103 protein-coding genes and 1 tRNA gene (2 of these 104 only partly in view) are annotated in these 113,690 nt (G+C 59.0%); 56 read left to right on the top strand and 48 right to left on the bottom strand.

Annotated elements, in window-relative coordinates; genetic code table 11:
* A protein-coding gene (gene mutS, locus ARCT_RS0122640; RefSeq protein ID WP_205855567.1) for a DNA mismatch repair protein MutS crosses the window boundary here: on the bottom strand, positions 1–1,134 show its beginning. The gene continues 1,485 nt to the left of window position 1, outside the view; 1,134 of the gene's 2,619 nt are visible here — the first part of the coding sequence; its start codon is at positions 1,132–1,134; its stop codon lies beyond the left edge, outside the window.
* Between the two features lie 177 nt (positions 1,135–1,311).
* Here mutS and ARCT_RS0122645 point away from each other — a divergent pair, with 177 nt between their 5' ends.
* Positions 1,312–3,567 (top strand): NADP-dependent malic enzyme, encoded by a 2,256-nt coding sequence (locus ARCT_RS0122645; RefSeq protein WP_027242125.1) that lies wholly within the window; start codon positions 1,312–1,314, stop codon positions 3,565–3,567.
* Positions 3,568–3,571: 4 nt separating this feature from the next.
* Positions 3,572–4,444 (top strand): ribokinase, encoded by an 873-nt coding sequence (locus ARCT_RS0122650; RefSeq protein WP_027242126.1) that lies wholly within the window; start codon positions 3,572–3,574, stop codon positions 4,442–4,444.
* Positions 4,445–4,546: 102 nt separating this feature from the next.
* Here the strand turns inward: ARCT_RS0122650 and msrA (ARCT_RS0122655) are convergent, their stop codons facing one another.
* Positions 4,547–5,212 (bottom strand): peptide-methionine (S)-S-oxide reductase MsrA, encoded by a 666-nt coding sequence (gene msrA, locus ARCT_RS0122655; protein WP_027242127.1) that lies wholly within the window; start codon positions 5,210–5,212, stop codon positions 4,547–4,549.
* A gap of 140 nt (positions 5,213–5,352) precedes the next feature.
* On the opposite strand from msrA (ARCT_RS0122655), the gene ARCT_RS0122660 reads away from it, so the two are divergent.
* Both ARCT_RS0122660 and ARCT_RS0122665 read left to right on the top strand, forming a co-directional pair.
* Positions 5,353–6,279 (top strand): D-amino acid aminotransferase, encoded by a 927-nt coding sequence (locus tag ARCT_RS0122660; RefSeq protein WP_027242128.1) that lies wholly within the window; start codon positions 5,353–5,355, stop codon positions 6,277–6,279.
* Positions 6,279–6,992: a sulfotransferase-like domain-containing protein gene (locus ARCT_RS0122665; protein ID WP_027242129.1), complete on the top strand. Its 714-nt coding sequence runs from the start codon at positions 6,279–6,281 to the stop codon at positions 6,990–6,992. The genes ARCT_RS0122660 and ARCT_RS0122665 overlap by 1 nt, the downstream gene beginning before the upstream one ends.
* Positions 6,993–7,064: 72 nt before the next feature.
* Here ARCT_RS0122665 and ARCT_RS0122670 read toward each other — a convergent pair whose 3' ends face one another.
* From ARCT_RS0122670 to ARCT_RS0122690, 5 genes are all read right to left on the bottom strand, one after another.
* Positions 7,065–7,349, bottom strand: a complete 285-nt coding sequence (locus ARCT_RS0122670) for an SCP2 sterol-binding domain-containing protein (protein ID WP_027242130.1) — start codon at positions 7,347–7,349, stop codon at positions 7,065–7,067.
* 116 nt (positions 7,350–7,465) lie between these two features.
* Positions 7,466–7,918, bottom strand: coding sequence for a DUF1810 domain-containing protein (locus ARCT_RS0122675; RefSeq protein ID WP_027242131.1), 453 nt, complete (start codon positions 7,916–7,918; stop codon positions 7,466–7,468).
* A gap of 49 nt (positions 7,919–7,967) precedes the next feature.
* Entirely contained in the window at positions 7,968–9,005 is a 1,038-nt protein-coding gene (locus ARCT_RS26750) for a M48 family metallopeptidase (RefSeq protein ID WP_051360962.1), read from the bottom strand.
* The gene (locus ARCT_RS0122685) at positions 9,002–10,048 is read right to left on the bottom strand and encodes a YjgN family protein (protein ID WP_027242132.1); all 1,047 of its coding nucleotides are present in this window, start codon (positions 10,046–10,048) and stop codon (positions 9,002–9,004) included. Before ARCT_RS0122685 ends, ARCT_RS26750 begins: the two co-directional genes overlap by 4 nt.
* Before the next feature lie 158 nt (positions 10,049–10,206).
* Positions 10,207–11,433, bottom strand: coding sequence for an argininosuccinate synthase (locus tag ARCT_RS0122690; RefSeq protein WP_027242133.1), 1,227 nt, complete (start codon positions 11,431–11,433; stop codon positions 10,207–10,209).
* Between the two features lie 274 nt (positions 11,434–11,707).
* On the opposite strand from ARCT_RS0122690, the gene ARCT_RS0122695 reads away from it, so the two are divergent.
* Positions 11,708–12,301 carry a hypothetical protein gene (locus tag ARCT_RS0122695; protein ID WP_240476366.1) on the top strand — a complete coding sequence of 198 codons (594 nt, stop codon included), beginning with the start codon at positions 11,708–11,710 and terminating at the stop codon, positions 12,299–12,301.
* A gap of 94 nt (positions 12,302–12,395) precedes the next feature.
* Positions 12,396–13,622, top strand: a complete 1,227-nt coding sequence (gene ilvA, locus ARCT_RS0122700) for a threonine ammonia-lyase IlvA (RefSeq protein WP_027242135.1) — start codon at positions 12,396–12,398, stop codon at positions 13,620–13,622.
* A 216-nt stretch (positions 13,623–13,838) separates the two neighbouring features.
* On the opposite strand, the gene ARCT_RS0122705 is transcribed toward ilvA, so the two are convergent.
* The gene (locus ARCT_RS0122705) at positions 13,839–14,162 is read right to left on the bottom strand and encodes an Hpt domain-containing protein (protein WP_027242136.1); all 324 of its coding nucleotides are present in this window, start codon (positions 14,160–14,162) and stop codon (positions 13,839–13,841) included.
* A 171-nt stretch (positions 14,163–14,333) separates the two neighbouring features.
* Between ARCT_RS0122705 and ARCT_RS0122710 the strand changes: the two genes are divergently transcribed.
* On the top strand, positions 14,334–15,605 hold the full coding sequence (locus ARCT_RS0122710) for a PP2C family protein-serine/threonine phosphatase (protein ID WP_027242137.1): 1,272 nt from the start codon (positions 14,334–14,336) through the stop codon (positions 15,603–15,605).
* Positions 15,606–15,864: 259 nt separating this feature from the next.
* Here the strand turns inward: ARCT_RS0122710 and ARCT_RS26755 are convergent, their stop codons facing one another.
* The gene (locus ARCT_RS26755; RefSeq protein WP_051360963.1) at positions 15,865–16,353 is read right to left on the bottom strand and encodes an NUDIX hydrolase; all 489 of its coding nucleotides are present in this window, start codon (positions 16,351–16,353) and stop codon (positions 15,865–15,867) included.
* A 95-nt stretch (positions 16,354–16,448) separates the two neighbouring features.
* Between ARCT_RS26755 and hslO the strand changes: the two genes are divergently transcribed.
* The 8 genes from hslO to ARCT_RS0122755 all read left to right on the top strand — a co-directional run bounded on the left by hslO (position 16,449) and on the right by ARCT_RS0122755 (position 25,904).
* Positions 16,449–17,453, top strand: coding sequence for an Hsp33 family molecular chaperone HslO (gene hslO, locus ARCT_RS0122720; protein ID WP_027242138.1), 1,005 nt, complete (start codon positions 16,449–16,451; stop codon positions 17,451–17,453).
* Positions 17,446–18,042 (top strand): CoA pyrophosphatase, encoded by a 597-nt coding sequence (locus ARCT_RS0122725; protein ID WP_027242139.1) that lies wholly within the window; start codon positions 17,446–17,448, stop codon positions 18,040–18,042. The genes hslO and ARCT_RS0122725 overlap by 8 nt, the downstream gene beginning before the upstream one ends.
* Entirely contained in the window at positions 18,039–19,196 is a 1,158-nt protein-coding gene (locus ARCT_RS0122730; RefSeq protein WP_027242140.1) for a CCA tRNA nucleotidyltransferase, read from the top strand. Before ARCT_RS0122725 ends, ARCT_RS0122730 begins: the two co-directional genes overlap by 4 nt.
* Positions 19,197–19,427: 231 nt before the next feature.
* The gene (locus ARCT_RS0122735) at positions 19,428–21,266 is read left to right on the top strand and encodes an ABC transporter ATP-binding protein (protein ID WP_027242141.1); all 1,839 of its coding nucleotides are present in this window, start codon (positions 19,428–19,430) and stop codon (positions 21,264–21,266) included.
* Positions 21,263–23,110: an ABC transporter ATP-binding protein gene (locus tag ARCT_RS0122740; RefSeq protein ID WP_027242142.1), complete on the top strand. Its 1,848-nt coding sequence runs from the start codon at positions 21,263–21,265 to the stop codon at positions 23,108–23,110. The genes ARCT_RS0122735 and ARCT_RS0122740 overlap by 4 nt, the downstream gene beginning before the upstream one ends.
* A gap of 100 nt (positions 23,111–23,210) precedes the next feature.
* Positions 23,211–24,458, top strand: coding sequence for a class I SAM-dependent RNA methyltransferase (locus ARCT_RS0122745; protein WP_027242143.1), 1,248 nt, complete (start codon positions 23,211–23,213; stop codon positions 24,456–24,458).
* A 39-nt stretch (positions 24,459–24,497) separates the two neighbouring features.
* Positions 24,498–25,313, top strand: coding sequence for an ion transporter (locus tag ARCT_RS26760; protein ID WP_036785348.1), 816 nt, complete (start codon positions 24,498–24,500; stop codon positions 25,311–25,313).
* A 66-nt stretch (positions 25,314–25,379) separates the two neighbouring features.
* Positions 25,380–25,904: a L,D-transpeptidase family protein gene (locus ARCT_RS0122755; RefSeq protein WP_027242144.1), complete on the top strand. Its 525-nt coding sequence runs from the start codon at positions 25,380–25,382 to the stop codon at positions 25,902–25,904.
* Between the two features lie 87 nt (positions 25,905–25,991).
* Here ARCT_RS0122755 and dalA read toward each other — a convergent pair whose 3' ends face one another.
* Complete coding sequence (dalA, locus tag ARCT_RS0122760; protein ID WP_027242145.1) at positions 25,992–26,483, bottom strand: divisome-associated lipoprotein DalA; 492 nt, start codon at positions 26,481–26,483, stop codon at positions 25,992–25,994.
* Positions 26,484–26,649: 166 nt separating this feature from the next.
* On the opposite strand from dalA, the gene ARCT_RS27705 reads away from it, so the two are divergent.
* Both ARCT_RS27705 and ARCT_RS0122765 read left to right on the top strand, forming a co-directional pair.
* On the top strand, positions 26,650–27,270 hold the full coding sequence (locus ARCT_RS27705) for a L,D-transpeptidase (RefSeq protein ID WP_084300930.1): 621 nt from the start codon (positions 26,650–26,652) through the stop codon (positions 27,268–27,270).
* 137 nt (positions 27,271–27,407) lie between these two features.
* A complete protein-coding gene (locus ARCT_RS0122765) occupies positions 27,408–27,590 on the top strand; it encodes a hypothetical protein (protein WP_009810308.1) in 183 nt (60 codons plus the stop codon).
* 126 nt (positions 27,591–27,716) lie between these two features.
* Here the strand turns inward: ARCT_RS0122765 and ARCT_RS0122770 are convergent, their stop codons facing one another.
* The 3 genes from ARCT_RS0122770 to ARCT_RS0122780 all read right to left on the bottom strand — a co-directional run bounded on the left by ARCT_RS0122770 (position 27,717) and on the right by ARCT_RS0122780 (position 32,842).
* Complete coding sequence (locus ARCT_RS0122770; RefSeq protein ID WP_027242146.1) at positions 27,717–30,725, bottom strand: aminotransferase class III-fold pyridoxal phosphate-dependent enzyme; 3,009 nt, start codon at positions 30,723–30,725, stop codon at positions 27,717–27,719.
* A 71-nt stretch (positions 30,726–30,796) separates the two neighbouring features.
* Complete coding sequence (gene hemH / locus ARCT_RS0122775; RefSeq protein WP_027242147.1) at positions 30,797–31,858, bottom strand: ferrochelatase; 1,062 nt, start codon at positions 31,856–31,858, stop codon at positions 30,797–30,799.
* Positions 31,859–32,011: 153 nt separating this feature from the next.
* Complete coding sequence (locus ARCT_RS0122780; protein ID WP_027242148.1) at positions 32,012–32,842, bottom strand: methyltransferase domain-containing protein; 831 nt, start codon at positions 32,840–32,842, stop codon at positions 32,012–32,014.
* 13 nt (positions 32,843–32,855) lie between these two features.
* On the opposite strand from ARCT_RS0122780, the gene ARCT_RS0122785 reads away from it, so the two are divergent.
* The 4 genes from ARCT_RS0122785 (at position 32,856) to ARCT_RS0122800 (ending at position 35,271) form a co-directional block, all read left to right on the top strand.
* Positions 32,856–33,584: a ComF family protein gene (locus ARCT_RS0122785; protein WP_027242149.1), complete on the top strand. Its 729-nt coding sequence runs from the start codon at positions 32,856–32,858 to the stop codon at positions 33,582–33,584.
* A gap of 83 nt (positions 33,585–33,667) precedes the next feature.
* Entirely contained in the window at positions 33,668–33,925 is a 258-nt protein-coding gene (gene grxC / locus ARCT_RS0122790; protein ID WP_027242150.1) for a glutaredoxin 3, read from the top strand.
* A 75-nt stretch (positions 33,926–34,000) separates the two neighbouring features.
* Complete coding sequence (locus ARCT_RS0122795; protein WP_027242151.1) at positions 34,001–34,831, top strand: carbon-nitrogen hydrolase family protein; 831 nt, start codon at positions 34,001–34,003, stop codon at positions 34,829–34,831.
* On the top strand, positions 34,831–35,271 hold the full coding sequence (locus ARCT_RS0122800; RefSeq protein ID WP_027242152.1) for a MarR family winged helix-turn-helix transcriptional regulator: 441 nt from the start codon (positions 34,831–34,833) through the stop codon (positions 35,269–35,271). The genes ARCT_RS0122795 and ARCT_RS0122800 overlap by 1 nt, the downstream gene beginning before the upstream one ends.
* A 336-nt stretch (positions 35,272–35,607) precedes the next feature.
* Here the strand turns inward: ARCT_RS0122800 and ubiG are convergent, their stop codons facing one another.
* The gene (ubiG, locus tag ARCT_RS0122805) at positions 35,608–36,354 is read right to left on the bottom strand and encodes a bifunctional 2-polyprenyl-6-hydroxyphenol methylase/3-demethylubiquinol 3-O-methyltransferase UbiG (RefSeq protein ID WP_027242153.1); all 747 of its coding nucleotides are present in this window, start codon (positions 36,352–36,354) and stop codon (positions 35,608–35,610) included.
* A gap of 50 nt (positions 36,355–36,404) precedes the next feature.
* On the opposite strand from ubiG, the gene pip reads away from it, so the two are divergent.
* From pip to infB, 6 genes are all read left to right on the top strand, one after another.
* Entirely contained in the window at positions 36,405–37,385 is a 981-nt protein-coding gene (pip, locus tag ARCT_RS0122810) for a prolyl aminopeptidase (RefSeq protein ID WP_027242154.1), read from the top strand.
* The gene (locus tag ARCT_RS0122815) at positions 37,382–38,227 is read left to right on the top strand and encodes an ABC transporter substrate-binding protein (RefSeq protein WP_027242155.1); all 846 of its coding nucleotides are present in this window, start codon (positions 37,382–37,384) and stop codon (positions 38,225–38,227) included. The genes pip and ARCT_RS0122815 overlap by 4 nt, the downstream gene beginning before the upstream one ends.
* 263 nt (positions 38,228–38,490) lie before the next feature.
* Positions 38,491–39,081 carry a ribosome maturation factor RimP gene (gene rimP / locus ARCT_RS0122820; RefSeq protein WP_027242156.1) on the top strand — a complete coding sequence of 197 codons (591 nt, stop codon included), beginning with the start codon at positions 38,491–38,493 and terminating at the stop codon, positions 39,079–39,081.
* Positions 39,081–40,706 carry a transcription termination factor NusA gene (gene nusA / locus ARCT_RS0122825; protein ID WP_027242157.1) on the top strand — a complete coding sequence of 542 codons (1,626 nt, stop codon included), beginning with the start codon at positions 39,081–39,083 and terminating at the stop codon, positions 40,704–40,706. The genes rimP and nusA overlap by 1 nt, the downstream gene beginning before the upstream one ends.
* A gap of 30 nt (positions 40,707–40,736) precedes the next feature.
* On the top strand, positions 40,737–41,357 hold the full coding sequence (locus ARCT_RS0122830; protein ID WP_027242158.1) for an RNA-binding protein: 621 nt from the start codon (positions 40,737–40,739) through the stop codon (positions 41,355–41,357).
* Between the two features lie 8 nt (positions 41,358–41,365).
* On the top strand, positions 41,366–43,873 hold the full coding sequence (gene infB / locus ARCT_RS0122835) for a translation initiation factor IF-2 (protein WP_027242159.1): 2,508 nt from the start codon (positions 41,366–41,368) through the stop codon (positions 43,871–43,873).
* Between the two features lie 749 nt (positions 43,874–44,622).
* Here infB and mutT read toward each other — a convergent pair.
* Genes mutT through ARCT_RS0122850 form a run of 3 tightly spaced genes read right to left on the bottom strand, consistent with a single transcriptional unit; the run spans position 44,623 to position 47,098 of the window.
* Entirely contained in the window at positions 44,623–45,021 is a 399-nt protein-coding gene (gene mutT, locus ARCT_RS0122840) for an 8-oxo-dGTP diphosphatase MutT (RefSeq protein WP_027242160.1), read from the bottom strand.
* Positions 45,018–46,244 (bottom strand): bifunctional glutamate N-acetyltransferase/amino-acid acetyltransferase ArgJ, encoded by a 1,227-nt coding sequence (gene argJ, locus ARCT_RS0122845; protein ID WP_027242161.1) that lies wholly within the window; start codon positions 46,242–46,244, stop codon positions 45,018–45,020. The genes mutT and argJ overlap by 4 nt, the downstream gene beginning before the upstream one ends.
* Positions 46,245–46,246: 2 nt before the next feature.
* Positions 46,247–47,098, bottom strand: a complete 852-nt coding sequence (locus tag ARCT_RS0122850; RefSeq protein ID WP_027242162.1) for a peptidylprolyl isomerase — start codon at positions 47,096–47,098, stop codon at positions 46,247–46,249.
* Between the two features lie 190 nt (positions 47,099–47,288).
* On the opposite strand from ARCT_RS0122850, the gene secA reads away from it, so the two are divergent.
* The 3 genes from secA to ARCT_RS0122865 all read left to right on the top strand — a co-directional run bounded on the left by secA (position 47,289) and on the right by ARCT_RS0122865 (position 52,837).
* Positions 47,289–49,994 carry a preprotein translocase subunit SecA gene (secA, locus tag ARCT_RS0122855; protein ID WP_027242163.1) on the top strand — a complete coding sequence of 902 codons (2,706 nt, stop codon included), beginning with the start codon at positions 47,289–47,291 and terminating at the stop codon, positions 49,992–49,994.
* A gap of 290 nt (positions 49,995–50,284) precedes the next feature.
* Positions 50,285–51,256 (top strand): hypothetical protein, encoded by a 972-nt coding sequence (locus tag ARCT_RS0122860; RefSeq protein ID WP_027242164.1) that lies wholly within the window; start codon positions 50,285–50,287, stop codon positions 51,254–51,256.
* 24 nt (positions 51,257–51,280) lie between these two features.
* Entirely contained in the window at positions 51,281–52,837 is a 1,557-nt protein-coding gene (locus ARCT_RS0122865) for a phosphate ABC transporter substrate-binding/OmpA family protein (protein WP_027242165.1), read from the top strand.
* A gap of 148 nt (positions 52,838–52,985) precedes the next feature.
* Here ARCT_RS0122865 and radC read toward each other — a convergent pair whose 3' ends face one another.
* From radC to dnaK, 3 genes are all read right to left on the bottom strand, one after another.
* On the bottom strand, positions 52,986–53,768 hold the full coding sequence (gene radC, locus ARCT_RS0122870; RefSeq protein ID WP_051360964.1) for a RadC family protein: 783 nt from the start codon (positions 53,766–53,768) through the stop codon (positions 52,986–52,988).
* Positions 53,769–53,901: 133 nt separating this feature from the next.
* On the bottom strand, positions 53,902–55,065 hold the full coding sequence (gene dnaJ, locus ARCT_RS0122875; protein WP_027242167.1) for a molecular chaperone DnaJ: 1,164 nt from the start codon (positions 55,063–55,065) through the stop codon (positions 53,902–53,904).
* A gap of 77 nt (positions 55,066–55,142) precedes the next feature.
* Positions 55,143–57,062 carry a molecular chaperone DnaK gene (dnaK, locus tag ARCT_RS0122880; protein ID WP_027242168.1) on the bottom strand — a complete coding sequence of 640 codons (1,920 nt, stop codon included), beginning with the start codon at positions 57,060–57,062 and terminating at the stop codon, positions 55,143–55,145.
* 210 nt (positions 57,063–57,272) lie between these two features.
* Between dnaK and ARCT_RS0122885 the strand changes: the two genes are divergently transcribed.
* Entirely contained in the window at positions 57,273–57,875 is a 603-nt protein-coding gene (locus ARCT_RS0122885) for an alpha-ketoglutarate-dependent dioxygenase AlkB family protein (protein WP_027242169.1), read from the top strand.
* 115 nt (positions 57,876–57,990) lie between these two features.
* Here ARCT_RS0122885 and ARCT_RS0122890 read toward each other — a convergent pair whose 3' ends face one another.
* Complete coding sequence (locus tag ARCT_RS0122890) at positions 57,991–58,812, bottom strand: ABC transporter permease (RefSeq protein WP_027242170.1); 822 nt, start codon at positions 58,810–58,812, stop codon at positions 57,991–57,993.
* 134 nt (positions 58,813–58,946) lie between these two features.
* On the opposite strand from ARCT_RS0122890, the gene cysQ reads away from it, so the two are divergent.
* The 8 genes from cysQ to ARCT_RS0122930 all read left to right on the top strand — a co-directional run bounded on the left by cysQ (position 58,947) and on the right by ARCT_RS0122930 (position 68,152).
* Complete coding sequence (gene cysQ, locus ARCT_RS0122895) at positions 58,947–59,744, top strand: 3'(2'),5'-bisphosphate nucleotidase CysQ (RefSeq protein WP_027242171.1); 798 nt, start codon at positions 58,947–58,949, stop codon at positions 59,742–59,744.
* Complete coding sequence (locus tag ARCT_RS0122900) at positions 59,744–60,544, top strand: 3-deoxy-manno-octulosonate cytidylyltransferase (protein ID WP_027242172.1); 801 nt, start codon at positions 59,744–59,746, stop codon at positions 60,542–60,544. The genes cysQ and ARCT_RS0122900 overlap by 1 nt, the downstream gene beginning before the upstream one ends.
* Positions 60,545–60,789: 245 nt before the next feature.
* Complete coding sequence (locus ARCT_RS0122905; RefSeq protein WP_027242173.1) at positions 60,790–61,692, top strand: UTP--glucose-1-phosphate uridylyltransferase; 903 nt, start codon at positions 60,790–60,792, stop codon at positions 61,690–61,692.
* A 68-nt stretch (positions 61,693–61,760) separates the two neighbouring features.
* On the top strand, positions 61,761–62,744 hold the full coding sequence (gene galE / locus ARCT_RS0122910; protein WP_036785352.1) for a UDP-glucose 4-epimerase GalE: 984 nt from the start codon (positions 61,761–61,763) through the stop codon (positions 62,742–62,744).
* Between the two features lies 1 nt (position 62,745).
* Positions 62,746–63,786, top strand: coding sequence for a glycosyltransferase family 2 protein (locus ARCT_RS0122915; protein ID WP_027242175.1), 1,041 nt, complete (start codon positions 62,746–62,748; stop codon positions 63,784–63,786).
* A gap of 230 nt (positions 63,787–64,016) precedes the next feature.
* The gene (locus tag ARCT_RS0122920) at positions 64,017–65,003 is read left to right on the top strand and encodes a glycosyltransferase family 2 protein (RefSeq protein WP_027242176.1); all 987 of its coding nucleotides are present in this window, start codon (positions 64,017–64,019) and stop codon (positions 65,001–65,003) included.
* Positions 65,000–66,703 (top strand): DUF5927 domain-containing protein, encoded by a 1,704-nt coding sequence (locus tag ARCT_RS0122925; protein WP_027242177.1) that lies wholly within the window; start codon positions 65,000–65,002, stop codon positions 66,701–66,703. The genes ARCT_RS0122920 and ARCT_RS0122925 overlap by 4 nt, the downstream gene beginning before the upstream one ends.
* A 3-nt stretch (positions 66,704–66,706) precedes the next feature.
* Entirely contained in the window at positions 66,707–68,152 is a 1,446-nt protein-coding gene (locus ARCT_RS0122930) for a sulfotransferase family 2 domain-containing protein (RefSeq protein WP_027242178.1), read from the top strand.
* Between the two features lie 435 nt (positions 68,153–68,587).
* Here ARCT_RS0122930 and ARCT_RS0122935 read toward each other — a convergent pair whose 3' ends face one another.
* From ARCT_RS0122935 to ARCT_RS0122975, 9 genes are all read right to left on the bottom strand, one after another.
* On the bottom strand, positions 68,588–69,052 hold the full coding sequence (locus tag ARCT_RS0122935; protein WP_027242179.1) for a PTS sugar transporter subunit IIA: 465 nt from the start codon (positions 69,050–69,052) through the stop codon (positions 68,588–68,590).
* 45 nt (positions 69,053–69,097) lie between these two features.
* The gene (hpf, locus tag ARCT_RS0122940; RefSeq protein WP_027242180.1) at positions 69,098–69,667 is read right to left on the bottom strand and encodes a ribosome hibernation-promoting factor, HPF/YfiA family; all 570 of its coding nucleotides are present in this window, start codon (positions 69,665–69,667) and stop codon (positions 69,098–69,100) included.
* A 319-nt stretch (positions 69,668–69,986) separates the two neighbouring features.
* The gene (lptB, locus tag ARCT_RS0122945) at positions 69,987–70,748 is read right to left on the bottom strand and encodes an LPS export ABC transporter ATP-binding protein (protein WP_027242181.1); all 762 of its coding nucleotides are present in this window, start codon (positions 70,746–70,748) and stop codon (positions 69,987–69,989) included.
* Positions 70,748–71,260, bottom strand: coding sequence for an LptA/OstA family protein (locus ARCT_RS0122950; protein ID WP_027242182.1), 513 nt, complete (start codon positions 71,258–71,260; stop codon positions 70,748–70,750). Before ARCT_RS0122950 ends, lptB begins: the two co-directional genes overlap by 1 nt.
* A gap of 3 nt (positions 71,261–71,263) precedes the next feature.
* Positions 71,264–71,860: an LptA/OstA family protein gene (locus ARCT_RS0122955; RefSeq protein WP_027242183.1), complete on the bottom strand. Its 597-nt coding sequence runs from the start codon at positions 71,858–71,860 to the stop codon at positions 71,264–71,266.
* A gap of 17 nt (positions 71,861–71,877) precedes the next feature.
* Positions 71,878–72,846, bottom strand: coding sequence for a KpsF/GutQ family sugar-phosphate isomerase (locus ARCT_RS0122960; RefSeq protein ID WP_027242184.1), 969 nt, complete (start codon positions 72,844–72,846; stop codon positions 71,878–71,880).
* The gene (locus ARCT_RS0122965; RefSeq protein WP_027242185.1) at positions 72,843–73,457 is read right to left on the bottom strand and encodes a ribonuclease D; all 615 of its coding nucleotides are present in this window, start codon (positions 73,455–73,457) and stop codon (positions 72,843–72,845) included. The genes ARCT_RS0122960 and ARCT_RS0122965 overlap by 4 nt, the downstream gene beginning before the upstream one ends.
* Before the next feature lie 502 nt (positions 73,458–73,959).
* Positions 73,960–74,046 (bottom strand) — tRNA-Leu (locus ARCT_RS0122970).
* Positions 74,047–74,167: 121 nt separating this feature from the next.
* A complete protein-coding gene (locus ARCT_RS0122975) occupies positions 74,168–74,545 on the bottom strand; it encodes a globin domain-containing protein (protein ID WP_027242186.1) in 378 nt (125 codons plus the stop codon).
* 301 nt (positions 74,546–74,846) lie between these two features.
* Between ARCT_RS0122975 and ARCT_RS0122980 the strand changes: the two genes are divergently transcribed.
* A complete protein-coding gene (locus ARCT_RS0122980) occupies positions 74,847–75,836 on the top strand; it encodes a complex I NDUFA9 subunit family protein (RefSeq protein WP_027242187.1) in 990 nt (329 codons plus the stop codon).
* Between the two features lie 98 nt (positions 75,837–75,934).
* Here the strand turns inward: ARCT_RS0122980 and ARCT_RS0122985 are convergent, their stop codons facing one another.
* Complete coding sequence (locus tag ARCT_RS0122985) at positions 75,935–76,741, bottom strand: undecaprenyl-diphosphate phosphatase (protein ID WP_027242188.1); 807 nt, start codon at positions 76,739–76,741, stop codon at positions 75,935–75,937.
* 251 nt (positions 76,742–76,992) lie between these two features.
* Between ARCT_RS0122985 and ARCT_RS0122990 the strand changes: the two genes are divergently transcribed.
* From ARCT_RS0122990 to ARCT_RS0123020, 7 genes are all read left to right on the top strand, one after another.
* The gene (locus ARCT_RS0122990) at positions 76,993–78,438 is read left to right on the top strand and encodes an NAD(P)-dependent oxidoreductase (protein WP_027242189.1); all 1,446 of its coding nucleotides are present in this window, start codon (positions 76,993–76,995) and stop codon (positions 78,436–78,438) included.
* 32 nt (positions 78,439–78,470) lie between these two features.
* Positions 78,471–78,908: a GFA family protein gene (locus tag ARCT_RS0122995; protein ID WP_036785358.1), complete on the top strand. Its 438-nt coding sequence runs from the start codon at positions 78,471–78,473 to the stop codon at positions 78,906–78,908.
* Positions 78,905–83,452, top strand: a complete 4,548-nt coding sequence (gene gltB / locus ARCT_RS0123000; RefSeq protein WP_027242191.1) for a glutamate synthase large subunit — start codon at positions 78,905–78,907, stop codon at positions 83,450–83,452. Before ARCT_RS0122995 ends, gltB begins: the two co-directional genes overlap by 4 nt.
* Before the next feature lie 151 nt (positions 83,453–83,603).
* Positions 83,604–84,344 (top strand): monofunctional biosynthetic peptidoglycan transglycosylase, encoded by a 741-nt coding sequence (gene mtgA, locus ARCT_RS0123005; protein ID WP_027242192.1) that lies wholly within the window; start codon positions 83,604–83,606, stop codon positions 84,342–84,344.
* Between the two features lie 69 nt (positions 84,345–84,413).
* Positions 84,414–85,079 carry an FtsZ-binding protein FzlA gene (gene fzlA / locus ARCT_RS0123010; RefSeq protein ID WP_027242193.1) on the top strand — a complete coding sequence of 222 codons (666 nt, stop codon included), beginning with the start codon at positions 84,414–84,416 and terminating at the stop codon, positions 85,077–85,079.
* A 102-nt stretch (positions 85,080–85,181) separates the two neighbouring features.
* Positions 85,182–86,222, top strand: coding sequence for a tRNA epoxyqueuosine(34) reductase QueG (queG, locus tag ARCT_RS0123015; RefSeq protein WP_027242194.1), 1,041 nt, complete (start codon positions 85,182–85,184; stop codon positions 86,220–86,222).
* Between the two features lie 69 nt (positions 86,223–86,291).
* On the top strand, positions 86,292–88,298 hold the full coding sequence (locus tag ARCT_RS0123020; protein ID WP_027242195.1) for a hydantoinase/oxoprolinase N-terminal domain-containing protein: 2,007 nt from the start codon (positions 86,292–86,294) through the stop codon (positions 88,296–88,298).
* A gap of 69 nt (positions 88,299–88,367) precedes the next feature.
* Here the strand turns inward: ARCT_RS0123020 and msrA (ARCT_RS0123025) are convergent, their stop codons facing one another.
* The 7 genes from msrA (ARCT_RS0123025) to ARCT_RS0123055 all read right to left on the bottom strand — a co-directional run bounded on the left by msrA (ARCT_RS0123025) (position 88,368) and on the right by ARCT_RS0123055 (position 95,323).
* On the bottom strand, positions 88,368–88,883 hold the full coding sequence (msrA, locus tag ARCT_RS0123025) for a peptide-methionine (S)-S-oxide reductase MsrA (protein ID WP_027242196.1): 516 nt from the start codon (positions 88,881–88,883) through the stop codon (positions 88,368–88,370).
* A complete protein-coding gene (gene msrB, locus ARCT_RS0123030; protein ID WP_027242197.1) occupies positions 88,880–89,329 on the bottom strand; it encodes a peptide-methionine (R)-S-oxide reductase MsrB in 450 nt (149 codons plus the stop codon). Before msrB ends, msrA (ARCT_RS0123025) begins: the two co-directional genes overlap by 4 nt.
* A 132-nt stretch (positions 89,330–89,461) precedes the next feature.
* The gene (locus tag ARCT_RS0123035; protein ID WP_027242198.1) at positions 89,462–90,334 is read right to left on the bottom strand and encodes a DMT family transporter; all 873 of its coding nucleotides are present in this window, start codon (positions 90,332–90,334) and stop codon (positions 89,462–89,464) included.
* A 201-nt stretch (positions 90,335–90,535) separates the two neighbouring features.
* Positions 90,536–90,829 carry an HU family DNA-binding protein gene (locus ARCT_RS0123040; RefSeq protein ID WP_027242199.1) on the bottom strand — a complete coding sequence of 98 codons (294 nt, stop codon included), beginning with the start codon at positions 90,827–90,829 and terminating at the stop codon, positions 90,536–90,538.
* Positions 90,830–90,971: 142 nt separating this feature from the next.
* Complete coding sequence (locus ARCT_RS0123045) at positions 90,972–92,456, bottom strand: AMP nucleosidase (protein WP_036785361.1); 1,485 nt, start codon at positions 92,454–92,456, stop codon at positions 90,972–90,974.
* Positions 92,453–94,267 (bottom strand): adenine deaminase, encoded by a 1,815-nt coding sequence (ade, locus tag ARCT_RS0123050; protein WP_027242201.1) that lies wholly within the window; start codon positions 94,265–94,267, stop codon positions 92,453–92,455. The genes ARCT_RS0123045 and ade overlap by 4 nt, the downstream gene beginning before the upstream one ends.
* 144 nt (positions 94,268–94,411) lie before the next feature.
* Positions 94,412–95,323 (bottom strand): LysR substrate-binding domain-containing protein, encoded by a 912-nt coding sequence (locus ARCT_RS0123055; RefSeq protein ID WP_027242202.1) that lies wholly within the window; start codon positions 95,321–95,323, stop codon positions 94,412–94,414.
* A 114-nt stretch (positions 95,324–95,437) separates the two neighbouring features.
* Here ARCT_RS0123055 and ARCT_RS0123060 point away from each other — a divergent pair, with 114 nt between their 5' ends.
* Positions 95,438–96,193, top strand: a complete 756-nt coding sequence (locus ARCT_RS0123060) for a class II aldolase and adducin N-terminal domain-containing protein (RefSeq protein ID WP_027242203.1) — start codon at positions 95,438–95,440, stop codon at positions 96,191–96,193.
* 39 nt (positions 96,194–96,232) lie between these two features.
* On the opposite strand, the gene ARCT_RS0123065 is transcribed toward ARCT_RS0123060, so the two are convergent.
* Positions 96,233–97,189, bottom strand: coding sequence for a GlxA family transcriptional regulator (locus ARCT_RS0123065; protein WP_027242204.1), 957 nt, complete (start codon positions 97,187–97,189; stop codon positions 96,233–96,235).
* Positions 97,190–97,267: 78 nt separating this feature from the next.
* Here ARCT_RS0123065 and ARCT_RS0123070 point away from each other — a divergent pair, with 78 nt between their 5' ends.
* From ARCT_RS0123070 to ARCT_RS0123090, 5 genes are all read left to right on the top strand, one after another.
* On the top strand, positions 97,268–98,431 hold the full coding sequence (locus ARCT_RS0123070; RefSeq protein WP_027242205.1) for an acyl-CoA dehydrogenase family protein: 1,164 nt from the start codon (positions 97,268–97,270) through the stop codon (positions 98,429–98,431).
* Positions 98,432–98,437: 6 nt separating this feature from the next.
* Positions 98,438–98,746 (top strand): SelT/SelW/SelH family protein, encoded by a 309-nt coding sequence (locus tag ARCT_RS0123075; RefSeq protein ID WP_027242206.1) that lies wholly within the window; start codon positions 98,438–98,440, stop codon positions 98,744–98,746.
* Positions 98,747–98,752: 6 nt separating this feature from the next.
* Positions 98,753–100,789, top strand: coding sequence for an acetate--CoA ligase family protein (locus ARCT_RS0123080; RefSeq protein ID WP_027242207.1), 2,037 nt, complete (start codon positions 98,753–98,755; stop codon positions 100,787–100,789).
* An 11-nt stretch (positions 100,790–100,800) separates the two neighbouring features.
* Positions 100,801–101,586 carry a carnitinyl-CoA dehydratase gene (locus ARCT_RS0123085; protein WP_027242208.1) on the top strand — a complete coding sequence of 262 codons (786 nt, stop codon included), beginning with the start codon at positions 100,801–100,803 and terminating at the stop codon, positions 101,584–101,586.
* A 233-nt stretch (positions 101,587–101,819) separates the two neighbouring features.
* Positions 101,820–102,692 (top strand): SDR family oxidoreductase, encoded by an 873-nt coding sequence (locus tag ARCT_RS0123090; protein WP_027242209.1) that lies wholly within the window; start codon positions 101,820–101,822, stop codon positions 102,690–102,692.
* Between the two features lie 99 nt (positions 102,693–102,791).
* On the opposite strand, the gene dxs is transcribed toward ARCT_RS0123090, so the two are convergent.
* The 6 genes from dxs to ARCT_RS0123120 form a co-directional block, all read right to left on the bottom strand.
* Positions 102,792–104,720, bottom strand: coding sequence for a 1-deoxy-D-xylulose-5-phosphate synthase (gene dxs / locus ARCT_RS0123095; protein ID WP_027242210.1), 1,929 nt, complete (start codon positions 104,718–104,720; stop codon positions 102,792–102,794).
* Between the two features lie 40 nt (positions 104,721–104,760).
* Complete coding sequence (locus tag ARCT_RS0123100; RefSeq protein ID WP_027242211.1) at positions 104,761–105,624, bottom strand: polyprenyl synthetase family protein; 864 nt, start codon at positions 105,622–105,624, stop codon at positions 104,761–104,763.
* A gap of 4 nt (positions 105,625–105,628) precedes the next feature.
* Positions 105,629–105,880 carry an exodeoxyribonuclease VII small subunit gene (locus ARCT_RS0123105; protein ID WP_027242212.1) on the bottom strand — a complete coding sequence of 84 codons (252 nt, stop codon included), beginning with the start codon at positions 105,878–105,880 and terminating at the stop codon, positions 105,629–105,631.
* A complete protein-coding gene (locus ARCT_RS0123110) occupies positions 105,877–106,803 on the bottom strand; it encodes a histone deacetylase family protein (protein WP_027242213.1) in 927 nt (308 codons plus the stop codon). Before ARCT_RS0123110 ends, ARCT_RS0123105 begins: the two co-directional genes overlap by 4 nt.
* Before the next feature lie 220 nt (positions 106,804–107,023).
* The gene (locus ARCT_RS0123115) at positions 107,024–107,725 is read right to left on the bottom strand and encodes a response regulator (RefSeq protein ID WP_027242214.1); all 702 of its coding nucleotides are present in this window, start codon (positions 107,723–107,725) and stop codon (positions 107,024–107,026) included.
* Positions 107,722–108,258, bottom strand: a complete 537-nt coding sequence (locus tag ARCT_RS0123120) for a MarR family winged helix-turn-helix transcriptional regulator (protein ID WP_051360970.1) — start codon at positions 108,256–108,258, stop codon at positions 107,722–107,724. The genes ARCT_RS0123115 and ARCT_RS0123120 overlap by 4 nt, the downstream gene beginning before the upstream one ends.
* Positions 108,259–108,430: 172 nt before the next feature.
* Here ARCT_RS0123120 and ARCT_RS0123125 point away from each other — a divergent pair, with 172 nt between their 5' ends.
* On the top strand, positions 108,431–109,297 hold the full coding sequence (locus tag ARCT_RS0123125) for a branched-chain amino acid aminotransferase (RefSeq protein WP_027242216.1): 867 nt from the start codon (positions 108,431–108,433) through the stop codon (positions 109,295–109,297).
* Positions 109,298–109,451: 154 nt separating this feature from the next.
* Here ARCT_RS0123125 and ARCT_RS0123135 read toward each other — a convergent pair whose 3' ends face one another.
* Positions 109,452–109,880, bottom strand: coding sequence for an organic hydroperoxide resistance protein (locus ARCT_RS0123135; RefSeq protein ID WP_027242217.1), 429 nt, complete (start codon positions 109,878–109,880; stop codon positions 109,452–109,454).
* A gap of 122 nt (positions 109,881–110,002) precedes the next feature.
* Here ARCT_RS0123135 and ARCT_RS0123140 point away from each other — a divergent pair, with 122 nt between their 5' ends.
* Positions 110,003–110,446, top strand: a complete 444-nt coding sequence (locus tag ARCT_RS0123140) for a MarR family winged helix-turn-helix transcriptional regulator (RefSeq protein WP_027242218.1) — start codon at positions 110,003–110,005, stop codon at positions 110,444–110,446.
* 53 nt (positions 110,447–110,499) lie between these two features.
* Here ARCT_RS0123140 and ARCT_RS0123145 read toward each other — a convergent pair whose 3' ends face one another.
* Positions 110,500–111,441 (bottom strand): DMT family transporter, encoded by a 942-nt coding sequence (locus ARCT_RS0123145; protein WP_027242219.1) that lies wholly within the window; start codon positions 111,439–111,441, stop codon positions 110,500–110,502.
* A 96-nt stretch (positions 111,442–111,537) separates the two neighbouring features.
* Between ARCT_RS0123145 and ARCT_RS0123155 the strand changes: the two genes are divergently transcribed.
* Complete coding sequence (locus tag ARCT_RS0123155; RefSeq protein ID WP_027242220.1) at positions 111,538–113,049, top strand: malonate--CoA ligase; 1,512 nt, start codon at positions 111,538–111,540, stop codon at positions 113,047–113,049.
* Positions 113,050–113,072: 23 nt separating this feature from the next.
* Here the strand turns inward: ARCT_RS0123155 and ARCT_RS0123160 are convergent, their stop codons facing one another.
* Positions 113,073–113,690, bottom strand: partial view of an AEC family transporter gene (locus ARCT_RS0123160; protein ID WP_027242221.1) — the 3' portion only. 327 nt of this gene lie beyond the right edge of the window; only the last 618 of its 945 coding nucleotides appear in the window; its start codon lies beyond the right edge, outside the window — the gene reads right to left on this strand; the stop codon is at positions 113,073–113,075.

Consider the following 113,690-nt stretch of genomic DNA (forward strand, 5'->3'; position numbering starts at 1 on the left):
GTCGGCGATGGCGCGGGCCTGGCCCAACCCGTTGCGGATGGCGGCGAGATCCCGCGGGCCGCCGCGCTCCAGAGCCAGGCGTGACAGGGCGCGGTCCAGGTCTGGGGTTTTGCGCAGGGCGTCGCGCAGGTCCTCACAGAGCTGCGCGCGTTCTACCGCAAAATCGAGCGCGGCAAGCCGGGCATTGATCACATCCAAATTTCGCGAGGGGCTGGAGAGGCGCTGTTCCAGCAGCCGTGCGCCGCCGGGGGTAACAGTGCGGTCCACCACGGAGAGCAGGGAGCCGGCCCGGGCGCCAGAGAGAGAACGGGTCAGCTCCAGGCTGGCGCGAGTGGAGGCGTCGATCTGCACCACACGGTCCTGGGCTTCTTGGATCGGCTGTTGCAGGAGTGGCAGTTTGCCCTTCTGGGTGATCTCGAGATAGTCAATCAGCGCCCCCATGGCCGAAATCTCGGCACGGGTGAAGCTGCCAAAACCATCAAGCGCGCTGACGCCAAACAGGCCACAGATCCGTTTTTCCGCTGCAGTGCTGTCAAAGCTGGCTTTGCCGAGCGGTGTCAGGGGGATTTTATATTCCTCGGCCAGCGGGGAGACCGCTTCAAAGTTGGGGCCATCGGCAACAATCAGCTCTGACGGGGCCAGGCGTGCCAGTTCCGGGGAAAGACGCAGGCGGCTGATGGGCATCACGTGAAAGGCACCGGTTGAGATATCGGCCCAGGCCAGGGCGGCCTCATCGCGCAGTTCGGAATAGGAGACGAGAAAATTGTGGCGGCGGGCCTCGAGCAGCGAGTCCTCTGTCAGGGTGCCGGGCGTGACCAGCCGCACCACGTCGCGTTTAACCACCGATTTGCCACCGCGTTTCTTGGCCTCGGCGGGGGTTTCCAGCTGTTCACCGACGGCGACGCGAAAGCCCTTGCGGATCAGCGTCAAGAGATAGCCTTCGGCGGCATGAAAAGGCACACCGCACATGGGGATGTCCTGATCCTCGTGTTTGCCACGTTTTGTCAGGGCGATGTCCAGCGCCTCGGCGGCGTTGACCGCATCGTCAAAGAACATCTCGTAGAAATCGCCCATCCGGTAGAACAGCAGCGCATCTGGATACTGTGCCTTGATGTCGAGGTATTGCGCCATCATGGGCGTGACTGTGGCCAAGGGAGATCTCCGCAACTTCGGTATTTTTGTCGTCGGACCATACAAACCGCGGACCTGCGGCGAAAGGTGAAAACGTATAGTCGTTGTGGCAACCTCCGGGCTGGGCTATGAAGTCCCAGCCCCCCTAGAGCAGCCCCATAGAAAAGAACGACAGAAACGATGCCCAAAGCGAAGATTACCGACGAAGAAGCCCTTGCCTTTCACCTGGATCCGACGCCAGGGAAATGGGAGATCAACGCCACTGTCCCGATGACGACGCAGCGCGATCTGTCGCTGGCCTATTCGCCCGGTGTTGCAGTGCCTTGCGAGGCCATCGCTGCCAACCCCGAGACCGCCTATGACTATACAAACAAGGGCAACCTTGTGGCGGTTATCTCAAACGGGACGGCTGTTTTGGGCCTTGGCAACCTGGGTGCCCTGGGCTCCAAGCCGGTGATGGAAGGGAAATCCGTTCTCTTCAAACGCTTTGCCGATGTGAACTCGATCGACATCGAGCTGGACACCGAAGATCCGGATAAATTCATCGAAGCGGTGCGTCTGATGGGGCCGACCTTTGGCGGTATCAACCTTGAAGACATCAAGGCGCCAGAGTGTTTCATCATCGAGCAAAAGCTGAAGGAAGAGATGGATATCCCGGTCTTCCACGATGACCAGCACGGCACTGCGGTGATCTGTGCCGCTGGCCTGATCAATGCGCTGCATATTTCGGGCAAAAAGATCGAAGATGTGCGGATCGTTCTGAACGGGGCAGGGGCAGCAGGTATCGCCTGTATCGAGCTGCTGAAACGCATGGGGGCGCGGCATGAAAACTGCACCGTTTGCGACACCAAAGGTGTGATCTACCAGGGCCGTACCGAGGGGATGAACCAGTGGAAATCGGCCCATGCCATCACCACTGAGCTGCGCACATTGGAAGAGGCCATGGAGGGCGCCGATGTTTTCCTCGGCGTTTCGGTCAAGGGCGCCGTGACCCAGGAGATGGTTGCCAAGATGGCAGACAATCCGGTGATCTTTGCGATGGCAAACCCGGATCCGGAAATCACTCCGGAAGAGGCCCATGAGGTCCGGGTTGACGCCATTGTCGCCACGGGTCGTTCGGACTACCCCAACCAGGTCAACAACGTGCTTGGGTTCCCCTATCTCTTCCGCGGGGCGCTGGATATTCACGCCCGCGCCATCAACGACGAGATGAAAATCGCCTGCGCCCATGCGCTGGCGGGCCTGGCACGCGAAGACGTGCCAGACGAGGTGGCGCTTGCCTATGGCAAATCGCTGACCTTTGGCCGGGATTATATCATTCCCACCCCCTTTGACCCGCGCCTGATCCACCGCATCCCCCCCGCGGTTGCCAAGGCCGGCATGGATACCGGTGCTGCGCGGCGTCCCATCATTGATATGGAGGCCTATGAGATTGGTCTCAAAGGCCGGATGGATCCGACGGCTTCTATCCTGCGCGGGCTGAATGCGCGGGCACGCTCAGCACAAAGCCGGATGATCTTTGCTGAGGGCGATGACCCGCGGGTTCTGCGCGCCGCCGTAAACTATCAGCGCTCTGGCTTTGGCAAGGCCCTGGTTGTGGGGCGTTCCGAGGATGTCAAACAAAAGCTGGAAGAGGCAGGGCTCAGCGACGCTGTGCGCGAGCTTGAAATCGTCAATGCCGCCAACACCCTGCATTTTGATGTCTATAAGGAGTTCCTCTACAAACGCCTGCAGCGCAAGGGATTTGACCGCAAGGATGTGCATCGCCTTGTGGGGCGCGACCGCCATGTATTCTCGGCTCTGATGCTGGCCCATGGCCATGGTGACGGGCTGGTAACCGGTGCGACACGAAAATCGGCGCATGTTCTGGACCAGATCAACCACGTATTTGATGCGGATAGTTCCCATGGCGCTGCTGGCGTTACCGCGCTGTTGCACAAGGGTCGCATCGTTCTGATTGGCGATACCTTGGTGCATGAATGGCCCGATGAGAACGACCTGGCCAATATTGCCGAACGTGCCGCCGGCGTTGCCCGCCACATGGGTCTTGATCCTCGGGTGGCCTTTGTCAGTTTCTCGACCTTTGGCTATCCGGTCTCGGAGCGGGCAGAGAAAATGCATCTCGCGCCAGCCGTACTGGATAAACGCGGAGTGAATTTTGAATATGAAGGCGAGATGACCGTCGATGTGGCGCTGAACGCTGCGGCACAACAGGCCTACCCTTTCCAGCGTCTGACCGGCCCGGCGAATATTCTCATCGTGCCAGCGCGGCACTCGGCGTCGATCTCGGTCAAGCTGATGCAGGAAATGGGGGGCGCCACGGTTGTGGGTCCAATCCTCTCCGGTGTCGATAAATCGATCCAGATCTGTTCCACCACCTCCACTGCCAATGACGTGCTGAACATGGCCGTCCTGGCAGCCTGTAACATCGGGTAAAACCATGGCAATCTGGAACCTGGGCTCAATCAATGCGGATATGGTCTACACCATGCCGCATCTTCCAGTCGCTGGTGAAACTCTGGCGGCAACTGGATTGGACCAGTTCCTGGGCGGCAAGGGGGCCAATATGTCGGTCGCCGCCGCCCGCGCCGGCGCACATGTGCACCACATCGGCGCGGTTGGCCCCGAAGGCGGTTGGGCTGTGGCACGTCTGATGGAATATGGCGTCGATACCCGCTCCATTGCGACACTGGATCTGCCCACCGGCCATGCCATCATCGCGGTGGACCAGGCTGGAGAGAATCAAATCATCCTCTATCCCGGCGCCAATCGGGGGATCTCAGGCGATCAGATTGGCCAGGCGCTTAGCGCCGCCAATGCCGGCGATATTCTGGTGCTGCAAAATGAAACCAATATGCAGGCCGAAGCCGCTAAAATGGCCCGGGATCTGGGCCTGAAGGTGGCCTATGCCGCCGCGCCCTTCGAAGCCGAGGCGGTGCGCCAGGTTCTGCCCTACCTGGATCTGTTGTTCCTGAACCAAGTCGAGGCCGAGCAGTTGCAACAGGCGACGGGAAAATCTCCGGATGCGCTGGGCGTCTGCGACGTTATTGTCACCCTTGGCGCCCGGGGCGCCCGGCATTATAGCGCCAGCTCTGGCCAGGCCAGGGATGTGGCGGCCCTGCCGGTCACACCGGTTGATACCACAGGGGCCGGCGATACCTTTACGGGCTATGTACTGTCGGGATTGGACCGGGGCCTGCCGATGCCACAAGCAATGGCCCTGGCCGCGCGGGCAGCGGCACTGATGGTAACACGTCACGGCACCGCAGATGTCATCCCGGATCTGAAAGAAGTCCAAAACGCCCGCTTTTAACTGGCTGCTACCGGTTTCATTTGGCCAAAAATATCCCAGGGGTGAATTGCGCAACGCGCAAGAGGGGGCTGGCCCCCTTCCCGTGTCCTGACGGCCGTGTCCTCAGTGATCCTTGGCAAAGGCGGCGGCGTCTCCCCACAGCTGTGCCACACGGGCATCACGCCCGCAGGCCTGACGGTAGCGTTTATAGGCTGCAGCCTGACGTTTGGGCCCAAACCGGGTAAAAATCAGCTTGCTCCCCTTGTAATAATCCTGATGGTACTCTTCGGCGCGATAAAAGGTGGCGGCATCCAGGATCGGCGTGACAATCTTTTGTCCCAACGCAGCCTCAGCCTGGGCCAGTGCGTTTTCTGCCAGTGCCCTTTCATCCGTGTTAGAGACAAAAACAGCGGTTCGATAGGTCTCACCTCGGTCGCAGAACTGACCACCTGCATCAGTGGGATCGACAGAGCGGAAAAACAGATCCAGCAGATCGGCGCGGCTGACACGGCTGGGGTCAAACCGAATTTCAACGGCCTCAAAATGGCCAGTGTTGCTCTTTCCAACCTCGCCATATGTCGGGTTCTTTGTGTGTCCCCCGGTGTATCCCGAAACGGCGTCGATCACGCCTGGGACTGATTCAAAATCGCTTTCAACACACCAGAAACAGCCGCCCGCAACCGTGAGGGTTTCTGCTGTCTGGGCCTCAGCCTGCTGCCCGCGCAGCACGAGGGCAAGCAGCATAAAGACAGTAAGGGCGATGGGCTTCAGGGTTTTGAAAATCTGCATTCTGGCCTCCGTTTTGACCAAATTGCCGGGGTTGCGGGTCTGGCTCAACCCTGTGTCATCAAATGTCACAGGGAGGTGAGCGCAAGTTACCGCTTGGAAATTGGATCCAATCCTTCTAGCCTGCGGAAAAAGGAACTCCCATGTCAGAAAATCCGAGCAAGTCCGAGAAAATGAGCACCCATCAGGCGACAGAAGATCAGCGCAACGAAGAGATCCTGATCTATCTGAACGGTAAAATCGTCCCCAAGGCCCAGGCCAGGGTGAGTGTCTATGACAGCGGCTTTATGCTGGGGGATGGCGTCTGGGAAGGATTGCGTCTGTATAATGGGACCTGGGCCTTTATCGACGACCATCTTGATCGCCTGTTCGAGGCAGCAAAGGCGATTGATCTGGACATTGGGCTGGATCGAGATGGCGTCAAAAGGGCCGTGTTAGAGACACAAAAGGCCAATGGGATGACCTCGGATGCCCATGCACGCCTGATGATCACCCGCGGGGTGAAAACCCGCCCCTTCCAGCATCCATCGCTGTCGCAGCAGGGGCCGACCATGGTGATCATCATGGAACATTCCAAGCCCAATCTGCCGCGCCCGATCCGGCTGGCCACGGTGCCGCATCTGCGGGGCCTGCCGATGACCCAGGACCCAAAACTCAACTCTCATTCCAAATTGAACTGCATCCTGGCCTGTATTGCCGCCGAAAAGGCAGGCGCTGACGAAGGTCTGATGCTGGATGTGAATGGCTTTGTGAACACCACCAATGCCTGTAACTTTTTCATCGTCCGCAGCGGCGCGGTTTGGACCTCGACCGGGGATTACTGCATGAATGGCATCACGCGGCAAAAGGTTATCGACCTGTGCCGCGCCAATGACATCCCGGTGTTTGAGCGCAACTACTCTCTGGTTGATACCTATGGGGCCGATGAGGCCTTTCTCACGGGTACCTTTGGCGCCCAGACTCCGGTTGGCGACATTGACGGGCGTCAGATTGGCAGTGGTGAAATGGGACCGGTCACCGAACGCATTCGGGGGCTTTATAAAGCCATGATCGAAGCGGAGTGCGCCTGATGCGGATTGCCATGTGGTCCGGGCCGCGCAACCTGTCTACGGCAATGATGTATGCCTTTGGCAATCGCGGCGATTGCGCAGTGGTGGATGAGCCCTTTTATGCGGCCTATCTGGCCTTGACTGGTTTACAGCATCCCATGCGGGAAGACATCCTGGAGAGCCAGTCTCAAGACGCCAATGAGGTTGCAGAGGCGCTGGTGGGGCCTGTGCCGGCGGCAAAGCCCTATTTTTATCAAAAACACATGACACAGCACATGATTGACGGGGTGCCGCGCGATTGGATGCGGCAGGTGACAAATGTGTTCCTGATCCGTCACCCGGCGCGGGTCATCGCCTCATATGCGGCCAAACGGGAAAATCCGGTGCTGGATGATATCGGCTTTCGCCAGCAGGCAGAGCTGTTTGATCTGTGCCGGAGCTGGGGTCAGAAACCGGTTGTTGTCGACAGCCATGATATCCGCGAAGACCCTGCCTCCAAGCTGGAGCAGCTTTGTGAAAGGCTTGGTCTGCCATTCTCGCCAAAGATGCTGAGCTGGCCCAAGGGGGGGCATCCCAGGGATGGCGTCTGGGCGCCGGTTTGGTATGGGGCGGTGTGGAATTCCTCCGGATTTGCCGGGGCGGAAGGGGCTTTGCCAAAGGTGCCGGATGATTTGCGTCCGGTGTTGGAGGCGGCCATGCCCTATTATGAGGCAATGAAAGCGCAAAAGATCTGAGCAAGGCAGGAGGGGGCTTTGCCCCCCGCGCCAAAGGCGCTCCCCCCAAGGTATTTAGGGTAAGATGAAAGCTCAGCCGATCAGCTTGCCCAGCTTCATCGCGGTGGCCATATCGCCAGAGATTTTGAGCTTGCCCATCATCACGCCGGTCATCGGGTTCAACTTGCCAGTGAGCAGTTTCACCAGATTGTCCTGGCTGAGCGTGATGGTGCAATCGGTGTCGCGATTGGTGGTGGATGCGGTGCCGTCGGCCAGAATGATGACGCCGTCGTTGCCACAATCAAATTTCAATGAGCCCTCAAAGGCTTTGCCCTGAAGCACCTCGGATATGCCTTCTGCAATGTCGTGTAGCGCCATCAGATACCCCCCAAGTGAATGTCACCAAATGGGTAAGCAAGCCAAACGCAGCTCGCAACCCTGACGAGGCGGCAAGCGACAGACAAAGGTCAAGAGGGCTGGAGGCAGAGCCAGTATTAGGCGATTGCTTCGAGGGTTGCTTCGCAGGGGCTGGCTGCAAAGAAGGTGGCGAGAACCTCGGCAAAGATATCTGGCGCGTCGGGGGTGGCGGCAAAAAGCGTCATGCAAGAGCGCAGTTTTTTGGCATCCGTCGTGCCGAGAATTGTTGCAGGGTCTTGTCCCTGATGCGTGAGCATCAGCTTGGAAACCTCAATCAGTCGGCTGCGCAGGACGTCATGGCCCAGATAAGCAGTGGCTTCCGAGAGGTCTTCGATGCCGTAAAGCTGCGCCATATGGGACTGGCCAAGTTCTGCCAGCTGGGGAAAGACGAACCACATCCAATGGGTTGTTTTTTTGCCGGCTTTCAGCTCTGCCAAGACATCTGCCCAGACGGTGTCCTGGGCTTCGACAAACATCTCCAGCTCTTCCGCGAAATCATCTTCAAAGAGGTCATCCTCTTGATCAGTCATTCCAAACTCCGTCTGCGCCGATATTTTCCAGACCCTAGCGGATGCGGAACTACTGCGCCAGACGCTCTTTGAAACTATCAATATTTCGGATGCGGTCGCGGCTTTGGGGGTGGCTGGACAGCCAATCACTGCCGCCATCATGGGTTTTGATTGCCTCAAAGAAGCGTCGCAGGCCCTCCTTTGAGTACCCGGCTTTGCTGATCAGGTGCAGCGCATAGGTATCGGCTTGCAATTCGTGGCGGCGTGAAAAGGAGAGGTTCACAATAGTCTGCCCCTCGAGTGCCAGGCTGTCGAGTATGGGGCCAACATCGCCGGCAAGAAGCGCAATCAACAGGTAGACTGACAGGGAATGATACAGCTGTTTCAGGCTGTGGCTTTCGGCGACATGACCAATTTCATGGGCCAGGACTCCGGCGATCAGATCCGGATCCTTGGCAAATTTACTGACCAGCTCATCCGTCAATACGATGGTGCCGCCGGGCAGGGCCAGGGCATTGGGGCCGGCGTTGGCAATTTTTCGGAATGTCAGTTGGATCTCTCGACCGGGTAGGTCCACATGGGGCAGGAGCTGATTTAGCACGGCTTGCTGGGCTGTGCGTTGCTCTTTGGACAACTGGCTGTCTGAGGCCAAAAAGCGATCAAGGGAGGCGAGGCTGGAGGCATCAATTTGGCGTAAAACTCCGTTTGGGGTCATCCAGACGGCCAGGGCTACAAGAACCGGAAGCCCCCATTTCCAGACAGCAAAGCAAGCGGCAAGCGTCACGGCAATCACCAGGCCAAGACGGGGGCTGAAGATCTCAAAATGGCGCAGGAGCCGATTGCTCAGGGGTTCTTGCAGGGTAGTGGAGATCTGCGGATCAAAGGTCTGAAACATCCAGTGATCCGGGAAATGACTGTTGCGCGGACCCGTGCCAACGGGATTGTCCAGTTTCACCAGATTCCGTGCAGATTGGGCCAGCAGTTGGTTGGTGTGCGGATCAATCAGAAAGACCTTGTCTTTTGTGACCGTCATCTCGGCCTCTACAAAGGCAGAAGAACCGGGCGCAAAGGCCCGGCCCTGGATCCGAAGATCCTGCCCGTCGTTCAAAGTGCGATATCCAGGTCAATTCCTTCGATATCCGAATAGGCATCGCCAATGGCATTTGTGTCGCTGATGATTTCGCCGGTGAACTCTTCCAGGGTTCCATTTGGCAACAGGGTGGTCTTCTGCGCCAGGTAGCGATGCATACGCACCTGTGCCCAGGGCAGCATCAGGCCGAGTGTACAGATGACAGCCAGGGCATTTGTCAGCGCCAGCCACAGCATGGACCCGACCGAAAGGGCAGAGCGGAAGCCGTGTTGCTTGGCGCCCAAAGTGGTCGCGGCATAGACGAGATTACGCAGCATGGTCATGTAGATGAAACCACCTAGCGAAACTGTAATCAGAAGAAAGATATATCCCACGGTCATGGTGGCTATGATCTTTCTTTGGGCATCCAGGTCAGAGGCCCCCGCAAGATCTATAAAGCTTGGGATGACATAAAGGCCAAAGCCCAGAAATCCCAGGACGCCAAAAACCGCTGCCACAAGAAAGGCTTTGTAAAAAGGGCCGATGCTACTGTCAAAATGGAACCGGGTTTTGCCCAGGCTGTGACCATTGATGGCAAAGCGCTGGATGGCGCGTTCCAAAAATGGGAAGGTCGTGTAAAGGCTAAGCGCGACGAGGATCGGGATCCCCATATAGACCCGGTAGGCGTCACCGGTTTCGCCATCAAAATTAAAACGGACATTGCCCCAGCTGCTGTTGCGGGCATTGAACTTGGCGCTGCGCACAATGAGAATTGGCATGCAGAGCAAGACGGCTATGATAATGACCAGGGCAAGCGGTGGGGCAAAGGCTGACGCAAGCGCATAGACCAGCAGCGCACCGATTACGATCAGGCGGCCAATCAGGATCTGCTTACCCGTGGCGTGATAGTCAAAGTTGCGCCCCGCGACCCAGGTGTTCTGGTAAAAGTACTTCTTGCTGCGGACCTTGGCCCAGGCTGAATAGATCCCCAGGGTGAGGACCGACAGCAGCAGGTTGACGATCCAGATGCCAAACCATTCCCGTGCAGTGCCGCGAAACTCAAAATCTTCCTGTGACGACATTGTAAAACTCCGAAAAACCAATGTCGAAAGCTGGTAGTGCTGAGGTTGTATTTGAAACAGATAGAACTATTCTAAAGTTGAACTCGCCACATGACTGTTGCAAAAAAGGGCCACACCATTAGGTGCAGCCCCTTAAAAAACTCTTTGTTTATAGTCGCTTACTTCTTCAGGCGACGATCGCGGGCGGCCAGCAGTTTAAGACGCAGCGCGTTGAGCTGGATAAAGCCCGCGGCATCGGTCTGGTCATAGGCGCCGGCATCTTCTTCAAAGGTCACATGGGCCTCGGAATAGAGCGTGTGATCCGACCAGCGGCCAACGCAGCTGACGGAGCCTTTGTAGAGCTTCAGACGCACAGTGCCGGTGACATGGGTCTGGCTGGCGTCGATGGCGGCTTGCAGCATTTCACGCTCGGGGCTGTACCAAAAGCCGTTGTAGATCAGCTCGGCATATTTTGGCATCAGCTCGTCTTTGAGATGCATGGCGCCACGGTCCATGGTGATGGATTCAATACCGCGATGGGCCTCAAGCAGCAGGGTGCCGCCGGGGGTCTCGTAGATGCCGCGTGACTTCATGCCAACAAAACGGCCCTCAACCAGGTCAAGACGCCCGCAGCCGTGTTTGCCGCCGTACTCATTGAGCTTGGTCAGGATGGTGGCAGGCGACATCGCCTCACCATTGATCGAGACGGCATCGCCCTTTTCAAAGCCGACTTCGATGAACTCGGGCTCATTTGGGGCATCTTCGGGGTGCACGGTGCGCTGGTAGACGTAGTCGGGCGCCATGACGGCGGGATCTTCCAGAACCTTGCCCTCAGATGAGGTGTGCAGCAGGTTGGCATCCACCGAGAAGGGGGCTTCGCCGCGCTTGTCCTTGGCCACGGGGATCTGGTTTGCCTCGGCAAATTCCAGCAGACGGGTGCGCGAGGTCAGATCCCATTCGCGCCAAGGCGCGATGACCTTGATGTCGGGGTTCAGCGCATAGGCGGCCAGTTCAAACCGCACCTGGTCGTTGCCCTTGCCGGTGGCGCCATGGGCAACCGCGTCGGCGCCAGTGGCTTCGGCGATTTCCACCAGACGTTTGGAGATCAGCGGCCGCGCGATCGAGGTGCCCAGCAGGTAGAGACCCTCATAGACGGCATTGGCGCGGAACATTGGGAAGACAAAGTCCCGCACGAATTCTTCGCGGACGTCTTCGATATAGATGTTTTCAGGTTTGATGCCGAGCAGCTCAGCCTTTTTACGGGCGGGCTCCAGCTCTTCACCCTGGCCGAGATCGGCGGTGAAGGTGACAACTTCGCAGCCATATTCGGTCTGCAGCCACTTCAGGATGATTGAGGTATCAAGGCCACCGGAATAGGCCAGCACAACTTTCTTGGGCGCGGACATGGAATTTCCTCTCAGTCAGATCGACTGGGCGATAGCGGGTTTCAGGCGTGAGGGCAAGGATTAGAAGGGCTTTTCCTTTGTTTCACACTCCCATAACGTGATCAGAAATTGTATGCTTCACATTAGGAGATAGTTGGCCGTGACTGGTTGGAAAATTTTTTCTCACTCGGTGTTTTTGCTGAAACACAACATAAATGATGCTGTTCTAATCTCTTGGCCGCTTATTTTGGTGATGGTTCTATCGCTCGCTTTTGGCACATCGGCGGGTTCCCCCATGAACGCTCGCACAGCGCATCCAATGTCGGGGGCAGATGTCCTGCTTCAGCTGGCGATGGCAGTTGTTGGCGTTTGGGTCGCTGTGGCCTGGCACCGCTATGTCTTGCTGGAGGAAACCTCGGGTCCTATTCCACCGTTTCACGGAAAACGGATGCTGGCCTATTTCTTCACTGCGCTAATTGTTGGCCTGGTTTTGGGTTTTGGCGCGGGTTTGGTTGGCGCACTGGTCGGGCTGTTGACCTTTAATCTCATGCCACTTTTTGTTGTCGCTGTTTTTGCAATTCTGGTTTGTGTCATTTGGGTTTTTTATCGTTTGTCCCCCCTGTTGCCCGCTGCGGCGCTTGGTGAGAGTCTAGGTGTAAAGGCGGCCTGGGCTGCAACCGAGCAGATTTCCGGCGCTGTGTTGATCGCCGCTCTGATCTTGGCCTTGTCGGCCATGGGTCTTGGGCTTGTTGTTGTCTTTGCTGTGTTTCCGCTCAGCACCTTATTGGGCATGGCCCTAATTGCAGCCCTGCAATGGGCCTATTCGATGGTGGGAATCAGCATTTTGACCACTGTTTATGGCATCAGCGTTCAGGGCCGCTCACTTTGAGATTTAACCGGCTGTTGGCGCCTAGGGCGGTATTCTTCGGTATGCTTTGATCCTGCCCCTTGCCTTGGGGGCGGGGTTACGCCACTCAAGGGGTATGACCGATTTTATGACCCAGGCCCGTGCGGCCGAAGCGGCGATGCGCGATGTGTTTCCGCCCACGCCGCTACAGAGAAACGTCCACCTGTCCGAGCGCTTCGGGGCTGATATCTACCTCAAGCGTGAAGATCTGAGTCCGGTCCGGTCTTATAAAATCCGGGGCGCCTATAATGCCATGCGCAAGCAACCAGACAAGGAGCTGTTTGTCTGTGCCTCTGCTGGCAATCACGCGCAGGGCGTGGCCTTCATGTGCAAACACATGGGCGTCAAGGGCGTGATCTTTATGCCGGTGACCACACCGCAGCAGAAGATCCAGAAAACCCGGATGTTTGGCGGCGACAATGTCGAGATCCACCTGGTGGGCGACTACTTTGACGTCACTCTGGCTGCGGCTCAGGATTGGTGCGCCCGTGAGGGCGGGCATTTCCTGTCGCCCTTTGATGATGCCGATGTCATCGAGGGGCAAAGTTCCATCGCGGTTGAGATTGAGGCGCAGCTGGGCGGCCTACCCGATCATGTGATTTTGCCAGTGGGCGGCGGTGGCATGTCTGCCGGGGTGACCAGCTGGTTTGGCGACCGGGTGCACAGTCTTTATGTCGAACCTGCGGGTGGCGCCTGTCTGCGCGCAGCTCTCAAAGCCGGGCATCCGGTGTCCCTGGACAAGGTTGATACCTTTGTTGATGGCGCCGCAGTGGGGCGGCTGGGGCAGCGTCCTTTTGAGGTGCTGAAGCATGTGCCCTTGCCGGATGTGATTGCACTGCCCGAGGACCGGGTCTGCACCACCATGATCGAGATGCTGAATGTCGAGGGAATCGTTCTGGAACCAGCCGGGGCTTTGGCGGTCGAGGCGCTGGGCGATCTGCGGACCTGGATTCGGGGCAAGACGGTTGTTTGCGTTACCTCTGGCGGAAATTTTGATTTTGAACGGCTGCCCGAGGTCAAAGAACGGGCACAGCGCTACTCTGGCGTTAAAAAATATTTCTTGCTGCGGCTGCCACAGCGACCGGGCGCGTTGAAAGAGTTTCTGGGGTTTCTTGGCCCCGAGGATGACATTGCCCGATTTGAATATTTGAAAAAGTCGGCACGTAACTTTGGCTCGGTTCTGATTGGGATTGAAACCAAACGCCCAGAGAATTTTGCTGATTTTTTTGCGCGGCTGGATGCGGCCGGCATGTCCTACACAGATATCACCAATGATGAGACCTTGGCGCAGTTTCTGATTTGAGGCGTTGCGCTGACGGGGAGGTCTGGTGACGCGTGTTGACAGGGCGGGTGGGCCGCGCGTCTGTGCAAGATTTCCATAGTGCGGGTTTTGCTGGTGGTGGGGTGTTTGTCGCCGGGGGCAACCTTGGGCAAAGGCCGCAGATCACAGAATAGGCACTAGATGTCAGATCCGTTTGATAAAGCTGAAATACGAGACAGCATCCTTGGATGTCGTGATCTAGCCCTGGTTGGGGAGTTCCGTAAGAAAGCTTTGTTTTGAAGCTTCAAACATATCCAGGATAGCAGGCAGATCGACCTGGTCGGCACCGCCTTCAGCGGCCTGGCGTTCGCCTTGCAGGCAGAGCTTTGAAAAGCTGCCAAACCCTAGGTTTAGGGCGCAGCCCTTGAGAAAATGCAGATCCTGTTCAAGCTGACTGCGATCATCACCACGAAGTTTGTTGATAATTTCTTCGACTTCTTCCAGAAAAAGTTCCACAACTTCGCCAAAATCATCTTGGCCGATCTCGTCTTTCAGCTCTTTTACCCGAGGCCAGTCTATCATTGCGTGTTCCTATTTGCCTTCAGTTTGAGAGAGACAGTTAGTTTGTATGTAGTAAATTTATGGTGAAAAAGGTGGTGTGGGACAATTTTCAATATTCATATCCTATTAAAGGTCTGCCCTGATAGTGACAGCAGATAGAAGACCGCGATCATTTTGTAAGAGGTGCCGAGGGTGCTGCCGGACAGTTCACTGGACAACGAGGAACACGCTATGAGCGGGTCGATCAACCGTGTGTTGGTGGTCGATGATAGTCGTTTGCAGCGTCGTATTCTGGTTGCCTCCTTGCAAAAATGGGGATTTGACGTTGTTGAGGCCGAAAGCGGAGAGGCGGCAATGGAGATTTGCCGCGAGGATCCGCCTGACCTGATTCTCAGCGATTGGATGATGCCGGGGATGAATGGGCTGGAATTTTGCCATGCCTTTCGCGAACAATCCAAAGACAATTATGCCTATTTCATTCTGCTGACCTCCAAAAGCGAGAAGAACGAGGTGGCCGAAGGTTTGGACGCCGGGGCTGACGATTTCCTGACCAAGCCGGTGAGCTCGGATGAGCTGCGCGCGCGGATCTCGGCAGGGGAACGTATCCTGAAAATGCAGCGAGAGCTGTCAGAAAAGAACCGGATCGTTTCCGACACTCTGGACGAGTTGCAGAGCGTCTACGACGCAATCGACAAAGATCTTATCCAGGCCCGCAAGATACAGGAATCCCTGGTGCCCGAACTCTCAAAGAAGTTTGGGTCTTCTACCGTCAGCTTGTTGCTCAAACCCTGTGGCCATATCGGTGGCGATCTGGTTGGCATGTTTTGTCCTGGGGTGAACCGGATCGGTTTTTATTCGATTGATGTGTCCGGACATGGGATTACTTCGGCGATGATGACAGCCCGTCTGGGGGGCTATTTGTCGTCGACCTATTTTGATCAGAATGTCGCTATGGAGCAGCGGTTCAAACGATTCTACGCGCTGCGCCCGCCGGATGAAGTTGCCCGTTTGCTGAACGCCCGCCTGATCGCGGATACGGGCATCGAAGAATACTTTACCATGGCCTATTGTGTCGTGGATCTGCGCAGCGGTGTGCTGAAGATGGTGCAGGCCGGGCATCCGCATCCACTGCTGTTGCGGCGTGATGGCAGCACTGAATTCTTGGGCAAAGGTGGCGTTCCCATCGGATTGGTGCCGGATATCAGCTATAGTCAGGAAGAAGTTGTTCTGGAAAAGGGCGACCGGCTGTTGCTCTATTCTGATGGCTTTACCGAAGCACGGCTGGAGAACGGCGAGATGCTTGAGGTCGAAGGTTTGCTGGATCTCGTCAGTAAATGCGATGCGCGTCAGAGCGGCAAAGAATTCCTGGATGATCTGTATTGGAACCTCACTCAGATCATGTCGCAGGAACACGGGCTAGAGGATGACGTGTCCGCAACCCTGTTTGAATATGAAGGCCCTTGAGGTCACGTTTGACCTTCGCAAAGGTGCCTAAGGATTGGACCACGGATTGTTCGAGACCAGAGATGCTCCCGCCAATCGTCAGATTATCAAAGATAATCAGCTCTTGTTGGGCCTGGCAGACCGCTAAAGCGGTCTGCGGTTGCGCGCGGCTTTGAGCTTTTGAATTTGGACAGATCTGTCTTGCAGCGCTGCCCTGAGAAAAACGAGCCAACCGCAGCACGCCTTGGCGTGCTGCCCGGCCCAACCCTGTTGATTGGCTTTAGCCCTTCAAAAAGGGGCGGGAGCAATTGGGCATTGTTTTGATTTGGCTGCGTCTGCAGAACAGATTGGCAAAGTGGCGATCTCCGTCATTTCCAAGGCGTAGAATCGCCTCCTCCGGCTGCATCCAAACCGCTTTATGGCCGGTTTCGGCAGGCGGGCCCAGTCTGCGCAAAGGGCGTGCCAGGTAGATGTGGCACAGTTTTTCCGCCCAAAGATCGTATTCCGGCATGAAGGTGTAGCGCCGAAATGCGCCCAGCCTTTTGGGGGCGGCAATGGACCAGCCGGTTTCCTCATAGACCTCGCGGTGCAGGGCGGGCAGGGGCGATTCGCCGGGATCGATACCGCCTCCGGGCAGCTGGATGTCAGGGTGCGGGTCCAATTGACACGTCAGCAAAAGCCGTCCGTTGCGCGGCAGAATTGCATAGGCGCCGGGGCGCATTTGGTATCGCTGATTTTGCCGTGGCACCTCGCCAAACCGTCTGATCATTTGCGCCCCCTTCACTCTATCGTGGAAAACCCTATATAGGCTCGATATGCCAATCACCGGCGCCTAAGGAAACCCCCATGACCGTTGGATCAAAAATGACTCTTGGATCAAAAATCGCATGGGACGATACCGTCCTGCCTTTTCAGCTTGATGCATCCGATATGCGGGGCCGTGTGGTGCGGCTTGATTCGGCGCTGGATGGCATTTTGAAACAACACAACTATCCGCCCCAGGTCGAGGCTCTGGTGGCCGAGATGGCGCTGCTTACCGCGATGATTGGGCAGACGGTGAAACTGCGCTGGAAGCTGTCGTTGCAGGTGCAGTCCAAAGGACCGGTGCGGATGATCGCCACCGATTACTACGCCCCTCAGAGCGAGGGCGAGCCAGCCCGCATTCGCGCCTATGCCAGCTATGATGCCGACCGTCTGACAGATGCCGCGCCATTTGATCAGGTGGGAGAAGGCTATTTTGCCGTGATGATCAACCAGGGCGAAGACACCAAACCCTATCAGGGTATCGCCGCGCTGGATGGCGAATCGCTGGCCGCCTGTGCTGGCGCCTACTTTGCCCAGTCCGAGCAGCTGCCGACGACCTTTACCCTCACCTATGGGAAATCCTCCAGCCCGGGTGTTGCTGAACACTGGCGCGCCGGCGGCGTGATGATGCAGCATATGCCAAAGGCCTCGCCTTTTGTGGCCTCCGGTGCTGAGGGCAGCGGTGCCTCGCTTCGGGCTGCTGATCTGGTCGAAGGTGAGGCAGAGGAAAACTGGAATCGCGTCAATACCCTGCTGAACACCGTCGAAGAGCTGGAGCTGATTGGCCCCTCGGTGACCCCAACCGAGCTGCTGCTGCGCCTGTTCCACGAGGAAGAGCCACGGGTCTATGATGCGCAGGCGGTGCATTTTGGCTGCACCTGTTCCGAGGATCGCGTCCGTCAAAGCCTGTCGATCTATTCGGCCAAGGATATCGCGACCATGACCACGGATGAGGGCCGGGTGACAGCCGACTGTCAGTTCTGCAGCGCTCATTATGATCTGGACCCCAAAACGGTTGGCTTTGAAGCGGAAACAGCTGCGGCTGAAACTGCTAAAGATGCGTGATCTGCGGCACAGTCTGAAGGCCGTGCTGGCGGATCAGGGAGAGGGATCCTCCGATTTTGATCTCAATCCCGACCTCGCCCTGCCCAAAGACCGCAGGCTGCGCCCGGCCGGGGTTCTGGTGGCGATCTCGCTGGTTGAAGAGGCGCCACGGGTCATCCTGACCAAACGATCGTCGGCGCTGAAACACCACCCCGGCCAGATCGCCTTTCCTGGTGGCAAGGTGGATGAGGGCGACGTGGATGTCACCGCCGCCGCCCTGCGCGAAGCCTGGGAGGAGATTGGTCTGCCCAAGGACCTGCCAGAGGTCATCGGCCTTCTGCCCAGCCACGAAACCGTCACCAGTTTTCAGGTGACCCCCGTGGTGGCGCTGCTGCATGAGCCCTTTGACATCCGTCCCGAAGCCGGGGAAGTGGCCGAGGTCTTTTCCGTGCCGCTCAGCCATGTGCTGAATCCGGACAACTATATCGTGACCTCACGCAGTTGGCGCGGCACCCGGCGGCACTATTACACGGTGCCCTTTGGCCCCTATTATATCTGGGGCGCCACAGCGCGGATGCTGCGCAATCTTGCCGGGGTCCTGCAGTCATGACCCTTTTGGCGGAACAGCCTTGGTTGACCAACCCGGCAACTCAAGCTGTTTGCGCGGCCTTGACCGCACAGGGTGGGGCGGCCCTGTTTGTCGGCGGCTGTGTGCGCAATGCATTGATGGGCGTGCCGGTTTCCGACATTGATATTGCCACCGATGCCAGCCCAGATGAGGTGTTGGCCCTGGCCAAAGCCGCCGGCATTAAGGCGATCCCAACGGGGATTGATCATGGCACGGTGACGCTGGTGCAAAACCGTATTCCCCATGAGGTGACGACGTTTCGCAAGGATGTTGCAACGGATGGTCGCCGCGCTGTGGTGGCCTTTTCCAAAGAGATAGCCGAGGATGCAGCGCGCCGCGATTTCACCATGAATGCGATCTATGCGCGCCCCGATGGCGCAATTGTCGATCCCCTGGGCGGCATGGCAGACCTGACGGCGCGCCGGGTGCGCTTTATTGGCACCGCTGAAAACCGCATTCGCGAAGACTATCTGCGCGCCCTGCGTTATTTCCGGTTTCACGCTTGGTATGGTGATAGCCAAGCCGGGTTTGATCCTGATGCCCTGGCTGCAATTGCCGCCAATCTCGACGGGCTGTCGCAGCTGTCGCTGGAACGTGTCACGGCTGAGCTGCTGAAACTGCTGAGCGCGCCGGATCCGGCGCCTGCGATTGCAGTGATGCGCCAACTTGGGGTGTTGGGACAAATTCTTCCGGGGACAGATGATCGCGCGCTGGCACCGCTGATCCATTGGGAGGCCGGGGTTCCCGCAGACCCCATCCGCCGCCTGGCAGCGCTGGGCGGTGCTGAGATGCAGGCGCATTTGCGATTGAGCAAGGCAGAGGTCCGCCAACTGGTACAGCTGCGCGATGCCGCCAGTGGCTCTGCCACAACGATTGAGCTGAGCTACCGGCTGGGGCGGGACCTGGCCCGCAGCGCCTGCCTGTTGCGGGCAGCGCTTTTGGAGCAGCCAGTTTCGCCTGAATTAGAGACTGATCTGACGCGTGGTGCGGATGCGGTCTTTCCGATTGTTGCGACTGATCTGATGCCGGATCTGTCGGGGGTTGCGCTTGGCACGGCCCTGAAACAGCTGGAACAAGCCTGGATCACCTCGGGTTTTACCCTGGGCCGTGCAGAGCTGCTGCAACAGTTGAAATAGCGCCACAGAGGCACCTCTCTGCCCTGCAGGCAAGAAATCTGATGGTGACAGGCGATGGAATTTATGGCTAATTCTGCCTTAGCCAAAACAATCATGCCGGGAGGAATGCGAATGTATTACGGGATCTGGTTTAGCTAACGCCGTACCACCCGTTTTGAAGGGGGGCACGGTCACGCCTCTTGTCTGCATTTTTGCATTCCCTATTTGCTCAAGTAACTGGAGCACACTGTCATGTTTCGTTTTTTTGAAAATCTGATCGATCCCTATTGCGATTACCCGGAAACGGACCAGCCGCCGACGCGGCTTTGGCCCTTTCTAAAGGCCTATTCTCAGCCGTTTAGGGGGGTGTTCATCCTGACCGCCTGTATGTCGGTGGTGGTGGCCGCAATCGAAATTGGCCTGATCTATTACATGGGCCGGGTGGTTGATCTGCTGTCCAACCCGCCAGAACAGGTCTGGCAGAGCTACGGCACCGAATTCATTCTGGTGGCGCTGTTCATCCTGTTGTTGCGTCCGCTCCTGCAGCTGGCGGATGTCTTGCTGCTCAATAACGCCATTCTGCCGAACTTTGGCACCTTGATCCGCTGGCGCGCGCATAAACATGTGCTGCGTCAGTCGGTGTCCTGGTTTGAGAATGATTTTGCCGGCCGGATTGCCAATCGCATCATGCAGACGCCGCCCGCTGCGGGCGAGGTGGTGTTTCAGGTCTTTGACGCCATTACCTTTTCTTTGGCCTATCTGGTGGGCGCGGCAATCATGCTGATGGTGGCCGATCCGCGACTGATGCTGCCATTGCTGATCTGGTTTGGGCTTTATGCCCTGCTCGTGCGCTGGACGATACAGCGGGTGGGACCGGCCAGCCAGGCGGCCTCAGATGCGCGCTCGACCGTGACGGGCCGGGTGGTGGACAGCTATTCGAATATCCATTCGGTCAAGATGTTCGCCCATGACGACCGGGAGCTTTCCTATGCCAAAGACGCGATCGAGAAGACGCGCGAGACCTTTCAGAAGGAAATGCGCATCTTTACCGTGATGGATGCGGTTCTGGTGTCCTTGAACGGGCTGCTGATAGTTGGCGTTGTCGGCTGGGCGCTGCATCTGTGGATGATCGGGGCGGCCTCTGCCGGGGTGGTGGCAGCAGCAACGGCGCTGACTCTGCGGTTGAACGCCATGACCGGCTGGATCATGTGGGCGCTCACCTCGTTCTTCCGACAACTTGGTGTGGTGGCCGAGGGCATGGAGACCATTGCCCAGCCCATTGATCTGGTGGATGTTGCCAATGCCGCGCCCCTGCGTCTGAGCCAGGGGGAGGTTGCATTGAAAGATCTGTCGCATCACTATGGTCGCGAGGCTGGCGGGTTGGATCACCTGAACCTGACCATCAAGCCGGGCGAAAAAATTGGTCTGGTGGGGCGCTCGGGGGCTGGCAAGTCGACTTTGGTCAAGCTGCTGTTGCGGTTTTATGATCCGGATGCGGGCCAGATCCTGATCGATGGTCAGGATATCGCCAGCGTTACCCAGGACAGTCTGCGCAGCACTATCGGCATGGTGCAGCAGGACAGCGCCCTGTTGCATCGCTCGGTCCGCGATAACCTGCTGTATGGGCGCCCGGATGCCAGCGAGGAGCAGATCCTGGCCGCAGCCAAACAGGCGCAGGCGCATGACTTCATTCTGGATCTGGAAGATCCGCAGGGGCGGCGTGGTTATGATGCCCATGTGGGGGAGCGCGGCGTCAAGCTTTCTGGTGGGCAGCGCCAACGCATCACCCTGGCGCGGGTGATCCTGAAGGATGCACCAATTCTGCTGCTGGACGAGGCCACTTCGGCGCTGGATTCTGAGGTCGAGGCCGCCATTCAAGAGACCCTATATGGGATGATGGAGGGCAAGACGGTGATTGCCATTGCACATCGACTGTCCACCATCGCACAGATGGACCGCATTCTGGTACTGGATGACGGGAAAATCGCAGAGCAGGGTTGCCATGAGGAGCTGTTGCAGGCTCAAGGGCTTTATGCCCAGTTCTGGGCGCGCCAGTCCGGTGGTTTTTTGAATATCGAGGCAGCAGAATGAAACTAGGCAATCTGATCGACGCGTTTCAGCCCGCCAAGGGGCCACCGCCACAACAATTGGGTGGTTTCCTGCGTTGGGTGCTGGCCGGAGCCTGGCCGATGCTCATTCTGGCGGCGGCGATTTCTGCTTTTGCAGGGGCAATGGAGGCCGGGACGGCCTTCTTCCTGGGGCTGGTGATCGACACCGCGCTGGCCAGCGGGCCGGATGCGTTTTTTACCAGTGGCAATCTGCTGGTGATCCTGGGCGCGCTGGGCTTTTTCATGCTGGTGCGTCCGGTGCTTTTTGGGCTTTCTGCGGCGTCCAATGCCATCATTGTACAGCCGAATGTGAACCCGCTGGTGTTGTCGCGGCTCAACCGCTGGACGCTGGGTCAGTCGGTGCGGTTTTTTGACGATGATTTTGCGGGGCGCATTGCGCAGAAGCAGATGCAGACAGCCTCGGCTGTGACCTCGGTTGCGACCGAGATGATCAATGTGGTGGCCTTTGCCCTGGCCTCATTGCTGGGGTCACTGGCGCTGCTTGGGGCGATTGATTCCCGTATTACTCTGCTGTTTTTGATCTGGCTGGTGGGGTATTTTGCCCTGATCCGCTGGTTTCTGCCGCGGGTGCGCCAGCGGTCGGGCAAACGCGCAGGCGCGCGGGCGATGGTTTCGGGGCAGGTGGTGGACAGCATTACCAATATCAAGACGGTAAAGCTGTTTGCCCATGCGACCCACGAGGAACGCAGCGCCCAGGATGCGATGGTGAAATTCCGCGACACCGCGCTGGAGTTCGGCTATCTGGCGGCCAGCTTCCGGTTCTGTCTGATGACCCTGGCGGGGCTTTTGCCGGTGCTTTTGATCGGCGCGACGCTGCTGTTGTGGCGCAACGGGATGGCCAGCGAGGGCGATATTGTCGCCGCCGGAGCCGTCTCGATCCGTATCGCCCAGATGACGGGATGGGTCAGTTTCACCCTGATGGCGATCTACTCCAACGTGGGGGAGATTGAAAACGGCATGAAGACTCTGGCCCGCCCGGACAGGGTCGAAGATATGCAAAAAGCAGAGCCTTTGCAGGTCACGGAAGGGGCGATCACCTTTGACTCTGTTGGCTTTGCCTATGGCCGCGATCTGGGCGGCATCCGCAATATATCGCTCTCCGTCAAACCTGGTGAGAAACTGGGCATTGTTGGCGCCTCGGGGGCGGGGAAATCGACCCTCGTGTCGCTGCTGCTGCGGCTCTATGACGGGGAAGATGGCAAGATCCTGATTGACGGGCAGGATATCGCCGGGGTGACGCAGGATTCTTTGCGTGGTCAGATTGGCATGGTCACTCAGGAAACTGCGATGTTCAATCGTTCCGCACGGCAAAACATCCTTTATGGCCGTCCTGATGCCAGCGAGGCAGAATTGATCGCAGCGGCAAAACAGGCTGAGGCGCATGAGTTTATTCTGGACCTCGAAGACGGGCAGGGACGTCGGGGTTATGATGCCTTCCTTGGCGAACGGGGCGTAAAACTGTCAGGGGGGCAGCGGCAGCGGATTGCCCTGGCGCGGGCGATCCTGAAGGACGCGCCGATTCTGATTATGGATGAGGCCACCTCGGCGCTGGATTCCGAGGTTGAGGCGCTGATCCAGACCGCATTGGAACGGGTGATGCAGGGCAAGACGGTGCTCGCCATCGCGCATCGCCTGTCAACATTGAGCGAAATGGACCGGATCGTCGTTATGGAGCAGGGGCAGATTGCCGAGCTTGGCAGCCATGCGGAACTGCTGGCTTCGGGCGGGCTATATGCGCAATTCTGGGCGCGTCAGTCTGGCGGGTTTATCTGTACCGACGAAGACGACAGTGCCGCAGCCGAGTAATATTGCAAAAATCGCTGCCTGCGTACATAAAACCCGGCTTTCTCTCCGATTGCCGGGTTTTGTCCTTTTTTCATTTGGCCGCAGTCGCTATCTAGCCTGAATGACAGATGTAGCCAGAACCACAGCAACAATCCTTCGACTCGGCCATCAAGGCGACGGAGTCGCCCATGGCCCGCTTTTTGCCCCCCGTACCCTGCCAGATGAGCAGGTGAGCGGCGTGCAAGAGGGGACGCAGTTGACGGATATCCGTATCGAGACTCCGTCCGAACACCGCATTCAGGCGCCCTGTCGCCACTACAAATCCTGCGGTGGCTGCCAGTTGCAGCACGCCAGCGATGATTTTGTCGCCAGCTGGAAGTTGGGAATTGTGCAAAAGGCGCTGCAGGCTCAGGGGCTGGAGACCACATTCCGCCCCATCCATACCTCGCCAGCGCAGTCGCGACGACGCGCCACCCTGGCGGTGCGGCGCACCAAAAAGGGCGCCATGGCCGGGTTTCACGGACGGGCTTCGGGGGTGATTACGCCGATCCCGGATTGCCAGTTGCTGGCCCCGGATCTGATCGCTGCCATCCCCTTGGCCGAAGCCCTGGCGATGGCTGGCGCGAGCCGCAAGACACCGCTTTCTGTGACGCTCACCACCTCTGAAACCGGGCTGGATGTGCTGGTGCGGGACGGCAAACCATTGGACAGCGCTCTGCGCAGCGCGCTTGCTGAACTGGCCGGGCAGCACGGGGTTGCGCGTCTGACCTGGGAGGATGAGCAGGTGGCGATGGAGCAACCGCCCTTGCAAGCCTTTGGCGCGGCACGAATCTGTCCGCCACCGGGCTCCTTCATGCAGGCCACCCGTGACGGCGAAGCGGCGCTGCTGGCCTGTGTTCTGGAGATCACCAAGGGCGCCAAGCGCATCGTTGATTTCTTTGCGGGCTGCGGCACCTTTTCGCTGCCTTTGGCCTCCCATGCCGAGGTCCTGGCGCTGGAAAGCGAGCCTGCGATGATCGAGGCTTTGAGCCTGGGCTGGCGTCAGGGTAAGGGGCTGAAACGGCTCACTGCCGAGGTGCGGGACCTGTTTCGCAATCCACTGTTGCCCGAAGACCTGAAACCCTTTGGCGCCTTTTACGAGGCGGCGGTGATTGATCCACCCCGCGCCGGGGCCGAGGCCCAGGTGGCACAGCTGGCCGAATCCCGGATGCCGGTGATCGCCTATGTTTCGTGCAACCCTGTAACCTTTGGCCGTGATGCAAAGACGTTGGTGGCAGCCGGCTATAGGCTCAACTGGGTGCAGGTTGTTGACCAGTTCAGATGGTCGGCCCATACCGAACTGGTTGCCAGCTTTACGCTGGATGACTGATCCAATTTTACCCTGACTAGCAGAGCCGGATAGATTCTGATGACTGTGATTGATCGCCTGAACGGACTTTTGGAAGACACCCGATTTACCCGCCTCATCATGGCGGTGATCATGGTCAATGCGGTGACGCTGGGATTGGAAACCTCGCAAGTGGCGATGGCGCGGGCTGGCGAGCTGATCCATCTGATCGACAAGATTTGCCTGGGTGTCTTTATCGTCGAAATCCTGCTCAAGCTGATTGTGCGGCGCTTCAAGTTCTTCCTCAGTGGCTGGAGCCTGTTTGATTTTGTGATCGTTGGTGTCGCCCTGATTCCGGGTGCGCAGGGATTTTCAGTGCTGCGGGCCCTGCGAATCCTGCGGGTGTTGCGGGTGATTTCCGTGGCCCCCAGCCTGCGCCGGGTGGTTGAGGGTTTTGTCACCGCGCTGCCGGGCATGGGCTCGGTCTTTTTGCTGATGGCAATCATCTTTTACATCGGCTCGGTGATGGCGACCAAACTTTTTGGGAGCAGTTTCCCGCAGTGGTTTGGCACCCTGGGGCAATCGGGTTATTCGCTGTTTCAGATCATGACCCTGGAAAGCTGGTCCATGGGGATCGTGCGGCCGGTGATGGAGATTTACCCTCATGCCTGGGCTTTCTTTGTGCCCTTTATCATGGTGACAACATTTGCGGTGGTGAACCTGTTGGTCGGTCTGATTGTGAACTCGATGCAGGATGCGCATTCTGCCGAAGAGGGGGAGCGGACAGATGCCTACCGTGACGAAGTGCTGGAGCGCCTGAAGGCAATCGAGGTGCAGCTTGAGGCGGTGAAATCCGCCGATATCGTGCCTGCTGAGCAACGAGCCAGCAAGTTGTGATTTTGACATTTTGCCGATTCGGGGTATGGCGCTAAAAAAGGCGAGCAGGCCATACAGGAAGAAGACATGGACAGACGCGCATTCGGATTAAGTGCAGTTGCCAGCTTGGCAGTGGCTGGCTGCGACAGAAGCAATTATGTGAGCCGTTTTAAGACCTATTACGGGCCAGAGGTGACCAGCGTTGTGGTCAACAAGGGTGCGCGCAAGGTCTATTTGCTGAACGGCGAAGGCATCTTGCGGGAATATAAGATGGATCTCGGCTTTGCGCCGCTAGGTCACAAACGTGTCGAGGGTGATGGCAAAACCCCCGAAGGGCTGTATCGCATCGACCGGCGCAACCCCAATAGCTCTTTCCATCTGTCGCTTGGTATCTCTTATCCAAACGCTGCGGATCGGGCCTATGCCCATGCGCTGGGCAAACGCCCCGGCGGCGAGATCTTTATTCATGGTGAGCCGAACAGTGAAAAAGAGCGCAAACGCGCCGCGCGGGTGTCGGACTGGACGGCAGGCTGTATCGCTGTGCGCAACGAAGAGATCGAAGAGATCTATGCCATGGTCCGCGATGGCACGCCTATTGCGCTGCGGGCGTAATACCGCACTTCACAAAAGAGACGGTTTTACCCAAGAAGAAGGGGCCCTGGCGGCCCCTTTTTGCTGTGCGGTGCTTTTTGTACCGGCCTAGTTGGCCATCACCAGCGTCCACCAGATTTTGCCATTGGCTTCTTGGAACCAGGAAAAGCCTACTTGGGTCGCCTTTTGATCCAGGATCACCGCGCGGGTGTTTGGCTCTTCCATCCAGGCGGTGAGCGTCTGAAGCTCATTTTCATAGGTTTCAGAGATGTTTTCACCCAGAACGGAGCCTGTATATCCGGTGCGTGCAACCCGGTCCAAGGGGGAGGAACCGTCCGACCCAAAGTGCCAGGGCCGGTTCTGCACCGACATGTCACGGGAATGGGTGGCGGCGGCAGCATTCAGCTGCGCATTCAGCTGCACCTGTGGTGCGGCCGCAGCCTGACGGAGCGCATTGACGGAATCCAGCATCCGTAGCTGCACCTTGTCGGCGTTGCGGATGCGGTAGGCCTTGCCGCCACTTCCGGACTCGGTTGTCGGCGTGCAGGCCGCGGCCAGCGCCAGAGTAGCGGCCATCAGGAATAGAAATACACGCTTCATCTTAAGTCTCGCTCTATCATTCGTCCAAGCACTTAGCCCATCAAGCAGTAGCTGCGCAAACAGGCCTGCCCCAATCTGACCGGATAATTCATGGTTTGATTTGCGACTGCGGCTTTCAGGTCATACTATGGGGTCAGCCTGGATTATAATGAGCAGGAAATATCAGATGACACGATCCTTTTTCAATGGCGGTTCCCGTCGGCAGTTCCTTGCTGGAACTGCGGCCATGATAGCCTCACCTGCCCTGTCCCAAGTGGCACCAGAGCCTGAGGAAGAACAGGCCTTTGACCCATTGCGCCCGCCGCCCGAGCCCGAGCCGTCAGTAAAGCGAAATATCTCGGCTTTTCGGGCAAAACGCTGGCAGCCGTACTTTGACCACCTGCGCAATGGAGCGATTCTTGTTGATATCGACAGCCGCGCTTTGCACTATTGGTCTGAAGATGGGAATAACTACAGACTTTTCCCCTCATCTGTTCCGCTGTCGAACGATCTGACGCGTCGGGGGCGTACGTCAATTACCCGAAAAGTAGACGGTCCCGGCTGGGCGCCAACACCAAATATGCGTAAGCGCAATCCAGAATGGCCAGCCTATATTCCTCCCGGACCTGATAACCCATTGGGAACGCATGCTTTATATCTGGGTTGGAAGTATTATCGGATTCACGGAACCCACGATACCCGCAAGATTGGTCGCAGGTCTTCCAATGGATGTATCGGCCTTTACAACGAGCATATCGCACAGTTGTTCGAGATGACGAAGGTGGGCACGCAAGTGTTGCTAATTTGACCACATAGGGCTTTTCGAAGGACGAAAAATGGCAACAAGCAATTGCAATTGCGAGGGTTTACTGGTTAGAAAAAATCACGAGGTAAGTCTTGGGCGCGTAGGCCATTTTGAGGTCTGCGCTAATTCTGGAGGTTAACATGAACAAACTTGTACTCGCAGCCGCACTGACCGCCGCTGCATCCACCGCTTCTGCTGGCAACCTGGCTGAGCCAATCGTTGAGCCCGTAGTAATCGAAGAAGCTGCAACCAGCTCTTCCAGCGGCATCCTGCTGCCACTGCTGCTGCTCGTCCTGGTTGGCGCAGCTGTTGCAAGCAGCTAATCGCGCTGTATACGACTTTTAAAAAGGCGGTGATTTATCACCGCCTTTTTTCTTGCGCGCTAGCGACCTCAGGGATGCCGAGGCTGCCCGTGCCGACCTGCACGGAAACAGCCCCAAGTCCTGTCTCTAGGGCTGCGCGACTTCGGACAAAATGCTGTCCAGTGCTGCCAGAATCATCTCTACCCCTTCGCTGTCGATGGTCAAAGGTGGACGGATCTTGAGGATATTGTCCTTTGGTCCCTCGCTGCCAATCAAAATACGGTGATCCCGCATGCGGTTTTTCACATAGGAACAGATCTGCGTCGCCTCAGAGCCATCCGCCGTGATCAACTCCACCCCCAGAAACAGCCCCATGCCGCGCACATCACCAATGCTGACGTGTTTTTCCTGCAATGCCTTGAGACCCGAGATCAGATCCGCGCCCATCAGGCGGGCATTCTGCTGCAGGGCTTCGTCGTCGACGATATCCAGCACCTCTTTGCCCATGCGACAGGACAGCGTTGAACCGCCAAAGGTGGAAAAAAATTCGGGCCCTTTGGCAAAGCTGTCGGCGATGGCGCGGGTGGTGACCAGCACGCCAAGGGGATGCCCATTGCCAATGGGTTTGCCCATGACCACGATATCGGGACTGGCGCCCTGGTGTTCAAAGCCAAAATAATACTCCCCAAGACGTCCCAGTCCGGTTTGCACCTCGTCGGCTATACACACCCCACCTGCGGCGCGGATCTTGTTATAGACCGCTGGCAGGTAGCCTTTGGGCGGGATGATCTGGCCCCCAACCGAGGGAAAGGTCTCGGCGATGAAGCCGGCAATCCCCTGGCCGCGCTGTTGCAACGCGGCAATGGCGGGATCGACCAGATCGGCAAATTTCTGCGCCCGGTCGGGATCATCGCGGCGGTAGCTGCCACGATAGTCATCTGCAACTTCGACAAGCTCGACCCAATCCGATTTGCCAATGCCGCCCTTGGCGTTGAATTTATAGGCGGAGACGTCAATCGCCCCGGTGGTGTTGCCGTGATAGCCGTGATCCGGTGTTACCATGCCCTTGGCGCCTGTATGGGCGCGGGCCAGACGCAGGGCCAGCTCGTTGGCCTCACTGCCGGAATTGACAAAGAAGCACACCTCCAGATGGTCTGGAAGCTTGGAGAGGATCTTATCCGCAAAGGCGGTTTGCGCCGGGTGCAGGTAACGCGTGTTGGAGTTCATCCGCTTCAGCTGATTCGCCGCCACGGCCTGAATGCGCGGGTGGGCGTGGCCGACGTGAGGCACGTTGTTATAGGCATCCAGATAGGGGCGGCCCCATTCATCAAACAGGTGGTGCTTCCAGCCACGGACCAGCATCACCGGGTCGGCATAGGTGAGGCTGAGGTTGCCGCCAAAATGATCCCTGCGGCCCTGGCGGATCTCTTCCTTGCTGGTGGGTTCATAGCGGCATTTCTCATCCGGCAGGTTCAGCAGGGCTGCCGGATTGGGGCAGATGGCCCGCCACAGATACATCTCATCCGGATCGCCAACACCGGGCCAGTCGGCCTCGATCCCCTGGGTGGTCAGCGCCAGCTGGAAATGCACATGCGGCGCCCAGCCGCCATTCATGCTGGCATCGCCAAGGCGGCAGAACTCGGCGCCTTTCTCAATCCGGTCGCCAATTTTGAGCCGACTGCAGCACTCAGGGTTGAGATGACCATAAAGCGTGTAAAACGGATCTCCCGCCGGGGTCGCATGGCGCAGGATGATCACCCCGCCATAGTCCAGATGCCCGGTGCGGTTTTCCACCACAAAGACCTCGCCTGCCAGCGGCGTAAACATCGGCGTGTCGGCCGGGGCAAAGGCGTCCACCGCCAGATGCACAGTGCGCCGATTGCTGGCCTTGTAAGGCCCTTTGCGGAAGGCGGGTTCGGCGTAGATCAGTCTTGGCTCGTGGTAGTAGCCCAACCAGATCGTGTCACCGTCTTCGAATTCTTCACCAACCCGAGCGGCCTCCGCGAGGGGCATGTGGAATGGATTCTGCGGCCAGCAGGAGTTTTCCACCGAGAGCGAGCCCATGGGCGCATCTGTCAGGTCTTCGCCCATCAGATTGGCAAAGTTTCCGCGTTCGGCATTGATCCACTGCATGACGCGCTCGGCGCCATCCACGACCGGCATCTCGCAGGCGGCCCGCAGCCGTGCCGACAGCAATCCGGGGTGGATTTCCACCCCTTCGAGAAAGCGCCAGGCGGGGGCCTGTGAAATGGTCACATAGGGGTCATCGGGGTTTTCCGCCGCCATCAGGGTCGAGTTCACCGCGCTCACGGCCAGTCGCATCCGCAGCAGCGGATAGACCAGATCAACCTCTTGCGGGGTTAGCGGATAGGCGCTGTGATAGCCTGCCACCAATGCGGCCAGGGCGGCTTCGGGATCCGGGTGGTCCAGCACGATATAGGCGGCGGCAATCGCCAGATCACAGACACGCGGCGCGGCGCATATGTCGCCCAGATCAATCAGGCCCGAAACCCGGCGTGGCGCTGTCAGCTCACCCGTGACCATGATGTTGTAGTCATTGGCATCATTGTGGATGGCCTGTTTGGGCAGGGCAGCTAAAACAGGCTCTAAATTGGAGAATTCAGTGTCGATTGCACGAATAAGACTCTGTCTGGCGGGGTCAGGAATAGAGTCGATTTCAGAGCCTATCCACCCGGCGCCTGTCAGATCCCATTTGAAATCGCGTTCCAACCCGGGGTGTTGGAAATCTGCCAGAGCCTTACCTGTGCCGCCCAGAACCGCGCCGACCTCATAGATCAGCGCCGGAGTTTTTGGGGTCGCTTGCGCGTAGCATTTTCCGGGCAGGCATTCGAGGAGCCAGCACAGCCGCGCCACGCCCTCTGCGTCCGGCAGCGACAGCATGGCGGCACCGTCCGAGGCTGGAATAACACGCGGACAGGGCAGCTCTGGGTCGTGGGAGGCGATGTGCTGAAAGGCCTGCACCTGCATCTCGACCAGCCCGGCCTCACATCCGGGGCGCATGGCCTTGAGGACGTAGCTGGTGCCATCTGTGTCTGTGGCCATGAAGTTGAGATCATATTCGCCGTCCAGGCGGCGCAGATCTGCGGTGATGCCCCAATGGGAATTCAGGGCATCAGCCCAGTGCTGTAGGTTCATTGCAATCGTCTCCCCGTCTGCCTGATAGCGGCAGTCCAATATTGGATCCTATTTGGACCGGGGAGGGGCGATTAGTCCAGCCAACCTTTGAGATTATTCTCGATGACGCCGGCAAGGGCGGCGATGTGGTCGTCATCATCGTTGAGACAGGGGATATACAGGAACGCCTCGCCGCCGGCCGCTTCAAAGCTCTCCTTGATCTCTTCGTTGATCTCTTCCAGGGTTTCGATGCAATCGGCGGAAAAGGCCGGGGCCATCACCGCGATGCTTTTCTTGCCCTCCTTGGCCAGGGTGGCAACGTGATCGACGGTATAGGGTTTCAGCCATTCTTCGGGACCAAAGACAGATTGGAAGGTGGTGGTGATCTCGGTGTTCTCCCAGCCGAGCCGTTCGCGCAGCAGCCGCGTGGTTTTCTGACACTGACAGTGGTAGGGATCGCCCTGCATCAGATAGCGCTTGGGCATGCCATGGTAGGAGACCACCAGAATGTCAGGGCGTTTATCGGCCTTGGCGTAGGCCTCTTCGACGGAACGGGCCAGGGCCTCGATATAGGCGGGCTGGTCAAAATAGGGCGCAATGGTGCGGGCGGCGGGCTGCCAGGTTTCCGCCATCAGGGCGCGAAAGAACTGGTCATTGGCGGTGCCGGATGTGGCGCCGGCATATTGCGGATAAAGCGGCACAAAGAGGATCTTCTGGCAGCCAGCCTCAACCATGGCGCGGACCTTGGATTCGGTCGACGGATTGCCGTAGCGCATACAGTAATCCACCATCACCTGATCGCCATAACGCTGGGTCATGACCTCTGCCATCTTGGCGGTCTGCTGTTTGGTGATGGTCATCAGCGGGCTTTCGCCCTTGTCGTGGTTCCAGATAGATTTATAGGCCGCCCCCGAGGCAAAGGGCCGTTTGGTCAGGATGATCAATTGCAGCAGCGGCTGCCATTTCCAGGCCGGGTAGTCGATCACCCGCTTGTCCGACAGGAATTCTCCCAGATAGCGGCGCATCGGCCAATAGCTGTAGTCATCCGGCGTGCCGAGGTTTGCCAGCAGGATGCCGACCTTTTCGCCTTTGATCTTTGGATGATCTGCTGGCGCGTGGGCGGGGCAGGTGGCGGGAGTGGAAGAATCCAACATAGGGGCGGTGGTCCTGTATCTGCGGCAAAGCGTTGCTTTTGGAATCCATGGCGAGGGTCACAATTCGCCACAAGATATGGTGTTACGTCGCCAAAGGCCAATTGGATCATATTGGCGCAGTGATTTGTTTTTCTTATCGGCGCGGCTGCGGCTCTATTTGGGCAATTTGGTCTCTGGCACCTTCAGCGCCTCGGCCAGGCGCATCTTGGCAGATCCGGGGCGCAGGGGTTGCTGTTGGCTGTCCGAGGGCGACCATCCGGTAAGGCAGACCAGTTCGAATGTGGCGGGCAATTTGCCGTTGTCCAGGGCAAAATGTTCTCGGTATAGGGCCTCGGTTTGGGCAAACAGGGCGCGGGGGCTGGGGCGTTTCAGGCGCTGGGCCATGGCATTGCCCTCGCCCATTGCGCGCAGGTCTTGCATCAGGTGCAGGCTATCGCGGTACTGCGCCGTCAGGGGCACTACATCTGCAACCGGCAGGGAAAATCCGGCCCGTTGCAGCAAGCCGCCCAGATCCCGAACCTCACCCATCGGCGCCACCCGCGGCGACAGCCCGCCACAAACCTGGGTCTCGGCCTCGGCCAGGGCGCTCCGCAATTCATGCAGCGTGCGCCCGCCCAGTGTCACGGCCAGCAGCAGCCCGTCCTCGGCCAGGGCGCGGCGACATTGAATCAGCTGCCCAACCGGATCATTGGCCCAGTGCAGCCCCATCGCGTGAATCACCAGATCATGGGCGTCGGGGGTGAGGTCCAGCACCTCACTATCGGGCACAATCCGGGCCTCCGGGAAGGTATTGCGCCAAATATCAGCAAAAGGTGAAACAATCGCAGGCCTCGTAAAGGTTCTGTTAACCAATGTTAAGCGATCTTCAACCTCGTCCCGTGCCAGTTCGTGAAGGAATAATGCCTCAGGCTGGTGGCGGGCGCGATGAATCGCCAATGCTTGGCGGTCGAACAGCTCTGGCTGTGATTTGGGTGCTTGCGTCATGGGGGCTTTTTAGATGTTGCGCGCGCAGTTTCAAACCGCTGTTTCACTTGTTTATCCCCCAAAATGCCTGGGCTGTGATGAATTGGTTGAGCAGGACTTTGGCCTGTGTGGCGCCTGTTGGGGGGATGCGCATTTCATCAGTGGCACGGTGTGCGAAGGCTGCGGTGTGCCATTGCCGGGAGATGAGGACGGGCACCGCCTGGACTGCGATGAATGCATGTCGATGGCGCGCCCCTGGAGCCAGGGCCGGGCGGCCATGCTATATAAGGACAAAGCACGAAATCTGGTGATGGCCTTGAAACATGGCGATCGCACCGATCTTGCTGCGCCGGCAGCGGGCTGGATCGAGCGGGCAGCGGCGCCCCTGTTGCGCGACAACCCCTTGGTCTGCCCGGTGCCGCTGCATTGGTCACGGCTGTTGAAACGTCGGTATAATCAGTCTGCCCTGTTGGCAGAACATCTGTCCCGGCAGGCGCGGCTGGACTACTGGCCGGACATGTTAAAGCGGATAAAGGTGACCCCCAGCCTGGAGGGCAAAACCCGAGCGCAGCGGTTTTCGGCGCTGAGCCAGGCTATTGTGGCGCATCCCCGTCACCAGACCCTGATGCAGGGGCGTGTGGTTTTGCTGGTGGATGATGTGATGACCTCGGGCGCGACCCTGACGGCCTGCGCCGATGCCTGCCGCGCTGCCGGGGCGGCAGACGTGCGGGTTGCGGTGTTGGCGCGGGTCACACGGGCGTGATCAGGTGGCACTGTCACTGGCAATGATTGCATTGCGGGCCCATATGGCTCAGAACCGAGACAACCTGACAATTGGAGACCCGCATGAAATCGGTCGAAATCTATACCTCGCCACTTTGTGGTTTTTGCCACGCGGCCAAACGCCTGCTGAACCAAAAGGGCGTGGAATTTTCCGAGGTCAACGTGCTGGCCAATCCGGGCCGCAAGCAAGAGATGATCCAGCGCGCCAATGGCGGCTATACCGTGCCGCAGATCTTTATTGGCGATACCCATGTGGGCGGCTGTGATGATCTTTATGCGCTGGAACAAGCGGGCAAACTGGATTCCCTGCTCGCCGCCTGAAAGGCAGTATAGAATACCGGCCAGATGACACAGGCTAGAAGACACGGGCCAGAAAACACCAGAAGGGGACCCCCGATGCGCGCCGCCTTGTTGCAGATCACGTCGAGTGACTGCCCGCGTGAAAACCTTGACCTGCTTCAGCGCCTGATCGCTGAGGCGGTCGAAAACGGCGCCGGGTTTGTTCTGACCCCAGAGGTAAGCAACTGCGTCTCGCTGAGCCGGGCGCATCAGCAAGAGGTTCTGTGTCTTGAAGAAGACGATCCAACCCTGGCTGCCCTGTGTGACACTGCCGCCGCGCATAAAATCTGGCTGTCGCTGGGCTCATTTGCGGTCAAAACCCATGATGGGGATGGCCGCTTTGCCAATCGGCAGTTTCTGATTTCGCCACGGGGTGAGATCACCGCGCGCTATGACAAGATCCATATGTTTGATGTGGAGGTCACCCCGGAAGAGACCTTTCGGGAATCCGATGGCTATCGACCAGGCAGCCGTGCGGTTACCGCCGAAACCCCCTTTGGCACTTTGGGGCTGACCATCTGTTATGATCTGCGCTTTCCGCATCTGCACCGGGCCCTGGCCCAGGCAGGTGCGGAAATTCTAATCGCCCCGGCCGCGTTTTCTCCGGTCACCGGTGCGGCCCATTGGCACGCATTGCTGCAGGCCCGCGCGATCGAGACGGGTTGCTATGTGCTGGCCGCAGCGCAGACAGGTACGCATCAATCCAGCCGAGGGGCGGTGCGAAAAACCTACGGTCACTCGCTGGTCGTCGCCCCCTGGGGTGAGATTCTGTCGGATGCGGGCACGGCTGTGGGGATAAGTTACGTTGATCTTGATAGGGGAAAAGTGGCAGAAGCACGCAGGCGTGTTCCTGCGCTGACCCATGATCGAGAGTTTAACGGACCCTGATGGAAGAATCCCACTCCCTGGCGGTCTCGCTGTTTAGCGAGATCTTGATGGCAGACCAACTGGCGCGCTCACGGTTGGGCAAAGCCCTGCCCAAGGGAATGGAATTGTCGCATTTCTCAGTTCTCAACCACCTGACCCGCACGGGGGTTGAACGCTCTCCGGCGCAATTGGCCAAGGCCTTTCACGTCACGCGCGGCGCCATGACCAATACGCTGAACAAGCTGGAAGTGGCGGGTTATATCCATATCCGCCCGGATTGGGATGATGCCCGGCGCAAGATGGTGGCGATCAGCCCGGCAGGGCGGCAGGCCCGTGACGCAGCCCTGGCCAGCATCGTACCGCTGATTTCTGAGGTGGTGAATGACCTTGGTGGGGACCGTGTCCGCGCGACGCTGCCGATTCTGCGTGAGCTGCGCGCAAAACTGGAATCCACAGCCTAATTCTCTTCTGACAATCTGGACCAAAATTTGAAAAGGGATGCCAGACCCAAACGGTGCCAGGCATCCCTTTTTGTCCATCTGAACCCTCTGTCGAGATGTGAGTGGTGGCAGAGCCAAAGCAAATCATGCTCTGGAGGTCGGGTTCAAATAGGTGCTTTTAGTCGGGTGGCCTGATGTCCGCCAGACAGAGCGTTGTGCGACGCACCTGAAAGGTAAGTCAAAATTATCTTATTCCTTTTGCGCCAGTTTCCAAAGACCGCAAAAGATTAAGACCCACCTATCCAAAAGGTTAGGTGGGTCTTATCGTCAACGCAGCCTGGTTCAGAGAGCCTCGGCTTAGCGATCTTTTACGCTGGCGGTGACATAGTTGACCGACAGATCCCGGTCCGAGATCGACCATTTCCAGCTCATTGGATTAAACACAAACCCCTTACGGTCTACCGGCGTCAGCCCTGCCTTTTGCAGCAGCTCCACCAGCTCGTCGGGGGTGATGAATTTATGCCATTCATGGGTGCCACGCGGCAGCCATCGCATCACTACCTCGGCACCAAAAATGGCCATGGCATAGCTTTTGGGATTGCGGTTGATGGTCGAGCAGATCTCCAAGCCGCCGGGCTTGAGCAGGTCTTTGGTGGCGGTGAGATAGCTCAGTGGATCAGCGACATGTTCGACCACTTCCATATTCAAAACCACGTCAAACTGTTCCCCTGCGGCGGCCATGTCCTCGGCGGTGGTGTGGCGGTAGTCGATCGTGAGTTCGGTCTGTTCCGCGTGCAGCCGCGCCACTGGCAGGTTGCCAGCCGCCGCATCGGCGCCGGTGACCTCGGCGCCAAGACGCGCCATGGGTTCACAGAGCAGCCCGCCACCGCAGCCAATATCGAGCAGGCGCAGCCCTTTGAATGGTTCTGGCTGGGTCAGGTCGCGGTCGAATTCTCCGGCAATCTGGCTGGTGATATAGTCCAGGCGGCAGGGGTTCAGCATGTGCAACGGCTTGAATTTGCCATTGGGATCCCACCATTCGGCTGCCATGGCCTCGAACTTTGCGATTTCTGCCGGGTCGACCGTGGATTGAGGCGCTTGCATTCCTGTCTCCGTATGTTCTTTTGTACGCTATGATGTCATCTAGGTCAGTAATGGACAAATTCTCGGATCAAAAGCGCGCAGTGCATTATCTTTATCCTCCGGTTGATACTTTTGACCAGCGGATGCTCGAGGTAGGGCAGGGCCACAAGATATATGTGGAACAATCGGGGAACCCGCGCGGGATCCCCGTGGTGGTCTGCCATGGCGGCCCTGGCGGCGGTAGCAGCCCGGCGATGCGCCGCTATTTTGACCCCATGGTCTACCGGATTATCCTGTTTGATCAGCGCGGCTGTGGGCGGTCGCAGCCACATGCCTCCTGCGAGGATAACACCACGTGGCATCTGGTTGCCGACATGGAGGAAATCCGCAGGCAGCTGCAGATCGAGACCTGGCTGGTTTTTGGCGGCAGCTGGGGCGCCACCTTGTCGCTGATCTATGCGCAAACCCACCCGGAGCGGGTGATGCAGATCATATTGCGCGGCGTGTTTCTGATGACCGCCGCCGAGCTGGATTGGTTCTACGGCGGTGGCGCCGGGCGGTTTTGGCCGGAGCCCTGGGCCAAATTTGTCGCGCCCATCCCCGAGGCCGAGCGCGGCGATTTGATCGCTGCCTATAACAAACGGTTGTTTTCAGGGAACCGGAGCGAAGAGGTTCTGCTTGGTCGCAGCTGGTCGGCCTGGGAAAATGCCCTGGCGTCGATCCATTCCAACGGCACCTCGATCGAGGGGCCGGGCGACTATGCCCGTGCCTTTGCCCGGTTGGAGAACCACTATTTCATCAATCGCGGTTTTCTTGATTTTGATGGGCAAATCCTGGCCAATATGGGCCGGATCTCGCATATTCCCGGCACCATTGTGCAGGGGCGCTATGATATGATCTGCCCGCCTGCTTCGGCCTGGAAGCTGAATGAGCTGTGGCCAAATGCGGAATTGATCATGGTGCGCAATGCAGGGCATGCTTTGTCAGAGCCGGGAATCAGTGCAGAGCTGGTGCTGGCCATGAACCGAATAGCCGAGGAACTGCTGCCTTGACCCGTATCGACCGCCGCGCCCTGTTCACCTCTGGTGCTGCCGCTGCTTTGCTGGCGGCAACTGGCACCTCGCTTGCGGCTTCTCCGCGGGCAGGTGGGGCGCTGCGTCTGGCCTTGCCCCGGGAAAGCGGCCTGCTGGATCTGGTTGCCCGTGGCGCGGTCCTGGACTGCCTGACCGAGATTGCACCGGATGGGCTGCTGCGGGCAGAGCTGGCCGCAGCCTGGGAAAGCCATATGGATGCGCGTGTCTGGCGGTTTGATCTGCGTCAGGATGTGCTGTTCCACGATGGCACGCCGCTGCAAGCTGCGGATGTTGTGGCCTCGCTCCAGGGGCGTTCTGTAGCGGGCGCTGACCAGATGTCGGTGACAGCGCTGGATCTGCACCGGGTTGAAATTCATCTGTCCCAGTCCAATCCGCATCTGCCCTATCTTCTGGCAGGCCCGGACTATGCGATTGCCCCTGGCGGTGCGGTTGACCTGCCCCTGGCGCATTTGGTGGGCAGCGGCTGTTACCAGGCTGAACGCGCCCAGGACGGGCGGCACTTTCGCGCCACCAAGGTGGCAGGTCACTATAAGGACGGTCAGGCTGGTTGGGTCGACAGCCTGGAGGTGATTGTCATTCCCGATGCCGCTGTCCGGGCTGAAGCCCTGCGTGATGGCTTTGTCGATGTGGCGGCCCTGCCGCAGCCAGCCGAGCTGTTGAAACGCGGTGGCTTTCTTTATCATCCCTCAGCCGAGGATATGGCCCTGGCGACGCGATCGGATGTGGGCATTCCCCGCGTGGTGGGGCAGCAATCCGCCCTGGACGATGGCCGTATCGCCGAACGCTGGTGGCGGCTGTAACCTGATCTACGGTGACGCGCGGCAGAACCACAGACAGAAAGCAGGTTTAGGGCCGGTGCGCTGCAACCCTGGGCCTTTGCAACACAAGGCTTGCAGATTCGGAACAAGGGGCGTATATGGCTTTTCAACAGCGGCGTGTTGAGCTCTGGTTCAAGACACCTCCGGATAAGTTCAACGGGCCGCGCGCCCGTTTTTTTGTGTCCTTCGGGATGCCGAATCCACCGCCCAACCTGATTGTGGCCAACCCGATTGTGGGAAGCTTAATGACCAACGACCTGATTGCCAAAGCCGCGATTGACCGCCGCCTGGCTGAAATCCTTATCCCTGTGATCGAGGATCTCGGCTATGAACTGGTGCGCATTCGCCTGATGTCCGGCAAAACCACCACGCTGCAAATCATGGCTGACAAGCCAGAAGGCGGTATCGAGGTGGATGACTGTGCTATTGTCTCCAGCGCGGTGAGCGCCACGCTGGATGTCGAGGATCCGATCCTTGATACCTATACGCTGGAGGTCTCCAGCCCTGGTATCGACCGGCCGCTGACCCGGCTGAAAGACTTTGACATGTTTGAAGGTTACGAGGCCAAGCTGGAAACCGACGAGCTGGTTGGTGGCCGCCGCCGCTTTAAGGGTGAGCTGGCAGGCACCGAAGGGGATGAAGTCCTGATCAATATCGAAGATCAGGGCGAGACCGTTACCATTGGTTTGAAATTTGATTGGCTCTCGGATGCCAAACTGGTTTTGACCGATGATCTGATCACGGAAATGCTGCGCCAGCGCAAAGCTTCCGGCACATTAAACGAAGACGCATTCGACGAGATCGAGGCCGAAGGGTCCGAAGAGGAGAACAAGTAATGGCTATCACCTCTGCAAACCAGCTAGAGCTGTTGCAAACTGCCGAAGCTGTGGCACGCGAAAAGATGATCGACCCCGGTCTGGTGGTTGATGCGATGGAAGAAAGCCTCGCCCGCGCCGCCAAGAGCCGCTATGGCAGCGAGATGGATATCCGCGTGTCGATCGACCGCAAGACCGGCAAGGCGACCTTTACCCGGGTGCGCTCGGTTGTTGAGGATGATGCGCTGGAAAACTACCAGGCTGAATTCACCGTCGAGCAGGCCAAACAGTATATGGCAGACCCCAAGGTTGGGGACACTTTTGTCGAAGAAGTCCCGCCAGTGGAAATGGGCCGTATCGCGGCGCAATCGGCCAAGCAGGTTATTCTGCAGCGGGTGCGCGAAGCAGAACGGGACCGCCAGTACGAAGAGTTCAAGGATCGCGCGGGCACCATCATCAACGCGCTGGTCAAACGCGAAGAATACGGCAATGTCATTGTTGATGTGGGTGCGGGCGAAGGCATCCTGCGTCGCAACGAGAAAATTGGCCGCGAGAGCTATCGCCCCAATGACCGTATCCGGTGCTACATCAAAGACGTGCGCCGCGAGCCCCGTGGCCCGCAGATCTTCCTGAGCCGGACCGCACCAGAATTCATGGCTGAATTGTTCAAAATGGAAGTGCCGGAAATCTATGACGGCATCATCCAGATCAAGGCCGTGGCCCGCGATCCCGGTTCCCGCGCAAAAATCGCCGTGATCTCCAACGATGGTTCGATTGATCCGGTTGGCGCCTGTGTGGGTATGCGCGGCAGCCGTGTTCAGGCTGTTGTGAACGAATTGCAGGGTGAAAAGATCGACATCATTCCATGGAATGACGACCAGCCCACCTTCCTGGTGAACGCGCTGCAGCCAGCCGAGGTTTCCAAGGTTGTTCTGGACGAAGAAGCAGGCAAGATCGAAGTTGTGGTGCCCGAAGAGCAGCTGAGCCTGGCGATTGGCCGTCGGGGGCAGAACGTGCGTCTGGCCTCGCAGCTGACCGGGCTTGATATCGACATCATGACCGAGGAAGAAGAATCGGCCCGCCGCCAGAAGGAATTCGAAGCGCGCACCGGTTTGTTCATGGAAACCCTGGATCTGGACGAATTCTTTGCCCAGCTGCTGGTCTCCGAAGGGTTCACCAACCTGGAAGAAGTTGCCTATGTTGAGCTCGACGAGCTGACCGTTATCGACGGTGTCGACGAAGGCACCGCCGAAGAACTGCAGGCCCGTGCCCGCGACTATTTGGAAGCCAAGGCAAAGGCCGCCATCGACGCTGCCCGCGCGCTGGGCGCCGAGGACAGCCTGATCCAGTTTGATGGTCTGTCCCCGCCAATGATCGAGGCCCTGGCCAAGGACGACATCAAGACGCTGGAAGACTTTGCAACCTGCGCCGACTGGGAACTGGCCGGTGGCTGGACCAACGACAATGGGGAACGGGTCAAGGATGACGGTATTCTGGAGCCCTTTGGCATGAGCCTGGAAGAGGCCCAGACCCTGGTCATGACCGCACGCGTGATGCTGGGCTGGGTTGATCCCGACGATCTGCTTGGTGCTGAAGACAGTTCAGAAGATCTCGTCGAAGGTGACGAAGAGGAAGCCGGGGCGTAAGCCTCGGATTTCCGGTAGGAGAGAGACAGCATGGGTCGCGCAGGCGCCAGGAAAGATCACGACGATGGGCCGGAACGCAAATGTATTGCGACTGGCGAGACCCAGCCAAAGCAGGGTCTAATTCGTTTTGTGATGGGGCCTGATTCTCAGGTGGTGCCCGATGTCTTTGGCAAATTGCCGGGACGTGGGGTTTATGTGACAGCCAGCCGTGAAGCGCTGGATCTGGCGGTAAAGAAGAAACTCTTTGCCCGTGGGTTCAAGGCGCCGGTGACGCTGCCGGATGATCTGGCAGATGAGGTGGAGCGCCAGACGCTGCGCCGGTTGGTTGATCTGCTAAGTCTGGCGCGCAAATCTGGCCAGGCTGTTGGCGGCTATGAAAAAGTCAAGGATTGGCTAGGTAAAGAACATGCCACAGTTCTGATTCAAGCAAGTGATGGATCAGGGCGCGGCAAATCGAAATTGAGTACCCCGCACCGGGGAAGTTTTATCGGATGCCTCACAGCGGATGAGCTGGGGATGGCATTTGGGCGTCAAACTATGATACATGCGGCGCTCGCCTCTGGTGGACTCAGCAAACGTGTTGTAGACGAGGCGCAACGGTTGCAGGGTTTGCGTGAAATGGTGGGCGGCAGCGGCCGCACAGAAGGATAAAGAGCTTTATGAGCGATAGTGACGGCAAAAAGACCTTGGGTCTGCGTGGCGGCGGTTCCCGACCCGGGAACGTAAAACAGAGCTTTAGCCACGGGCGGACCAAGAATGTCGTGGTGGAAACCAAGCGCAAACGCGTTGTGGTGCCCAAGCCGGGCGGCAACAAGGGCGGCAATGCCGCACCTGCAACCGACGGTTCGCGTCGGCCTGCCGGGATTACCGATGCAGAGATGAGCCGCCGCCTGAAGGCGTTGCAGGCTGCCAAGGCGCGTGAGGTCGAAGACGCGGCCAATCGCGCAGCTGAAGAGAAAGCCCGCGAAGAAGATCGCGCCCGTCGCCGTGCCGAGGCCGAAGCCAAGGAACGCGAACAGCGCGAAGCGGAAGAAAAAGCCCGTCAAAAGGCCGAAGACGAAGAGCGCAAAAAGCGTGAAGCCGCAGAGGCTGCCAAGCGCTCTGCCGAGCCCGCCGCCAAGGCCGCAGCCCCTGCGGCTGATGCTGATGCTGCTGCGCCGCGCAACAACCCTGCTTCGAAACCGGCACCGGCGCAGACACCGCGCAAATCTGATCGTGAACGCGAAGAGCGTGGCCGCAGCGCCAAGGTGCGCACCGGCGACGACAACCGCCGTTCCGGCAAGCTGACACTGGGTCAGGCCACAGGTGGTGCGGGCAACCGTCACCGGTCCATGGCCTCGATGAAGCGGAAACAGGAACGCGCCCGTCAAAAAGCAATGGGTGGCACGGTTGAGCGCGAAAAGGTTCTGCGTGAAGTGCAGCTGCCCGAGGCGATCTTGGTCTCTGAGCTGGCAAACCGGATGTCCGAACGTGTTGGTGCGGTTGTAAAATCGCTGATGAACATGGGCATGATGGTAACACAGAACCAGACCATCGACGCCGATACTGCGGAACTGATCATCGAAGAATTCGGCCACAAGGTTGTCCGCGTTTCCGACTCTGACGTTGAAGACGTGATCAATGAAGTGCAAGACAAAGAAGAAGATCTGAAGCCACGTCCTCCTGTGATCACCATCATGGGTCACGTTGACCACGGTAAAACCTCGATCCTCGACGCCATCCGCAACGCCCGCGTTGTGGCCGGTGAGGCTGGCGGTATTACCCAGCATATTGGCGCCTATCAGGTTACCACCGAGAGCGGCGCCGTGCTGAGCTTCCTCGATACACCAGGCCACGCGGCCTTTACCTCGATGCGGTCACGCGGTGCGCAGGTAACGGATATCGTGGTTTTGGTTGTGGCTGCGGATGATGCGGTCATGCCACAAACGATCGAAGCCATCGCCCACGCCAAAGCGGCTGGGGTTCCGATGATTGTTGCGATCAACAAATGTGACAAACCGGCTGCGGATCCGATGAAGGTGCGCACCGACCTGTTGCAGCACGAAGTCATCGTTGAAGCCATGTCTGGTGAAGTTCAGGACGTCGAAGTCTCTGCGCATACCGGTCAGGGGCTGGATCAGCTGCTCGAAGCCATCGCGCTGCAGTCTGAAATCCTGGAACTGAAAGCCAACCCCGATCGTGCTGCCCAGGGCGCCGTGATCGAGGCACAGCTGGACGTGGGCCGCGGCCCCGTTGCAACTGTTCTGGTTCAGAATGGTACTCTGCGTCAGGGTGATATCTTTGTTGTGGGTGAGCAATACGGTAAGGTCCGTGCGCTGATCAACGACAAGGGAGAGCGCGTTGAATCAGCCGGTCCTTCGGTTCCTGTCGAGGTTCTGGGTCTCAACGGGACACCCGAAGCGGGTGACGTGCTGAACGTGACCGGGACCGAAGCGCAGGCCCGCGAGATCGCTGAATACCGCGCCCAGGCTGCCAAGGATAAGCGCGCTGCCGCTGGTGCCGCGACAACCCTGGAACAGCTGATGCAGAAGGCCAAAGACGACGAAACCGTCTCTGAGCTGCCTATTCTGGTCAAAGCCGACGTGCAGGGCTCTGCCGAAGCTATCGTTCAGGCGATGGAAAAAATCGGCAACGACGAAGTCCGCGTACGGGTTCTGCACTCTGGTGTTGGGGCCATCACCGAGACCGATATCGCCCTGGCCGAAGCCTCTGGCGCGCCTGTCATGGGCTTTAACGTGCGGGCCAATACCTCGGCCCGGAACACTGCCAACCAAAAAGGCGTCGAGATCCGCTATTATTCGGTGATCTACGATCTGGTCGACGACGTGAAAAAGGCCGCTTCTGGTCTGCTCAGCGCCGAGATCAAAGAGACCTTTATTGGCTATGCGCAGATCAAAGATGTCTTCAAGGTTTCCAACGTCGGCAAGGTCGCCGGCTGTCTGGTTACCGAAGGTGTCGCCCGCCGCTCCGCTGGTGTGCGTCTGCTGCGTGACAACGTGGTGATCCACGAAGGCACGCTGAAGACCCTGAAGCGTTTCAAAGACGAGGTTGCCGAAGTGCAGTCTGGTCAGGAATGTGGCATGGCCTTTGAGAACTACGAAGATATCCGCGCCAATGACGTTATCGAGATCTTTGAGCGTCAGGAAGTTGAGCGCAGCCTCGACTAAGCGCTTTAGGTCTGAACCTATAAAAAAGCCCCGGCCTTTGTGCCGGGGCTTTTTGTTTTGCGCCCCACAGGGAAACGCAGAGGGAATTCGTGTAGCAACCAAACCGGCTGAAGATCGCAAAGGGGAGGGGCGAACAGCTCTCTTGTGCTGGACATGTTTGCTACATTTATATCTTGCCGCGAAACGAGGCGCGGCAGAAGTCACGCTTTGGGATACCGCTGCTGTCCTCGGTATTGTCTCGTCTCAATGGTATTGGGGGCGCTGACCAAAAGGGTAAAGAAGGTGGGGCAGCCAATGGCTGCCCCGGTTCTGTGAGTGAGTGGTGGTCTATCGAGTGCAGAGTGACACGCGGTGATCCTTGAGGATCTTATGGCTGCACTGCACGGGTAGGGACTGCCTGTATGAAGAACCTGCCGAAGATCTCTTGCTGGCGTTCTGGGGAGAACATAGAGCCGTTTCGAGATCCTCTGGGTTGTCTGAGTAGAAGCTGTTGTGGTGGGTTTGTTAATGTTCTGCCCAATTTCTGACAAAATAGTTAACAAAAGGTTTCCGATGATTCGCAGTGCGAATCATTTTTTCGAAATTTGTGGGTATTTCACGGATTTTTCTGGCCACTGCGCAAGAAGGCTCTGTTTGTCACGCCGGATTATCGCACCAGATTATCGCACCAGAGCCGGCATGAGGCGCATAAAACAGGGCCTCATGCAAAGAGGCAGAGGCCCTGTTGGCCTTGGGTTTTTGCAGCGGGGCTAAAGCCAGTCGCGCAAAATGGGGATCAGCGGAATATCTGCGGCCGGCATGGGGTAGCTGCGCAGGTCCTGCGGGCGGACCCATTTTAAGGTTTGCCCTTCGCGGGCCTGTGGAATGCCCTCCCACTTGCGACAGGCAAACAGCGGCATCAGCAGATGAAACGTATCATAGCTATGGCTGGCAAAGGTCAGCGGCGCCAGGCAGGAAGACCAGGTGTCAATGCCCAGCTCTTCTTGCAATTCGCGTATCAGGGCCGCTTCGGGGGTCTCACCGGTTTCGATCTTGCCGCCGGGAAACTCCCACAGACCGGCCATGGATTTGCCTTCGGGGCGCTGTGCCAGCAGTACACGCCCCTCGACATCAATCAGCGCGACAGCGGAAACCAGAACGGTTTTCATGATCGGTAATCCGCATTGATGGTGATGTACTGATGGGTCAGATCGCAGGTCCAGACCGTGCAGGTGCCGCTTCCCAGGCCCAGGTCCACCTTGATGGTGATCTCATCACGGGTCATCTGCGCGGCGCCGTCTTCCTCGCGGTAATCGGGCGAGACCCAGCCCTTTTCGGCCACCAAAACATCGCCAAAGGAGATCGACAGCAGGTCCCTGTCAGCTTCGGCCCCGGATTTCCCGATGGCCATAACCACCCGGCCCCAGTTGGGATCTTCGCCGGCAATTGCGGTTTTCACCAGCGGCGAGTTGGCAATGGACAGCCCGTGGATCTTTGCTTCGGCATCCGATACCGCGCCAGTGATCTGGATCTCGACAAATTTTGTCGCGCCTTCTCCGTCGCGCACCACCTGATGCGCCAGGTCCAGCATCACCGCTTCCAGCGCCTGCGAGAATTCCGCACTGTCCGTGACATCAACCCCAGAGGCGCCGGTGGCACAGAGCATCAGACTGTCCGAGGTGGAGGTGTCACTGTCCACAGTGATGCAGTTGAAACTGCGATCACAAAGACGGCTGAGCTCGGTCTGCAGGGCATCCTGGGGCAGCTGCGCATCGGTAAAGATATAGACCAGCATGGTGGCCATATCCGGCGCGATCATGCCGGAGCCTTTGGCAATACCGGCAATCGACACGGTTTCACCGCCGATGATCACCTCTGCCGAAGCGCCCTTGGCAAAGGTGTCGGTGGTCATGATCGCCTTGGCGGCGGCTTCCAGCGCGGTCTCGTCCAGGCCTGCGTTCAGGTCTTTGATCTGGGCAATGATACGATCATGCGGCAGGGGCTCGCCAATGACACCGGTTGAGGCGGTAAAGATACGCGCTTCGGGCAGGCCGGTGATATCCGCAACAGCGGCACAGATCTCTGCAACCGAGGTCTGGCCGTAGTGACCGGTAAAGGCGTTGGAATTGCCGGAGTTCACCAGAATGGCGGCGCCAGCAGAGCTGTCACCACCCAGTTTCGCCTGACAATCGCGCACCGGCGCCGAGCGGGTTTTGGAGCGGGTGAAGGTGCCGGCAACCGTGGTGCCGGGATCCATCACGGCCAGCATCACATCGTCGCGGCCCTGGTATTTCACGCCGGCGGCACCAGCGCAAAGGCGCAGGCCCTTAATCACCGGCAGTTGCGGAAAAGCGGCGGGCGCCAAAGGCGAGCGGGGAAGACTATCACCCATAGTTAGTTCCTTACCAGGCTCAGATCGCGCAGGATTGCGGGGTCGAGATCGTCAATTTCAGGGCGGTCGATGAGAGCTGCAGCGGTCAGATCGCTGACACGGGCCTCAACAGCGGCATTCTGCAGTTCTTGGCTGAGCGTCTCGCGGACCTCTTCAAAGGTGGGGGCAGCAGTTTTGCGACGCTCTTTGAGCAGGATGAGGTGCCAGCCAAACTGGGTCTCCACCGGGTCGGAGATCTCCCCGGCCCGCAGGCCCAGCACGGCCTCTTCGAATTCGGGAACCATGCGTCCCTTGGTGAACCAACCCAGATCGCCGCCATTGGGGCCGGAAGGCCCGGTCGAGCGCTCTTTGGCCATGATTGAAAAGTCGGCACCGGTATCAAGCTCGGATTTGATCTCCAGCGCGTCCTCCTGGGTTTCGACCAGAATATGCGCGGCGTTGAACTCGTCCCCGCCGTCGCCATCCGAGTATTTATCCTCATAGGCTTGACGCAGAGCCTCTTCATTGCTGGCGCTTTTCATCACCGTCTCAATGACATTGGCAGCCAGCAGGGCGCGCTCTTCGTTGTCTACCGCAAGTTTCACATAATGCGGCACGCCGCCGTGCAGCTCTTGCTTTAGCGCGGTCTGCTGTACCAGCTGGTCGAGGATGGCATTATACAGCACATCATCCGGCAATTGCTTGTACTGTTCTGGCAGGCTGTCGCGGGCCATGATCATGTGACCCAGGGTGATCTCTTCGCCGTTGACGGTTGCAATCACGGTATTGGCATGTGGCGCGGCCAATGCAGGCAGGGGCAGGGCCATAAACAGGGCCACAGCTGTACCTTGCAGAAAAGTGAGACCTTTACGCATTGAATTCTTCCTAATTCCCGAGCCGCAAAGGGGCGCGGCGTTGACACTTATTTTCCTGCCCCTTACATCCCAAGGAGGCCCGAGGCAGGACCGTCGTTTCTTTTATTGTTTATGGGTTGCGACCACGACGGGCAAGCCTGCCCGACATCTGCCTGACACAAGGGCCACCAAGAGGATCGTTGGAGAACACATGCTGGGTATCGGAACACTCGCCAAAAAGGTTTTCGGGACGCCGAATGACCGCAAAATCAAGGCGACAGGGCCACTGGTTGCACAGATCAATGGACTGGAAGAAACGTTCGAGAAACTCAGCGACGAGGGTCTCCGGGAAAAAACCGCCGAGCTGCGCAAGCGGGCACTGGATGGTGAAAAGCTCGATGCGCTGCTGCCCGAAGCCTTTGCCAACGTGCGCGAAGCAGCGCGCCGCGCTTTGGGGCTGCGGGCCTTTGACACCCAGCTGATGGGCGGGATCTTCCTGCATCAGGGAAATATCTCCGAGATGAAGACGGGCGAGGGGAAAACCCTCGTGGCGACCTTCCCGGCCTATCTGAATGCGCTGACCGGGCGTGGTGTGCATGTGGTGACGGTGAACGAATACCTGGCCAAACGCGACGCCGAATGGATGAGCAAGGTTTTTGACGCGCTTGGCATGACAACCGGCGTCATCTGGTCGAACCAGCCCGATGAAGAAAAGATGGCGGCCTATGACAGTGATGTCACCTATGCCACCAACAACGAGTTGGGCTTTGACTACCTGCGCGACAACATGAAGCCCAGCCTGGATCAGGTTTTCCAAAAGCAACACAACTTTGCCATCGTTGATGAGGTCGACTCGATCCTGATCGACGAAGCGCGCACACCGCTGATCATTTCTGGTCCGGCTGAGGATCGCTCGGAACTCTATATCACCATCGACAAGATGATTCCCTTCCTGTCGGATGAGCACTTTGAGGTGGACGAAAAAACCCGCGGTGTGACCTTTACCGAGGAAGGCAATGAGTTTCTTGAGCAGAAGCTGATCGAGCACGGTCTTCTGGACGAGGGTGCTTCGCTTTATGATCCCGAAAGCACCACCGTTGTGCACCACGTGAACCAGGCCCTGCGGGCGCATAAGCTGTTCCAGCGTGACAAGGACTATATCGTGCGCGATGGCGAAGTGGTTCTGATTGATGAATTCACTGGCCGGATGATGGCCGGGCGCCGCCTCTCTGAGGGTCTGCATCAGGCCATCGAGGCCAAGGAAGAGGTCAATATCCAGCCGGAAAACACCACGCTGGCTTCTGTCACCTTCCAGAACTATTTCCGTCTCTATGACAAGCTGTCCGGCATGACCGGCACAGCCCTGACCGAAGCCGAGGAATTTGCCGAAATTTACGGTCTGGGCGTGGTTGAAGTGCCGACAAACAAACCCATCGCCCGGGTGGATGAGGATGACCGGGTCTACCGCACGGCGGCTGAAAAATTCCAGGCCATGGTGGAAGAAGCCATGACTGCGCATGCCAAAGGCCAGCCGGTTCTGCTGGGGACCACCTCAATCGAAAAGTCCGAACTGCTGAGCATGATGCTGCAGAAGGAAGGGGTAAAGCATAACGTGCTGAACGCGCGTCACCACGAACAGGAGGCCCAGATCGTTGCAGATGCGGGTCGGCTTGGCGCGGTGACTATCGCCACCAATATGGCGGGCCGTGGCACTGACATCCAGCTGGGTGGCAATGTCGACATGATCGTGATGGCGGCGCTTGAGGCCAACCCGGATGCGGATCCTGTGGCTTTGCGCGCCGAAGAAGAGGCCAAGCACGCCGAAGAAAAGAAAAAGGTTATCGAGGCAGGTGGCCTTTGTGTGATGGCTTCTGAGCGTCACGAAAGCCGCCGGATCGACAACCAGCTGCGGGGCCGCTCTGGTCGCCAGGGGGATCCGGGGCGCACCTGTTTCTATCTCAGCCTCGAAGACGATCTGATGCGTATCTTTGGCTCTGAGCGACTGGACAAGGTTCTGTCGAGCCTTGGCATGAAGGAAGGCGAAGCGATTATTCACCCCTGGGTGAACAAGTCGCTGGAACGCGCCCAAGCCAAGGTCGAAGGTCGCAACTTTGACATGCGTAAGAACGTGCTCAAATTTGACGACGTGATGAATGACCAGCGTAAGGTGATCTTTGGTCAGCGTCGTGAAATCATGGCCGCCGAAGACCTGTCCGAAATCATTGGTGACATGCGTCACGAGGTGATCGACGAGCTGATCGACACCTATATGCCGCCCAAAACCTATGCCGAGCAATGGGACATCGAAGGTCTGCACGCCGCCGTGCTGGAAAAGTTGAGCATAGACGCGCCGGTTGCCGAATGGGCCGCCGAAGAGGGTGTCGACGACGAACATATGTCGGAACGCCTGGCCGAGGTCGCCAATCAGATGATGGCAGAAAAGACCGAGGCCTTTGGCCCCGAAAGCATGCGCAACATTGAAAAGCAGGTGCTGTTGCAGACCATCGACGCCAAATGGCGCGAACATCTGCTGACGCTGGAACATCTGCGCTCGGTTGTGGGGTTCCGCAGCTATGCGCAGCGCGATCCGCTGAACGAGTATAAAAACGAAAGCTTCCAGCTGTTTGAAACCATGCTCGATTCGCTGCGCGAAGATGTAACCAAGCAGCTGAGCCGGGTGCGTCCTATGACCGACGAAGAGCAACAGCAGATGTTGGCTGAAATGGCCGCCCGTCAGGCCGCCATGCAGCAGATGGCGCTGGGTGGGGCTCCGGCGGCGCCTGACGCCAATTCAGAGGATGCGGCTCCCGGATTTGTCGAGGCTGATCCCTCGACCTGGGGCAACCCTTCACGCAATGACAAATGTCCCTGCGGATCGGGCAAAAAGTTCAAACATTGCCACGGACGTCTGGCCTGATCCTCGTTGACCTGATCCTTTCCATCCAGTTCGGGTGGTGCGGAAAGCCCGGTTTGGCTCCAGCATAAACTAATCATAAATAGCCCCGGCCTTTGGTCGGGGTTAATTCTTTTTGGCTACCCATTTGCAGGAGATCACCAAAAGCGGCAGGGCAGAGCACCGCGCCGTATTTGGTCAATTTGCGGATGAATGCCTGATTCTTATCAATGGGTGGCCATAGATCGGCCTCCTTTTGCGGGCCTATTTGACAGGCCCGTATTCGGTTTTGAATTAGGTATTGGAGGGTAGAAATGCTGAACAAACGCATAGTTCTGATGAGCGCGGCCACCGCCGCCTGCGCATTGGGAATCGGTTTCTTTATGCAGCCCACCACCTTTGGGTCTGCGGGCCTGGCTGGTGGCTCTGATCAGGCGGGGCTGCAGTTGCCGCAAGACCCAGAGCTGGCCAGGCCGATCGCTATCGAAAAGATCACCCTGACATCTGCAAACCCGGGCCTTTCCGAGGATGATGACATCCCCCCTACGCAGCGCCAGCCTGCGCAGCGCCAGTCACCGGTTGCAGCCTGTGGCGTGACAGCCAGCGCCACCGCGCTTCCTGGCGCCCTGGTGGCGTTGCAGATCTCTGCGCCTTGTCGGGGGAATGAGCGGATTACCCTGCACCATCAGGGCATGATGGTCACGGAAACACTTGGCCCGGACGGGCAGCTTGATCTGGTGATCCCGGCACTGTCCAGCACAGCCACCTTTATCATCGCGCCCGCCACCCTCACGCCCACTGACGCGGCGGCGACAGCGGCGGTTGGCGCGGTTGTGCAGGTTGCGGTGCCGGATATGGCAGAGGTCGACCGGGTGGTACTGCAGTGGAGCGGCAACAGCGGCTTTGAAATCCATGCCCGTGAGTTTGGGGCGCAATACGGTGAAAACGGCCATGTCTGGCATGGGGCTGACCCCAGTCAGAAGGCTGCGGGTAAGCTGATGCAGCTGGGGGATGCTACGCAACTGGTCCCACGCCTGGCAGAGATCTATAGCTTTCAACGCAACCAGGGGGAGGCCCCCCCCGCAGCCGGAGACATCGAAATCAGCGTCGAGGCAGAGATCACCGAGATCAATTGTGGCCGTGAAATTGCGGCACAAAGCCTGCGGGTTGTCGCGGGACGGGTACAAACGCGGGATCTGGTTCTCAACATGCCAGATTGCACCGCCTCTGGTGACTTTCTGGTGTTGAATAATCTGGTAGAAAACCTGAAAATCGCGGCAAGATGATCTGCGGCTAATTCAGGACTTCAAATGGTCAATTTTCGTGCGGCGGTTTGCGCCGCACTTCTCCTTTTTGTCACTGCGCACAGTGGACAGGCGCAGGATGTCACCCTGTCGTCCCCTGATGGCGTGGTGGAAATCACCGGCAACCTTTTGGGATTTGACGGAGAATTCTATCGGGTCGAGACCAAGTTTGGAGAGTTGACGCTCGATGGATCGGGGGTCAGTTGCGAAGGGCCGGGCTGTCCCAGCCTGTCGGATTTTGTGGCCGAAGTGACCCTGTCCGGTTCGGCGCAGATGGCAGAGGTTCTTTTGCCGGCGCTGATCGAAGGTTTTGCCCTGCGCAATGGCTATAAAACCCAACGTATGTCCCAGCCCGAGGGCAACTTTGACTACCTTCTGTTGCAGCGCGAAGGGCGCCCCGTGGCGCGGTTTTCCTTTCTGGTCAGTACCACCGATGTGGGCTTTGCCGATTTGATCGCGCAGGAGGCCGATATCGTCATGGCCCTGCGTGAAATTCGCCCCACGGAACAAACACTGGCCCGCGCCGCCGGGCTGGGGGATATGACACAGGCCACACGCAGCCGGATTGTGGCGCTGGACGCCATGGTGCCGGTGGTCTCGCCCGAGAACCCGGTTACCCGGATCTCTATCCCCGATCTGGCGGGCGTTTTTTCTGGTGCAATCACCAACTGGAAGACGCTTGGGGGGCCGGATGCCCCAATTTCCGTGCATATGCCTCTGGCGAATTCTGGATTGACCCAGGGCTTTGCGGATCGGGTTTTGACCGCCTCAGGGGTGCAGCTGACACAGGATCTGCGGCATCATGAGCGCGGGGCGACCCTGGTTCGGAGGGTTGCGACGGATCCCTTTGCAATTGGCATCACCAGTTTTTCCAACACGGGAAGCACCCGGATGCTGACCCTGACAGGCGCCTGTGGGTTTGCGCTGCGGGCCAACCGACGTGGAATTAAAACCGAAGACTACCCGCTGACGGCACCGATGTTTTTGTATTTGCCGCAGCGCCGTCTGGCCAAGGTGGCGCGGGACTTTCTCGCCTATGTGCGGGGTCCGGGGGCGCAGATCGTGATCCGGCGCGCAGGCTTTGTCGATCAGGCGCAGGAACATATTTCGATGAATGCCCAGGGTGACCGGCTGAGCAATGCGATTTTAGCGGCTGGCCCTGAGGTGGAACTGACAGAGTTGCAACGGCTGGTGAGTCGGCTGGCCGGGTTTCGGCGCCTGACCACCTCTTTTCGCTTTGAAGCGGGCTCTTCCCGCCCGGATGCGCAGTCCCGCAGCAACGTGGCGCAATTGGCCCGGGCGCTGGAAACCGGGCTTTATGACGGCAAGGTGCTTAATTTTGTGGGGTTTTCTGACGGCGACGGGGCGGCTGCCGGTAACCGGAGTATTGCTTTGAAACGGGCAGAGAGCGTGCGTGATGCGGTTCTGGCCACGGCCGAGGCAGGCAGTGTCGCGCGGGTTTCGGTGCAGGTAGATGCCTTTGGCGAAGCGCTGCCAATGGCCTGCGACGACAGTGATTGGGGGCGTCAGGTCAACCGCCGGGTTGAGGTCTGGGTTCAGTAGCCCGTCGGGCGCACCCCCGCGGGCCAGGTTTTGAGCCCAAAAGGGGGGGCTCCGGCAGCTATTGCTCTTATCACGGATGAGATAAAGCGCCGCTGACCCGGCCGCCGCTGGTGCGGCGCGGTTGCACTGTGAGGGCACTGGCACCGGGTCACAACAGGCCTTCTGATCGGAAACTGAGCTCAGCATCACTGCCAATGATCAGATGGTCATGCAGGATGACCCCCAGTGGGGTGAGCGCCTGGTTGATCCGATTGGTCATGTCGATGTCACTGGCAGAGGGCGAGGGATCGCCTGAGGGGTGGTTATGGACCAGAATGAGCGCGCTTGCGTTCAGGTCCAGCGCCCGTTTGGCCACCTCACGCGGGTAGACAGGCACATGATCAATGGTGCCGCGCGCCTGTTCCTCATCCGCGATCAGGCAGTTCTTGCGGTCCAGAAACAGCACCCGAAAATGCTCGGTACTGCGATGGGCCATTGCCGTGTGGCAATAGTCCAGCAACGCGTCCCAGCTGGAAATCACCTGCCGCTGCATTATTCGGGCACGGGCCATACGCTGGGCGGCGGCCTCCAGCACCTTGAGATCGGTGATCAGCGCCTCGCCGACTCCTTTGACCTGGGCCAGCCGTTCGGGCCGGGCGCTGACCACGCGGGCAAAGTCGCCAAACTGTTTCAGCAACTGATGCGCCAGCGGTTTTACATCCTGTCGCGGCAACGAGCGAAACAGCACCAATTCCAGCAGTTCGTAATCCGGCATGGCAGCGGCGCCCCCGTCGCGAAAGCGTTGCCGCAGGCGCAGGCGGTGGTCCTTGATATAGGAGGGCAGGCGACCGGCCTTCAGCGGAGGGGGAGAGGGGCTGTCCTGGGCCAGGGTCTCCTCGTTTGAGAACAGTGGCAAGGTGCCAGTGTCGCCTGCCGCGCCATGTGCTGCCATCTGGTGTCTCCCTGATGGTGGTACAGAGAGGGAAAGATTAGGCCGGGAATCTGTGCCAACAAAAGAAAAGCGCCCCCTAAGGAGCGCTTTTAATGGTGCTGTTTTGGTTTGGAGGGTCTGAGCGCGGCTCACCTCACCCCTTCATGCCGTCCCAGAAGCCTTTCACCGAAGAAAAGAAGCTGCGGGATTCGGGGTTGGTGGTGTCTTCCGACAGATCCTCAAATTCGCGCAGGATTTCCTTTTGCCGGGAGGTCAGGTTGACCGGTGTTTCCACCGCCAGCTCAATGAACATGTCGCCGACACCGCCGCCACGCAGGGCGGGCATGCCCTTGCTGCGCAGACGCATCTGGCGACCAGACTGGCTGCCCTCGGGGATCTGCACGCGGCCACGACCACCGTCGATGGTGGGCACCTCAATGGCGCCCCCCAGGGCGGCCTTGGCCATGGAAACGGGCACCCGGCAATAGAGATTGTTGCCGTCGCGCTCAAACAGATCATGGGCGGAGACCTCGACAAAGATGTAGAGATCACCGGGAGGACCACCGCGCAGGCCTGCCTCACCTTCGCCAGCCAGGCGAATGCGGGTGCCGGTCTCCACGCCTGCGGGAATGTTCACCGACAGGGAGCGGTCCTTTTCGATCCGGCCATGACCGTGGCAGGTTTTACAGGGGTTCTTGATGATCTGACCCAGACCGGAACAGGTCGGGCAGCTGCGTTCCACGGTAAAGAAGCCCTGCTGCGCGCGTACCTTGCCCATACCGGAACAGGTGGGGCAGGTGGTGGGCTCTACGCCACCTTCGGCACCGGAGCCGTCACAAGAGGTACAAGAGACCGAAGTGGGCACCTTGATGGTCTTGTGCAGGCCAGAGAAGGCCTCTTCGAGGGAGACGCGCAGATTATAGCGCAGATCAGCCCCACGAGAGGCGCGCTGACGTCCGCCGCCGGCCTGACCACGGCCGCCCATGAAGTCACCAAACAGATCGTCAAAGACATCGGAGAAGGCCGAGGAGAAGTCCCCGTTGCCGCCACCGGGTCCACCGTGGCCACGGCCACCGCCGCCGCCCATGCCGTTTTCAAAGGCGGCATGACCAAAGCGGTCATAGGCGGCCTTTTTCTCGGCGTCTTTCAGGACTTCATAGGCCTCGTTGGCCTCTTTGAACTGTGCTTCGGCATCCGGATTGTCGCTGTTGCGATCGGGATGCAGCTCTTTGGCCTTCGTGCGAAAGCCCTTTTTGATTTCATCGGCGCTGGCACCCTTGGCCACTCCGAGAATCTCGTAATAGTCACGTTTCGACATCGGTTTACCCCTGCTGCCTCAACGACAACGAGCCGGTCCGTGGTCGGACCGGCCCGCCGTGGCCAAGTGTTCAGACCTTAGCGCTTGTCGCCGTCCAGATCTTCGAATTCGGCGTCGACGATGTCGTCATCACCAGGAGCCGCGCCTTCGTCAGCAGCGGAAGGCTCGTCGCCGGTCTCATCCTGAGCAGCCTTGTAGATGGCTTCGCCCAGACGCATGGAGGCCTCGGTGACGTTCTGGATGCCTGCCTTGATCTTTTCGGCGCTGGCGTCGTCACCTTCCAGATCATCACGCAGCGCGGCCAGAGCCAGCTCGATGGCTTCGACAGTGGAGGGATCCACTTTGTCGCCATGCTCTTCGACGTGCTTTTCGGTCGAGTGGATCAGGCTTTCGGCCTGGTTCCGCGCTTCGATCAGCTCGCGACGCTCTTTATCCGCCTCGGCGTTGTCTTCCGCGTCCTTGACCATCTGGTCGATGTCGGCGTCGGACAGACCACCAGAAGCCTGGATGGTGATAACCTGCTCTTTGCCGGTGCCTTTGTCTTTGGCCGAAACCGAAACGATGCCGTTGGCGTCGATGTCAAAGGTCACTTCGATCTGTGGCAGGCCACGAGGCGCTGGTGGGATCTCTTCGAGGTTGAATTGACCCAGCATCTTGTTGTCCGCCGCCATTTCGCGCTCACCCTGGAAAACCCGGATGGTCACAGCCGACTGGTTGTCTTCGGCGGTCGAGAAGACCTGAGACTTTTTGGTCGGGATGGTGGTGTTGCGGTCGATCAGGCGGGTGAAGACACCGCCGAGGGTTTCGATACCCAGCGACAGAGGCGTCACGTCGAGCAGAACAACGTCTTTGACGTCGCCCTGCAGAACGCCGGCCTGAATGGCGGCACCCATGGCAACCACTTCGTCAGGGTTCACACCCTTGTGGGGCTCTTTGCCAAAGAATTTGGTGACCTCTTCGATCACTTTTGGCATCCGGGTCATACCACCAACCAGAACAACTTCGTCGATGTCCGAGGCCGAGATACCGGCGTCTTTCAGAGCAGCAGCGCAGGGTTTCATCGAGGCTTTGATCAGATCGTTGACCAGGCTTTCCAGCTTGGCGCGGGTCATTTTCATCACCAGGTGCAGGGGCTGGCCCGAGGAAGGATCCATCGAGATGAAGGGCTGGTTGATTTCGGTCTGGCTGGAAGAAGACAGCTCGATCTTGGCTTTTTCAGAGGCTTCTTTCAGACGCTGCAGGGCCATTTTGTCTTTGGTCAGATCAACGCCGTGCTCTTTTTTGAACTCGCCCGCCAGGTAGTTGACGATGCGCATGTCAAAGTCTTCACCACCCAGGAAGGTGTCGCCGTTGGTCGATTTCACTTCGAACAGGCCATCGTCGATTTCCAGGATGGTCACGTCGAAGGTACCACCACCAAGGTCATAAACCGCGATGGTCTGGGTTTCTTCCTTGTCGAGACCATAGGCCAGCGCAGCGGCTGTTGGCTCGTTGATGATGCGCAGCACTTCGAGGCCAGCAATCTTGCCGGCGTCTTTGGTGGCCTGACGCTGGGCGTCGTTGAAATAGGCTGGAACCGTGATCACGGCCTGGGTCACGTCTTCGCCCAGGTAGGATTCTGCGGTTTCTTTCATCTTGCCGAGGATAAAGGCAGAGATCTGCGAAGGAGAGTATTTCTCGCCCTTGGCTTTGACCCATGCATCACCATTGCCGCCGCTGATCAATTCAAAGGGCAGGTTTTTTTTGTCTTTGGCGAGGTCTGCATCGTCAAACCGGCGACCGATCAGGCGCTTGACGCCAAAGACGGTGTTGTCTGGGTTGGTGACGGCCTGGCGCTTGGCTGCTTGACCAACCAGACGCTCTTCGTCGGTGAAGGCGACGATCGAGGGGGTGGTGCGTGCGCCTTCGGCGTTTTCAATTACGCGCGGCTGCGAGCCATCCATGATAGCAATACAAGAGTTGGTTGTTCCGAGGTCAATCCCGATAACTTTGCTCATTTTGATCCCTTTACTTACTAAGGCGATTACCCGCGGCCTGAACCCGTTGTGGCATCCAGGCCCCGATTTTGTTGCAGCGGGGTCTGCACCTCACTGCGTCACGGCGTATATAGGGAGCGGAAATTGACCCTGCAAGCGCCAGAACGCACCGAGATTTGCGATTCAGTGCGCTTTTTTGCATGTGATGTAGTTAAGAATGGAATAATCGGCATGAGCTTGTTGAGATTGCGTGGGTTTGAAATCCACAAGGGCCATCTGGATCTCGCCTCACAGCGCGCCCTGATTGAGGTCCTGCGACCAATTTTACGGACCGCCCCGCTGTTCTCTCCTACCGCGCCGGGGGGAAGAAAATTGTCGGTGCGTATGACATCGGCAGGGAAATTCGGCTGGTTTGCCGATGAGACCGGCTACCGCTACGTCGAAACCCACCCCACGGGCATAGGCTGGCCTGCGATCCCCGACAGGCTGCTGGAGCTTTGGCACGACATTACGGGTTTGCAGCGGCAACCGGATTCCTGTCTGCTGAATTATTTTGGTCCGGATGCCAAAATGGGGCTGCACCAGGACAAAGATGAGGCGGATTTTTCCTTTCCCGTGGTGTCGATCAGCCTGGGGGATGATGGGCTGTTTCGCATGGGCGACACCCGGCGCGGCGGCAAGACGGATAGCATCTGGCTCAACTCGGGCGATGTGGTGGTGATGGGCGGCGCGGCGCGGCTTGCCTATCACGGGGTGGACCGGATCCGGTTCCAATCATCGCGGCTGCTGCCCAAGGGCGGGCGCATCAATCTGACCCTGCGGGTGGTGACTTGATCTGGCAGAAGCTGGCAGATCTGCGGGGCTTTGGTGACACCGCACGAGAATATCCGTGCTTGCCCCGCGAATGGGCAGGTTTTTCAGACAAAACAGGGCGTTGAAAACGGCCTGATCAGCGTCGCGCGCTCCAGCTGATCGAGACATGCCGACGGGTATAGAACTCTCCCATCAGGCCAATCACAACCAAGGTCAGCGCCACCCAGGCGGCGTATTCCCAGTTGCTGTAATGAGGGTTGTAGTTGATAAAAACAAAGCCCCGCGCCTGATCAATACAGTGAAACAGCGGGTTCCAGTCAAACATCGCCAACATGAAACTGGGCAGGGTATTGGCCAGGAACATCTTGCCCGAGGCAATCATATTGGCACGCTGATAGATGGTGGTCAAAATGCCCACAACGCCAGGAGCCCAGGGTTTCAGCACCAGAAACACCAAGCCAACAGAGGCCCCGGTGACCCAGGCCAGCAGGATCATGCCATAGGCCTGAATGGGCTGTTCGATCTCCAGCGGGGTAAAGGCCACATGATAGACAAACAGGATCAGAAACAGCGACACCGTCTGGATATAGAGCGAGCCAAGCGCCGCCGAGAGAATCGCCACCATGGTATTCATTGGCGCATGTTGCATCATCGGGCTGGCTGGGCCTTCGGCGCCGGCAACGGCACCAACGGTTTTGGTATGGGTCAGGAACAGAAAGATACCCGACATCACATAGAGCAGGAAATCGCCCCGAATAGCAGACCCGCGCATCCCCAGCACCGAGAACATAAAGTAGAAGACAGCAACAAACATCACCGCCTGCATAATATTCATTCCCAAAGCGATGAGCGCATTATTGTGTTTTGAACGGACACTGCGCACGACAGAATGAAAGACCACCTCAAAGAGTGAGATGGCGCTGAAAATTCCTGTCGTCTTTGGACGGATCTGAAACATTTTGCCTGCGATCTGTATGGGGGCCAAAACAGCTGACCGATAATCCAAGGGACTTCTTGATGATCCACCTGCGAGTCAGCATAAGGGGGCGGAGGCAAATTTTCAATTAACCCTTTCGAGCAAGGAGCGCTTGTGTGACCTACGAAGAGCTTATTCCAGTGATCCGCCGCCTGGCGATCGAGGCCGGCAACAAAATCATGGAAATCTATAATTCCGATGAGTTCGAGGTGAAGGTAAAGTCTGACGACAGCCCGGTAACGGCTGCGGATGAGGCCGCGGATGCTCTGATTTCGGCGGGGCTGCGCAGTGCCTTTCCAGACCTGATGCTGGTCACCGAAGAGCAATCCGAGTCGCATAAGGCGCGCGGCGATACCTTCCTGATCGTGGATCCCCTGGACGGAACCAAGGAATTCATCCACCGGCGCGGCGATTTCACCGTCAATATCGCTCTGGTCGAAAAGGGCGTGCCGACCCGTGGTGTGGTCTATGCCCCGGCCAAGAACCGCATGTTCTTTACCCTGGCGGATGGGTCCGCTGTGGAAGAAACCGGCGCCTTTGATCCGGCGGTGATTGGCGAGACAAGCCCGATCCGGGTTGCCAAAAGTGACAATGCAGCGCTGATGGTTGTGGCCTCCAAATCGCACCGCGATCAAGCGACCGAAGATTACATCAATAAATATGCCGTCAAGGACAGCAAAAGCGCGGGCTCGTCGTTGAAATTCTGCCTGGTGGCAACCGGCGAGGCGGATATCTACCCCCGTGTTGGCCGCACCATGGAGTGGGACACCGCTGCAGGGCATGCGGTGCTGTCTGGTGCAGGTGGCAAAGTGGTCCGCTTTGACGATCATTCGCCGCTTCTGTATGGCAAGGAAGACTACGCCAACCCCTTCTTTATTGCCTATGCGCCTGATGTTGAGTTGAAAGAAGCCTGATGTCCGTTCTGATCGTCATTCCTGCCCGCTATGCCTCCACCCGCTATCCCGGCAAACCGCTTGTTGAGCTGACCGGCGCCAATGGAGATAGGCTCACCTTGATTGAACGCTCCTGGCGTGCGGCCTGCGCCGTTCAGGGCGTTGACCGCGTGGTTGTGGCAACCGATGATGATCGTATCCAGACGGCAGCCCATGGGTTTGGCGCCGAAGTGGTGATGACCTCGCAGAGCTGTGCCAATGGCACCGAACGCTGCGCCGAGGCCCACGCGGCGCTGGGCGGTGGCTATGAGGTGGTGGTGAACCTGCAGGGGGACGCACCTTTGACGCCGCATTGGTTCATCGAAGATCTGGTGGCGGGGCTGCGCGCCGCCCCAGGCATGGGGCTGGCGACACCGGTGCTGCAATGCGATGGCGAGACGCTCAACAGCCTGCTGAGCGATCGTGCAGCGGGGCGCGTTGGCGGCACCACGGCGGTTTTTGGCCGCGATCACAGCGGGCTCTATTTCTCCAAAGAGGTCATCCCCTTCTGTGCGGAGCACTTTGAGGGCGCGGCGCCGACACCTGTCTATCATCATGTCGGGGTTTATGCCTATCGGCCTGATGCACTGGCCGACTATCCCAGCTGGCCAGTTGGCCCCCTGGAGCAGCTCGAAGGGCTGGAGCAACTGCGGTTTCTAGAGAATGACCGCAAGATACTTTGCGTTGAGGTGGAGGCACGTGGCCGGGAATTCTGGGAGCTGAACAACCCTGAAGATGTGGCGCGTATTGAGGCAATGATGATGAAAATGGGCGAAAATTAAGCAAAATTCCCCTAGTTGATGCTGTCGCTATTCTACAGATCTTAAGTGCAGAGTTGAGCCAGGTCATGAAACTTGCCCAATTTGTAGTTACAGTACTCTGAGGAGGAGCATCGCGATGTGGTGCCTTTGGGGCGGCTGAGCCCATACCGACCCCTAAGGGGGGACTGGCTAACGAACTAAAAAAACCAGGTGACTGCCTTCATGCAAGACGCGTTAGCCTTGGACGTAGATGAGTGAGAAATTCGATGCGCAAAAAAGTAACAAAAGCGATTTTCCCGGTTGCGGGTCTGGGGACCCGGTTCCTGCCCGCGACCAAATCGGTGCCCAAGGAAATCATGACCCTGGTGGACCGCCCCCTGGTGCAATACGCCATCGACGAGGCCCGGGCGGCGGGCATCAAGGAATTCATCTTTGTCACCTCGCGCGGCAAGGGGGCGCTGGAGGATTATTTTGATCACGCCCCGGTGCTGGAACAGGAGCTGCGCAAAAAGGGCAAGGATGACCTGCTGGGGATCCTCAAGGACACCTATATGGACAGCGGCGCCATCGCCTATATCCGCCAGCACAAGGCCCTGGGGCTGGGCCATGCGGTCTGGTGCGCCCGCCGCCTGATTGCCAATGAACCCTTTGCCGTGATCCTGCCCGACGATGTCATTGCGGCGGAAAAACCCTGCCTGCAGCAGATGGTCGAAGCCTATGAGCAGATCGGCGGCAATATGGTCGCCACCATGGAGGTGGCGCCCGCGCAGACCGCCTCTTATGGGGTGCTGGATCCCAGCGACGGCGCGCAGATGTCCGGCGCGGTGGTTGCCGCCCGCGGCATGGTGGAAAAGCCCAACCCCGCCGAGGCGCCGTCAAACCTGGCGGTGATCGGCCGCTACATCCTGGCGCCTTCGGTGCTGCGCAATCTCAACAAGATGAAATCGGGCGCCGGCGGGGAGATCCAGCTCACCGATGCCATCGCCGAGGATATCGCCGCCCAGGTGCCCACCCATGGCTTTCGCTTCAAGGGCGAGCGCTTTGACTGCGGTTCCAAGGCGGGGTTCTTGCAGGCAACGGTCTCCTTTGCCCTGTCGCGCCCCGAGCTGCGCGACGATCTGATGCAGCACCTCAACAAGGTCACCCAGCTGGATCAAGCCGCCGAGTAAATTGATCATGGCCCTGCCGCACTGATAGGGCCGCTGATATTTTGTGACCTTTGAAAGGCAATACTGACGTGAAGACTGTTCTTGTGACCGGCGGTGCCGGATATATCGGATCACATGCCTGCAAGGCGCTCAAGGCTGCGGGCTATACCCCTGTGACCTTTGATAATCTGGTGACGGGCTGGAAAGACGCGGTGAAATTTGGTCCGTTTGAACAGGGTGATTTGCAGGATCGTGCCCGGCTGGATGAGGTCTTTGCCAAGTATCAGCCTGCGGCGGTGATGCATTTTGCGGCCCTAAGCCAGGTTGGCGAAGCGATGAGCGAGCCGGGGCGCTATTGGGCCAACAATACCGGCGGATCGCTAAATCTGATCGAGGCCGCAGTGGCGGCGAAGTGCCTGGATTTTGTGTTTTCCTCCACCTGCGCCACCTATGGTGAGCATGACAACGTGGTGCTGGACGAGACCACGCCACAGCTGCCGCTGAACGCCTATGGCGCCTCCAAGCGCGCGGTTGAGGATATTCTCAAGGATTTTGGCGCGGCCTATGGGCTGCGCTCGGTTATTTTTCGCTATTTCAACGTCGCGGGGGCTGACCCGGAGGCCGAAGTGGGCGAGTTCCACCGCCCCGAGACACATCTGGTGCCGCTGGTGCTGGATGCCATTGATGGCAAACGCGATGCCTTGACCATTTTTGGCACCGATTACGACACGCCCGATGGCACCTGCATTCGCGATTATGTGCATGTCTGTGATCTGGTGGATGCCCATGTTTTGGGCCTGAAATGGCTGGAAGAAGACAGGGGCAGTCAGGTGTTCAACCTGGGCACGGGATCCGGTTTTTCGGTTCGCGAGGTCATGGACCGGGGCGCGGCTGTCACCGGGCGGCCAGTGCCCTGCACCACGGGCCCACGCCGGGCCGGAGATTGCACCAAGCTGGTTTCGGGCTCAACCCGCGCCATCACCGATCTTGGCTGGGAGCCGCGCCGATCTGATCTCGATACCATGATCGCTGATGCCTGGAAATGGCACCAGACGGGCCACTACGAGGCCTGATGTGAAAGCTGCTGCCGCAACCGCTCTTTTGCCGCCGAACTGGCGACAGCGGTATCGGTTGCGCCTGAAGCGGCGGCAGCTGTTGTGGCGGTCGCTGCGGTCGCGCCACCAGCTGCGCAGCCTGGCGGATCGCAGTGATCAGATCAACAGGGGCGATTTGCTGGGCTTTGTGGTGCTGCGCAACGAAAGCGCGCGGCTGCCCTATTTTCTGGATTATTATCGTGCGCTTGGGGTGAAGCACTTTCTGGTGGTCGATAATGGCAGCAATGATGGCAGTGCAGAGTTTTTGACGGATCAGCCGGATGTGTCGCTGTGGCAAACGCAGGCAAGCTACAGGGAGGCACGCTTTGGTCTGAATTGGAGCACCTGGCTGCAGATGCGCTATGGCCATGGTCACTGGTGCCTGACGGTCGATGCCGATGAGCTGCTGGTCTATGATGGCATAGAGGAACATGATCTGAGCGATCTCACCGCGCGGCTGGGGCAGCAGGGCCTGCCGGGGTTTGGCGCCATGATGCTGGACCTCTACCCCAGGGGCGCGCTTGGCGATCAGCCCTATGTGCCGGGGCAAGATCCTCTTGAGGTGCTGAACTGGTTTGATGCTGGTCCTTACCGGGCCACGCGGCAGTCTCCCATGGGCAATCTCTGGCTGCAGGGTGGCGCGCGCGAACGGGTGTTCTTTGCCGCCCGGCCAGAACGCTCCCCCACCTTGAACAAGATCCCGCTGGTGAAGTGGAACCGGCGCTACGCCTATGTGAATTCAACCCATTCGCTGCTGCCCCCTGCTTTGAACGGGCTCTACGAGGGGCCGGGTGGCAAACAGCCTGCCGGGGTGCTGCTGCACACGAAGTTCCTGCCCGAGATTGTTTCCAAATCAGCAACCGAAAAACAGCGCCAGCAGCATTTTCATCGCCCGCAGGAATTCGACCATTATTATGATGAACTCAGCAGTGCACCCGACCTTTGGCAGGAGGATGCGCAGAAATATAGGGGGCCGGGGCGGCTTTGTGAGTTGGGCCTGATGCCAGAACTGCGCTGGTGAGGATGAAGCCGGGGGCAGTGGCAGGGGGATTTAACGGTTTTCTTCCGCAAACTTGGCCTATAACTGTTTCTAAATCCGTTGTTAGTAGTGTTTTTCCATGACATATTAAGCCCTAAGGCTGGGATCAATTCACCGCCGGAATTGACATCCTAATTTGGCTGCGGCGTCTGCCATGGGGCATTCTGCAAAATGGGCATGGAGTTGTTGTGGGGCTTTGGGATTCTTACCGTATGCGCGTTCGGCGCAAGCGCTGGCTGGTCCGGGCCGTGCGCAAGTCGAGTGAGCTGACCTGTCTGCAGGACAATACCCGTGCCATTCAGCGTGACGATGTTTTGCTGGTCTCAACCATGCGCAATGAACAGATCCGGCTGCCTTATTTTCTCGAATATTACCGCAACCTTGGGGTCAATCACTTCCTCTTTGTCGACAACGGATCGGAGGATGGCACCGCGCAGTATCTGAGCGGAATGGGCGATGTCTCATTGTGGCAGACCCATGCCAGCTATCGGCGCTCCCATTTTGGGGTCGACTGGATGAATTACCTCAAGCGCAAATATGCCCATGGGCATTGGGTACTGGTGGTCGATCCGGATGAGTTTTTTATCTATCCCTTCTGCGATACCCGGCCCATTCAGGCCCTGACAGATTGGTTGGATACTTCGGCAATCCGCAGCTTTTCTGCAATGCTGATTGATACCTATCCCAAGGGCCGTATAGGCGATGTGCCCTATCAGCCCGGACAAAACCCGCTGGAGATCGTCAATTGGTTCGACAGCGGCAATTACACGATCAGCAAGAACCTGATGTATGGCAATCTTTGGATTCAGGGCGGGCCACGGGCGCGGGTGTTCTTTGCGGATGAGCCAAAAAAGGCGCCGGCCCTGAACAAGACGCCGCTGGTGAAATGGGACCGCCGCTACGCCTATGTCAGCTCGACCCATTCTTTGCTGCCGCGCGGGTTGAACCAGGTCTATGAGACGGACGGCGGTGAAAAGGCCAGCGGCGCGCTGCTGCATACCAAATTTCTCGATACACTGGGGGCCAAGGCAGCAGAGGAGCTGGCGCGCAGCGAACACTACGCCAATTCACGCGAGTATAGGGCCTATGCCGAAGGTCTGGAGCAGCAGCCTGAGCTTTGGTGCAAATGGAGCGAGAAATATATCAACTGGCGCCAGCTGGAGATCCTGGGGTTGATGTCCAAAGGCAACTGGGCATGAGCACAGTCGGGATTGCCATGCTGGTGCATACCGCGCTGGACCGCGCCGCAGAGGTGGCGCGTCACTGGACCGCCAGCGGCTGCCCGGTGGTGTTGCATGTGGACAAAAACGTCGATGGGGTGGTCTTTCGCAAGTTCCGCCAAAGCCTGGCGCAGGATCCATTGATCAAGTTCTGCAAAAGACATCGCTGTGAATGGGGCACCTGGGGCATTGTTGCCGCATCACAATCGGCGTCGGCGCTGATGCTGCAAGAGTTTCCAGAGGTGCGCCATGTCTACCTGTCCTCGGGATCTTGCCTGCCGCTGCGTCCGGTAGATGAGCTGGTGGACTATCTGGCCGCCCGACCGCGCACCGATTTTATCGAAAGCGCCACCACAGCGGATGTGCCCTGGATCGTTGGCGGATTGGATTTTGAACGCTTTACCCTGCGCTTTCCGTTCTCCTGGAAAAAACACCGCTATCTGTTTGACCGCTATGTCGATCTGCAGCGTCGCCTTGGCATGCGCCGCCGCATTCCGGCAGGGCTGGTGCCGCATATGGGCAGCCAATGGTGGTGCCTGACGCGCCAAACCCTGTCAGCCATCCTGGAAGACCCCGAGCGTCCAACCTATGACGCCTATTTTCAAAAAGTCTGGATCCCGGACGAGAGCTATTATCAAACGCTGGCGCGGCAATACTCTACCAAAATCGAAAGCCGCTCGCTGACGCTGTCAAAGTTCGATTTTCAGGGCAAACCGCATATCTTTTATGATGACCATTTGCAGCTGTTGCGGCGTTCGGATTGTTTTGTTGCGCGCAAAATCTGGCCAAAGGCGGAGCGGCTGTATCAGGCCTTTTTAACGGATAGCGCCGGGGCGATGAAAAAAACCGAACCCAACCCTGGCAAGATCGACCGGATTTTTGCCAAGGCCGTGGAGCGACGTACCCGTGGTCGTCCGGGTCTTTATATGCAAAGCCGCTTTCCGGGGCGCTGGTCGGTCAATAGCGTCACCTCGAATCCCTATTCGGTGTTTCAGGGCTTTTCAGAGCTGTTTGAAGATTTTGAGAGCTGGTTGTCTCGGATCACCGGGGCCAGGGTGCATGGCCATCTCTTTGCACCAGAACGGGCTGAACTGGCCGGAGGAGGCGCGATGATCAATGGTGCCTTGACCGATAACGCCAAGACCCGCGACTACAACGTGCAGAGCTTTTTGACCAATCTGATCTGGAACACCCGTGGCGAGCGTCAGTGTTTTCAGTTTGGCCCCGGGGACAACCAGAAGATTTGCAAGGTACTGGCGCGCGATCCAAATGCGCAGATCTCGGTCATCAGCGGGGCCTGGGCGGTGCCGTTGTTTCGCTCAAACCAGAATTTTACCGAGCTGCGCCGCGAGGCGGCTCGGCTGCAACAGGTCGAGGCCAAATACCTGAACCTGCTGCGTGCTCAGGAAACCAAGGCACGGGTGCGGATTTGGACGATGGCCGAATTCATCGAAGCCCCGATGGAGCCTTTGCAGACCATTCTTGATGAGCTGGGCCCGCAGATGCCCAGGCATTTGAGCGAGGCCCCAACGATGGTGAACCTTGATGGCTTTGGCCAGTTCCTGCAAAACCTAAAGAACCAGGGGATGCACCCCTATCTGATGGGGGATTTCTCGGTAGAGCAGGGGCCGGTAAACATGCCAAAACCTCCCAGAAAACCCTATCTGGTGCGTAAATAGAATATGACAGCTTCTTTTGACTATTTCATTGTCTTTGCCGAAATGCGGACGGGGTCCAACTTTCTGGAAACCAATCTCAATGCCTTTGACGGGGTAACCTGTCATGGCGAGGCGTTTAACCCACATTTCATTGGCTATCCCAACAAGGACAATATTCTGGGGATCACCCAGGACATGCGAGAAGACAATCCAGGCTGCCTGATCTCGCAGATCAAGTCCGAAGCGGGGGTTCTCGGGGGGTTTCGCTACTTCCACGACCATGACCCACGGGTTCTGGATCTGGCGCTGGAGGATCCGCGCTGCGCCAAGGTGATCCTGACCCGAAATCCGCTGGACAGCTATGTTTCCTGGAAAATTGCCAAGGCCACAGGTCAGTGGAAACTGACCAATGTGAAACGTCGCAAAGAGGCTCTGGCGCAGTTTGACGGTGCTGAATTCGCCCGGCATGTAGAGGCGCTGCAGGATTTTCAGATCACCCTGCTGAACCGGCTGCAGAAATCCGGACAAACTGGCTTTTATCTGGCCTATGAGGATCTTCAGAATCTTGAGGTGATGAACGGCCTGGCGCGGTGGTTGGGAGTAGACTCACAGCTTGAGGCGCTGGATGACAGTTTGAAACGGCAAAACCCGGCGCCGGTTGTGTCAAAGGTCGAAAACCCAGCTGCGATGGCAGAGGCCCTGGCGGCAATGGACCGTTTCAACCTGAGCCGCACCCCCAATTTTGAACCCCGTAGGGGTCCGGCGGTACCGGGCTATGTTGCCGGGGTGGTGACACCGCTGCTGTATCTGCCCATCAGGGGCGGACCTGAGACGGAAGTGACAGCCTGGATGGCGGGGCTCGATAATGTGACGCCCGAGGGGCTGATCCAAAAAATGAACCAGAAGCAGCTGCGTCAGTGGAAGCGGGGAAACCCGGGGTTTCGCAGCTTTACCGTATTGCGGCATCCGGCAGCACGGGCGCATTCTGTGTTCTGTCGCAGGATTTTGCAAAAGGGCGGAAGCAGCTATGGTGGCATTCGCGAGACACTGCGACGCCAGTTTAAGCTGCCGCTGCCCAAGGATGGCCCGGATGGCAGCTATAGCAAGGCAGATCACTATGCGGGTTTCTCTCAGTTTCTGACCTTTTTGCAGGCCAATCTGGCTGGGCAAACTTCGGTGCGGGTGGATGCGGAATGGGCAAGCCAATCGCAGGCGCTGTCTGGGCTGGCAGAACTGGGCGCGCCAGACCTGGTGTTGCGCGAGGAAGAGTTGGCCGAGGCCCTGCCTGCTTTGGCGCAGAAGCTGGGCCGCGCCACGCCGCACCAGCCCAAGCCAGCTCCTGAGGATCACCCTTATCGTTTGGAGGATATCTGGGATGCAGCGCTGGAGAAGCAGGTGTCCTCTCTGTACCAACGTGACTACGTGATGTTTGGCTTTGCGCCATGGCAGGCCCAGGAGTCCCCGCGCTAGTCAGAGAGAAGTGCCACCCTGGCCCACCCTGGCCCAGCCATGTGGCGTTGAGGGGCTGACCCTTGGGGCTGAGGCGCTACCGGGTGCCAAAATCAAACTCCAAAATCAAACAGTGGTCGCCAGGGCAAAGGGGGAACTCCCGCGCCCGTTTGATGTTTTGCTGTGCAAAACATCAAAACAGCCTTGGGCGTGGCGCCGCCTGTCGGCGGCGCTGCAGCGTGGGACAACAGGGGTCAGGTGACATGACTGTTGTTCGCCTGACGGGACAGTGGCCAAAGGGGCGCGTGAAAACTCCAATGGAGATTTCACGCCGGGCCCAACCGGAAGGGATCTTTGAAAAAGATCTCCTGACGGGCGGGAGCACTTGGGGGAGGACCAAGCGCTGAAGCGCAGTTTTCAATAGGCTTACGGAAAAATCGCCCGAGGGGCGTGATCTCAGGCGGCCTGTACCGATTGCGCCTCGGTCAGGATCGTGAACAGCGTTGCCGGGTCGTGATTGGCGCGCAGCTTGGTGCAGAAACTTTGCTCCCGCAGTGTGCGTGACACCAAGGCTAGGGCCTTCAGGTGTTCTACCCCGGCGTCTTCGGGTGCAAAGAGAGAAAAGGCAATGTCCACCGGTTGGCGATCAACCGAATCAAAATCCAGGGGTTTTTCCAGAATCAAAAAGACACCGCACACCATATCGAGGCCGCTGAGCCGTGCATGGGGCAGGGCAACGCCGTGACCAACCCCGGTGGGGCCAAGGCTCTCCCGGTCCAGGAGAGCCTCCACAGTTGCTTGGGCGGACAGGCCATAGGCGGCCTGTGCCACCTCGGCGACTTCCTGAAACAGGCGCTTTTTGCTGGATACGGCTCCGATAACCCGGACAGCGCCCGGCTTAAGGATGCTTGAAATCTGCATAAGTCACCTGCTCCGTTCAGATGCCGTGGTTTGGCTTTCTACAGCCTATACCGTGGGATCGATCCAACCAATGTTGCCATCTTCCCGGCGGTATACCACGTTCACCCCGTTTTTGCTTTCATTACGGAATACCAGCACCGGGGCGCCTGCAAGCTCCATCTGCATCACCGCTTCACCAACAGAGAGGGATTGAATCCTGGTCTCCATCTCGGCAACGATGATTGGCTGCAGCGTGTCAGGCTCGGTCGCGGTATCCGCGTCATCAGAGGCGAGGATATAAGAGTTACCGCCGAGAATTTCAACCGGTTCGCTGCGATCGCGATGGTGATCTTTCAATCGGCGCTTGTAACGGCGTAGCTGTTTTTCCATCTTTTCGTTGCAGGCTTCAAAAGCAGCATAAATTTCAGTGGCATGCGCCTTGGCTTGCGCGGTCAACCCGGTCGAAAGATGGACCGTGGCTTCGCAAATATATTCATGCGCAGACTTGGAAAAGACGACAGTTGCATCAGTTGGGCGTTCTGCATATTTCGAGACGACAGTCCCCAGCTCGGTCTGAACATGGGTCTGCAGGGCTTCGCCAATGTCGATCTGTTTACCGGTGATTTTGTAACGCATGTGATCTCCTTCACAAATTTCCACCCAAAACACCCTCCGGGCCGGGCCCGCCGGGTTGTCGTCAGTTTTGGGTTAGGGGATTAGGCTGGGTGCAGGGTTGCAGCCCTTCGGGACTTGTTGCCAAGACCACGCGTCGGACTACCTCATGCTGTACTTTTGCCATGACTCAATTCGATGGCAAACCGGGCGGAGAGTCAATGGAGTTGCGGCATTTTGATGGTCGGAAATGTCCTTGGGTGGCAAAAAACGGCTGCTGGAAAAGCTATGCATTTGAGGCAAGTTTTGGGCGCAGGCAAATAGACCTCAGGTTAGCTGAGGATTACGAAATCCGGAAATTGTCACCCAGATAGACGCGGCGCACATTTGCGTTTTCGACAACTTCGGCAGGGCTGCCTGACATCAGAACCTGACCGTCATGCAAGATATAGGCGCGGTCCACGATTTCGAGAGTCTCACGGACGTTGTGATCGGTGATCAACACGCCAATTCCACGCTTTTTCAGATCGGCTACCAGGTGGCGGATATCGCCCACCGAAATAGGATCTACGCCGGCAAAGGGTTCATCCAGCAACAGATATTTTGGATCAGCCGCCAGGCAACGGGCGATTTCAACCCGGCGACGTTCGCCGCCCGATAGGGCCAGAGCCGGGGCACGGCGCAGGTGCTCGATGGAGAAATCCGACAGCAGCTCTTCCAGCCGTTCGCGACGGCGGTGGCTGTGTTTCACCGCGATATCCAGAACCGCCATGATGTTGTCTTCGACAGAGAGGCCGCGGAAAATCGACATCTCCTGCGGCAGATAGCCAATGCCCAGCCGGGCGCGCCGGTACATCGGCAGGGTGGTGACATTTTGCCCATCAATGGTGACGGTGCCTGCCTCGGGAAAGATCAGCCCGGCAATGGCGTAAAAGCTGGTGGTCTTGCCCGACCCGTTCGGCCCCAGCAGCGCCACCACCTCGCCGCGATCCAGGGTGATCGAGACGTCGCGGATCACGACTTTTTTGCGGTAGCTTTTGCGTAGCTTCTCGATACGCAGCCCCGAAGAGCCTTCGGTCAGTTTGAGATTGGGTGTTGCGGACATCAGTTATTTTCGCTCGAACTGGAACTTGGATTCAAAATGGTTTTGACACGCCCGGCCATGCTGGCTGTCCCGGTGGTGAGATTGACCACCATCCGCTGTGACGCCAGCGTGCCCGCGCTTTGATTTAGCAGGACATTTCCGGTCAGGACGATGGTGCCTTCGTCGATGGTATATTCCGCCCGCTGGGCTTCGGCTGCATCCGGGCCGCTCACCAAGATGACGTTTCCAGTGGCCTCGAGCCGTTCGATCGCGCGCTTGCCATCCGCGTCGGTTTTGTAAATCACCAGTACCCGGTCCGCCGCCAGCCGCATCACCCCCTGCACGATCAAGACACCGCCGGTAAATTCAGCCGAACCATCAGCCTGGTTGACCGCCAGCGCATCAGAGGTGACCTCAACCGGCAATGAGGGGTCGGCCTTGACCGAGCCAAAGGCCACATTCTGTGCGGTTGCGGGCAGGGTTAACCACAGCGTGGAGATCAGGAAAATGCAAAGGGCACGCAAATGAGTCACAATTTATCTTTCCAATTTTAGAGGAGAGTACACCAGCTTGACACTCTTGGTGAAGAGCAGATGCACGGGACCACCGACAGTTTCTGAACTGATCTCCATATGTCCGGCGGTTAAATCGCCCAAATCTCCTGTGGCGCGAATGGCGCCGGGGCTTTCGGCATGCACCGCGCTCAGCTGGGATTTCAACACCTCTGTTTGAACCACCATACCATCGGCTGTGGTGATTTCGACATTGCCAACAAAACGCGCGAGATCCTGATCCGGGTGCACCGTGCCGCGATCCGAGGTCAGGGTGATCTGGCCGCCGGTGACCATGCGGATCTCAGCCCTGAGATTGCTGGCAATCACCCGCTGATCTGCGTTGGCGCGGGCCATTGCAGCGGTGACCCAGATTTCATCCCCCTGGGCGGTTGAACCGGAAAAAAACGGCGCGGTCACCTGTTGGCCGCGCAGGCGCTCTTCTATTTCTCGGTCGGCAAAGGGAATAACCGCCTCGGTGTCAGACCCAGGCGAGATGAGAAACAGGGTCGACAACAAGGCCAGCGCTGCCAGCGGCAGAAACACCTTGAGATAGCTCACCATGCGGGAATACTGATCCATATCCGGGCTGCCTGCTCCTACCCGAGACCAGCGCGCAGGCAGTCGTGGATGTGCAACAGCCCCTCGGCGCGGTGACCCTTGGTTGGGTCCACCACAAACAGGCAGGTGATTTTGCGCTGGTTCATGATGGCCACGGCCTCTGCCGCGAGAGCATCGGGGCCTATGGTTGTTGGGTCTTTGGTCATGACAGCGGCGGCCAGCTTTTGCAGCAGGCCGTCCATATGGCGCCGCAGGTCACCGTCGGTGATAATACCCAGCAGATTGCCCTCTGTATCGGTCACACCAGAGACGCCAAATCCCTTTTGGCTGATCTCGATGAGAGCTTCGGACATCGGAGTGTCCGCCGCAACAACGGGCAGGGATTCGCCGCCGTGCATCAGGTCGCTGACCTTGCTGAGCTGGGCACCCAGCTTGCCACCGGGGTGGAAGTCGCGAAAATTCTCGGGACGGAAATCGCGGTGCTTCATGATGGCGATGGCCAGGGCGTCACCCATGGCCAGGGTCAATGTGGTCGAGTTCGAAGGCACAATCCCATAGCCACAGGCCTCACCCATGGCGGGGATCTGCAGCTGCACATCGGCCTGGGTCATCAGGGTGCTGTCGGGTTTGCTGGAGAGGCCAATCAGCGGGATATCAAACCGGCGGGTAAAGGCCAGCAGATTGGCCAGTTCCGGTGCTTCGCCGGAATTGGAAATCGCCACCACCACATCGCCCTTGGACAACATGCCCAGGTCGCCGTGGCTGGCCTCGGCGGGGTGGACAAAATAGGCCGGGGTGCCGGTGCTGGCCAGGGTGGCTGCGATCTTGCGACCGATATGGCCGGATTTGCCAATGCCGCTGATGATGATACGCCCGGTTGCCGCCAGAATCAGATTGGCGGCTTCGACAAAGCGCTCATCAAAGCTCTCGGCCAATGCATCCAAGGCGCGGGCCTCGTCTGTGGCCACCTGACGAGCGGTGGCGAGGAGTTTTTCAGAAGCGGTCATGAGTGCGCAAAGATATCCGTTTCGGGCCAACCGGCCAGGTCAAGTTTGGCACGCATTGGCAAAAAGTCAAAACAAGCCTGAGCCATTTCCATACGGCCTTCGCGTTCCAGCCGCTTATTCAGGGCTTCGCGCAGGCGATGCAGGTACAAGACATCCGAGGCCGCATAGTCCAGCTGCGCATCCGTCAGCACCTTGGCGCCCCAGTCGCTCATCTGTTGCTGTTTGGAGATATCCACGCCGATCAGCTCATGGGTCAGGTTCTTCAGCCCGTGGCGGTCGGTATAGGTGCGCACCAGGCGGCTGGCGATCTTGGTGCAATAGACCGGCGCGGTAAGGGCGCCAAAGGCATGGTACATGGCGGCAATGTCAAAGCGGCCAAAGTGGAACAGCTTTAGCGTCTTTGGATCTTCCAGCATGGCGCAAAGGTTAGGCGCTTCGGTCTGTCCCTTGGCAACCTGCACAATATGCGCATTGCCATCGCCGTCGGACAGCTGAATGACGCAGAGCCGGTCACGATGGGGGTTCAATCCCATGGTTTCGCAGTCAATCGCCACCACCGGGCCGAGTTTGAGGTCATCGGGCAGATCGTTTTGATACAGATGGTTGGCCAATGCAGAAATCCTTTGCCGGTAGCGGACCCAAGGCGGGTCTCATCCTGGTCACAGTCTGGGTTGTCGTCTGGGTCGCTCTTTGACGCCATGCGCCGATGAATTCGAAATAAGGGCAATGCGGCGCGAACTCAACTGCCAGGCTGTCATCACCCTGTGTTGCAGGGGCATTTTTACTGTGCAATCGGCTCCTGCCAGTTCGGGGCCAGTTCGGGGCCAGCGTGAATACCTGTGTGAAGGCCAGTGTGAAGGTCGGATATATCGGGCGTTTTGAAATGTTCAGCGCCCCCGTACCCTGCGTTTGTTTCTAAATCTAGTGGTGCGCCCTGAAGAGGGGGGTAATCCGGCATTTGGCAATCCATTCATTGCCCTTGGATAGCCTGCTGCTGCCCCTGTCGAGGCAGGCTTTGCTGTTCAGCGCGATTGGTCTGGGGGGGAGCGATAAACACCGGGTGTCGCCCTGCTTTTGCAGGGGTCGGACGTTTTCCAGATAAGTGGGAAAATTTGGTGCCCAGGAGAGGACTCGAACCTCCACATCGTTGCCAATACTAGCACCTGAAGCTAGCGCGTCTACCAATTCCGCCACCTGGGCAGGTGTCGTGTTGGGGCCGTATAGGCTGCAGCGTCGGGGGCGTCAAACGGATTTTTGACATTTTTGCAAAAACTCTGCCACCTTCCGGATTTTGCGCTCCTGAACAGGTGGCCGGGGGTGCTCAGCGAGTTGCGACTGCGGGCTCTGAGGCGGCAAAGAAGCTCATCCTCATGGCGACAAATCTCAGAAATTGTGTCCAGGCCTCATCGGTTTCCTTGCTCCACTCCGGGCCCAGGATGGTGGCAAGCGTGTTGGTGAAGCTGGAGATGAAGTGGTTAAAGTGCGTGTCGGAAATTTCCATTCTGTGATGCTTATTTCCCAGCGCCGCGAGAATGCCATCCAGTCGGTCGGTGCTTTCCAGAGCCTCAGCCATATGGGTCAAGGAGGCAAGCATCTTTGCCTCGAGACGCGCGATGTCGGTTGGGAAAATGGCGCGGGCCTCTGGGCAGGCGGCAAAGAAGCTCTGATAAAAGACTGGAATGAAAGTATCGAGGTTCATTCTGTCACTTTCAAGGCTGCGGAGCACATGGGCTTTGCAGGTATCGGCTTCCATGGGATTTGTTCCTCGGCTTTTGAAAATAGCCATTTTGTTTGTATGTTTTAGCTGTGTCGCGCGGCGTCTTTGGAGGACCCATAGATAGTTTTGAATGTATGGCAACGCAAACTGAAATATGGGGCATCTTTGTTAACGCCAAATGCAGATTCTGCATCCATTGTGCCCGTGGCTCCGCGTTTTGCGCCTTGTTTGAAAGGTTCAGGAACGGTAGATCGGAGCCATAGCTATTTGCAGGAGCCAAGAGATGTCCAAACTGGTCACGATTTATGGCGGGTCTGGTTTTGTCGGCCGCTACATCGCGCGCCGCATGGCAAAAGAGGGCTGGCGGGTACGGGTGGCCGTACGCAGACCCAATGAAGCCATGCATGTCAAACCCTACGGCGTGCCGGGCCAGGTTGAACCGGTTCTGTGTAACATTCGCGATGATGCCTCAGTGGCTGCGGCGATGCAGGGGGCGGATGCGGTGGTAAACTGCGTTGGTGTTCTCAATGCCCATGGCAAAAACAGCTTTGAAGCCGTGCAGGTTGATGGTGCTGCGCGGGTGGCACGGATTGCTCATAAGCAGGACATTGGTCAGCTGGTGCATATCTCGGCGCTGGGGGCTGATGCCGAAGGCAGCAGCGAATATGCCCGCACCAAGGCTCTGGGCGAAGAGGCCGTGCGTGGATATTTTCCCAATGCGGTGATCCTGCGCCCCTCGGTCATCTTTGGCACTGAAGACGCGTTTTTCAATCGCTTTGCTGGCATGGCCAGCCTGTCGCCGCTCCTGCCGATTGCCAAGGGCAATACCCTGTTCCAGCCGGTCTATGTCGATGATGTGGCCCGTGCCGCGGTCAAAGGGGTCCTGGGGGAAGCCGCACCCGGCACCTATGAGCTGGGCGGTCCAGAGGTGAAGAGCTTTGCCGCGCTGATGCGCCAGATGTGCGATGTGATTATGCGGCGTCGTGTGGTTGTCTCGCTGCCTGGTTTTGCGGTCTGGCCGCTGGCCTTTGGCTTTGACATGCTGCAGGCGATTAGCCTGCAACTGATTGAAAACAAAGTGCTGAGCCGGGACCAGTTGAAATCCCTGGGAACTGACAATGTGGTTTCCGAAGGCGCCAAGGGTTTTGCCGATCTGGGGATCACGCCAGAACGGATGGGGCCGATCCTGCCCAGCTATCTGTGGAAGTTCCGTCCCTCGGGTCAATATGATGAAATGACCGCCTCGGCGCGCAATCTAAAGGGCGACGCCTGATCTTCAGGTCGGGCTGCCGGAACTAACGGTACCGGAATTAATCAAGGGCGCGGAGAAATCCAGCGCCCTTTTATTTTGCAGACTGCTTTTGTTGGGGGCTAGGCCCCATAGGCATAGCCCAGCAGGACCAGACCCAGAATCACTCGGTAGATCACATAGGGGGTAAAGCTGACCGAGCGCAGCAGTCGCATCATCAGGCTCAGCGCTGCCAGCGCCGAAAGCATTGCCAGAAGTGCGGCAATGCCGGCATCGCGGATCAGCGCCATATTGGCCTCTAGCGCCACCTCTGTACCCAGCAAGACGCCAGAGGCGATGATGGTGGGAATGGACATCAGCATGGCGATGCGCGCGCCATCTTCGCGCTTGTAGCCAAGCTGGCGGGCGCCGGTGATGGTGATGCCGGACCGCGAGGTGCCGGGGATGAGCGCTACCATTTGCCAGAGCCCCATGATCAGCGCATCTCGCAGCCCCCAATCACTGGCGATCTTTTGCTCGCGGCATTTTTGGTCCGCGACATACAGCACGATGCCAAAGACCAGCATGGTCCAGCCAATCACCGCTGGCGAGCGCAGCGCATCGCTGAGACCGGAAAAATGCAGGAAGGCGCCAAACAGCACGGTGGGGATTGTGGCAATGATCAACCCCAGCGCCAGCCGGGCGCCTTCGGTATCGGCACGCCCGCAGGCAAGGCAGGTCAGCCCAGCCAGGCCCATGCGCACGTCGCGCCAGAAAAAGATCACCACCGCCGCAAGGGTGCCGAGGTGGACGGCGACATCAATGACCTGGCCTTGATCCGCGTAGCCCGTCAATCCAGGAAGGAGAATCAGGTGACCGGAGGAGGACACCGGGAGGAATTCGGTAATCCCTTGGATCAGCGCGACAAGTACAAGCTGCAAAAACGGCATAAATGAAGTCCTGAAATGAGGTGCCCCGGCTGAGTCGCGGCAGGGCTGGGGTAGCTTGGTTCTGTATAAATTCTGGTGTCGGATAGGGAAGGGGTCATTTAGGTCCGAATCGGGACTAAAATTCCTGTACATTCCCGTGAGAAACAGTATCAGGGGTGGAAGCTGGTCATTTTAGGTCAGCAATACTGACTAATACACCGCAGGGCTCTTATCCGGGCCTGTCGCAGCCAGCCAAAATAGGGAGTTCGCCCATGGCCAAGCAACCGATGCTCAAATTCGTGAAGATTGATCGCGACATGCCACAAAAGCGTGCCGCTGATACCCGTCGCGAAGATTTTGATGAGATCTATTCGGAGTTCGCTGCGGCCAAGGCAGAAGAGCAGGCCAGCCGCTGCAGCCAGTGTGGTGTGCCCTATTGTCAGTCCCACTGCCCGCTGCACAACAATATTCCCGACTGGCTGCGCCTGACCGCCACCGGTCGTCTGCAAGAGGCCTATCAGATCTCCCAGGCCACCAATACCTTCCCCGAGATCTGTGGCCGCATCTGTCCGCAGGACCGGCTGTGCGAAGGCAATTGTGTCATTGAACAATCTGGCCATGGCACCGTCACCATTGGGGCGGTTGAAAAATATATCACCGATACTGCCTGGGACAAAGGCTGGGTCAAAGCCAACGCTCCGGCGCAGGAGCGCTCTGAAAGCGTTGGCATCATCGGTGCCGGCCCTGGTGGACTGGCGGCGGCAGATATGCTGCGCAAGGCTGGCATTCAGGTGACGGTCTATGATCGCTACGACCGCGCAGGCGGCTTGCTCACCTACGGTATTCCCGGCTTTAAGCTGGAAAAAGACGTGGTGATGCGCCGCAACCAGCTGCTGGCGGATGGCGGCGTCACCTTTGTGATGAACTGCAACATCGGCACCGACATTACCTTTGACGAGATTCGCGCCAAACATGACGCGGTGATCATCGCCACCGGCGTTTATAAATCCCGCGATCTGGAAATGCCCGGATCGGGCGCCACCGGCATTGTCAAAGCGATTGACTTCCTGACCGCGGCCAACCGGGCCTCGAACTTTGGTGATACGGTTGAAGAGTTTGAAAACGGCACCCTGAACGCCGCAGGCAAGAAGGTTGTGGTGATTGGCGGTGGCGACACCGCGATGGACTGCCTGCGCACCTCGATCCGTCAGGGCGCGACTTCCGTCAAATGCCTCTATCGTCGTGACCGCGCCAATATGCCCGGCTCGCAGCGCGAGACACAGAACGCCGAAGAAGAAGGCGTGCAGTTCGAGTGGCTGACCGCGCCCAGGGGCTTTACCGACAACAGCGGTAAGGTTGCCGGTGTTATGGTGCAAAAGATGCGTCTGGGCCAGCCCGATGCAACTGGCCGTCAGGCTCCTGAGGTGATCGAAGGTGCGGATTACATTGAAGAGGCCGATCTGGTGATCAAGGCGCTGGGCTTTGAGCCGGAAGCGCTGCCAACCCTCTGGGGTCAGCCTGATCTGCCGGTGACCCGCTGGGGCACCGTCAAAGCCGAGTTCCGCACCGGGGCCACTGATCTGGACGGCGTCTATGCCATTGGTGACATCGTGCGCGGTGCCTCGCTGGTGGTCTGGGCCATCAAGGACGGTCGCGACTGCGCCGATGCTCTGGTTGAGCGTTTCAACAGTGCCGCTGCACAGGTTGCGGCGGAGTAACTCGAACAGCCACCGCAAGGGAGCCAGGGATCATGAGCGAATTGAAGGGTAACTGCATGTGCGGCGCCGTCACTGTCTCGATGACACCGGCGCAAAATACCCTGCGTGCCTGTCACTGTGACATGTGCCGCCGCTGGACCAGTTCGGCGCTGATGACCATCCCGGCGGCCTCTGGCTATGCTGCTTTGGGGCCGGTGAAGACCTATGTCTCATCAGACTGGGCAGAGCGCGCCTTTTGTTCTGAGTGCGGCTCGATGCTTTGGTATCGGATCACAGTGCCCGGTGAGTTACACGGCCAAACCAATATGGCGGCTGGCCTCTTTGACAATGCAGGTGGGACCACTCTCGACCTGGAATTTTTTATCGACAAGAAACCCGAAGGCTACGCCTTTACTGGAACGCAACGGCAGATGACCGAAGCGGAGGTAATGAAAGCGTTTCGCCCCGCGGCAGAAGGAGACGACCAATGACCAATCATGATGCAGTCAAATATGATGCAGACTGGGTGCGCGCCGAGGAGGCTAAGCGCAAGTGGATGGCAGAGAATGGTCTTTATACCGAGGAGGAAGAGCATTCTTCCTGCGGTGTTGGTCTGGTGGTTGCCGTTGACGGCAAGGCCAGCCGCAGCGTGGTTGAGGCCGGTATTAATGCGCTGAAAGCGATCTGGCACCGGGGTGCGGTTGATGCCGACGGCAAGACCGGCGATGGCGCGGGCATCCACGTGCAAATTCCGGCTCGGTTCTTTTATGACCAGATCCGCCGCACCGGCCATGAGCCGCGGCTGAATGAGCTGATGGCCGTTGGGCAGGTGTTCCTGCCACGCACCGATTTTGGCGCCCAGGAAACCTGCCGGACCATCGTTGAAACCGAAGTGCTGCGTATGGGCTATTACATCTACGGCTGGCGTCATGTGCCGGTTGATGTGACCTGCCTGGGCGAGAAAGCCAACGCCACCCGCCCCGAGATCGAACAGATCCTGATCTCGAACTCGAAAGGTGTGGATGAGGACACCTTTGAGCGCGAGCTGTATGTGATCCGTCGCCGCATCGAAAAAGCTGCGGCTGCCGCTGGCATTGGGGCGCTCTATCTGGCGTCGCTGTCTTGCCGTTCGATCATCTACAAGGGCATGATGCTGGCCGAACAGGTTGCGGTCTTCTACCCCGATCTGATGGATGAGCGCTTCGCAAGCGCCTTTGCGATCTACCACCAGCGCTATTCCACCAATACTTTCCCGCAGTGGTGGTTGGCACAGCCGTTCCGCATGTTGGCCCACAATGGTGAGATCAACACCCTGAAGGGCAATGTCAACTGGATGAAGAGCCATGAAATCCGCATGGCCAGCACCACCTTTGGGGACCACGCCGAAGATATCAAGCCGATCATTGCCAGCGGTGCTTCTGATTCGGCGGCGCTGGATGGTGTATTCGAAGTCCTGGTGCGCGCCGGCCGGTCGGCACCGATGGCCAAGACCATGCTGGTGCCCGAAAGCTGGTCGAAACAGGCGGTTGAGCTGCCCGAAGCCTGGCGGGACATGTATTCCTACTGCAACTCGGTGATGGAGCCCTGGGATGGTCCGGCGGCGTTGGCGATGACCGATGGCCGCTGGGTCTGCGCTGGTCTGGACCGTAACGGCCTGCGCCCAATGCGCTATGTGGTCACTGGCGATGGGCTGGTGATTGCGGGTTCCGAGGCGGGCATGGTGCCAATCGACGAGGCCACCGTGGTGGAAAAAGGCGCGCTTGGCCCTGGCCAGATGCTGGCTGTGGACATGAAAAAAGGCAAGTTGTACCACGATACCGCGATCAAGAATAAACTCTCTGCAGCGCTGCCCTTTGGCGACTGGGTGAGCAAGATCAACGATGTGGATGCCACCCTTGCCACCGTGACCGAAGCGCCGATCTTTACCGGTGATGAGCTGCGTCGCCGTCAGGTGGCAGCTGGCTATACCATCGAAGAGCTGGAGCAGATCCTGTCTCCGATGGCTGAAGATGGCAAAGAGACCCTGGCCTCGATGGGGGATGACACGCCCTCGGCTGTCCTGTCCAAACAGTACCGCCCACTGTCGCATTTTTTCCGCCAGAACTTTAGCCAGGTGACCAACCCACCTATCGATTCCCTGCGGGAATTCCGGGTGATGTCGCTGAAGACCCGCTTTGGTAACCTCAAGAACGTGCTGGACGAAGACAGCAGCCAGACCGAGATCGTGGTGCTGGAAAGCCCCTTTGTCGGCAATGCCCAGTGGGACAAGCTGGCTGATCAGTTCAACGCCCCCCTGGTCGAGATCGACTGCTCCTTTGATCCTGCTGAGGGCTCGCTCAGCCAGGCACTGGACCGTATCCGCGCCGAGGCCGAAGACGCCGTGCGGTCGGGCGCTGGCCATCTGGTACTGACCGATCAGTTCTCGGATGCAACCCGCGTGGCGATGCCGATGATCCTGGCAACATCGGCGGTGCATTCACATCTGACCCGCAAGGGCCTGCGCACTTTCTGCTCGATCAATGTGCGGGCGGCGGAATGTGTGGACCCACATTATTTTGCCGTACTCATCGGCTGTGGCGCTACCGTGGTGAACGCCTATCTGGCCGAGGATTCGCTGGCGGATCGCATTGAGCGCGGGCTGCTGGATGGCACCCTGACCGAAAATGTCGCCCGCTACCGGGAGGCCATCGACCAGGGTCTTTTGAAGATCATGGCAAAGATGGGGATCTCGGTGATCTCCTCCTATCGTGGTGGCCTGAACTTTGAGGCCGTCGGCCTGTCGCGCGCTATGTGCGCCGAGTTCTTCCCTGGCATGACCAGCCGGATCTCCGGCATTGGTGTCAGCGGTATTCAGGTCAAGGCTGTAGCGATCCATGCCAAGGGCTGGAAGGGTGCAGAAAACATCCTGCCCATCGGCGGCTTTTATAAGGCGCGTAAATCCGGCGAGACCCATGCCTGGGAAGCCACCTCGATGCATATGCTGCAGATGGCCTGCAACCGCGCCTCGTTTGAGATGTGGAAGCAGTATTCTGCCAAGATGCAAAGCAACCCGCCAATCCACCTGCGTGATCTGCTGGACATCAAGCCCCTGGGCAAGGCAGTGCCGATTGAAGAGGTGGAAAGCATCACCTCGATCCGCAAACGCTTTGTCACACCGGGCATGAGCCTGGGCGCTTTGTCGCCTGAGGCACACAAGACCCTGAACGTGGCGATGAACCGGATCGGGGCCAAATCCGACTCCGGTGAAGGCGGCGAAGATCCGGCGCATTTTGTGCCGGAACCCAATGGCGACAACCCATCTGCCAAGATCAAACAGGTGGCCTCGGGGCGGTTTGGCGTCACTGCCGAATATCTGAACCAATGCGAAGAGCTGGAAATCAAGGTGGCCCAGGGGGCCAAGCCCGGTGAGGGCGGCCAGTTGCCGGGGATGAAGGTCACCGACCTGATTGCCCGCCTGCGCCACTCGACCAAGGGCGTGACCCTGATTTCACCGCCACCGCACCATGATATCTATTCGATCGAGGATCTGGCGCAGCTGATCTACGATCTGAAACAGATCAACCCGCGCTGCAAAGTGACAGTGAAACTGGTGGCGTCTTCCGGGGTTGGCACCATCGCCGCTGGCGTCGCCAAGGCCAAGGCCGATATCATCCTGATCTCGGGCCACAATGGTGGCACCGGGGCGTCGCCCGCGACCTCGATCAAATACGCCGGTCTGCCCTGGGAAATGGGTCTCACAGAGGCGCATCAGGTGCTGGCGATGAACAACCTGCGTGAACGCGTCACCCTGCGTACCGACGGGGGGCTGCGCACCGGGCGTGACATCGTCATGGCGGCGATGCTCGGGGCCGAGGAATATGGCATCGGCACCGCTGCGCTGATTGCCATGGGCTGTATCATGGTGCGTCAGTGCCAGTCCAATACCTGCCCTGTTGGGGTCTGTACCCAGGATGAGAGCCTGCGCGCCAAGTTCACCGGCAATGCGGATAAGGTTGTCAATCTGATCACCTTCTATGCGCAGGAAGTGCGGGAAATCCTGGCCTCTATCGGGGCGCGGAGCATGGATGACATCATCGGTCGGGCGGATCTGCTGGCGCAGGTCAGCCGTGGGTCGGCGCATCTGGATGATCTGGACCTTAACCCGCTGCTGATCACCGTCGATGGCTCTGCCAATATCGTTTATAACCGCGACAAGGACCGCAATCCGGTGCCGGATACGCTGGACAGCGAAATTGTCCGCGATGCCGCGCGGTTCTTGCGTGATGGCGAAAAGATGCAGCTGTCTTATGCCGTGCAGAACACCCATCGGTCCGTGGGCACCCGCACCTCGAGCCATATCGTGCGCAACTTTGGTATGCGCAATGCCTTCCAGCCGGATCACCTGACGGTGAAACTGCAGGGCTCTGCCGGGCAATCGCTGGGCGCCTTTGCGGCACCGGGGTTGAAGCTGGAAGTCTCTGGCGATGCCAATGACTATGTCGGCAAGGGGCTTTCGGGCGGTACCATTGTGGTGCGCCCGCCAATGGCCTCACCGCTGACCGCCAGCGACAATACCATTGTCGGCAATACCGTTCTCTACGGTGCCACCGACGGGTATCTCTTTGCTGCGGGCCGGGCCGGCGAACGCTTTGGGGTGCGAAACTCGGGGGCCAAAGTGGTGATCGAGGGCTGTGGCGCCTGTGGTTGTGAATATATGACCGGTGGTGTTGCAGTGATCCTGGGGTCAATCGGAGCCAACTTTGGTGCTGGTATGACCGGGGGGATGGCCTATCTTTATGATCCAGAGGGCCAGGCCCAGACCATGATGAACATGGAGGGTCTGGTGACCTGTGCGGTGACTGTGGCGCATTGGGAGGCCCAGCTGAAAACTTTGATTGAGCAGCATCTGGAAGAGACTGGTAGCCGCAAGGCCGCCGAGATCCTGCAGAACTGGGATCTGGAGAAGGGCAATTTCCTGCAGGTCTGCCCCGTTGAGATGCTCGACAAGCTGGCATATCCTTTGAGCCTGGAACAAACGGCGGTCCCGGCTGAATAAGCCCAGACAGATCTGCTGCTACAGAATTGTCCCGCAAGCTGGTCGCTTGCGGGGCTTTTTGGTTTGGGCTGCGAATCCCCGCGCGGAAGTGCGGAAAATCGAGCTGCGATTCTTGGTTGGTTTCGGGGGCTTGGCTATCTTATAGAGAGACATGGCAAAGGCAGTGAAAAAGACCAGAAAGAGCAAATCAGGCCGATCCTGGATCAAAGCCCGTTTGGCGCAGCCGCTGCGCTGGCTTCGGCGGTGGATCCTGCGGGGGCTGTTTACCGTTGCTCTTGGGGCGGTGCTTTTGGTGTTGCTGTTCTCTGTGGTGAACCCGCCAACCACCCATACAATCTGGAGCGAAAAGCGCCGTCTAGGCGATGTCGATCAGGAATGGGTTCCCCTGGAGGATATTGCGCCGGTTTTGGTGCGGTCGGTTGTCGCCGCAGAAGATGCGCGGTTTTGTCAGCATTGGGGGATTGATGTGCAGGCTATCCGGGCCGCTCTTGCCGAGGGCGGGCAGCGTGGCGGCTCTACCCTGTCGCAGCAGGTGGTGAAGAACGTATTTTTATGGCAGGGGCGCAGCTGGGGGCGCAAAGCGCTGGAAACCCTGCTGACCCCGCTGGTGGAAGCGATCTGGAGCAAGCGGCGCATTCTGGAAGTCTATCTGAATGTGGCCGAGATGGATGAGGGCATTTTTGGCGCAGAGGCGGCGGCGCGGAACTATTTTGGGGTTGGCCCTGATGCGCTCACCCCCCGCCAGGCAGCATTGATCGCGGCGGTTTTGCCAAATCCAAAACAGCGCTCCGCCGCGCGCCCAAGTCAAAACCTCAAACGCCGGGCCACCAAAATACAAGATGGGGCGGCTACCATCCGCGCAGATGGGCGGGCGGGCTGTTTCGAGGATTGAAGTTTTGCCGCGCACAGGGCATTGCTGGAGCATACCTTCGCAGTCCGACCCGGAGTTTCAAAAGACCCAATGGCACGTCTCTATCATGTCCCGCTTTCCCCATTTTGTCGGAAAATCCGTCTGTCCCTGGCGGAAAAGAAGATCGAAGTAGAGTTGGTTGAAGAGCGCTATTGGGAAGCTGACCCGGATTTTTTGCGCCGTAACCCGGCAGGCAAGGTGCCGGTTATCCGTCTGGATGGCAAAATGATGTCTGAGAGCGCCGCCATCTGCGAGTATCTGGAAGAAACCCGGCCGACACCGGCGCTGATGCCCAGCGACCCCGATGGGCGCTATGAGGTGCGCCGCATTGTCAGCTGGTTTGACGATAAATTTCACTCGGAAGTGACCTCAAAGCTGCTTTATGAGCGGGTCAACAAGAAGGTCACCGGTGAAGGCTATCCGGACAGCAAGAACGTCAAGGCAGGGGCCAAGGCGATCAAATATCATCTCGACTATATGACCTGGCTGCTGGACCATCGGCGCTGGCTGGCGGGGGACCAGATGAGTCTGGCAGATTTTGCCGCCGCCGCGCATCTGTCGTCATTGGACTATATTTCGGATGTGGACTGGAACCGCTCGGCTGTGGTCAAGGACTGGTATGCCAAGATCAAATCACGCCCGGCCTTTCGCTCTATTCTGGCGGATCAGATTTCGGGCTTTCGCCCGCCGGCCCATTACGCGGATCTTGATTTCTGAGAGACTGGCGTTTTGCTGGAACCGCTGGCACAGTGAGGGGGCTGTCTGCCCCCTCTTGCCTTTTGGCAAAGGCAATTCACCCCCGAGGATATTTTTGGCCAAATGAAACATGGTGCTGATTTGAAGGCGCGACTGGTGGCGCGGGCCCTTGCTGAGGGGTTTGTCGCCTGCAAGATCTGTCGCCCCTGGGATGTGCCGCTGGTGCCAGAGCGGCTGCAGCAGTTTCTTGACAAGGGCTATCATGGGCAGATGGGCTGGATGGCAGAGCGTAGCCATTGGCGCGCAGACCCAGGGGCGCTGTGGCCTGAAGCACGCTCGGTTATCATGCTGGCGGAGAGCTATACGCCACAGGAAGATCCGATGGCGGTTGTGGGCTGTGCCGACCGGGGGGCGGTTTCGGTCTATGCCCGCAACAAGGACTATCATGATCTGGTCAAAAAGCGGCTGAAGCGATTGGCGCGTTGGCTGATTGAGCAGGATGAGGCTGCGCAGGTTAAGGTCTTTGTTGATACGGCGCCGGTGCCGGAAAAACCTTTGGGGCAGGCGGCAGGGCTTGGCTGGCAGGGCAAGCACACCAACCTGGTGAGCCGAGATTGGGGTAATTGGGCCTTTTTAGGCTCTGTTTTCACCACCCTGGATCTGCCTGTAGATCGCGCTGAGATGGATCGTTGTGGATCTTGCACCTCTTGTTTGACGGCCTGCCCGACCGAGGCCTTTACCGCGCCCTATCAGATGGATGCGCGGCGTTGCATTTCTTATCTGACGATTGAGCACAAAGGTCCGGTTGATCCGGAGCTGCGCAGCAAGCTGGGCAATCGGATCTATGGCTGTGATGACTGTCTGTCGGCCTGCCCCTGGAATAAATTTGCCGTTGCCGCCAGTGATCTGCGCTATGCCGCCCGGGCCGAGCTGGAGGCGCCAAAGCTGGCAGAGCTGGCGGTGCTGGATGACGCGGAGTTTCGGGCATTTTTTGCCGGTTCACCGATCAAACGGGTGGGGCGGGATCGCTTTGTGCGCAATGTGCTTTATGCCATTGGCAATTCTGAGCTGCCTGCGTTGCGCAGTGTGGCAGAGGGGTTGACCCAGGATCCGGATCCAACCGTGGCCGATGCGGCGCAATGGGCGGTTCAGCGGCTGTCATGACGCAAACAGGATGGACCTCTGACCAATAGGCTTTAGACCGGTTGGGCGAATGGTTTGGAGATGATTGAAATGGCGTTGCTTTTGGGGGTGGATACGGGGGGAACCTACACGGATGCGGTGTTGATCCGTGACGAGAAAGAGGTGATTGCCAGTGCCAAGTCGCTGACCACGCGGACGGATCTTGCCATTGGGGTTGGTGGCGCAATCAGAGCAGTTTTGGAGCAGTCCGGCTGTGCGGCGGCTGAGGTGTCTATGGCGGCGCTGTCGACCACGCTGGCGACCAATGCGCTGGTGGAGGGGCAGGGTGGCCGCGTGGCGCTGATCTATGTGGGTTTTAGCGCGGCCGATCTGGATCGCCATGGATTGCGGGATGCACTGAAGGGGGATCCGGCATTGGTGCTTGCGGGGGGGCACAACCACGCCGGCACCGAGGCATGCGCCCTGGATGTCGAGGGCCTGCGCGCCTTTTTAGAGACAGATTCGGCTGGTGTTTCGGGCTTCGCTGTGGCCTCTGTTTTTGCCACCCGAAACCCCGCCCATGAGCTGGAAGTCGCACGCATTATCGCAGAGATGACCCAGGCGCCGGTTACGTGTTCGCATCAGTTGTCGGCAAAGCTGAATGGCCCCAAGAGGGCGGTGACCGCAGTGCTGAATGCGCGACTTATTGGGATGATCGACCGGCTGATTGGCCGGGCCCAGGATACATTGGTCGCGCTTGGCGTGACAGCTCCGATGATGGTGGTGCGCGGCGATGGGGCCCTGATGTCGGCAGAACAGGCGCGCGAACGCCCGATCGAAACCATTCTGAGCGGACCTGCGGCCTCAATCGTAGGGGCGCGCTGGCTGACCGGGGCGGAGAATGCGCTGGTTAGCGATATCGGCGGCACCACCACGGATGTGGCCCTTATCCGCGATGGAAAACCGGCGATTGATCCGGCTGGCGCGCGGGTTGGTGCCTTTCGCACCATGGTCGAGGCGGTGGCGATGCGCACCACCGGTCTGGGTGGGGACAGCCAGGTGCACCTGCAGGCCAGTGGGCTGCAGGGGGGCGTGACCCTGGGCCCGCGCCGGGTGGTGCCGGTGTCATTGATCGCGGCAGAGGCCCCTGAGGTGGTGCATGCGGCCTTGGACAGGCAGCTCAACGCGCCTGTGGTGGGGGAATATGACGGCAGATTTGTGCGTGCCATGATCGGCCTGCCAGCTGTTGGTCTGGGGGAGCGCGAACTGGCCCTGTTGGGGCGCATTGGCACCGAGGTGCACCCTTTGGGCGCGATACTGCGGACCCGGATGGAACAGGGCGCGCTGAGCCGATTGCTGGATCGCGGCCTGGTGCAGGTTGCGGGCGTGACCCCATCCGATGCCAGCCATGTTCTGGGCTGGGTTCAGGCCTGGGATGCAGCGGCCGCCGAAAAGGCCCTGACCCTGTTTGCCCGCCGTCGCATTGGCAGTGGTGACACCCTGGCATCAGGGGCGCAAGAACTGGCGCGGATGATTGTGGATCAGCTGGTGGAACAGACCTCTTTGACCCTTTTAGAGTCTGCCTTTGCCGAGGAAGCGGAGGATTTTCCCTTGCCGCCCGCTGATCTGGCGCGGCATGTGCTGACGCAGCGTGGGCTGGCCTCATATCGTGGGATTCTATCGCTGGAAACGGCGGTGAATATCGACGTGGTGGGGCTGGGGGCATCGGCTCCCTGTTATTACCCGGCGGTTGGAGAGCGGCTCAAATGCCGGATGTTGCTGCCGGAACACGCCGGGGTGGCCAATGCCATTGGTGCCGTGGTTGGCCGTATCACCATGCGCCGCAGCGGCAGCGTGACCGCGCCGGCAGAGGGCAAGTTTCGGGTGCATCTGGACAGCGCTCCGCAGGATTTTTCAGCCTCTCAGGAGGCTTTGCAGGTGTTGGAGCAGGCCCTACGGGATCAGGCCTGTGCCGCTGCCGAAGCAGCAGGGGCGGAGGATATCCATACGCATGTCACCCGTGATATCCGCATGGCCGTGGTCGAGGCGCGCGAGGTCTTTGTCGAGGCGATGCTGACGGTTGAGGCCAGTGGCCGCCCACGCGTGGCCAAGGGCTAGAAGGGAGAAAACCAAAAGACCCGCCCCGGATTGGAGCGGGTCTTGGCGAAATTGCGGCTCTAACTTGGGTTATTCCGCCGCTGAACTGCGTTTGGGCAGCACCCAGTCGGGGCGGGCAAAGTGGCAGGTGTAGCCATCCGGGCGGTGCTCCAGATAGTCCTGGTGCTCGGGCTCGGCCTCCCAGAAATCGCCGACGGCTTCGACTTCGGTCACCACCTTGCCAGGCCAGAGCCCGCAGGCCTCGACATCGGCGATGGTGTCCAGTGCCACGGCTTTTTGCGCCTCATCGACATAATAAATCGCCGAGCGGTAGCTCATGCCAAGATCATTGCCCTGACGGTTTTGCGTGGTGGGGTCATGGATCTGAAAGAAGAACTCCAGCAACTCGCGGTAGGAGGTCTGGCTGGGATCAAACAGGATCTCGATGCCTTCGGCATGGGTGCCGTGGTTTTTATAGGTGGCATTGGCCACATCGCCGCCGGTGTAGCCGACACGGGTTTTCAGCACGCCTTTGCGCTTGCGGATCAGATCCTGCATGCCCCAGAAACAGCCCCCTGCAAGGACGGCGCGTTCGCTCATGCTCATGATCTTTCCTCCACTTGGTTGATGTAATCTGCATAGCCTTCGGCCTCCATTTCAGCCAGCGGAACAAACCGCAGCGAGGCAGAGTTGATGCAGTAGCGCAGGCCACCGTGTTCGACCGGCCCGTCGGGGAAAACATGGCCCAGGTGGCTGTCGCCATGGGTGGAGCGCACCTCGGTGCGAATCATGCCCAGGGCCCGGTCTTCCAGCTCGCTGATATAGGCGGGTTCGATGGGTTTGGTAAAGCTGGGCCAGCCGCAGCCGGAGTCGTATTTGTCACCCGAGGCAAACAGCGGCTCGCCCGAGACGATATCGACATAGATGCCGACCTCTTTGTTGGCGAGCAGCTTGCCGGTGCCAGGGCGTTCGGTGCCCGCGTTCTGGGTGACGTAGAATTCCTCTTCCGACAGGGCGGCGATGGCGGTGGGGTCTTTGGTATATTTGGTCATGCAGGTCTCCGGCTTTTGCGGTCTGGTCCCTTAGGCCGCTCTGTTCGCTGTTGTGGCAAAGATGGGGCGTCGCGGGCAAAATGCAAAGAGCATTTCACCCGGCTCGCGTCTCTGTGTCCGGGAAATAGTGGATTATTTGGGGAGGGCCTGCCGGGACAGTTGTACGGCCAGAATGCCCAAGGTCACCACCGCGACACCGATAAGATCAAGTAGGCCCAGCTGCTCGCCGAGCAGCAGGCTGGCAACCGCGACGCCAAAAACCGGGTTGAGAAAGTGAAAGGTGGCGGCGCGAATGGCGCCAATCCGGTTGAGCAGCAGCACCCAGATAAAGGTCGCCATCAGGCCGGGAACAACAGTGGTATAGGCAAAGGCCAGTCCCAACCGGAGGGTCGGATGAACAAAGATATCTTCGCTTAGCGGCGCGGCGACAAACAGAATGGCGGATCCAATCAGCATCTGCAGGCCGACAACCATCATGAAGTTGCCCCCGGAGGTGGCACCGCGCAGGGCCAGGGTGGCCACGGTCAGGGCCGCAACCCCGACAAAGCAGAGCATAAGGCCAAAGAGATCAACCCCGGCATTGATCCGGGTGCCCATGATTAGCGCCACGCCTGCTACGCCCGCCATCAGGCCCATCAGCCCCAGGGGCTTGATCCGGTCGCCAAAGATCACCCAAGAGGCCAGCGCCACACAGAGCGGCATGGTGGAGGCGATGATAGCCGCCAGCGAGGCTTCGATCCACTGCATGGCAACAAAGTTAAGCCCAAGATAAAGCGCATTCTGGCAGAGACCAAAGATCATGGTGGCCCGCCACTGGTTGCGGCTCAGCCGCCAGGTCTGCCCCAGAGCCAGGGCAATCCCGACGCCAATCAATCCTGAAATCAAAAACCGCACCGCCAAGGAGAACAGCGGCGAGGCATCCATCACGATGATCCGGGCCGAGGTGAAGGCCGAAGACCACATGATGGCAAAGGTGAGCCCCATGGCAATTGCGCGTAGATCCATACCGATGTCTCCAGAGGGCTGGTGGTGTCTCAGGTGTTTAGCAAGGCAAGTACCTACTGGGAATGCCCATTCGATGCGCGCTCACGCGATTGGCATATGGGTCCGGTCAGTTCCAGATTTGTAGGTGTGAATAGGGCAGACATGAAAAAGGGCCGCCAAAGGCGACCCGATCTCGATAGCAGTAATCCGGAATTTCCTGGATTAGGCTTCGCCGTTGACGCTGTCTTTCAGGGCTTTGGCAATGGTCATTTTCACAACCTTGTCCGCTTCCTTCATGAATTTTTCGCCAGTGGCGGGATTGCGCACTTCGCGCTCAGGGCGCTCGCGGCAATAGATTTTGCCGACGCCAGGCAGAGTTACGGCACCGCCGTCGGAAACTTCGCGCGTGATCAAGGCGCAGACGGCTTCAAGAGCAACACCTGCGGTCTTTTTATCTTCGCCCATTTCCTCAGCCAGAGCGGCAACAAGCTGGGTTTTTGTCATCGGTTTGGACATTCTCAGATCTCCTTAAAACTGCCCGAACTGTGGGGCCTCGTCGCGCAACATTATCGTTATGTTGTGTAGGAACACAACGCGTTGTGTGACAAAAGACTATAGAAACCAGCGGTTTTTTGCAGAAAACAGTGGAAAACTTGGCCTAAAGGAAGGCGGTTTCGTCAAAAGAGCGCAGTTTTCGGCTGTGCAACCGCTCCAACGGCATCGATCTGAGCTGTTCCATCGCCTTTATGCCGATCTGCAAATGGCGTGCAACCTGTGTTTGGTAAAAGTCAGAGGCCATGCCCGGCAGCTTCAGTTCCCCATGCAGCGGTTTGTCGGACACGCAGAGCAGGGTGCCGTAGGGGACGCGAAAGCGATAGCCGTTGGCGGCGATGGTGGCGCTTTCCATATCCAGGGCGATGGCACGGGACTGGCTGAGCCGCTGCACCGGGCCGGACTGGTCGCGCAATTCCCAATTGCGGTTGTCGATGGTGGCGACGGTACCGGTGCGCATGATCCGCTTCAGATCATAGCCCTCAAATTCGGTGACCTCGGCCACGGCCTGTTCCAGGGCGATCTGGATTTCCGCCAGGGCGGGAATAGGCGTCCAGACCGGAAGGTCATCGTCCAGCACGTGATCTTCGCGCAGGTAGGCATGGGCCAGGACAAAATCCCCAAGCGCCTGGGTATTGCGCAGGCCGGCACAGTGGCCAACCATCATCCAGGCATGCGGGCGCAGCACTGCAATATGATCGGTGGCTGTTTTGGCGTTTGAGGGCCCAACGCCGATGTTGACCAGGGTGATGCCTTTGCCGTCGGCGCGTTTCAGATGATAGGTGGGCATCTGTGGCAGCTTGGCTATGGCCGGAATATCCGCCTTGGAGTCGGATATCTCATGGTTTCCAGTGCTGACAAAACTGGTGTAACCCGATTGCGGATCCGCCAGCTGTTCCCGGGCGTAGGATTCGAACTCGGCCACATAGAACTGGTAGTTGGTAAACAGCACGTGGTTCTGGAAATGCTCGGGCGCGGTGGCGGTGTAATGCGCCAGCCGCGCCAATGAGTAGTCAATGCGTTGCGCGGTGAACAACGACAGCGGGCCAATGCCGTCTTCGGACTGGTAGGTGCCATTGACAATATCATCATTGGTGGTGGCCAGATCCGGGACATCAAAAACATCGCGCAGGGTGAAACCGGCAGCGCCGTCTTGTGGCACTGTCAAATCGGGCCGGGAGCCAACGGCAAAATGTACCGGGATTGGCGTGGTTGAGGCGCCGATGATAACGGGTTGGCCGTGGTTCTTGATCAACAGGGCGATTTGCTGAGTCAGATAGTGGCGAAACAGATCCGGCCGCGTCACCGTGGTGGCATAGGTGCCCGGGGCCGAGACATGACCAAAGCTGAGGCGGCTGTCCACCTGGGCAAAGCTGGAGGTGGTAAAGCGGATCTCGGGATAAAAGGCGCGAATGCGCTGGGTGCCTTTGGTCCCTGTCGCCATGCTGGCGATGAACTCATCACATAGGAACGTGGTGGCCTGGGCGTAAAGCTCTTCCAGCCGGGCCACGGCGGCACTGGCATCGGCAAAGCTCTCGGGGGCGGGGGCCTGGGGCTGTTTGATCTGGGTGATCGGTGTGGCGGGCATCATGTAAGTGGCTCAATCACTGGGATCATTTCAAATGTGCGCACGTCCACCAGCCCAAGGTCCGAGATCCTGAGTTCGGGGATCACCACCAGGGCCAGCAAGGAGTGCTGCATATAGGCGTTGTTGAGCGAACACCCGCAGGCCTCCATCGCCTCGCCCAGTTTTTGTGCCTTGGCGGCAACCTCGGTGGCGGGGCTGTCGGACATCAGGCCGGCGATGGGCAGCTCGACCAGCGCCAGTTCTGTGCCATCGCGGAAAATGGTGACGCCGCCGCCGACCTCGGCCAGACGATTGGCGGCCAGCGCCATCTGGTCCCGGTCGGTGCCGACGACAATCATGTGGTGGCTGTCATGCGCCACGGTGGAGGCCATGGCCATTTTGCCAGTGTAGCCAAAGCCCGAAACAAAGGCATTGGTGACGCCGCCAGTTGCCTGGTGCCGCTCTACCAGTGCGATCTGGCAGGTCTCTCCCTCGGCGGCCATGGTGGCTTCCACCAGCCCGTCATGCACTGGCAATTCAGCCTTTAGCGCTTTGGTCGGGGCCTGGTTTTCCACCATGCCAATGACATTGGCGGTGACGGCATTGGCGCCCTCGGGGGCCTTGATCTCAAAATCTGTTGCGGTCAGCTCATGGCCCAGATGGATGGTGCCACGGGCGCTGTCAGGCCAGTCAAGATGCGGACAATCCACCGTAATAGAGCCTGATTCAGCGACAATCTGCCCGCGCGCCACCACCAGTTCGATGGGCAGGTCTGTCAGGTCTGAGGTGAGGATCACATCGGCGCGCCGTCCCGGCGTGATCGAGCCGATATCGCGCTCCAGCCCAAAATGAGTGGCGGTGTTGATCGTTGCCATCTGCAGCGCGATCAGCGGATCACAGCCGCAGGCAATGGCATGGCGCACCACCCGGTTCATGTGGCCGTCATGCACCAGTGTGCCCGAGTGGCAATCATCGGTGCAGAGGATAAAGTTGCGTGGATCCAGGCCCTTTTCGGTGATGGCGGTGATCTGCGCCTCAACGTCGTACCAGGCAGACCCCAGCCGCACCATGGCACGCATGCCCTGGCGCATCCGGGCGATGGCATCCGCTTCGCAGGTGCCCTCGTGGTCATCCGCCGGGCCGCCGGCGACATAGGCGGCAAAATCGCGCCCCAGATCCGGCGAGGCAAAATGCCCGCCAACGGTCTTGCCCGCACGTTGGGTGGCGGCGATTTCCGCCAGCATCTTGGGGTCGGCATTGGCCACACCGGGGAAGTTCATCATCTCGCCGAGGCCAACAATACCGGGCCAGTGCATGGCTTCGGCGACGTCTTCGGCGGTGATTTCAAACCCGGTGGTTTCCAGCCCCGGCGCCGAGGGCGCACAGGAGGGCATCTGGGTGAAGATATTGACTGGTTGCAGCAGGGCCTCGTCATGCATCAGCCGCACGCCCTCAAGCCCCAGAACATTGGCGATTTCATGGGGGTCGGTGAACATCGAGGTGGTGCCATGGGGGATCACCGCGCGGGCAAACTCCGCCGGGGTCAACATGCCGGATTCGATATGCATATGGGCATCGCACAGGCCGGGGATCATATAGCGCCCCTGCGCCTCGATCACCTGGGTATCCGGCCCGGTGCAATAGCTGGCATCGGGGCCGACATAGGCGATACGACCGGATTTGATGGCGATGTCGTGATTGTCCAGCACCTCGCGGGTGTGGACATTGACCCATTTGCCCTGACGAATGACCGTATCGGCAGGCGCGCGGCCTGCGGCAACATGGATCAGGTCTGGGGCGATATCGGGCCAACTGGGGAATGCTTTATCTGTCATGTGCCAATTGTTCTGATTGCGAGAATAAGTGCAAGCCCTGCGATCCGTGCTTGGCCTAGAAACACCTATAGGCAGGACAAGAGGATGATTTGTGACACTGTCGCCGAGTGATGCAACGTGACAGGTGATCTCTGTCTGGGAGGGCTAGGTCGAGCGTTTGAGCGCCTTTGGCCAGGCCTTGCCGCCGCAGTGATCCTTTGCCATCTCAGCCCGTAACCAGATGGCAAAAGCCTGGGCGCCGGGTGAGTGTTCGGCCTGGGGGGACAGCAGGAGGTAATAGGCCTCTGGCACCGGGGCGCGGTGGTCAAAGGGGGCAATCAGCCGTCCCTGCCGGATCAGGTCGCTGACCATGATGTCATGGGCCAGGCCCACCCCGGCGCCCGCAGCCACTGCGGGCAGGCAGGCCATATAGGTGGTTGCATAGGTCACTGGTGGATTGGGCCAGGGCAGGCCCTGATCCTCGGCCCAGGCGGGGAAATTGGCCATCAGATTGGAACAGTCAAACAGCCGGTGCTGGTGCAGTTCAGCCAGCGTCACCGCATAGTCGGGGGCGCAGACCGGATAGTAGTGATCGCGGTGCAAAAGCTCGCCCCGCACCGTATCCGCCAGCCCCAGCGAAAAGCGGATCTCCACATCGGCACCTTCGGCCATGTCGCGGGGTTCCCAGATCTCGGTAGAGATGTTCAGTGAAACATCCGGATGTGCATCGTAAAATCTGCCCAGCCGGGGCGACAGCCATTGCACGGCAAAGGAGATATTGCACTGAACCTGCACCACATTTTTTTGCGGGCCGGAAATGGCGCGGGTGCCATTGGTCAGGGTGCGAAAGGCCTCGCGCACCACTGGCAGATAGGTGGTGCCGGTTGGGGTGAGCTCCAGCGCGCGGGGGCGGCGGTGAAACAGGGTCTTGCCCAGATGGGACTCCAGCCCCTTGATCTGCTGACTGACCGCGCTTTGGGTCATGTTCAAATCATTGGCGGCACCGGTAAAGGACAGATGCCGGGCTGCGGCCTCGAATGTCCGTAGCCAGCCGAGGGGAGGCAGGGAGGTTTTCATCGCATAAGTTTGCCATAAGCTCAGCTAATGGCAAGCCGCGATTTTTTTCACTGGTCAAACAGACCTTTGCGGCTCAGGTTCTGGGCAATCAGAAGTTGCTTTAGGAGCCTCAAAATGAGCGTTGCAGAATTGCGCCCCAATATGGACCATTGGCAGGAGCGCGTCGATATGGCGGCGAGCTTTCGCTGGGTGGAGCGGCTCAATATGCACGAGGGCGTGGCCAATCATTTCAGCCTGGCGGTGAACGCGGACGGCAGCCAGTTTCTGATGAATGCAAATCTGATGCATTTTGCCCGGATCACCGCATCAAACCTGCTGCTACTGGACGCGAACGATCCCGAAACCATGACCAAACCCGGCGCGCCGGACCCAACCGCCTGGGGGCTGCATGGCTCGATCCATCGTCTGTGTCCGCAGGCGCGCTGCGTGATGCATGTACATTCGATCCATGCCACGGTTCTGGCCTCTCTGGCCGATAGCACCCTGCCGCCGATTGATCAGAACACCGCTACCTTTTTCAATCGCTATGTCATCGACGATGGCTATGGTGGTTTGGCCTTTGAGGACGAAGGCGCGCGCTGTGCGGCGATGCTGACCGATCCCAAACAAAAGGTGATGATCATGGGCAACCACGGGGTGCTGGTGATCGGCTCTGATCCGGCGGATACGTTGAATAGGCTCTACTATTTTGAACGCGCCGCCGAGACTTATATACGGGCTTTGCAGACGGGGCAGCCCCTGCGCGTGCTGTCGGATGAAATCGCCGAGAAGACAGCGCGCGAGTTGGAGGACTATCCCTCTCAGGCCGAGGCGCACCTGCGCGAGATCAAGCTGATCCTGGATAGCGAGGGCTCTACCTACGCCAGTTAGAGCCGTTTCCGGATCTCTGGACCGTGTCACCCCGTGCTGTCACCCCGTGCTGTTGCGCATCTGGCGCGGGGAGGCGCCAAATTCTGCGCGATAGGCACGGGTCAAGGCGCTGGGGTCTTCGTAGCCACTGCGCAGGGCGATCTCTGCGATGGATAAATCAGTCTCTAATACAAGCTTTCGTGCCTGTATGAGGCGCAGATGGCGATAGATGGCCTGCGGGGTTGCCCCCAACTGGGCCTTCATGCGCTGTTCCAGATCTTTGCGGTTGCGACCAACCCGGCGGGCGATTTCCAGCACCGAAAGCGGTGCCTCGATATTGGCCTGCATCAGGGCCAGGGCCCTTGCGACAGAGCGGCTGCGCGCAGAGCCTATGGCGACGCAGGTTGGCTCTGTCTCGGTGATTTCGGGGCTCATGAACAGCGCGGCAACCTCCAGCCGCAGCGCCTGACCGTGGCTCTGTCCAATGAGATCCATCATCAGGTCAAAGGCCGCCAGGGCACCAGTGCAGGTGATGCGATTGCCGTCCTGTACATGGCGCAGGCGCTGGGCCTCGACCTGGGGGAAATCCTCGGCAAAGCCAGCCAGTTCCTCCCAGTGGATGGTGGCGCGCCGCCCCTCAAGCAGCCCGGCTGCAGCCAATAGCCAGGCACCGGCATCAAAACCTGCCATCACCCCGTAGCGACCCGCAGCCGCCCGCAAAGACTTTTTCGCCGCCTCCGTTGCCAGCGGGCGATAGCGATACGAGGGCATGGCAATCAACATGTCGCCGCGACAATGGGCCAGCTGGTCATGGGGATTCACCTCCATCCCGGCGGAGGAGGTGACAGGCGCCCCATCCAGAGTGAGAAACCGCCAGGCATAGGCTTGCCGCCCCGCCAGCGTATTGGCCGCGCGCAAGGGCTCGATCGTATTGGCGAGGCAATGGCCGGAAAAATCATCAAACAACAGCAGATCAACCTGCTGCGCTGCAGCGTCTTCTTTCACCCAGTTCTGCATGGTTTTGTCCATTCTTGCACGAAGAAACCCTAGCCCGGCGCTAGACTGGTGGGCAAGTCAAAGAGAAGGACAGGCGCGATGCAGTTTGGCATGACAGAAGAACAGGCAATGATCGTCGAGACGACCCGTGCCTTTGTGGAGAACGAGCTTTACCCCCACGAGCTGGAGGTCGAACGCTCCGGTCATCTGGACATGGATGTGATCAAGGACATCCAGGCGAAGGCGATGGAGGCCGGGCTTTATGCCGCAAATATGCCCGAAGAGGTGGGCGGTGCCGGGCTCGATACGCTCAGCTGGCTGATGTATGAAAAAGAACTGGGCCGGGCCAATTATGCGCTGCACTGGACCGGCGTCGCGCGCCCGTCGAATATCCTGCTGGCCGGCACCGAAGAACAGAAAGAAAAATACCTGTTCCCCTGCATGAAGGGTGAAAAATGGGACTGTCTTGCCATGACAGAGCCGGACGCGGGCTCTGATCTGCGCGGTATGAAGGCCACGGCGCGCAGGGATGGGGATGACTGGATCCTGAACGGCACCAAACATTTCATCAGCCATGCCGATATCGCAGATTTTGCAATCTGCTTTATGGCGACTGGGGTTGAAGACACTCCGCGCGGCCCAAAGAAAAAAATCACCGCCTTCTTTGTCGACAAGGGCACGCCGGGGTTTGCCGTGCGCGCGGGCTATAGCAATGTCTCGCACCGGGGCTATACCAATGCTGTTCTGGAGTTTGACGACTGCCGCCTGCCGTCTTCGGCCATCCTGGGTGAGGTCGACAAGGGGTTTGACGTGGCCAACACATGGTTGGGGGCGACCCGTCTGCAGGTGGCGGCAACCTGTCTGGGCCGGGCAGATCGTGCGTTGCAGCACGCGGTTGAATATGCCGCCGAGCGCAAACAATTTGGCCAGCAAATCGGCAAATTCCAGGGCGTTTCTTTTAAGCTGGCCGATATGGCGCTGGAGCTGAAAGCCGCCAATCTGCTGACCTGGGAGGCCGGTTGGAAATTCGATCAGGGCACGGTCACCGAGTCTGACATGTCGATGGCCAAGCTCAAAGCGACCGAGATGCTGGCCATGGTTGCGGACGAGGCAATCCAGATCCATGGCGGCATGGGCCTGATGGATGAGCTGCCCTTGGAACGTATCTGGCGTGACGCCCGGGTGGAGCGCATTTGGGAGGGGACGAGCGAGATCCAAAGACATATCATCAGCCGCGAAATGTTACGCGCCCACGGAGCTTGATGAACCATGTCCACGACCTCACCTTTGAAACCCAAGATCACCATTACCTATTGTATCGGCTGCAACTGGATGCTGCGCGCCGCCTGGATGGCGCAGGAACTGCTGTCGACTTTTCAGGATCAATTGGCGGCGGTGACCCTGGTGCCAGGGGAGGTCGGAGGCATCTTTGAGATCACGCTGAATGATGAGCTGATCTGGGAGCGCAAGCGCGACGGCGGATTTCCCGATGTGAAAGAGCTGAAGACCCGCGTGCGCGACCAGATCAACCCGCAACAGGACCTCGGCCATCTGGACCGGGCCACAAGGGATGAATAAGTAGAAATGAAGTCTCTAAACAGGCTGTTTAGGCCCAAAACCATCGCCGTTGTTGGCGGTGGCGCCTGGTGCCGTCTGGTGATTGAACAGTGCCAGAAGATGGGGTTCGACGGTGAGATCTGGCCGGTTCACCCCAAGGCGGAAGAGCTGGCAGGCCTGCCGGTCTATCGGGATGTCGCCAGTCTGCCGGCGGCACCGGATGCCACCTTTGTCGGGGTCAACCGCTTTGCCACAATCGAGGTGGTGCGGGATCTGGCGGCGCGCGATGCCGGCGGCGCGGTCTGCTTTGCCTCTGGCTTCCTGGAGGCCCAGGCAGAAGATTCAGAGGGCGCAGACCTGCAGGCGCAGCTGTTGGCGGCGGCGGGGCAGATGCCTTTCCTAGGGCCCAATTGTTATGGCTTTATCAACTATCTGGATGGGGCTTTGCTCTGGCCTGACCAGCACGGTGGCAAGCGGGTGGAGAGGGGCGTGGCCCTGATCACTCAAAGCTCCAACATCGCCATCAACCTCACCATGCAGACGCGGGGTCTGCCCATTGCCTATGTGGTGGCGGCGGGCAATCAGGCGCAGTCCGGCATTGCCGCCATTGGTGAGGCGCTGCTGGACGATGATCGGGTCACCGCGCTGGGCCTGCATATCGAAGGCTTTGGCGATCTGCGGGCCTTTGAGGCGCTGGCGGCAAAGGCGCGCGCCTTGGGCAAGTCGATCATTGCGCTGAAAGTGGGCAAATCGGCAGAGGCACAGGCGGCGACGATTTCTCATACGGCGTCGCTTGCGGGCGGTGACGCGGGGGCTCAGGCTTTGCTCACGCGTCTGGGCATTGCGCGGCTTGACGATCTGCCAGCATTTCTGGAAACGCTGAAACTGCTGCATGTGACAGGGCCACTACCCAACAACCGGTTGGGGTCGATCAGCTGTTCGGGGGGCGAGGCAAGCCTTGCTGCCGATACCGCGCATGACCTCCCGGTGGTCTTTCCGCCTTTGAATGACACCCAGGAAACCGACCTGCGCGCGGCGCTGGGGCCGATGGTGGCGCTGGCAAATCCGCTGGACTATCACACCTATATCTGGCGCGACACAGAGGCAATGACGCGGGCCTGGTCCGCGATGATGGATCCATCCCTGGCGATGACCCTGCTGATTGTTGATTTTCCGCGCACCGATCGCTGCTCGGCCAGCGACTGGGACTGTGCCATTGAGGCCGCCATTGGTGCACAGCACGCAACCGGGGCGAATGTCGCGCTGGTGGCAACCCTGCCGGAACTGCTGCCCGAGGCCGTTGCCGACCAGCTGATGGGTGCTGGCGTGGTGCCCTTTTGTGGGCTGCGCGAAGCCCTGCTGGCCTGTGCTGCCGCCTCAGCGCGGCGACCGGATGTTGCGGAACCTGTGCTGCTGCCGACCACAGTGGTAGCGCCCAGTCTGGTGTCTGAAGCGGAAGCCAAGTTTCGCCTGGCGCAGTATGGTCTGCGGATCCCTAAATCTATCCGAGCAAAATCCCCCGGCATGGCGCGGGCGGCGGCGGCGGATATTGGCTATCCGGTGGTGCTGAAGGGCGAAGGGATTGCCCATAAGACCGAAGCTGGTGCGGTGGTGCTGGGCCTGGCGACCGGCGGCGAGGTCAGTGCGGCGGCAGATGCGATGCCGACAGAGCGGTATCTGGTCGAGGAAATGATCACCGGAGCGGTGGCAGAGCTGCTCATTGGGGTGGTGAAAGACCCGGCGCATGGTTTTGTCCTGACGCTGGCAGCAGGCGGCACCCTGACAGAGATCCTGCAGGACAGTTGCTCGCTTTTGCTGCCGGCCAGTGATGCGGCAATTGACGCGGCTTTGGATGGCTTGAAAATCGCAAAACTGCTGGCAGGCTACCGTGGCAAACCGGCAGCCGACCGCGCTGCAATCCTGCGGGCGGTGACATCGGTGCAGGCCTATGTCCTGGCCGAGGCCGAAGGTCTGGAAGAAATTGAAATCAACCCGCTGTTATGTACGCCTGAGGATGCGGTGGCAGCGGATGCGCTGATGCGCAGAAAGGACTTATTGAAATGAGCGCAGTGGAGATGACAGAGGGACCCGTGAAAACCCGGCGCGAAGGCGCCATTCTGGAGGTCACCCTGGACCGGCCCAAGGCCAATGCCATTGATCTGGCCACCAGCAAGGTGATGGGCGAGGTGTTTCGAGATTTTCGCGATGACCCGGATTTGCGGGTGGCGATTCTGACGGGCGGCGGCGAAAAGTTCTTTTGCCCCGGTTGGGATCTAAAGGCTGCCGCTGATGGCGATGCGGTGGATGGCGATTATGGCGTTGGTGGTTTTGGCGGCTTGCAGGAGCTGCGCGACATGAACAAGCCGGTGATTGCTGCGGTGAACGGCATCGCCTGTGGCGGCGGGTTGGAGCTGGCAATCTCGGCCGATATGATCCTGGCCGCAGATCACGCGACTTTTGCGCTGCCCGAAATCCGCTCCGGCACGGTGGCGGATGCGGCCTCGATCAAGCTGCCGAAACGTATCCCCTATCACATCGCCATGGAGCTTTTGCTGACCGGGCGCTGGTTTGATGCCGAGGAGGCCAATCGCTGGGGGCTGGTGAACGAGATTGTGCCCGGCGATCAGCTGATGACCCGCGCCTGGGATCTGGCGCGCCTGCTCGCCTCGGGGCCACCGCTGGTCTATGCGGCGATCAAGGAGGTGGTGCGCGACGCGGAAGATTGCAAATTCCAGGATGCGATGAACCACATCACCCAGCGCCAGCTGCGCTCTGTTGATGTGCTCTATGCCAGCGAGGATCAGATGGAAGGTGCCCGTGCCTTTGCTGAGAAACGCGACCCGGTCTGGAAGGGGCGCTGAGAAGAGGTCCTGAGAAGTGGCACTGAGAAGTGGCAGGGGGGGGGCTCCCGCCCCTGCCGCAGCAGTCAAAGACTGCCGCTTTAGGGTTGGGCCCGGCAGCGCGCTTGCACGCGCTGCCTGTCGCTGTCTTGCCAGCCGCGCGCGTAAACGCAACTGTCAGGTCTTGATAAAAGAGCGGCATGGGATTGGAAACAAGCCTTGCGCCTTTGCGCCCTTCTGGCCAAATAGTGCCCATGCAAAAAACGCTTCTTTGTCTTGGATGTGGATATACGGCGCGCCGTCTGGCGCCGCAGCTATTGGCGCGCGGCTGGCGGGTGATTGGTACGGCGCGTGAGCCGGTTGCGGTCCCAGGTGTGGAGATGATCACCTGGCCCGGAGAAGAGATCTCTTTGGCTGGCGTCACGCATGTCCTCAGCTCGATCGGGCCAAATGCCTCTGGTGATCCTGTTCTGGCAGCTTTACGCGATGAGATTGCGGCCGCCGCTGCGGGTTTGGAGTGGTTCGGGTATCTATCGACCACGGCTGTCTATGGCGACCGGGGCGGCGACTGGGTGGATGAGACCACGCCCGTTGCGCCGACCAGCGAACGCGGCACCTGGCGGACCCTGGCTGAGCAACAATGGCAGCAAATCCCGGGTCTGCGGTTGCATATTTTTCGCCTGGCCGGAATTTACGGCCCCGGGCGTGGCCCCTTTGCCAAGCTGATGGCGGGCAAGGCGCGGCGCATTGTGAAACCGGGGCAGGTGTTTTCCCGCATTCATGTGGATGATATTGTGCAGGCGCTGCTGGCCTCGATTGACGCGCCGAACCCGGGCGGGATCTATAACCTCTGCGATGATGACCCCGCCCCGCCACAGGACGTTCTGGGCTACGCCGCAGAGCTGCTGGGGCTACCCGTGCCCGCCGAGGTGCCCTTTGACGAGGCCGGCATGACCCCAATGGCGCGCAGTTTTTACGGTGAAAACAAGCGGGTCAGAAACCAGCGCATCAAGGATGCGCTGGGGGTGCAGTTGCTTTACCCCAGCTACCGCGAGGGGCTGTGTGCAGTGTTGGCAGCCGAGGACATGGAACGCTTTGTGCCCCCGGCAGAACCGCCGGCGCTATAGTCCTGCCCTCTTGCCCCGTTTTATTGTCGGCAGGCACAATGTGTTTCTACAGGGCGATCCTGGGATCTTGTTCTTTGCCTGCTGTTCTTGGGATGAGCCCTAGGCCCGCTTTTCCCCGATCTGCGCCACACCCAGCACCTCCAGCACCTTGGCTTCGATCTGGGGGGCGTTCATGGCGGCGGTCTCGTACATATCGGCGGGGCTGGCCTGGTCGATGAAGGTATCAGGCAGCACCATGGAGCGGAATTTGAAGCCCGCGTCAAACACACCTTCATCTGCCAAAAGCTGCGCCACATGGGAGCCAAAGCCGCCAACGGCGCCCTCTTCAATCGTGATCAGCGCCTCGTGGTCGGCCACCAGTTGCAGGATCATCTCGCGGTCCAGCGGTTTGGCAAAACGGGCATCGGCAATGGTGGGGGTGATGCCCTTGGCCGACAGGGCCTCGGCGGCCTTGCGGACTTCGCCCAGGCGGGTGCCAAAGGAGAGCAGCGCCACGCGTTTGCCCGCTTGGATCATTCGGCCCTTGCCGATCTCCAGCAGTTGCGGAACCTCGGGCATCTCGACACCCTCGCCCTCGCCACGGGGGTAGCGGAAGGCGATGGGGCCCGCGTCATGGGCGGCGGCGGTATGGACCATATGCACCAGCTCGGCCTCGTCAGAGGCGGCCATCACCACCATACCGGGCAGGTTGGACATAAAGCCGATGTCGAAAGAACCGGCGTGGGTGGCGCCATCCGCGCCTACCAGACCGGCGCGGTCGATGGCAAAACGGACCGGCAGGCGCTGGATGGCGACATCATGCACCACCTGGTCATAGCCACGCTGCAGAAATGTCGAATACATCGCGCAAAAGGGCTTCATCCCGCCAGCGGCCAGCGCGGCGGCAAAGGTGACGCCGTGCTGTTCAGCAATGCCCACGTCAAAGCAGCGCGAGGGGTAGCGTTCCGCCATCAGCGACAGGCCTGTGCCATCGGGCATGGCGGCCGTGACGGCGCAGATCTTGTCGTCCTTGGCGGCCAGTTTCACCAGCTCATCGCCAAAGACGCCGGTATAGGAGGGCGCATTGGAGGGGGTCTTGTGCTGTTTGCCGGTGACCACATCAAATTTCGCAGTGGCATGACCCCTGTCGCGGGCGGCCTCGGCGGGGGCGTAGCCTTTGCCCTTTTTGGTCAGCACATGGATCAGGATCGGACCCTTGGCGCGGGCCTTGACGGTGCGCAGCACCGGTAGCAGCTGGTGCAGGTCATGGCCGTCAATAGGTCCGATGTAGGAAAACCCAAGCGATTCAAACATGGTGCCGCCCACGGCCAGGCCTTTGAGCATGTCTTTGGCGCGTTTGGCGCCCTCGCGGAAGGGTTCCGGCAGCAGCGAGGCGGCGCCCTTGGCCACGGCCTTCAGCTCTTGAAAAGGTTCCTCGGCATAAAGCCGCGACAGATAGGACGACAGCGCGCCAACCGGCGGTGCGATGCTCATCTCATTGTCGTTGAGGATAACGATCATCCGCTTGTTCAGATGGCCGGCGTTGTTCATCGCCTCAAAGGCCATACCGGCCGACATCGACCCATCGCCGATCACCGCAATTGCCTCGCCCAGACCCTCGGGCACCACGCCGCCCAGATCCCGGGCCACCGAGAATCCCAGCGCGGCAGAGATTGAGGTGGAGCTATGGGCGGCGCCAAAGGGGTCGTAGGGGCTCTCGCTGCGTTTGGTAAAGCCCGACAGCCCGCCCTTGGTGCGCAGGGTGCGGATACGGTCGCGGCGTTCGGTCAGGATTTTATGAGGGTAGCTTTGATGCGAGACATCCCAGATCAGTTTGTCCCTGGGGGTGTTGAACACCGCGTGCAGCGCCACGGTGAGTTCAACCACGCCCAGGCCCGCGCCCAGATGGCCGCCAGTGGTCGAAACCGCCGAAATGGTCTCTTGCCGCAGTTCATGCGCCAGCTGCACCAGTTGGCTATCACTCAGCCCCTTCATATCCGCAGGGCGCGCGATCTGGTCCAAAAGCGGGGTAGAGGGCCGGTCAGACATGGTGTTTCCTTGTGGCGGGCGGAGCAAGTAGGTTCCGGTGTCAGCTGTCTCGCGCAATAACGAAGCGGGCGGTCTGCTTCAAGGTTTCTCCCTCATCCCCGTAGGGGGCGAGGGCCGAGCAGGCCTCGTCGACCAGGTCCCGTGCGCGCTGTTTGGCAGGCTCCAGTCCCAGGAGTGAGACAAAGGTCGCCTTGCCGGCATTGGCATCTTTACGCAGGGCCTTGCCGACCTTTTGCGCATCGCCTTCAATATCCAAGATGTCGTCGGCGATCTGAAATGCAAGGCCAAGGGCGGTTGCATATTGTGTTAATGCACTGGGATCATCGCCAGAAATCACCGGCCCAACGGTGGCAGACCAATTGATCAGGCAGCCAGTTTTGCGGTTCTGGAGCCGGGTGATCTGGTCCAGGGTCAGAGGTGTTGTAGCGGTTTCCGCATCAATATCCAGCATCTGCCCCTGCACCATGCCGGAGCGGCCAGCCGCGCGGGCCATGAGCCGGATAAGCTCTAGTGCATGGGGGCCAAATTTTGCATCGGCCAAAAGGTCAAAGGCCATGGTCTGCAGCGCATCGCCTGTCAGCACCGCTGTTGCCTCGTCCCATTTTTTATGGATCGTCGGCAGGCCGCGGCGCAGATCGTCGTCATCCATGCAGGGCAGATCATCATGCACCAGGGAATAGGCATGGATGCATTCAATGGCGACCGCCGCGTCCAGGGCTGCCTCTGATTCCACGCCGTGAAGGCGCGCGCTTTCCAGCACCAGGAAACCGCGCAGCATCTTGCCGCCCATCACCGCATGCAACATTGGCTTTCCCAGGGTGGCCCCCACAGGAATGAGAGTGTTCAGGCGGGCAGAGATCTCTTGTTGCGCCTGTTTCAGCGCCACAGTGAAGGGAACAGCCATGCTGTTATCCCGCGTCCAGAGCCTGGGTCGCAATCGGCGTGCCGCTGGCATCCAGCGTCAGGGAGGCGACCTTCTCTTCGGCGCGTTTGAGTTCGTCCTCGCAGCGTTTTTTGAGCTTGGCGCCGCGTTCATAAAGCGCGATCGAGGCATCCAGCGCCACGTCGCCGCGTTCCAGTTGGCCCACGACGGTTTCCAGTTCGCGCATGGCTTGCTCAAAGCTCATCTCTTCCACGGAGGGGGCGGTGGTCTCGGTCATGTCGCTGCCTTTATCAATTCTTCCACATGTGCGCGCGTGGCCTGCGCTAGCGCGTTCAGATCATATCCGCCCTCCAGAGTCGAGACGATACGGCCCTGACACAGCTCAGCCGCCAGAGCGCAGAGTTCAGCCGTGAGCCAGGCAAAATCTGTGGTGCTCCAGTTCAGACTGGCCAGGGGATCGTCGCGATGGGCGTCAAAGCCAGCCGAGATGATGATCAGCTCTGGCTGAAAGGCGCGCAGCCGTGGAAAGGCCTGATCGGTATAGGCGGCGCGCATCTCAGTGCCCCCCGATTCGGGTGGCAGGGGCAGGTTGAGGATCTGACCATATACGCCATCTTCATCGGCGCGACCGGAGCCCGGCCAAAGCGGCATCTGCTGGCTGGTGATGAACAGGGCGCGGGGCTCATCCCACAACAGGTCCTGGGTGCCATTGCCGTGATGAACGTCAAAATCCACCACGGCGACCCGTTTCAATCCATGATGATCCAGCGCATGTTTGGCGGCCAGGGCGGCGTTTCCAAACAGGCAAAATCCCATGGCAGTTTCGGATTCGGCATGGTGCCCCGGCGGGCGAATGGCGGCAAAGGCGTTTTGCACCTCGCCCCCCAGCACCATATCGACGGCGCGCACAGCGGCGCCAGCCGCGCGAAAGGCCGCGTCCAGCGAGTCGGGCGAGATGAAAGTATCGCCGTCAATCTGCGCATAGCCTTTGCTAGGGCGGGCGGAACGTAGATCGCGCAGATGATCCACAGGGTGAATGCGCAGGATGTCATCCTCGGCCGCCATCGGCGCAGGCACCCGTTTCAGATCCAGCGTTTCCAGCGCGTGCAGGACGTGTTCAAGGCGGGCCACCTGTTCGGGGTGACCTTCTGGGGTCTCGTGGCGCAGGCAATCAGCGTGGGTGATCAAAGCGGTTGTCATTCGGTATAGTCCAGAGCGTCAGGGTGGAAAGCAGGGGGCGCGATAGGCTCAAAGCTTAGAGCCGAGGTTACCCCCGCGACAAGGCGGAACTCAGCGGGACCGCGCAATGTGGGACAGAGCAATGTGGGACAGCGCAATTGCCCAGAGGGCGACGACAATGGGGAGAGGGCAGCAGGGGTGAGCCACACCTGATCTTTTGTGCCTGATCTATTGTGCCTGATCAATCCGGCGCCAGCATATAGCCTGCGCCCCGGACGGTTTGCAGGTATTGCGGCTGTTTTGGGTTCGGCTCGATCTTGCGGCGCAGCCGGGTGATCTGAACATCCACCGCGCGCTCCTGTGCCTGGCCACGATCCCGGCCCAGATCCTCGACCAGTTTGGCACGGCTGACGGGTTCTCCGGGGCAGGCCGAAAAGATCTTCATCAGCTGGCTTTCGGTGCCGGTCAGCCGCACCAGATCATTGCCCTGCCACATCTCTCCGCGTTCGATATTATAGCGGATGTCGCCAAGATGCAGCACCTTGGGGGCACTGTCCTGCGCCGAGGTATCCGGCACCCGTCGCAGGATCGCATTGACCCGCAACAGCAGTTCTTTGGGCTCAAAAGGTTTGGGGAGGTAGTCGTCTGCGCCTGCTTCAAAACCGGTGATACGGTCCTCTGTATCGCCCTTTGCGGTGAGCAACAGGATCGGCGTGGTCATGGTTTCGCGCAGGGATTTGGTCAGCGAGATACCGTCTTCGCCAGGCATCATCACATCCATGATGATGAGATCAAAATCGAGCCCGGCCAGTACCCGGCGCGCATGGGCGGCATCGCGCGCCGCAGAGACCAGAAACCCAGCCCGCATCAGGAACTTCTTCAGCAATCCGCGAATGCGCTCGTCGTCGTCTACGATCAGCAGATGTGAGTCAAATGTGCTCATGATCCACTTTCCCGCAGATTGATATAGGCCCGGCGCATATCCGCATCCATCATGGCCTCCAATACCTTTTTGAAACCCTGAACAGCCTCCGGCCCGGCGTCTTTGTAGGCGGCGCGCATGCGGGCGCGCTGGGCATCCGAGAGCTTGGCCTCCAGCTGTCTGCCCGCCTCGGTGAGGTGCAAATGGCGCTCGCGCTTGTCGGTGACACCAACCCGGCTTTCGACCAACCCATCGCTGATCAGAGTGCGCAGCACCCGGTTGAGCGATTGTTTGGTGACGCCCAGGATGGTCAGCATATTGTTTACGGTGGTACCGGGGGCGCGATTGATAAAGTGAATGGCGCGGTGATGGGCACGCCCATAGGACATCTGTGCCAGAATGCGGTCCGGATCAGCCGTAAAGCCACGATAGGCAAAGAACATTGCCTCGATCCCCTGACGCAATTGTTCATCGGTCAAAAACAACAGGCTTTCGCCGCCATACCCCTGGCTGGATCGCCCCATTGACCGCCCGCGTGAGCCACCCTCAGACATGGTGCTCTCCCCTCTACTCGCCTAAAGTCCCTGACAGTCAGTTTATGTCAGCTATATTGACATTCCAAGAGTGAAGATGTATCGAATCGCAGCTTTGGCGCAACAATATGTCCACTTCGGACGTATGTGGCGCAACTTTTGAAAAATGTAACTGCTTTGAGGAGGCTGTGGCATGGCTGGATACGATGATCGGGACGGCTTTATCTGGATGGACGGAGAGCTGGTCGACTGGCGAGATGCAAAGGTGCACATCCTGACCCATGCGATGCACTATGCGTCGTCTGTCTTTGAAGGTGAGCGGGCCTATAACGGTAAGATCTTCAAAAGCCGGGAACATTCCGAGCGCCTGATTGCCAGTGCCCAGGCGCTGGACATGCCGATGCCCTATTCGGTGGATGATATCGAAGCCGCCAAAGAAGAGACCCTCAAGGCGTCTGGGCTGCAGGACGCCTATGTCCGGGCCCTGGTCTGGCGCGGCTCTGGCGAAGATATGGGCGTGGCCTCGGCGCAGAACCCGGTGCGCATGGCGATCGCGGTCTGGGGTTGGGGTGCCTATTATGGCGATGCCAAGATGCAGGGCGCGAAACTGGATATCGCGGAATACAAACGCCCCAGCCCCGAGACGATCCCGGTTCACGCCAAGGCGGCGGGCCTCTATATGATCTGCACCATCTCCAAGCATAAGGCCGAAGCCAAGGGCTGCTCGGATGCCCTGTTCATGGACTATCGCGGCTATGTCGCCGAGGCGACCGGCGCCAATATTTTCTTCGTGAAAGACGGTGAAGTACATACGCCGCTGGCGGATTGCTTCCTCAATGGGATTACCCGGCAAACCGTCATTGCTATGCTGAAGGACAAGGGAATCACCGTGCATGAGCGCCGGATCCTGCCCGAGGAGATGGAAGAGTTCGAGCAGTGCTGGTTAACCGGCACCGCCGCCGAGGTCACACCAGTTGGTGAAATCGGACCCTACAAGTTTGAAGTCGGCGAGATGACCCGTGACATTGCTGCCGCCTATGAAGCCCTGGTGCGCAGCTAGTCGCAGCTGCTGTTTTCAAATTGAAAAAGCGCGGAAGATACCTTCCGCGCTTTTGCTGTATGAGCATCTGGCGATGCGGTGGCCGCCTGTGGCTGCTTCATTTGGCCTAAAATATCCCGGAGCGCGAGGCAGAGCCTCGCATATCTCTTCCGCCTTATAGAACCTCTGTCGTAACCTCGACATTGCTACGTATGGCATTGGAATAGGGGCAGATCTTGTGACCTGCATCGACGATGCGCTCGGCTTGGGCTGCGTCAAGCCCGGGCATGGTCACCAAAAGGGCAACGCTCAGGCCAAAACCACCCTCAGGATTGGGGCCAATCCCCACATTTGCAGTGACCGATACATCAGCGGGAACTTTGGCCAGGCTTGCATCCTGTGTGGTGGCAAACTGCATGGCGCCAATAAAGCAGGCGGAATAACCAGCCGCAAAAAGCTGCTCTGGGTTGCTACCTTTGCCGTCTCCGCCCAGGGCAGGTGGCGCGGCCAGAACCAGATCGAGACCGGATTCTGCAACTGTGGCGCGGCCATTGCGGCCTCCGGTGGCAGTGCCTTGCGCAGTGTAAAGAGGGGAGATGCTCATGTTTGGGATCCTCGTTTTGCATTATGATCGCGAGTGAATAAATCGTACACGATTTAAATAGGTGAGATTGAGAGAGGTGGCAAGGGGTTGCGGTTTGATCGCGTGCGATTTATTTATCGCCAATGATGCACCAATCCCTTTGCCTTGATGACCTGCTGTGCTTTGCGCTCTATTCCGCCAATAACGCCATGGGGCGGCTGTATCGGCCACTGCTGTCGCAATATGGGCTGACCTATCCGCAATATCTGGTGCTTGTTGCCCTGTGGCAGCACGACGGCCAGAAGGTGAACGATCTGGGCAGCGCATTGAACCTGGAATCAAATACGCTCACCCCTCTCTTGAAACGCATGGAGGCGGCTGATCTGGTCACGCGCAAGCGAAACCCTGAGGATGAGCGCAGTGTGATTGTCTCATTGGCTGCCAAAGGTCTTGCCTTGCAAAAGGAGGCAGCAGCCATCTCGCGCTGTATCCTGGAGGCGGCGGGGGATGATCTGGCGGATCTCATTTCTCTCCGCGACAAGATCCAGAAACTGGCGGTGCGGTTGAACGCAAAGAGCCAGGCCTAAAAGGCTAAGACCCAAGCGCGATATGGGCCGAGGGCGCAGCGCGCATGGATAGCTTACCCGCCTTTCGGATCGGTCAGAGATTTGGCCTTGCCACGTTCCAGGCCAAGGCGGCTCTCACGCCAGATCACCAGGATATTGCCGGCAATCACCAGACTGGCCCCCGCCAGCATGACAATAGTTGGCAGTTCTTCAAACCAGATGTAGCCGAGCACAATTGCAAACAGCATCGAAACATAGTCATAGGGCGCCAGCATTGACGCAGGTGCAAAGCGGTAGGACGAGGTGATCAGGATCTGCGCGACACCGCCAATAATCCCGGCGCTGATCAGCAGGAACAGCGTGGTGAGATCCGGTATCACCCAGCCAAACGGCAGGGTCAGAAGAGACAGCAGTGAGGCGGTGACGGAAAAGTAAAACACAATGGCGGCCGTGTGCTCTGTCATCACCATCCGGCGAATGTGAATCTGCACAAACCCACGCGCCACCGTGGCTCCCAGAATCAGCATGACCCCGACAAAGGCGGTGCTGGACATATCCATGCCGCTGGTCAGCCGTGGATAGATCATGATCATCACGCCCAAAAGTCCAATGCCAACAGCAGTGATACGTATCAGGCGAATGCGCTCTCCCAGAAATACGGCGGCCAGGATCAGGGTAAAGATCGGCGTCGCATAGCCAATGGCCGTGACCTCTGGCAGGGGCAACATGCCCAGCCCCATAAAGGTCATCGCCATCGCCGAGGTGCCAACCAAGCCGCGCAGCACATGCCCCAGGGGGCGTGTGGTCTTGAGCCCGTGTTTCAGATCACCGCGCATCGACAGCCAGACAACAATGACGGGAATGGCAAAAAACGAGCGAAAGAACACCGCTTCGCCGGCAGGAACCACGTCCGAGACCGATTTGATCACAGCAGAGAGGCCGGTAAACAGCCCAATGGCAGCGACCTTGAGGGCGATGGCGAGCATAGGTCGATGCGATGTTAAGGAAATGGCCATGAGCGGGACCCTGCGCCCCTGCGACAAAAAGATCAATGGCTTGATTTCCGTACCAGCCCCGGCGCAAATTACACCAAAAGTTGAGGAGCCCTTTGAATGTATGATGAAAACCATCTGATTTCGCAGCTATATGCAGCCAGTGAAGGGCAAGAAACCCGCAATTTTGCCACCTTTCCAGCCCGCGCCAGTGTCACGTTTGGGGAGTTGTTTACAGGGGCTGAGCGCAACGCGGCGGCCCTGGTGGCGATGGGGGTTCAACCCGGAGACCGGGTGGCGGTGCAGGTTGAAAAAACCATCGAGGCGATCCAGCTCTACCTCGGAACCGTCATGGCGGGCGCAGTGTTTTTGCCGCTGAACACCGCCTATACGGTGCCCGAAGTGGCTTATTTCCTTGCCGATGCGACGCCTCGCGTGCTGGTTTGTGACCCGGCGCGGCGCGATGAGATGGCAGAGATCGCTGGCGCCGCCCAGGTGGTGACGCTGGATGCCAAGGGGCTTGGCTCGCTGACCGATTCGGTGGTCGGGCGCGGTGGTTTTGCACCGGTGGCGCGCGGGCCAGATGATCTGGCGGCTATTCTCTATACTTCAGGCACCACCGGGCGTTCCAAAGGGGCGATGCTGAGCCATGAAAACCTGGCTTCAAACTCGCTCACTCTGCGGGACTATTGGCAGTTTACCAGTCGCGATGTGTTGATCCACGCCTTGCCGATCTTTCACACTCACGGGCTGTTCGTCGCCACCAATGTGGCGCTGTTTGCAGGCGCGCAACTGGTCTTCCTGTCTGGATTTAACGCGGATCAGATCCTGGAGGCGATGCCCCGCGCGACGGCCCTTATGGGGGTGCCAACCTTCTACACCCGCCTGTTGCAGGATCCGCGCCTGACGCCGCAGCTGGCAGAGAATATGCGGCTGTTCATTTCCGGTTCGGCGCCCCTGTTGGTGGACACCCATGAGCAATGGCAGGCCCGCACCGGGCACCGCATTCTGGAACGCTATGGCATGACCGAAACCAATATGAGCACCTCCAACCCCTATGAGGGCGAGCGCCGCGCTGGCACCGTGGGATTGCCGTTGCCCGGGGTTGAGGCCCGTATCATGGATCGGGGGCATGAGGTTGCCAGGGGCGAAACAGGCGTGCTGGAAGTGCGCGGTGCCAATGTCTTTCAGGGCTATTGGCAGATGCCGGAAAAGACCGCCGAGGAGTTGCAAGCGAATGGCTGGTTCATCACCGGTGATCTCGCCCGGCAAGACCTTGATGGCTATATCACCATTGTGGGGCGGCAAAAGGATCTGGTGATCACCGGCGGTTTTAACGTCTACCCCAAGGAGGTCGAGAGCCTGATCGACGATCTGCCCGGGGTGCTGGAAAGCGCCGTCATTGGCGTGGCACATCCCGATTTTGGCGAAGCTGTGGTGGCCGTTGTGGTGCCCGAAGCGCAGGCCAGTCTCAACACTGCAGACATTGCCGCGGCGCTTGGCGCTCAGCTGGCCAAGTTCAAGCAGCCCAAACATATCGTGCTGGTGCCCGAGCTGCCCCGCAACACCATGGGGAAGGTGCAGAAAAAGGCGCTGCGCGAGGACTACGCGGATCTGTTTGCTCAGCCCTGACCTGCCGGGTCCAGGTCAGTCCGTCAGGTCAAGACCCACAACAAAACAGTCAGCGTGACAAAGGCGCAGCTGGTCCCAGCGAGCATGGCCAGACTGGCAGCGCCCTCCAACCCCTGACGCTGGGCCAGGACGGTGTAGATGCCAAACATTGGCATCGCCGCCGACAGGATGACCGCGCTGTGCAGCGCGGGCGGCAGCGTGATCAGCCCCATGGCCAACAGGGCAGCCGCCATCAGCGCGACCAGGGCTGGATGCAGCAGCAGTTTGGAGGCCGCGATCTGCGCCGCAAGCGAGCGATTGCCATGCAGCGGCAATCCCACCAGCGCGCCGCCGATCACCAGCAGGGACACGGCTCCGGCGGAGACCGCAAGCATGTCGATAAATCGCATGAAGGGACCGGGAAGGGGCAGGCCGACCAACGATACCACCATTCCCAGCGCCAAACCGATGAGCATCGGCATTTTGGCCAGATCCAGCAGGATGCGCCGCAGTCGTGGCAGCAGCGGCTGGTCAACGCCATTGCCCGCCAGTTCGACCAAAATCAGGCAGACCGGCACCAGCAGCAGGTTTTCCACCAGCAGGTTCAGCGCCAGAATGATCCCGGCCTGATCGGGAAAGGCCAGCAGCATGATCGGATAGCC

It is taken from the genome of Pseudophaeobacter arcticus DSM 23566 (genome assembly GCF_000473205.1).
Lineage (GTDB): Bacteria > Pseudomonadota > Alphaproteobacteria > Rhodobacterales > Rhodobacteraceae > Pseudophaeobacter > Pseudophaeobacter arcticus.

Coding starts and splice junctions, on each gene's coding strand:
- msrA (WP_027242196.1), bottom strand. CDS start 88,883: ATGAGCATGAGCGAACGCGCCGTCCTTGCAGGGGGCTGTTTCTGGGGC.
- ilvA (WP_027242135.1), top strand. CDS start 12,396: ATGACCGATTTTATGACCCAGGCCCGTGCGGCCGAAGCGGCGATGCGC.
- fzlA (WP_027242193.1), top strand. CDS start 84,414: ATGGCACGTCTCTATCATGTCCCGCTTTCCCCATTTTGTCGGAAAATC.
- ARCT_RS0122960 (WP_027242184.1), bottom strand. CDS start 72,846: ATGACCGCTTCTGAAAAACTCCTCGCCACCGCTCGTCAGGTGGCCACA.
- ARCT_RS0123115 (WP_027242214.1), bottom strand. CDS start 107,725: ATGAGCACATTTGACTCACATCTGCTGATCGTAGACGACGACGAGCGC.
- ARCT_RS0123040 (WP_027242199.1), bottom strand. CDS start 90,829: ATGTCCAAACCGATGACAAAAACCCAGCTTGTTGCCGCTCTGGCTGAG.
- ARCT_RS0122660 (WP_027242128.1), top strand. CDS start 5,353: ATGTCAGAAAATCCGAGCAAGTCCGAGAAAATGAGCACCCATCAGGCG.
- gltB (WP_027242191.1), top strand. CDS start 78,905: ATGACCAATCATGATGCAGTCAAATATGATGCAGACTGGGTGCGCGCC.
- hpf (WP_027242180.1), bottom strand. CDS start 69,667: ATGCGTTACAAAATCACCGGTAAACAGATCGACATTGGCGAAGCCCTG.
- ARCT_RS0122920 (WP_027242176.1), top strand. CDS start 64,017: ATGCGCGTTCGGCGCAAGCGCTGGCTGGTCCGGGCCGTGCGCAAGTCG.
- hslO (WP_027242138.1), top strand. CDS start 16,449: ATGACTCTTGGATCAAAAATCGCATGGGACGATACCGTCCTGCCTTTT.
- ARCT_RS0123060 (WP_027242203.1), top strand. CDS start 95,438: ATGAGCGTTGCAGAATTGCGCCCCAATATGGACCATTGGCAGGAGCGC.
- ARCT_RS0122795 (WP_027242151.1), top strand. CDS start 34,001: ATGCGCGCCGCCTTGTTGCAGATCACGTCGAGTGACTGCCCGCGTGAA.
- ARCT_RS0122765 (WP_009810308.1), top strand. CDS start 27,408: ATGAACAAACTTGTACTCGCAGCCGCACTGACCGCCGCTGCATCCACC.
- ARCT_RS0123080 (WP_027242207.1), top strand. CDS start 98,753: ATGAAGTCTCTAAACAGGCTGTTTAGGCCCAAAACCATCGCCGTTGTT.
- ARCT_RS0122670 (WP_027242130.1), bottom strand. CDS start 7,349: ATGGCGCTACACGACATTGCAGAAGGCATATCCGAGGTGCTTCAGGGC.
- ARCT_RS0122645 (WP_027242125.1), top strand. CDS start 1,312: ATGCCCAAAGCGAAGATTACCGACGAAGAAGCCCTTGCCTTTCACCTG.
- ARCT_RS0123070 (WP_027242205.1), top strand. CDS start 97,268: ATGCAGTTTGGCATGACAGAAGAACAGGCAATGATCGTCGAGACGACC.
- ARCT_RS0122780 (WP_027242148.1), bottom strand. CDS start 32,842: ATGACGCAAGCACCCAAATCACAGCCAGAGCTGTTCGACCGCCAAGCA.
- ARCT_RS0122995 (WP_036785358.1), top strand. CDS start 78,471: ATGAGCGAATTGAAGGGTAACTGCATGTGCGGCGCCGTCACTGTCTCG.
- ARCT_RS0123020 (WP_027242195.1), top strand. CDS start 86,292: ATGGCGTTGCTTTTGGGGGTGGATACGGGGGGAACCTACACGGATGCG.
- ARCT_RS27705 (WP_084300930.1), top strand. CDS start 26,650: ATGACACGATCCTTTTTCAATGGCGGTTCCCGTCGGCAGTTCCTTGCT.
- ARCT_RS0122745 (WP_027242143.1), top strand. CDS start 23,211: ATGACAGATGTAGCCAGAACCACAGCAACAATCCTTCGACTCGGCCAT.
- ARCT_RS0122930 (WP_027242178.1), top strand. CDS start 66,707: ATGACAGCTTCTTTTGACTATTTCATTGTCTTTGCCGAAATGCGGACG.
- ARCT_RS0122985 (WP_027242188.1), bottom strand. CDS start 76,741: ATGCCGTTTTTGCAGCTTGTACTTGTCGCGCTGATCCAAGGGATTACC.
- mutT (WP_027242160.1), bottom strand. CDS start 45,021: ATGAAAACCGTTCTGGTTTCCGCTGTCGCGCTGATTGATGTCGAGGGG.
- ARCT_RS0122755 (WP_027242144.1), top strand. CDS start 25,380: ATGGACAGACGCGCATTCGGATTAAGTGCAGTTGCCAGCTTGGCAGTG.
- ARCT_RS0122830 (WP_027242158.1), top strand. CDS start 40,737: ATGGGTCGCGCAGGCGCCAGGAAAGATCACGACGATGGGCCGGAACGC.
- ARCT_RS0123125 (WP_027242216.1), top strand. CDS start 108,431: ATGGCTGGATACGATGATCGGGACGGCTTTATCTGGATGGACGGAGAG.
- ARCT_RS0122730 (WP_027242140.1), top strand. CDS start 18,039: ATGACCCTTTTGGCGGAACAGCCTTGGTTGACCAACCCGGCAACTCAA.
- infB (WP_027242159.1), top strand. CDS start 41,366: ATGAGCGATAGTGACGGCAAAAAGACCTTGGGTCTGCGTGGCGGCGGT.
- ARCT_RS0122675 (WP_027242131.1), bottom strand. CDS start 7,918: ATGACTGATCAAGAGGATGACCTCTTTGAAGATGATTTCGCGGAAGAG.
- ARCT_RS0122890 (WP_027242170.1), bottom strand. CDS start 58,812: ATGTTTCAGATCCGTCCAAAGACGACAGGAATTTTCAGCGCCATCTCA.
- ARCT_RS0122925 (WP_027242177.1), top strand. CDS start 65,000: ATGAGCACAGTCGGGATTGCCATGCTGGTGCATACCGCGCTGGACCGC.
- ARCT_RS0122800 (WP_027242152.1), top strand. CDS start 34,831: ATGGAAGAATCCCACTCCCTGGCGGTCTCGCTGTTTAGCGAGATCTTG.
- ARCT_RS0122905 (WP_027242173.1), top strand. CDS start 60,790: ATGCGCAAAAAAGTAACAAAAGCGATTTTCCCGGTTGCGGGTCTGGGG.
- queG (WP_027242194.1), top strand. CDS start 85,182: ATGAAACATGGTGCTGATTTGAAGGCGCGACTGGTGGCGCGGGCCCTT.
- ARCT_RS0122885 (WP_027242169.1), top strand. CDS start 57,273: ATGAGCTTGTTGAGATTGCGTGGGTTTGAAATCCACAAGGGCCATCTG.
- dalA (WP_027242145.1), bottom strand. CDS start 26,483: ATGAAGCGTGTATTTCTATTCCTGATGGCCGCTACTCTGGCGCTGGCC.
- ARCT_RS0123145 (WP_027242219.1), bottom strand. CDS start 111,441: ATGGCCATTTCCTTAACATCGCATCGACCTATGCTCGCCATCGCCCTC.
- argJ (WP_027242161.1), bottom strand. CDS start 46,244: ATGGGTGATAGTCTTCCCCGCTCGCCTTTGGCGCCCGCCGCTTTTCCG.
- ARCT_RS0122690 (WP_027242133.1), bottom strand. CDS start 11,433: ATGTCCGCGCCCAAGAAAGTTGTGCTGGCCTATTCCGGTGGCCTTGAT.
- mtgA (WP_027242192.1), top strand. CDS start 83,604: ATGGCAAAGGCAGTGAAAAAGACCAGAAAGAGCAAATCAGGCCGATCC.
- ARCT_RS0123075 (WP_027242206.1), top strand. CDS start 98,438: ATGTCCACGACCTCACCTTTGAAACCCAAGATCACCATTACCTATTGT.
- ARCT_RS0122850 (WP_027242162.1), bottom strand. CDS start 47,098: ATGCGTAAAGGTCTCACTTTTCTGCAAGGTACAGCTGTGGCCCTGTTT.
- pip (WP_027242154.1), top strand. CDS start 36,405: ATGGACAAATTCTCGGATCAAAAGCGCGCAGTGCATTATCTTTATCCT.
- ARCT_RS0123065 (WP_027242204.1), bottom strand. CDS start 97,189: ATGCAGAACTGGGTGAAAGAAGACGCTGCAGCGCAGCAGGTTGATCTG.
- ade (WP_027242201.1), bottom strand. CDS start 94,267: ATGACAGATAAAGCATTCCCCAGTTGGCCCGATATCGCCCCAGACCTG.
- ARCT_RS0122770 (WP_027242146.1), bottom strand. CDS start 30,725: ATGAACCTACAGCACTGGGCTGATGCCCTGAATTCCCATTGGGGCATC.
- ARCT_RS0122705 (WP_027242136.1), bottom strand. CDS start 14,162: ATGATAGACTGGCCTCGGGTAAAAGAGCTGAAAGACGAGATCGGCCAA.
- lptB (WP_027242181.1), bottom strand. CDS start 70,748: ATGTCCGCAACACCCAATCTCAAACTGACCGAAGGCTCTTCGGGGCTG.
- ubiG (WP_027242153.1), bottom strand. CDS start 36,354: ATGCAAGCGCCTCAATCCACGGTCGACCCGGCAGAAATCGCAAAGTTC.
- ARCT_RS0123100 (WP_027242211.1), bottom strand. CDS start 105,624: ATGGCTGTTCCCTTCACTGTGGCGCTGAAACAGGCGCAACAAGAGATC.
- radC (WP_051360964.1), bottom strand. CDS start 53,768: ATGGCAGCACATGGCGCGGCAGGCGACACTGGCACCTTGCCACTGTTC.
- ARCT_RS0123045 (WP_036785361.1), bottom strand. CDS start 92,456: ATGATGCCCGCCACACCGATCACCCAGATCAAACAGCCCCAGGCCCCC.
- dnaJ (WP_027242167.1), bottom strand. CDS start 55,065: ATGTCGAAACGTGACTATTACGAGATTCTCGGAGTGGCCAAGGGTGCC.
- ARCT_RS0122975 (WP_027242186.1), bottom strand. CDS start 74,545: ATGAACCTCGATACTTTCATTCCAGTCTTTTATCAGAGCTTCTTTGCC.
- ARCT_RS0123035 (WP_027242198.1), bottom strand. CDS start 90,334: ATGGATCTACGCGCAATTGCCATGGGGCTCACCTTTGCCATCATGTGG.
- ARCT_RS0122735 (WP_027242141.1), top strand. CDS start 19,428: ATGTTTCGTTTTTTTGAAAATCTGATCGATCCCTATTGCGATTACCCG.
- ARCT_RS0122665 (WP_027242129.1), top strand. CDS start 6,279: ATGCGGATTGCCATGTGGTCCGGGCCGCGCAACCTGTCTACGGCAATG.
- ARCT_RS0123140 (WP_027242218.1), top strand. CDS start 110,003: ATGATGCACCAATCCCTTTGCCTTGATGACCTGCTGTGCTTTGCGCTC.
- hemH (WP_027242147.1), bottom strand. CDS start 31,858: ATGTTGGATTCTTCCACTCCCGCCACCTGCCCCGCCCACGCGCCAGCA.
- secA (WP_027242163.1), top strand. CDS start 47,289: ATGCTGGGTATCGGAACACTCGCCAAAAAGGTTTTCGGGACGCCGAAT.
- ARCT_RS0122740 (WP_027242142.1), top strand. CDS start 21,263: ATGAAACTAGGCAATCTGATCGACGCGTTTCAGCCCGCCAAGGGGCCA.
- nusA (WP_027242157.1), top strand. CDS start 39,081: ATGGCTATCACCTCTGCAAACCAGCTAGAGCTGTTGCAAACTGCCGAA.
- grxC (WP_027242150.1), top strand. CDS start 33,668: ATGAAATCGGTCGAAATCTATACCTCGCCACTTTGTGGTTTTTGCCAC.
- ARCT_RS26755 (WP_051360963.1), bottom strand. CDS start 16,353: ATGATCAGACGGTTTGGCGAGGTGCCACGGCAAAATCAGCGATACCAA.
- rimP (WP_027242156.1), top strand. CDS start 38,491: ATGACCAACGACCTGATTGCCAAAGCCGCGATTGACCGCCGCCTGGCT.
- ARCT_RS0123090 (WP_027242209.1), top strand. CDS start 101,820: ATGCAAAAAACGCTTCTTTGTCTTGGATGTGGATATACGGCGCGCCGT.
- dnaK (WP_027242168.1), bottom strand. CDS start 57,062: ATGAGCAAAGTTATCGGGATTGACCTCGGAACAACCAACTCTTGTATT.
- ARCT_RS26760 (WP_036785348.1), top strand. CDS start 24,498: ATGACTGTGATTGATCGCCTGAACGGACTTTTGGAAGACACCCGATTT.
- ARCT_RS0123055 (WP_027242202.1), bottom strand. CDS start 95,323: ATGAAAACCTCCCTGCCTCCCCTCGGCTGGCTACGGACATTCGAGGCC.
- ARCT_RS0122725 (WP_027242139.1), top strand. CDS start 17,446: ATGCGTGATCTGCGGCACAGTCTGAAGGCCGTGCTGGCGGATCAGGGA.
- ARCT_RS0122935 (WP_027242179.1), bottom strand. CDS start 69,052: ATGCAGATTTCAAGCATCCTTAAGCCGGGCGCTGTCCGGGTTATCGGA.
- dxs (WP_027242210.1), bottom strand. CDS start 104,720: ATGTCTGACCGGCCCTCTACCCCGCTTTTGGACCAGATCGCGCGCCCT.
- ARCT_RS0123135 (WP_027242217.1), bottom strand. CDS start 109,880: ATGAGCATCTCCCCTCTTTACACTGCGCAAGGCACTGCCACCGGAGGC.
- ARCT_RS0122900 (WP_027242172.1), top strand. CDS start 59,744: ATGTCCGTTCTGATCGTCATTCCTGCCCGCTATGCCTCCACCCGCTAT.
- ARCT_RS0123110 (WP_027242213.1), bottom strand. CDS start 106,803: ATGACAACCGCTTTGATCACCCACGCTGATTGCCTGCGCCACGAGACC.
- ARCT_RS0122980 (WP_027242187.1), top strand. CDS start 74,847: ATGTCCAAACTGGTCACGATTTATGGCGGGTCTGGTTTTGTCGGCCGC.
- msrB (WP_027242197.1), bottom strand. CDS start 89,329: ATGACCAAATATACCAAAGACCCCACCGCCATCGCCGCCCTGTCGGAA.
- ARCT_RS0122955 (WP_027242183.1), bottom strand. CDS start 71,860: ATGGATCAGTATTCCCGCATGGTGAGCTATCTCAAGGTGTTTCTGCCG.
- ARCT_RS0122860 (WP_027242164.1), top strand. CDS start 50,285: ATGCTGAACAAACGCATAGTTCTGATGAGCGCGGCCACCGCCGCCTGC.
- ARCT_RS0122685 (WP_027242132.1), bottom strand. CDS start 10,048: ATGTCGTCACAGGAAGATTTTGAGTTTCGCGGCACTGCACGGGAATGG.
- ARCT_RS0122865 (WP_027242165.1), top strand. CDS start 51,281: ATGGTCAATTTTCGTGCGGCGGTTTGCGCCGCACTTCTCCTTTTTGTC.
- ARCT_RS0123155 (WP_027242220.1), top strand. CDS start 111,538: ATGTATGATGAAAACCATCTGATTTCGCAGCTATATGCAGCCAGTGAA.
- ARCT_RS0122650 (WP_027242126.1), top strand. CDS start 3,572: ATGGCAATCTGGAACCTGGGCTCAATCAATGCGGATATGGTCTACACC.
- ARCT_RS0122695 (WP_240476366.1), top strand. CDS start 11,708: ATGAACGCTCGCACAGCGCATCCAATGTCGGGGGCAGATGTCCTGCTT.
- ARCT_RS0123120 (WP_051360970.1), bottom strand. CDS start 108,258: ATGTCTGAGGGTGGCTCACGCGGGCGGTCAATGGGGCGATCCAGCCAG.
- ARCT_RS0122990 (WP_027242189.1), top strand. CDS start 76,993: ATGGCCAAGCAACCGATGCTCAAATTCGTGAAGATTGATCGCGACATG.
- msrA (WP_027242127.1), bottom strand. CDS start 5,212: ATGCAGATTTTCAAAACCCTGAAGCCCATCGCCCTTACTGTCTTTATG.
- ARCT_RS0123085 (WP_027242208.1), top strand. CDS start 100,801: ATGACAGAGGGACCCGTGAAAACCCGGCGCGAAGGCGCCATTCTGGAG.
- ARCT_RS0123105 (WP_027242212.1), bottom strand. CDS start 105,880: ATGACCGAGACCACCGCCCCCTCCGTGGAAGAGATGAGCTTTGAGCAA.
- ARCT_RS0122785 (WP_027242149.1), top strand. CDS start 32,856: ATGTTGCGCGCGCAGTTTCAAACCGCTGTTTCACTTGTTTATCCCCCA.